The organism is Komagataeibacter sp. NFXK3 (genome assembly GCF_054182245.1).
This window is the reverse complement of the sequence record NZ_JAPIVJ010000002.1, coordinates 1-115,343: the sequence shown is the minus strand read 5'-3', so window position 1 is coordinate 115,343 and position 115,343 is coordinate 1. Positions and strand designations below refer to the sequence as shown.

Genomic DNA, 115,343 nt, shown 5'->3' with positions numbered 1-115,343 from the left:
GGTTTTGAAATGCCGGGCGCGCCCTTCACCTCGTGGCTGACACTGGCCTACCTGGCCGGCGTGCTCGTGCTGATGCTGTTTGATTACCCCAATGGCACCTACACCATTGCCAGCATGTCCATCGTGGCCGTGCTGCTGGTGATCGGCTGGAAATGCCTCAACCCCGCGCACCCTGCCCCGCGTGACGGGCAGGAGCCGCCACACATGACCACGCCGTAAAGGAAAACGGCGGGAGAACTGCCATTCCCCCGCCGTCTCACCGGTCTGTCAGCCTGAGGAGCCCTGTCGTGATGTCCTGATCCCTTCCCTGCGACTGCAGTTTGTATAGCAGGCACCCGAACACTTACCCCCCATAAGACCCGGCATGCACTGCCATGCATGCAGGGACGCCCTGAGCAGGAAATGGCCGCAACCATGATTTCCCTGACACGTACCCACGCCGCAAGGCCGGGCACCACATCCCCTACCCGCGCCCTGACAGCACGGGAAAAAGACGCTGGTCGCCCCTATGGAAGAGCATCATACATTCCGCTACCGGAATCAATATTATTCGTTGCGATTCCATTCCTTATTGCTTTTTCCAGCTTTTCATCCGCGCAGGCAGCAGGCACGGGCAATGGCACGGCGGCGGGCTCGCAGGGCGTGAACGAGCATTACACCCAGTGGTACACCGGCTCGCTCGTCTCCCCCTCCGGCGCGCTGACCAAGAAGGGCGTGTTTGCGTGGGAGCCGTATTTTGCCTACAGCCAGCCGGTGGGCAACCTTGATAGCGTGGGCCGTGCGGCGCCCATAAAAGACAGGGCCCACATGGTCTCGAGCTTTACGCTTTACAAATATTCCATCACCAATTCGATCAGCCTGCAGATGACGCCCACCATCAGTTACGGCTGGCGGCATGGCGGCTATGGCGGCACGACAAGTGGCGCGAAAATGGGCGACCTGCCGGTGGATGTGATGTGGCGCTACCTTGATGCCGACCCAAAGCGCTACATCCCGGCACTCAGCCTGTTCGTGGGCGTGGCCTTTCCTTCCGGGGATTATACAAAACTGGGCCGCGCGGAAGATGGCGTGGGCACCGGCACCTACACCTTCCGCGTGGCACTGACGGAGCAGTCAACCTACACCCTGCCCGGCCACCATGAACTGCGGCTGCGTACATGGGGCACCTTTCGCCGCGCGCTGACGCAGGCGCATATTGCCGATATCAGCAGTTACGGCACCTCGGCGGGGTTTCGGGGGCTTGCGCATCCGGGCATGTATGGCGAGAGCGGCTTCTCGCTGGAATATGGCGTAAACCAGAAATGGGTCATCGCCATGGATCTGGCACGCGACTGGGCCAATGGCGCGCGGGTGCGTGGCTATAACGCACAGGGCAAATACCAGGACATACTGGGGCAGGCCTCGGGTGACTGGGTGATCGCCCCTGCGGTGGAATATAACTGGTCGCCGCGCTTTGGCATCATTGCCGGTGTTACCGCCATCTTTGCGGGCCATAACACCGGGCAGGTCATCTCGCCGCAATTTGCTTTCAACAGCGTGTTCTGACGACGGCCGGGAATGCTTTTTTAAAAGGCTTTGTCCATAAATGGTCCCGGATCAGGGCCGGTCGAACAACGCCTGGATGGCATCGGTATCCGCGCCAGTCATGAGCGCAAGGGCCAGCAGGATGCGCGCCTGCCGGGGGCGCATGTGGCCCGCGGCAAGCAGGCCGCGCTGGCACAGTTCCTGACGCCGCACCACGCCGCCACAATACCCGCTGCTGGCCTGCACCACCACAATGCCCGCCGCCACGGCCTCATCAAGGGCAGCGTTCTCGGCGGGCGTGCACATGCCGGGCAGCATGCCTGCCGCGATGAGGCCACGCGCACCGGCGCGCATAAAGGCGCGTATGCCCACGCCATCGGCGCCTGCATGGCTGTAGGTTATGTCAACGCGCGGAATTTCGCCGCCCGCGCCATAAGCGGGTGGCCAGCCCACATGCCGGCGGTAGCCGCTTGCGCGCCCAAAGAAGACCCGGTTGGCCTCGATCATGCCGAGTGGGCCGAAATCGGGCGAGCGGAAGGTTTCAAGCTGGTACGTGGAAGCCTTGGTCACTTCCTGGGCGGCATGGATCTCGTTATTGGCCACCACCAGCACGCCGCGACCGGCCGCCTGTGGAGCTGATGCCACCAGCAGGGCGGCATACAGGTTGGCCGGGCCATCGGCGCTGATGGCGCTCGCCGGACGCTGCGCGCCCACCACCACCACCGGACAGGGCACATCGAGCACGAGATCGAGGAAGCAGGCGCCCTCCTCCAGCGAGGACGTGCCATGGGTCACGACCACGCCGCTCAAATCAGGCTGGCTTGCAACCGTGTGGTTGATGACGCTGGCCAGTTCAAACCAACGGGGCAGGGTCATTTCCACGCTGTCGCAACTGGAAAAAGGAATGCCCCGCACTGCAAAGCGCGCCCGCACAGCCTCGGGCAGGGCCGCAAGCAGGTCGGCCCCGCCAAGACTTGTGCCGATCTCGGCATAATCGACCGTATCGCGCGGGTCCATCGCCTGGCGGGCAATGGTGCCGCCGGTTGATATGATGGCTATGACGGGTCGCTGCATTCCGCTCTACCTTCTGGTTCAGGCACACTCAGGCGCGATCAATCACGCAGGCGGGTCGCCTGTCAAACCCGTAAATCAAAGTTTCGGGGTGCTTCTTTTTTTGAAAAAATCAGTATCTTTCAAAGCTTTTTAAAAAAATCTTCACCAAAAACTTTTTACTGATATGGCCCCGGCTCCGGCACCCAGCCCGTCAGCAGGTTGCGGCCGATTTCAGCATTTTTCCAGTCCACGGGGTCATGTAGCGACAGGGTGCGGGCATCGCGCCAGTAACGGTCCAGCCCTTGGGCTGCATCCGTGCCCCGCGCGCCTGCCGCAGCGGGCGCATCGCTGGCCGCACGCAGGGCCGCGCGCGTGGCGACCGAACGCGCAGCACTTGCCGCCATGGCTACCGTGGCGCGGGGCACTTCGCCCTGCTCATGCTGGTCAAGCAGGCGGCCCGCCTGCGCCACGCTGCACCAGGCACCGGACAGGTCGGCCCCGATCTCGCCCAGCAGGCGGCGCACATAGGGGTCCTGGTCCGCGCTTTCCACCCCTGCCGCCCCCCACGGGCGCGCGTGTTGCGGCACAAAGGCACAGACCGCGCGCAACGCGCCAATGCCGATACCGGTCAGGATGGCGCTGAAACCGGCCTGAAAGCGCAGGGCGACATGCTGCGGCAGGTCGGTATCAGGCGCGAGCGCGTTCCAGAAATCATCAACCACGACATTTTCCAGCGTCACGGTGCCGGAATCGGTCGCGCGCTGGCCCATGCGGTTCCAGTCATGGTGAAAGCGCAGCCCCGCCGCCCCGCGCGGCACGAGGTCCATGCGCACGCCCGCGCGCACGTTCCCCCCCATCTGCTGCGCCCGCAAGGGATCGAAAGAGGACACGGCCACAAGGTCCGCGCCCGAGGCCCCGGTGGCATAGATCTTGCGGCCTGACACGACATGCGTGCCAGCATGACCTGGCCTGGCCAGTGTCTGCATGAAGCTGTCGGCCCTGCGCCCGTTCTCGGCCACGGCCATGCCGAGAATGACGTGCTCATGCACGATGCGGCGCGCCAGCACGGGCCTGAGCGCTGCGGGCGCATAGGCAAATATCTCGCGCACCAGATCGTCATGCACTTTGTAGATCTGGGCGATGGCGGGGTCTGCCACGGCAAGGCGCAGCATGAATTCGAGCGAGAGTTCCTGCGTCACCCCCAAGCCCCCCCAGGCGCAGGGCACGGCAAGGGCCAGCACGCCGGTGGCCTTCAGCGCGGCCATGGCCTGGTGGGGGTAGCCACCCGCGCGGTCACGCTGCGCTGCCGTGGGGGCGATGACCGTGTCGATCACCGCCTGCGCCCGCAGCAGCACGGCACCCACGTCACCCTGCACGGAACGGGCAGGAAACAGGTCACCTAACAGCGGGGGCAGACACGGATCCTGTGCCGATGAAATGCTCATGCGGCACGATAGGAAGGATGGCACGGCGCATCAACCATCCCCTGATTTAAAAAAAACAGACGTTTCCGGGTGTCGCCTTTTTTAAAAAACGATGTTCTTTCAGAGCGTTTTGAAAAAGCTTCACCAAAACTTTTACACCCGTCAGCCACCGGCCTGCCTGCGGGCTGCGGCGCGGATGTCGCTTAGCGACAAAAGCCAGATCACGAAGCCGCCCATGGCCAGGCAACTGCCCACCCAGCCCACGGATTCCCAGCCCAGCCCGGCGCTGATCGCCATGCCGCCCAGCCAGGGGCCAATGGCGTTGGCCATGTTGAAGGCGCTCTGGTTCATCGCTGCCGCCAGCGCCTGGGCATCGACCGCCACACTGAGCAGGCGCGACTGGATGACCGTGCCCAGCCCCCCGCCACAGCCGATCAGGAACACGATGGGCATCATGCCCCACACGGAATGCACCGAACCGGGAAAGCCCGCGAGTGCTGCCGCATTGACCAGAAGTGTTCCGCCAATGGTGGGCATCATCTTGTGGTCGGCCGCCCATGCACAGGTCATGGTGCCAACCGTCATGCCCACGCCAAATACCGCCAGCAGCACGGGTGTCATGTAGGCAGGCGCATGCGTGACCTCCTGCAAGATGGAGGCAAGATAGGTATAGACGCAGAAGATGCCGCCAAAACCTACCACGCCAATGCCCAGCGTCAGCCACACCTGCCGGTTTTTAAGGGCGCGGATCTCGGTCATGGCGCTGGCGTTGGGACGCGGCGGGTCGGTAGGCACGAAGCGCATGATGAGCAGCATGGTGCATAGCGCCAGCCCCGCAATCAGCACGAACGCCCAGCGCCACCCCACCAGCATGCCCAGCCCGTTGGCCATGGGCACGCCGCCAATGGTCGCGATGGTCAGGCCCAGCACCACGCGGGCAACGGCCTGCGTGCGGCGGTTTTCAGGCACGAGGGCGGAGGCGACAATACCAGCCGTGCCAAAATAGGCCCCATGTGGCAACCCGCTGATGAACCGGCACAAAAGCAGGCACAGGTAATTGGGGGCGAGTGCTGTCAGCCCATTACCAATGACATAGAGCACCATCATGCCGATCAGCAGGTATTTACGGCTGCATTTGGCCCCCAGCATGGCAATGAGTGGCGCCCCCACGCATACGCCTGCGGCATAGGCCTCGATGGCGTGGCCCGCCTGCGGCACGGTCACATGCATGCCTGCCGAGATCATGGGCACGAGGCTCATGGCCGCGAATTCAGCCGTGCCGATGGCAAAGCCGCCAAGGGCAAGAATAAAAAAGATCAGGCCGGGGCTGCCAACGTGGCGGATGGGCGCAGGCGCCCCTCCACGGTCATGGATCATTGTCTGTGTCATGCATATGCTCTGGACGAATGGAGTAAAGCGCGCGTGTTGCACGCAACAGGTTGCGCGCCGTTACACCCATGCCGACATGCCGACAAGCCCCGTTGGGCAATGTATTTCCACCCGCGCCCAGGCCATGCGGGCAAAAGGGGCGGTAAACGCCCGCCATGGCATTTTACAAAGCTTTTTGAAAAAATCGTCGCCTGGAACGCGCTGATACTGGTCCCGCGCAGGCAAGCATGACGCCTGTACGTGCAGGCAGGCGCTTCATGATCGCTCAGGCAAAATTCCGGGCACAAAAAAAGACGCCGAAGCGCCTGTCATGGTCATTCTTTTTGGCCTGCTGGCTGCCGGCCATTCCCACATTAGCGTGGGAATTCCGGCGGCAGGGGTGTCAGGACAGAAACCCCACAGCTCAGGCAGCGCGATCGGACACGATGGTAGCGATCATCAGGGCAGCGATCATGGGCAGGAAAGCAACCATGGTCAGGGAGGACATGGCGTCAACGGAGTGGGCAATCATGGTGCTGATGTTTTCAATAAACATGTTTTCAGTTCCTTTGGTGTCGTGTTGGTGAGACGGAAGGAACACCAGAACCAAAATACTGGCAATAAAAAATCTGGAACAGTTGGCGATAACCAGCATACCATTACAGTATCGGCATATTATTATTGTTCAATAAATACGCATAACCTCAAGACCGCCCTGGTCCTTTTGCCGGTGCCCGGAAAAACTGTGCCATGCAAAGCAGCATAATGGCCGCGCGCCTCATTAGAGGGGCACGAGGCCAGATTAAAATCTGTGCAAATGCACAATATTTAATCTTCTATTATCACGATTTCGTGAACTGCCTGGCTATCTGACAGGCCCGATTTTGGGCCCTGCCAGCCCGTTTCAGGCCACTCCAGACGCAGGCCCGAAAAAACTGTCCTGTTTTCAATAGCCTGCGTTACAGCACCCGTCCAGCATAAAAACAGGTCATTTTTGCCCGAAGGCAAAAAAGTGACCTGCCCGCGGGCACCGGCCCCAATCAGCCCTGCTCGGGCAGATCGATTCCATAATCATAGCGCCGCACCGCCTCCCCCATCCTAGCCATGCCCGCCGGGGCATCCATGGGGGTGAACAGCACCTCGATAAAGTTTACGCCCTTATGGGCCGCCGCCTGGTCCAGCGCGGCTTCGAGCTCATCCATGCTGGCCACCCTGAACGCACGCGGCGCCCTGTCCGGGCCAAAGACCTGCGGCAGGTCGGCATAACGCCAGTTGGCAACGTCGTTATAAGCCGATTTCGGGCCAAGGATCATGCGCTCGATGGTGTAGCCACCGTTATTGATGAGAAAGATGGTGATATTCGCCTCATGGCGCAGCAGGGTGGAGAGTTCCTGCACGGTCATCTGAAAGGAGCCATCGCCAATAAACAGCACATGCCGCCGCTCGGGCCGGGCGAGGCACGCGCCAAGGCTGGCAGGCAGAGAATACCCGATCGCAGCCCATACCGGCTGCACCAGCAGGCTGCACCCTGCCGGCAGGCGCGCATGCAGCATGGCCGTCATGGAGGAGCCGTTATCGGCCACCACCACGTCAGCCGGTTGCAGGAAGGTTTCGACCCGGCGCCAGAACGGGGCCTGGGCCCAGCCTTCATCCTGCGGCGCGGGCGCCGTGGGGGTGGCGGGCGCGGCAGTCCGCTCGGGCCGCGCCATGCGCACGCTGGCCAGGCGCTGGTGCACGCTGTCAAGCAGGTCGGCAGCCGTAATGCCCTGAATGTTCTCACCATTACAGTTCAGGCTGAAAGGCTGTACATCCACCATCGCCCCCGGCGCGATCTGCTGCGAGAAATATCCCGATGTGGAGTCAACGAACCGGACCCCCAGCGCAAGCACGCAATCCGCGGCCTTTACGTAATCCGCAACAGCCGGGGCGGAAGCAGCCCCCCCATACTGCCCCAGCCATTCAGGCCCGGATTCAGGCAGCAGCGTGCGCGCGGTGGACAGCGCGGCATAGGGAATGCCGAAGGTCGTGCACAACGCCCGCACGCGTTCGTGCAGGCCATACTGGCGCACCATGGCATCAACCAGCACCACGGGCCTGCGGGCCTGGCTGATGCGCCGGACCACCTGCTCCGCAGCCCGGGCGAGCAGGCCGGGATCGGACACGGCAGCGACCGTGGGCGGCGGCGGCACATCAACCGCAACATAGCAGATATCGGAGGGGAACTGGATATAGACCGGGCGGCGCAGCGCCTGCACGGCCTGCAGCACGCGGTCGGTCTCGGCCACGGCGGTGGCGGGGTTGAGCCGCGCGCAGGCGACCGTGAACTGCCGGTAGCAGTTCAGCACGTTGTCATAATTGCCATCGGCCAGGGTATGGTGCACCAGCGCGCGCGACTGGATGGCATGCCACGGCGGCATGCCTGAAATCACGACCAGCGGCACGCCCTCCGCACTCGCCCCTGCCACGGCGGAGAGGCATGACAGATCGCCCACCCCGTAGGTGACCAGCACGGCCCCGATGCCCGCCAGCCGCGCATCGCCATCCGCCGCATAGGCCGCATTGAGTTCATTGCAGGTGCCGATGAACTCAATGCCCGGCGTGCGCTCGATGAGCTCGAGGAATTCAAGGTTGTAATCACCAGGGACGCCATAGATACGCGAAACACCAAGATGCCGGAGCCGGTCCAGCAGCATACTACCGATTGATCCGCGCATGCCGTCTTTCCCCTATCTGTTGCCACCTCCGCCGAAATTGGCGGGGGCAGGGTCAATAGATATCAAAATCATTGTTTCCGGTGGATGAAAAGGCCATACGGCGTTCCGTCATGTTCAGGATCCATGATGACATGTCCGAGCGCGTGCGCGGGAAGGGCAGGCGATGCACCATGGAGCGCATGCTGTAGAATTTGCGGTACATGCTCTGGATGCGCTGCTCCATCTGCCCCGGCGTGCAGTTCTTGGGCCAGATATGGCAGACTTGGCCGGGCCAGCGGTCGATATCCTCGGGGTCGATGATGCGGCCCGCCTTCTTCATCCGCTCGAACAGGGCCGTGCCCTTGGTTGGGGTCAGGATATTGAAATAGGCCGCAGGCACCTTGTGCGCCTCGAGGAAGGAGAGGGTCGCCTCGTACACATCGGGGTGCTCGTCATCATAGCCGAAGATGAAGTTGAGCGAGTAGCTGATGTCACGCCGGCGCAGGTTGTCGAACATCTCGCCATAGCGGCTGGCCTTGTTCCAGCCCTTCTTCATGCCCTGCAGCATTTCCTCGTCAATACTCTCGATGCCGATATTGACGTGCATGACCCCGCTGCGCCGGGCAAGGTCGAGGAAGTTCGTATCAAGGCACAGGTTGGACGACCACAGCGTGGACCAGCGGATCCTGAGCGGTACCAGCCCTTCCATCAGTTCCATGGCGCGGCTTTTCTTGCCGCCGAAATTGCTCTCGCCAAAGAAGAAGTGGCTGCCCTTGTCCTTGATGCGCTCAAGCTCGGCCACCATCTGGTCGACCGGCCGCCAGCGGAAGCGCCCGCCAAGATAGAACCGCTCAGAGCAGAAATCACACACGAACGGGCACCCGCGCGAGGACTGCACGGCAAAGGTGCGGAAGGGGCCGAACTTCTTCAGGTCCAGCAGGTCGTAGCGCGGGGGCGGCAGGTCATTGAGTTCCTTGAGCGGCGTGGCGCGGTAGATCTTTTGCAGCCGGTCGGCCGCCGCATCCTCGAGCATGGTGCGCCAGATGGGTTCGGCCTCGCCCACGCCCACCGCATCACAATGCTCGGCCGCCTCCTCGGCATAGAAGAACACGTGCGGGCCACCCATGATGACCTTGACCCCGCGCCTGCGGAACTCGGCGGCAATATCGTATGCGCGGGGGGAATGCAGCGTCCAGGCGCTGAGTGCGACCACATCGACCGGCACCTCGAAATTGATGTCCTCCAGCTGCTCGTCAAGCAGGGTGACGGTCCATTCGCGCGGCGTGAGGGCTGCAAGATAGGGCAGGGCCAGCGGCACCATCTGCCGCCGCTTGGTCTTGAAAATGGTCCGGTCGGTCTTGGAACGGTAATGCGATGGCTGGATGATCAGCAGCTTGAGATCTGCCTTGGACATGCTTCAACTCCATGGACCGGGACGTGAAGGAAAATGCTTGATAAATAACTGTCAGGCATATCGTACGGTTTTTGTCCCACATGTCCACCACGCACAGTAAACACGATTATATTCAGGCGCGGCCATATAGAGCATTCATATTTCATATATCAAAAATTTGCATGATTATTTATTGAACAGATTTTTTATTACTTATTTATTATTTATTTTGTTTTTCTTACTACAAACCATAAGGCCGCAACTTCAAACCAGCCACATATCAGGTTTAAGCCTGCTGCATGCCTGCGGCCCCTGCATGCAAACAGGCCCGCTCCTTGCGGAACGGGCCCCTGCAATGTCATGCGATTTCAGGGTGCGCGTTGATCCACAACATCCCCATAACCTTCGGCAATCAGGAATCGCCAGCCGGGCGACAGGCCCCGATAGGGGATGACCAGCGCGCACCAGTTGTCGATGTGGCTGGTATGGAGCGGCACGAAAAAATCGACATCGTCCGAGGTCTCCTCGCCTGCCCATATGTACCAGCCGCCCGTGCCATTTTCAGGTTCAAGGCGCACGCCGTTTATGAGCCGCAGGCTGTCCTGACATTGCAGGCAATGCCCGGCTTCAGGTGCCGGCCACAATCCAGATAGGGCACCTTGAAGCGTGTGCAGGTTTGGGCCTGGATGGCCTCATAAGGGTGAACCGCCATGGCGGCTCCCTTCAACCGATTTCACGCACGGCGCCATAGATGTGGTACAGCGAGCTCGCGGGCATGTAGCCATCAAGCGGCGTGCCATCCGACCCCAGCCGGTCAAACCAGCCGCCGCGCAACCCGGGCGGCACATAGGCGCGTGCAAAACGGGCGCAGGCCGGGGCCAGCAGGTCCTGTGCCCCGCCATCGCCCCCTGCGGCGCGGCGGGCGAGCTGGCGGATGAATTCGGTCTGCTGCCAGATGCGCGTCGTGGCTTCAAGCGGCGCGCCGTGATCGGTCACCGCATCGCACACGGCCAGCGTGCCAGGGCAGACGCCATGGCGCATGCCAAACGCATGCAACCGCGCCGAGGCATGCATGAAGGGCGAGTCCGCCCCCTCCCCCGCAAGGCGTGCATATTCCGCCAGCAGCCAGGCCCATTCAAACACATGGCCCGGCTCGGTCCGGTTCTGCCCCGGCGGCGCGCTCGGCTGCCACAGCGGCGTGAACAGTTCGCCCACGGCACCCCCGGGCAGCATGAAATGCCGCATGCCCAGCACCGCAAGGGCGCGGGCGTGATCGAGGTACATTTCCCCGCCGCCCACCTCGGCCAGCGCGAGGAAAGCTTCAAGCAGGTGCATGTGCGGGTTCTGGCGGCGAAAGCCATCCTGCCCCGGCACGGTATCAAGATAGCCGCCGGGCTGCGGCGTGCCGAACAGGGTGGTTATTTCATCCACCGTCTGCCGTGCCGTCTCCAGCCACGTCCGCTCGCCCGAAAGCCTGTATGACCACGCGCAGGCATAAAGAATGAAGGCATGGGCATACAGGTCGCGCCGCGTATCGGCCAAGGCGCCATCGGGGCCGAGCGAAAAGACCCAGCCCGGCGCGCCATCCGCCCGCCAGTATTCTTTACGCACCTGCGCCATGCAGGCCAGCGCCGTGGCGCCGGCAGAACTATGGCCATCATCGGCGGCCCGCACATAGGTCGCGATCTGGCGGGCCTGCACCATAAGCCGCAGGGCGGGCGGGTTGCATGGCGCCGCGTCAAAGCCCAGCCGCTCATGAAACAGCTTGCGCACGGGGTCGAACCCCGCCTCGATCCATAACGGCAGGGCGGCCTGCGCCATCCAGTCGCGCAATGCCCCAAAGGGTTGTGCGCCCACGGGCTGCTGCTCACCCATTGGCCGGACCCGCGCCTGCGCGCTGCACCAGCGATGTGGTCGAACGGCCATCAATCAGGTCAATCAGGGCCACGCGGCCGCCATAACCACGCACGAAGGGCGCGCCCACCACCTGCTCTTCCGTATAATCCGCGCCCTTGACCAGCACATCGGGGCGCAGGGCCCTGATGGCCTCGATGGGCGTTTCCTCATCAAACAGCACCACGAGGTCGACATCACGCAGGGCGCCGAGCACGGTAGCCCGGGCCAGTTCATCCTGCACGGGGCGCGACGGTCCCTTGAGGGCTGCCACCGAGCGGTCGGTATTAAGCGCCACCACCAGCCTGTCGCCCTGGCGGGCCGCACCACGCAGCAGGGCGATATGGCCGGGGTGCAACAGGTCGAAACAGCCATTGGTGAACACGATGCGCGCGCCATGGCGCCGCCAGTCCGCCACGATGCGCGTGGCCTCGCCCAGGCTGACAAGGTTGCCGTGGCCCGTGGTTTCCCCGTTAAGGGCATGCTGCAGTTCATGGCGCGAGACCGTGGCCGTGCCGTGCTTGCTGACCGAGATCGCCGCCGCCGTGGTGGCGATGACCACCGCCGTCTCGAGCGGCAGCCCGGCAGAGAGCATGGTGGCGATGGTGGCCACCACCGTATCCCCTGCGCCGCACACATCAAACACCTCCGAGCGCTGGGCCGAGACATGCCGCACGGTGCCTGCCTGCTGCCACAGCGACATGCCCTGCTCGGAGCGCGTGACCAGCACGTCACCGCCAAACTGGCTGCCCGCCACGCGCGCCGCCGCCTCCACCTGCGCATCGGTGTCGGTGGGCAGGAAGGTGGCGCGGCTGATCTCGGCGCGATTGGGCGTAATCAGCGCCGCCCCTGCGTAAATGCCGAATGTCGGGCGCTTGGGGTCCACGATCACGGGCACGCTGGCTGCCGCCGCCCGCGCCATGATGCCCCGTATCACCTCATCGGACAGCACGCCCTTGGCGTAATCCGAACACACCAGCACCCGCGCGCCCGGCAGGGCCGCATCAACGGCGGCGAGCAGGCGGGCATTGGTTTCGGCGCTGAAGGGGGCGAGAATTTCCTCATCAATGCGGATGATCTGCTGCTGCCCGCCAAGGATGCGGGTCTTGGTGATGGTGGTCCATGCGGGGTCGATCACCCATCCGCCCGTGTCGATGCCGGGCCACGCGGCCAGTTTTTCACGCAGGGTGCGGGCCGCGCCATCAGCACCCGCCACCCCGATCAGGCTGACCGGGGCGCCAAGGGCTGCCGCGTTGGCCGCGACATTGGCAGCGCCCCCCGGCGTTGCGTGCTCGCGCGCATGCAGCAGCACGGGCACCGGGGCCTCGGGCGAGATCCGGTTGACCGAGCCGGTAATATAGCGGTCCAGCAGAAGATCACCCACGACAATAATCCGGCCGGGTGTGAGTGTATCAATCATCCATGATCCATCAGGACAGAAAAAAGGCAGGCGCACGCGCTATCGCAGCAATAGGATATGGCGGCGTATCTGTCACGTCGCCCCGGTTGGATACAACCTGCCCTCTGGGCGGATTTCAAAAATGACAAAAGTTTTTGGGTGCCGCCCTTTTTCAAAAAGGCGGCTTTTTCTGAAGCTTTTTGCAACAAGCTTCACCAAAAACTTTTATCTCACGCCTTAAACGGCAGGCAGGATGCTGCTGGTGCCGTCATGCTCGAGCATGTCGATGATGGCGGCCGCCGTTTCCTCCACCGAGCGATGGGTGACGTTTATGACCGGCCATTTATGCCGCGTGCACAGCCGCCGCGCCCAGAGCAGTTCCTCCTGCACGTTGACCGGGTCGATATAGGGCTTGACCGATGTTTCCGACATGCCGGGGGCCGCCATGGAGCGGCCGGGCAGCATCATGCCCACGCGTGAGCGGCGGATTTCGAGCAGGGTATGCGCATCAATGGTCAGGCCCACCACAAGGCCGGGAAAATGCTCCAGCCCCGCAGGCAGAGGCGCATGCGGCACGAGTGGAATATTGGCGGCCCTGATGCCCCGGTTGGCCAGATAGAAACAGGTGGGTGTCTTGGATGTGCGCGAGACCCCCACCAGCACCACCTCCGCGCGGGTCAGGTCGGTTGTCTTCTGCCCGTCATCATGGGCAATGACGTACTGCATTGCATCGATGCGGCGAACGTACTGGCCGCCGGGGTGGCGCTCGGCGGGGATGCCAGTCTGCTGTTCAAGGAAATGGATGGTGCCATCAAGGATGTTCTTGACCTGCACCCCAAGGCGCGCGCACCCCACCCGCAGCATGGTCTGCAATTCGGGTGATGTGAGCGAGGACAGGACCGGCCCCGGCTCGTGGCTGATCCCGGCCAGCACGCGGCCAACCTGCATGCGCGTGCGCACGAGGTTCCAGTTACGCAGGGCAAACTCGGCATCCTGGAACTGGGCGCCACAGGCGCGCATGACCGCCTCGAGCGCCTGTCCCGTCGCCTCGGATACAAGATGCAGGATAATCGGCTTTTCGCTCATGGTCCTGCCTGACAGGCGCGCCGCTGCCTGGAGGCAGGCGACGCGCCATTTTTTCAGTCTCTAGGCCACCACGGGTGTCAGGCGGGGTTGCCGACCCTGTTGCGGGTGGCAAGGGCCGCCTGGGCCGCCGCAAGGCGGGCCACCGGCACGCGGAAGGGCGAGCATGACACGTAATCCAGCCCGACTTCATCAAAGAAGGCGATGGAATCCGGGTCCCCACCATGCTCGCCACAGATGCCCAGCTTGAGGTCGGGGCTGGTCTTGCGCCCCCGCTCCACGCCAAGGCGCACGAGCGCGCCCACGCCATCACGGTCGATGGACACGAACGGGTCGCGCGGCAGCAGGCCGTTATCGACATAATAAGGCAGGAAAGAACCCGCATCATCACGCGACAGGCCAAAGGTGGTCTGGGTCAGGTCATTGGTACCGAACGAGAAGAAATCGGCATATTCCGCAATCCTGTCCGCCTGGATGGCGGCGCGCGGCAGTTCGATCATGGTGCCGATATAGTAGTTGAGGTTGGTGCCCTCTTCCTTCAGCACGCGGGCGATCTCGTCTTCGGCAGCGCGGCGGGTGGTGGCCAGCTCGGCCTGTGTTGCCACCAGCGGGATCATGATCTCGGGGCGGATCGGCTTGCCGAGCTCCTTCTCCACGATCACGGCGGCCTGGATCAGCGCGCGCACCTGCATGGCATAGATTTCCGGGCTGGTCAGGCCAAGGCGGCAGCCCCGGTGGCCCAGCATCGGGTTGGTCTCGGCCAGCGCCGCGCAGCGGGCACGCACCTCTTCCACGCTCTTGCCCAGCGCCTGCGCCACTTCGGCCATCTCGGCTTCCGCATGCGGCAGGAACTCGTGCAGCGGCGGGTCGAGCAGGCGCACGGTTACCGGCAGCCCCGCCATGATGCGGAACAGGCTGGCAAAGTCATCACGCTGGAAAGGCAGCAGCCCCGCAATGGCCTTCTGGCGCACCAGTTCATCATCGGCAATGATCATCTGGCGCACGAGGCCAATGCGGTCAGGGCCGAAGAACATGTGCTCCGTGCGGGCAAGGCCGATGCCCTCCGCGCCAAAGCGCCGGGCGGTGGCGGCATCATCGGGCGTTTCGGCATTGGCGCGCACGCCAAGGCGGCGCACGCTGTCGGCCCAGCCCATGAGCGTGTTGAAATCATCGGACAGGGTGGGTGCGATGGTGGGCACACGACCCAGATAGACAGCCCCTGTGCCGCCATCGAGCGTGATCCACTCGCCCTGCGCGATGGTATGCGTGCCGATGGTCATGGTGCCAGCGGCGTAATCGACATGAATGCTGCCAGCCCCTGCCACGCACACGCGGCCCATGCCACGCGCCACCACGGCGGCGTGCGAGGTCATGCCGCCACGGGTGGTGAGCACGCCACGGGCGGCGTGCATGCCGTGCACGTCCTCCGGCGAGGTCTCGATACGGACCAGGATTACGTCCTCGCCCTTGGCGGCCCGTGCTTCACATTCCTCGGCCGAGAACACGACGGCACCGGCAGCAGCCCCCGGCGAGGCGGGCAGGCCGCGCGTGAGCTGCACGCGCTCGGCCTTGGGGTCGAGCGTGGGGTGCAGAAGCTGGTCAAGCGAGGAGGCGGGCACGCGGCGGATCGCATCTTCCTGCGTGATCAGGCCTTCACGCGCCATGTCGATGGCGATCTTGAGTGCTGCGGCAGCCGTGCGCTTGCCGCTGCGGGTCTGGAGAATGTAGAGGACATTGCGCTGGACGGTGAATTCGATGTCCTGCATGTCCTTGTAATGGGTTTCGAGCACCGAGCGCACGCGCATCAGCTCGGCGTATGCCTGCGGCAGGGTGGTTTCCATCGGGTGCTGGCCCGCCTCGGCCCGCGCGCACGCCATGGGCTGCGGCGTGCGGATGCCCGCCACCACGTCCTCGCCCTGCGCGTTGATGAGGTATTCACCATAGAAGATGTTCTCGCCCGTGGACGGATCGCGCGTGAAGCACACGCCCGTGGCGCAGTCATCGCCCATGTTGCCGAACACCATGGACTGCACGTTCACCGCCGTGCCCCATGAGGCCGGGATTTCGTGCAGCCTGCGGTAGGTGTTGGCGCGCGGGTTCATCCACGAACCGAACACCGCCCCGATCGCGCCCCAGAGCTGGTCCTGCGGGTTGGTGGGGAATTCGGTGCCGGCATGGGTGCTGATGAGGTGGCGGTAATCGGCCACGATGGTGCGCCACTGCTCTGCCGTGATGGCAGTGTCGTCTTCCACCTTGCTGGCGCGCTTGAACTGCTCGAGCACGTCCTCGAAATGGTGGTGGGGCACGCCCATCACCACCGAGCCGTACATCTGGATGAAGCGGCGGTAGCTGTCCCATGCGAAGCGGGCATCGCCGGAGGAGCGGGCCAGGCCTTCCACCGTCTCGTCATTGAGGCCGAGGTTGAGCACGGTATCCATCATGCCGGGCATGGACACGCGCGCGCCCGAGCGCACCGAGACCAGCAGCGGGGCCGCGGCATCGCCAAAGCGCAGGCCCATGGATTTTTCAACCCGGGCCAGCGCATCGGCTACCTGGGCGCGCAGGTCATCGGGATATTTGCGGCCATTTTCGTAGAAGGCCGAACAGACTTCCGTCGTAATGGTGAAGCCAGGCGGCACGGGCAGGCCGTTGGCCGCCATTTCCGCAAGGTTGGCGCCTTTGCCACCCAGAAGGTTGCGCATTTCCGCGCGCCCTTCGTTCAGCCCATCTCCGAAGCTATAAACCCATTTGGTCATGTCTGTTCGTTCCTACGCGCGTCCGTCTGTCAAGGGTAACGCCTGCTCCGGCACAGGGCAAAAACAGACGACCGTGCTTTAATATTGTTTGTTGTTGGCAGGTCCGGGCAGTGAATTTAACCGGCACGGGCAAGGGCGGGCAATCACTATTTTCGCGCGCCCCGGCTTGCCACGCAGCACGGCTCCGGGCGCGAGAAGTCGGACACGATGCGAAAAATGAAAATAATATCGTTTAATTACAAAGATATATTTTTATAAACTGTCATAACAAACACAGGTGCCCGGAAAGTGGGACACACATTATATTATTTTAATGATTTTAATTATTTGATTTATGAATGAGTTTTCCCATGCCGGGAAATGCCTGATTTTGCTGCATTGCGTTGTGCGTTGCAGCAAAAACGTTGCGCACCGCACAATAACGAAATGTAATTACAAAATAACCCGATCAATTCTTCAAAAAATACTTTAAAAATACCTCCAATCATGTTGACACCCTACCGGGCTTTCCAGAAAAATTGCTGACGGCCACACAAAAACAAGAAGTTCGGTCAACATGAAAAAAACCATACTCCTCCTGCTGCCCTTTGCCGGGCTGCTCTGGGTGCCGCTGTATAACCGGCACGATCCGGTGCTGCTCGGCTTCCCGTTCTTTTACTGGTACCAGCTTGCCTGGGTGCCCGTCACTTCCGTCCTGATCTGGATGGCATGGAAGGTGGACAAGCAGTCATGAGCACCTCCCTGCCAGATAACGCCGCCATTGGCGTGTTTATCCTCTTTTTTGTCGCGACCATCGTGCTGGGCAGCACGGTGCGGTTCTGGCGCCCGCTGCTCAACCGCCGCAAGGCCGCGACCCACCACAGCCAGGGCGAGGAATGGGGGCTGGGCGGGCGGGAATTCGGCGCCTGGGTCACGTGGTTCCTGGTGGGGGGTGACTTTTATACCGCCTATACGGTCATCGCGGTGCCGGCGCTGGTCTATTCCACCGGGGGCTTCGGCTTTTTCGCGCTGCCCTACACCATCATCGTCTATCCGTTCATCTTTGCCGTAATGCCAAAGCTGTGGACCATCGCGCGCGATGGCGGGCACGCCACGGCGGCTGACATCGTGCGCGCGCGCTTTGGCAGCCGCACGCTGGAACTGGCCGTGGCCATAAGCGGGCTGGTGGCGGTGCTGCCCTATATTGCGCTGCAGCTGATCGGCATCCGCACGGTTGTCGAGGCGCTGGGCTATACCGGCATGCTGCCGCTTTTGTTCGCGTTCGTGTCGCTGGCGGCCTATACGTGGCTGGGCGGGCTGCATGCCCCGGCGCTGACCGCATTCATCAAGGATGTGATGATCTATATCGCCGTGCTGGCCGCCGTCATCATCGTGCCGATCCATCTTGGCGGCTATGGCGCCATGTTCCATGCGGCGACGGAACACCTGCCCGCCATTCCCGGTGGCCGCGTCGTGAGCCAGGACCAGACGGTGCCCTATGCAACACTTGCGCTCTCCTCGGCTTTTGCAGCCTTTCTGTACCCCCATACGCTGACCGGCATCCTGGCGGCGAAATCCGCCGATACCATCCGGCAGAATGCCGTGTTCCTGCCCATTTACACCATTGTGCTCGGGCTGATCGCGCTGCTGGGGCTGATGGCGCATGCGGCGGGGATCGTGACCACCTCGTCCTCGCAGGTGGTGCCGCAGCTTTTCCTGGCCATCTTCCCTTCATGGTTTGCCGGCTTCTGCTTTGCGGCCATCGCGGTGGGGGCACTTGTGCCGGCCTCGGTCATGGCGATCGGCGCGGCCAACCTGATCATGCACAACATCCTGCCCCGCCACAGCGAATCGGTTACCGGCTCGCGCCTGGCCGGGCTGGGGGTGAAAGTGGGCGCGCTGGGCTGTGTCGTATTCCTCAACGCCAAGTTCGCCATCGACCTGCAACTGCTGGGCGGCGTCATCATCCTGCAGACCTTCCCCGCCCTGATCATGGGGCTGCTGCCGCTGCGGCTTTCGGCGCCTGCGCTGATTGGCGGCTGGGCCAGTGGCTCGCTGTTCGGGCTGGGGCTGTGCTGGCTGGATGGACTCAAGCCCGTGCACCCCATTGCGTTTGGCGGCTTCTCGGCTTCCGTTTCAACCGGGTTGCTGGCGCTGGGCGTCAATATCGTGGTGACGATGGTGCTGGGCAGCGTGATCCGGCTGGCGCTGGGGGCATCGCCCTCCACCCTCCAGCCCCGCAGCGTGCGGCGGCAGGGCTGACGGGCGGCTATTAATAGACAGCGTTTCGGGACGCCGCTTTTTTCAAGGGAATGGGCGCTTCCTGAAGCTTTTTTAAAAAATCTTCACCAAAAATTCTTTTATTTCGATCTTGTGAAACATAGCGGCACGCCTGACAGGCGTGCCGTTTTTTCATGCCTTCAATCAGACTGGCGCCACACGCCTCTATCCCGATGAGGCCCCGCCCCGCGCGACGATGGCAGGGCAGGAAGAACCATCACAAGCCGGAAAGCGGGTCAGATGGCCTGCATATCAGATGGTACATGCGGCACCTCGGGCATGACCATGCGCCCCTGGCGGGCAAGCTGGCGCAGAATGCACACCACACCGGGCACGCAGTTGCCGCACTGGGCCCGACAGCCCTTGGATTCATAGACTTCCTTGGGCCTGACCGCGCCATTGCGGGCTGCAGTCTCCACGTCTGTGTCAGTCAGCATATTGCAGGAGCAGACAAACATTTATCCATCCCATTCATGATGTGGCAGCACCATAATCACGAATGAGAACAAATCGCAATACCGGAAAACCTTAAAAAATAGTGAGTTCCCGCATGGTACGCTCCACATCATATCTGTTATATTTCCGTCGTGAGCGATAACATTATTTTTTTGACAGGCAGGCCCACCAGGGGACCAGGCTCCATGCCCCTCCCGTGCGGATGCCAGCCTTTATCTCAATACATATTTGTACAGTCCATGCACCGCCCCCTGCACGCACCCGGATGACGGCAGGCGCAAAATACCATACCCCTACAATCCTTTTTCATGATGCAGGGGTTCACACGCATGCAGCAGTATTCCGCGCCCGAAACACGCGCCCTTCTCCCCTTCCCTGCCCTGATCGATGCCCTGGCACAGGCAGCGCTTGATGTGGCCGCAGGGCAGATCCTGTGCCCCGAGCGCACCACCATCCGCACCCGCAACCAGCACGGCGCACTCATGAGCATGCCCTGCGTTGCCGATGACATCATGGTCACCAAACTGCTGACCCTGTTTGCCAGCAATCCGGCCGCCGGGTTGCCCTCCATACAGGGGCAGGTCATCTGTGCCGAAGCGCAGGCCGGGCGTTTCCTGTTCACGCTTGATGGCCCCACCGTCACCATGCGCCGCACCGCGGCCATCAGCCTGCTCGGCATCCGCACGCTGGCCCGCGCGCCCGTGCGGCGCGTGCTGCTGATTGGCACCGGCACGCAGGCCATTGCGCATTTGCAGGCCCTTGATGCCGTCCATCCCGGCATTACCGTTGCCATACGCGGGCGCACGCCCGAGCGGGCGCAGGCCTTCTGCGCGGCACACGCCATGCCCGCACTGAACATGCGCCCCGAACAGGCGCATGAAGAGCCCTTTGATGTGGTGCTGACACTCACGGCCAGCACATCGGCCATCTATAATGAACCTGCCCGCGCCTCCTGCCTTGTCATAGGCGTTGGCGCCTACCGGACCGACATGGTGGAAATTGGCCCGACCACCATTGCGGGCAGCACCCTGTATGTTGACGACCCCATCGGCGCCCCCACGGAAGCGGGCGACCTGTATCAGGCCGGGGTAGACTGGCTGACCGTCCACCCCCTCTCGCTGGCGCTGCAGGGCAGGCTTCCGGCCCCGGACCAGCCCGTGTTCTTCAAATCCGTCGGGTGCGCGGCGTGGGATCTGGCCGCCTGCCGGGTGGCCCGCCTGCAGGGAGGATAACCCCCTCCTCCGGCCGGGCATCGGTCATACAGAATCAAAAAGGGCTGGCAGGGTCGACTCTCCTGCCGCAGGCGCGGGCACGCCGATTCCAGCCGTCGGGAACACCCCATACCCCCACATCCGCAACCGAGGCGACAGGCGCGCCTCCAGCACTTTGGCACAGGATGTGGGCCGCCACCAGCACACAGGAGATTGTATCTTTTATATCACATTTCTTTAAGTGTCTGACCGAAAATGAGTTGAGTGATTTCAGCGGGTTATGATTCATGGGTTTGCGATAACCTGATGAGATCAAGATGGCCTGGACTGAAATCACCCGAGCGCAGTATCAAAGGGACGACCTGGAGTATGCAAGCGACCTTCGCGATGCGGAGTGGGCGCTGATTGCGCCTTTGATGCCCGAGAGGAAACGACTGGGGAGACCACGACGTACGGATTTGCGCCGGGTCATGGAGGCGATCCTCTATATCGTCACTACGGGTTGCCAGTGGCGACAATTGCCTCGTAACTTTCCCGCTTTCACGACCGTGCAGGGCTATTTCTACCGTTGGATCCGCGAGGGACGATGGGAAGCCATGAACCATATTCTCGTGATCCTGTCGCGTGAGCAGGACGGGCGAGACGCCACGCCTTCAGTGGGCATTATCGACAGCCAGTCGGTTAAAACCGCTGAAAATGGCGGCCCACGCGGTTATGACGCGGGCAAGAAGATCAAGGGACGCAAGCGACATATCGCGACCGACACGCTGGGTCATGTCGTGGCGGCTGTTGTACATCCCGCCGACATTCAGGATCGTGATGGTGCGCCGCTGGTAGCGGTCAGGATACGCTCATTGTTTCCCTGGCTTCGCCATCTGATCGGTGACGGGGGATATGCTGGCGAGAAGTTGCGTGGTGCGCTGGCTGAACTCGGCCGATGGACGATCGAGATCGTCAAACGTAGCGATCGGGCCGAAGGCTTCGTCGTCCTGCCCAAACGCTGGATCGTGGAGCGTAGCTTTGCATGGCTCGGACGTTGCCGTCGCCTCACGAAGGATGTCGAGGCAACAATCTCGTCATCCCACGCGTGGTTGATGATTGCCCATATCCGCAGAGTTCTGCGAAAAATCAATCAAACCGCTTTCTGATTCAGGCTCTAAGACATATGGAAACACGCAATACCTTGTTTTCAAGTTGTTATTACAAAGAACCAAATAACTTTTCATCCCCCGTCAACCACGAAAATGCATCAAAATAGCGGAGCATGCTGGAAATTATTAGTTTATTGAAAATAAAAGATATTATCAGGACATGCCCAGGAATTTCCAGGTCGCCATTAGTTTGGTTTTTATTAAAGTTAACTTAAAGTAATGCATAACATTGTGTTGCCATGTCGCAACACACCGCATCCGCAATGACCGGGAGGCATTTTTCCCTCTCGTCAATTGTTACGAGCAGCCAATAAATAGCATGACGAGCTATGGATTGCGGGGCCATCAATGAACAGACGCACTTCTCTTTTGATTACGACTATCTGCTCTTTTGTTTCCTGTGGAGCGGTAGCCGCCACACCATCTGGTAGCGCGACGACAGCGGATCAGAAGGGAAGCACCGTGCGGGCGCACCACACGGCAACCGCACAGACACAGGCGCACAGCCGTGCCGCTACCACCCTCAAGGCCAACAGGGCAGATAATGGGGGCGTGAACAGTTCCGGTGTCGAGCAGATCAGCGTCTCCACCGGCACGCACTCCACCAACCGCAAGGCGCGTGACAGCATGAGCCCGGTCTCGGTCATCAGCGGGGCAGCACTGCGCCGCTCGGGCCAGATGAACCTTGCCGATGCGCTGACCCGCACCAATGCCTCGATCAATGTCAGCGCCATGGGCGCCGATGCGGGCGCGCTGACATCCGCCATCCGCATGCGCGGCCTGAACCCCAATGAAGTGCTCGTGCTCGTGGATGGCAAGCGCCGCCACACCACGGCCAACCTCTATGCCGATTCAGGCCCGGAATCAGGGTCCACCCCCGTTGACCTGAACATGATCCCCGCCAACGCCATCGACCATATCGAAGTGCTCGAGGATGGCGCGGCCGCCATGTATGGCTCGGACGCGATCGCGGGCGTGGTCAACATCATTACCAAGAAGCAGGATCACGGCTTCAATTTCAGCGGTCAGACCGGTGCCAACGCCTATAACGGTGATGGCTGGAATTACCAGCTCAACGCCGATGGCGGCATGAAGCTCGGCCAGGACGGCTTCCTGCATATCAGCGGGCAGATGTACCACTCCGACCATTTCGTGGCCAACAACGCGCGTGATCACCGCCTGCTCGGCTCACAGCCCGCCAGCGCCTCCAGTGCGACCTATACAGGCCCCAATGCTGGCAAGATTGCCACGAACTCCAACATGATCATGAGCACGCCGGAAGAAACGCGTGAAAATCTGGCGATTGAATGGGGCAAACAGTTCACGCCTGGCATTAATTTTTATGGGCTTATCACCTATGCCCATCGTCACTCGGAAGCTTATGAAAACTACCGTACACCTTCCGTAGGCGGTAGCTGCACCGCGTGCGAAAGCATCGCCCCTTATGGTTTCTCCCCTCTGGAAACCATGGAAGAAAACGATTTTGCCGCAACACTGGGCCTGAAGGGTGACAACTTCATGGGCTTCAACTGGGATCTCAGCACCACCTACGGCGAAGATATCGATAAGATCGGCAACAAGAATACCCTGAACACCAGTTATGTTACTGCTTACGGCTCCAGCCCCCGTACGGCACGAGCCGAGACCTACAGCATGACGCAGTGGACCAACAACCTCGATTTCCGCCGTCACTTCAAGATCGGTGATGTCGTTCCGATGACGCTGGCCTTTGGTGCCGAAGAGCGTATGGAATCCTATAACATTACCGCAGGTGAGCCGGTCTCCTACGAAAACGGTGGCACGCAGGGTTATGCCGGTATTTCACCAGGTTCGGCCGGCACGTGGTATCGTGACATCTGGGCGTGGTACATGGATGGCGACTTCCGCCTGACCAAGAAGTGGGAACTCGATTTCGCGGGTCGACTGGAGCATTACACCGACGTCGGCAATACCGAGAACGGCAAGATTTCAACCCGCTACAATTTCAACAAGCGCATTGCCATCCGCGGCACCATCAGCACCGGCTTCCGTGCGCCCACACTGGCTGAATCGCACTTCAGCGCCGTCAACGTCTCGCCCACCGGTGCAAGTGGCCTACTGGCCGCCGATTCCGCCGCGGCACAAGCTATTGGCGCAACCAAGCTGAAGCCTGAGCGCTCGACCAGCGTCAGCGGTGGCATCGTGCTGGAGCCTGTCGATAACTTCCATGTGGAAGCCGATGTCTACCAGATCAACCTGCGTGACCGTATCGTGCAGGATACCAACTTCGGTGGCAGCACCCCCTACGGCAACACGACGGAGGGTTATATCGCAGCTCAGGCCATTGCCCAGCTTGCTTCGCTGCCAACTGGCTTTACTGGCTACAACAATGTCTATGCCGACTACTTCACCAACGGCGCCAGCACCCGCACACAGGGTGTAGACATCAAGGCGGATTATCTTTTCCGGCTGCACAAGTATGGCAACCTTGCGCTGTCGATGTCGATCGATCTCAACCGCACCCGCCTGCACCATAACGGTGCCAACCTGAACCTGGCGGATATTGCCTCGATCACATCTGACAACCCGCGTAGCAAGATCATCCTGAACGCCTACTACACCTATAAAAACTGGGACTTCAACATCCGTCAGACCCGGTATGGCCAGACGACTTCCATGCTGCAGTACCAGGACTGGGGCCCCTCTGCCCTGCAGTATTCCAACAATGCCCTGCAGCAGTTCATCAACACCCCGCACTGGATGACCGATATCGAAATTGGCGTACGCTTCCAGAAGAACTGGCACTTCGCCGTCGGCGCGAACAACGTGTTCAACGTCCGCCCGCGCATGATGTCGCAGGAACTCAATGCCCTTGGCGCCGAGCCGTATGACGAGAACTCGGCGCAGATCCCCATCACGGGTGGCTACTACTACGGTCGCCTGAACGCCAACTTCTGACCGTTTCCGCCTGCCCTGACGACAATGCCCATGGTGAAAGCCATGGGCATTATTTTTGTCCCCTGCTGGAGCCCAATCCACGCCCGGGCGCAGCCCTGCCACGGCGATTCCCTGCCGGGTAACCGTTATTGAGACCCTTGCATGTCCGGATTGCGCCCGGAAGCCGCCTTCCCCCGCAGTCGCACCGCCAGCGTGCAACCGGCCTGATGATGTTGATCTTTTCCCCCTGCCAGGCTGCCCATTCCCCCACCCCTATCGGACGCAGCCGGGACGGAGAATAGCATTAACCACTGGAATTAACGGGAAAACTCTATATATCTCCTTCCATGCGCCTGACCCTGCATACCGATTACGCCCTCAGAACCCTGATCTACCTGGGCACCCATACCGACCGCCTGACATCGATCAGGGAGGTTGCGCAGGCTTATGGCATTTCGGAAAATCATCTCATCAAGATCATCCACCGGCTGGGACAGGGCGGCTTTGTGGAAACCATCCGTGGTCGCAACGGCGGCCTGCGGCTGGGGCGGCCTGCCGCGACGATCCTGATCGGTGATGTCGTGCGCTATACGGAAGAAGACATGGGGCTGGTGGCCTGTATGCAGCCACCACCGCCTGAAGGCGTGAACCGCAGGGGAGGCTGCCTCCTGAGCGATGTGTGCCGCCTGCGTGGCGTGCTGCATGAAGCGCTGGGGTTATTCATCTCCGTGCTCGACCGCTACACGCTGGCTGATGTCATAACGGACCGGGAACGCAAACTGCTCGGCAGCCCGCTTTCCGCCTGAGCGCCTGAAACCCATGGTGCGCAGATGGTAAATTCCATTTTACCATAGCCACCCGCTACCGGCACAGGGCAGGCCAGAGGGCAGAAAAGTCAGGTTTTCCGTAAAGAATCCCGCCATCATTTCTACCTTGATGGAAAATCAGCTTTTGCACGTTCGGGGCGTTGGTGATAGCTGAAACGATTCTTGCACGCCTGCACGTGGAATATATACTTGACGAAACTCTAAGGAACAGATTGTCCATGGCTTATGCTACGACCAACCCTTATACTGGTGAAAAGCTGAAGACTTTCCCCGATGCTACGGATCAGGAAGTCCAGGCCGCGCTGACCGATGCCTATGATGCCTTCAAGGCATGGCGCCACACCTCGTTTGCCAAACGTGCGGAAGTGATGAAGGCGGCAGCGACCATCCTGCGCCGCGACATTGACAAATATGCCCGCCTGATCACGCTGGAGATGGGCAAGACGTATGCGGAGTCCAAGGCCGAGACCATCCTGTCGGCAGAGATCTTCGAGTATTACGCCGAACATGCCGAGCGCCTGCTGAAAGCCGAGAAGCTGCCGGTCGCCAGCCCCGATGAGGGCGAGGCCATGATCATCCACCAGCCCCAGGGCATCGTTTTCGCCATCGAGCCGTGGAACTTCCCTTACTATCAGGTGGCCCGCATCATTGCGCCGCAGCTTTCCGCCGGTAACACGGTGCTGCTCAAGCATGCCTCCAACGTGCCGCAGTGTGCCGCAGCCTTCGATACGCTGATGCAGGAAGCAGGCCTGCCCAAGGGCGGCTTCCGCAACCTGTATGCCGCCCGCCACCACACCGAGGTGATCCTGAGCGATCCGCGCGTGTGTGGCGTTGCCCTGACCGGCTCCGAAGGCGCTGGCGCCATTGTGGCAGGCATTGCGGCCAAGGCGCTCAAGAAATCCACGATGGAACTTGGTGGTTCCGACGCGTTCGTGGTGCTGGAAGATGCCGACCTGGAAAAGACCGTGAAGTGGGCCGTGTTCGGACGCCACTGGAATGCGGGCCAGGTCTGTGTCTCCGCCAAGCGCCTGATTGTGGCTGACGCGATCTATGACCGCTTTGTGGAGCTGTACAAGAAAGGTGTTGCCAGCCTGAAGGCAGGCGACCCGATGGACCCGGCAACACAGCTGGCCCCCCTCTCCTCGCAGAAGGCGGCGGACGACCTGCGCGCGCAGGTTGAGGAAGCCAAGAAGCATGGCGCCGTTGTGGAAGTGATCGGCGCGCCGGTGCCGGAAAAGGGCGCCTTCTTCCAGCCGCTGCTCATGACCAACCTGCACGAGAACAATGAAGCCCGCCACTGGGAGTTCTTTGGCCCCGTAACGCAGCTCTACCGCGCCAAGGACGAGGCTGATGCCATCCGCATCGCCAATGATTCGCCCTACGGCCTGGGCGGCGCCGTGTTCACGAAGGACACCAAGCGCGGCGTGAAGGTGGCCGAGCAGATCTATACCGGCATGGTCTATGTCAACCACCCGACCATGGTGAAGGCCGACCTGCCGTTTGGCGGCGTGGCGCGCTCGGGCTATGGCCGTGAACTGATCGGCCTTGGCATCAAGGAATTCGTCAATCACAAGCTGATCGACGTGGTGGACATCGACGCCCCGTTCTGATCCGGCAAAAACCGGGCGCTGGTCGAGGCATGATGCCTTGGCCGGTGCCCGTCCGGGCCATCTGGCCACGAATAATGCAAAAGTTTTTGGTGAAGCTTTCTTTCAAAAAACTTCAAAGAACTTTGTCTTTGAAAATAAAGCCTGAAATTTTTATTCTTCCAATTTGATCATGTAATAATTTTCCTGGGTAGGAACATGGAGCGTATTGCACCTTCAATACCCAGATGCGCCCCATGGAACAGCACGGCCACGCACGCCACTCCAGGCAGCAGGTACAGCCATAACCGCTGCGGCACAGGCCCGCAGGCCCGCCCCAGCACCAGGCCTGCAGCACAGCCAACCACACCCCCTGTTACAACCTCGAACAGGGTATGGGTATGCAATGCCACGCGGGTACATGCCACGCCAATGCCAATACCCGATAACGGCACCAGCATAAGCGCCGGGAAACGCACGAAATACCGCTGCCCCAGCAGCACAAGCAGGCCGCCATACACCATGCACGCTGCCGCGACATGCCCGCTGGGGCTGATGATGGTGGTCTGCTCTATCGCGGCATAATAAAGACCGGCTATTTTAAGCAGCAGCATGACCGCCAGCATCGCGATGGCAGTACCCGTCCAGACCATGGCACCGCGCCGCCATCCGTACACAGCCATGATAAGGACTACAGTTACCATCACCGGCAGCATTACGGCCTGATCGGCAAAATCGGTGATGAAATGCATCATGATGATCCGGGACCCCGTTTTGCACCTGTCGTGCCTATCACAGACACCACCAGGTCGCCAGACGACCCATGAGCAGGCACGCCTTCCCCTTCCGGCAGCATCCGCCCTGTTTTCGCAACTGTAATAAACAAGAACGCCGCCTTTTTTACAAAAGGCGGCGTTCTCGTGATGAACAGCTTTTGAAAGCACAGACCCGGCAGCCCCGCCCCTGTCAAAGGAATACAGGCAGCCACCGGATTATCTGGCCTCAGGGCGTCTTGGGCAGTTCCTTGCCCATTTTTTCCACCTGCTCGGCGGTGACACCGTGGTCGCCGCTGCCAAATGTGGCCGTGACGTAGTTCACCACGCTGGCAACCTCGGCATTGCTCAGGCGCTCCACGTCGGAGCTCTGGTTGAAGGCAGGCATATGCACATGCACCCCACCCGCATTCCGGTCCACGCCGTTGAGCACGGCCATGATCAGGTCATCGGGCCGGGCCGAACCCACAACCGAGTTATGGAACAGCGAGGGCGCATAATGGTCGGCCGTGCCCGCGCCGTTACCGCCATGGCAGGCCGCGCAGTTCGCATCATAGATCTGCGCGCCATCCATCGGGTCAAGCTTGTCGATACGGGTGAGTTCACCCGAGCGGACATCGGCCTGCTCCAGCGGCTTGCCAAACTGCTCGCGCGGGCTGTGCTCGGCCTCGTCATCCTTGGCAGGAACCTGCAGGATGTAGGCCGCAAGCGCATGCAGATCATCATCGGTCAGGTGACTGGTGCTGTGCTCGACCGCCTCGCCCATCGGGCCGGCCGCCTGGCTCAGGCCTGCCACATGGCCAGTCTTGAGGTATTCAACGAGGTTGTCCTCGCTCCAGTTCCCGATGCCGCCGGTCTTGCTTGAGGTGATGTTCGGGGCATACCACCCGAGCAGGCTCGCGCCGGCAAGGTAGCTGTCCTCTTTCTCGCTCAGCATGATGTTGCGCGGGGTATGGCAGGTGCCGCAATGCTCAAGGGCATGGGCGAGGTATTTGCCCCGGCGCATCTTGTCAAAGGTGGCGGAATCACCCGTCTCCGGGGTTTCGCTGGTCGCCACCATGTTCCACAGGCCCATGGTGATGCGCAGGTTGGCCGGGAAGTTGAGCGATGTGACCGGCGGCGTCTCGGCCACCGGCTTCACCCCGTGCATGAACCATGTGTACAGCGCCTTCACGTCGCCATCCGTCATGCCGGCATAGGACACGTAGGGCATGGCGGGATAAAGCCTGCTGCCATCACGGCGGATGCCGTGGCGCAGGCTCTTCTCGAAATCCTCTTCCGTGTATTTGCCGATACCATGATCGGGATCAGGCGTGATGTTGGTCGTCACCACATCGCCCATGGGCGTACTGATCTTCAGGCCACCGGCAAATGGCTTGCCGCCGGGTGCTGTATGACAGGCAACGCAGTCACCTGCCGTGGCGATATATTCGCCACGGGCCATCAGGTCGGCAGAAGGGTCATCCGCCCGGGCGGGAACGGCAGAAAATGTTGCAAGAGCAGTGCCTGCGGTCAGGACCGACCACAGGATCTTGCGCGTCACGTCAGGCATGGGCGAGTTCTTTTTTAAGCGTATCAGCCACGCGCAGGGCAAGTGCGGCGACTGTCAGGGTGATATTGCCGGTTCCGACCGAAGAGAAAACGGACGAACTCGCGATGAACAGGTTCTCGTGGTCATGCGTGCGGCAGAAGCCGTCCACCACGGAATCCTTCGGGTCGGTGCCCATGATGGTGCTGCCCGCGGGATGGTCCTGCGGGAAGTAGCCAGGCGTCCATTCCTCGTCCGTGCCATGCATGAGGCCGATCAGGTCGCGGAACAGGCCACGCGTGTGCTCGCAGCTCTTCACGGTATATTCGGGCAGCTTGTAATAGACCTCGGGGTGCGGGATGCCGAGGATGTCCTTGTTGGTCTTGCTCAGCGTCAGGCGGTTATCCGGGTCGGCCAGGCCTTCGTTATGGCTGAACAGGCGGACCGTGTGCGAGGCGAGATAGCGGATCTGCTCCTCAAGCTCGCGGCCCACATACCCCTTGGCGATGGCAAGCTGGGTGGCAAGGTCGACCTGGTTGTCATCAACCATGTGCACGAGGTACGCGCCGCGCTCGTTGCGCCAGTCACCATCGCGGAAATTGTCGATCACGTTGGTTTCGAGCGGGCCACGACCGGGCCACAGGGCCTTGTCGCCACTGATGAAGCTCACCTGCACGCCGGTGTGGTCCATCATGTTGCGGCCAACATGGCCCGAGCTGTTGGCAATGCCGTCCGGGCTCTGCTCATCGGCGGAGAACAGCATGAGTTTCGCGGTCTCGATGCAGTGCGCCGCAATCACGAAATACTTGCCGGTCACGCGGTGCGAGCCCTTGTCGGGATCATAATAATGCACCGCGGTAACGCGCTTGTTGGCGCTGTCACGCTCAATTCGGTACACCACGGCGTTGGGCACGAACTTCGCCCCTGCCGCCTCGGCATGATAGACGGAGTAGCTGCCGTTATACATCGCCCCGATCGGGCAGATGGGCATGCAGTTGTTATGCCCCTCGCAGGTCGGGCGGCTGTCATACGGGCGGGTGTTGCGGGCCTGCGGCTCATGCACCACGCGATACGGCGTCTTCTCGCCAATCAGCTTGCGGAACTGCTGGGCGGCGTAGGAAATGGGCAGCGCATCCATCGGGTAAGGCTGCCTGCGCGGCGAGCCGAGGTCTTCCTCCTTCGGGTCCGGGCCGCACACGCCCATCATCACCTCGGCCTGGTAATAGAACGGCTCGAGGTCATCATATTTCAGCGCCCAGTCACGGCCCTGGCCATAGCGGGTCTTGAGCTCGAAATCCGATGGCAGGTAACGCCACGCACAGCCCGCCCAGTGCCAGGTGGTGCCACCCATCATGCGCAGGTAGACCTGCTGGTAGGCCTCGGCATCGGGGCCGGTGGTGTGCAGGTAATCGTTGGGGGTAACCTGGTCGGGCGGATGACGCGCCCATGGCACTGCCGGGAACGGCCCCTGATAGGAGGGCTTGTTCTCGAGGTTGCGGAAATTCTCGACAAAGTGCTGGCGGTCGACCCGGGGCCCCGCTTCGAGCACGATGACGGAAATACCCGCGCGCGCCAGTTCGTTGGCAATGGAGCTGCCAGCGACGCCGGAGCCGACGATTACGACGTCAGCAGATAGGTCTTGTTCGGACGGCATAAAAAAGGCTCCGGATATCAGGTAGGTTCGATCACGAGTTTCGAAGGCGAAAGGGCGGGTTCACCTGTTGGCACAGCCACTTCCGGCGGGGTCTGGGTCCAGTAAAACGGGCCACCCGTTGCATAGGTCTTGGGATAGATCGCATCCTTGGTGATGTCGAACATCAGCGCGGAGCGGTAGACCACGACCTTGTGGTCGGCCAGGCCACGATACCAGCCGGTCAGGATATCCTGAATGACAGCCTTGAACACGGGGTCCTGATGCTCGGCGGCGGCGGCCAGCGCATGGGCCGATGTAAAGTTGCCGCCAGCCATGAAGTCATGCAGCTTCTGGAGCTGGTCACGCCGCTCGGGCACGGCGTGGATGATGCCTGCATACAGGGCGTTGCCAATGCGCGGGTCGAGCGTGTCACGGTCCGTCAGGCGCTGCGACAGCGCCATGAACAGCGGCACGACCGTGTCCTGCTCCGCCGTGGCGGCCATTCCCTGCCTGCTGCCCGTCACGACAACGGCAGCCCCGAACGCGCCAAGCAGCGCATCGCGGCGCGACATGCGCAGGGCCCGGTTCAGTCTGATGGCGTTGGGGGTGGAACGATGAATACTGGTAGGAAAACAGGGCCGGTCTGCAGCCATCTAGCGTCGCCTCTCATGCACGTTGGTCCAGCAGGAATGCCGGAAGACAGGCATGACCGTGCGGGATGCAATAGTTTTATACCGATACCGCTACTTAATGCAGTCCTGCAACCTTTTATACCCCTATCTCCGCGTATAGCTGCTTCACATCTCATGAGTAAAAGCAGCCGCCAGACAGGCAGGATATGTTTTGTAAAAATATAGTGACATGGCCAGACCATCGGCCACCACACCTGCATGACATCACCGTGGCGACAGAACCATGAAAGACAGCCATTATGATGGCAGGACACATGCTGATTATGCAACGTGCCTGAATATGTATTGAAAAAGTATCATTAATATTTCTACTCTCCCTGAAAATAATGACGTCATGCCCGCGGGGAGAAAGCCTTTTTGAAATGGCTGCCCCGGACACGCCAGATGCGTCTGGGGCCACGACGCGCGCCTGCCGTGGCAAGTAAAAAACACGCAAACCACACCGGAGGCGGACCGTCATGGCAGGAATGGCAATCGAAAAAGCGGTTTTCTCTTCTTGCGGGCGCATTTTCATTAAACTGTCATATAAGATTCCCGGCCAACCGCCATTCAGGCCAATCGCCCGCCATTGCCCTGTGTGTATTCTGGCTTAAAATTGGCGCACGCTTTTATTTAAAGGACAGAGGCATGCTGACCCGCAGACAGGCCATGACAGGCACATTGACGAGCATGGCCGCGCTGGCAGCCCGGCAGGCTTTTGCAAACCCTTCCCTGGCGCCGGTGCCCACTGTCATGGCGCATCGGGGGGCATCGGCCCTGCGGCCCGAACATACGCTGGCCGCCTATGCCCGCGCCATTGCCGATGGGGCGGATTATGTCGAGCCCGACCTCGTGCCCACCCGCGATGGCGTGCTCATCGCCCGCCATGAAAGCAACATCGCGGACACGTCCGATGTGGCGAGCCACCCGGAATTTGCCAGCCGCCGCCGCACCATGACCATAGATGGCAAGGCGGAAACCGGCTGGTTCACGACCGACTTCACCCTGGCCGAACTCAAGACCCTGCGCGCCAGGGAACGCCTGCCCGCCCTCCGCGCCCACAACACGCGCTATGACGGGCATTTCGATATTCCGACATTTGAGGAAGTGATCGACTTTGTGGCAGCCGAGGCAGCAACCCGCGGGCGCATGATCGGGCTGATACCTGAAATCAAGAATTCAACGCATTTCCATAAACTCGGCCACACGCCAGAGGAGACGTTCCTGCACGTCATCGCGGCCCACGACTATACCCGCTACTGCCCGCTTGAGGTCCAGTCCTTCGAGACGGCGAACCTGCGCGTGCTCCATGGCCAGGTGCAGGCCATCAACCCGCAGGCCCGGCTCATGTTCCTCATGGGCGGGCGCACGGAAACGGTGCCTGACACGCTGGGCACGGCCAGGCCGGTCACGTTTGGCGACCTCATGACCCCTGATGGCCTGCGCGGTCTGCGGGCCTATACGGATGTCATCGGTCCCTCGAACGACGACATCATTCCGCGTGATGCCGCTGGCGCGTGGCTTGCCCCCACCACACTCATTGATGACGCCCACGCGGCGGGCCTGCTGGTGCATTCCTACACCTTCCGCCCCGAGAACCACTTCCTGCCCATGCAGTTGCGCAATGGCGAGGGCGACAGCGCGCGCAACGTGCCCGGCGCGATTGCCGAAATACGGCGCCATCTGGATCTGGGGCTTGATGGTTTCTTTACCGATGACCCGGCCATAGGCCGCATGGCGCTGGGCATGTAACGCCGCCATGCGCACAAACGCAGGGATATGGAAAATGATGGCGGGAGGCACCCCTGAAACATCAGGGGTGCCACGATACATTACCAGTTCTTTGATATTTTATTGATAACGTATTTATATACTTTATGTGTTGCCAGTTCCCTGCTTTCCATAAAATCCCAATCGTAATAATCATCCCTCATTCTTGATGATTCAATCTGGATGTTCCGGACATCCTCCCATTCACTTGTGCATTCATCACAGCGAAAACAAAGGGCATGTGTTGCGTTGTCCCGTGCAACGAGCACCCATCCCTGGCCACAAATGGGGCATACCTCGCGCACTTTTGCATAATCAGGCGGTGCGGTCATTTTAATAATTCTCTGGTAAAGATACGCCGAAAACCAGTTACGTTCCTGATGATTATGGAACGAACACGTCCGGATGCTGCCTTTTTTTAGCAAAGGCAGCATCTTCACCAGTTCGAATGTGTCCATTCAAACTGGAGCTGCCCTAGCGGATCAGCTTGCGGATGATGCCGAGCAGTTCCTCCATCGTTTCCTCGCCGCCATCTTCCTGCACCGCCTTGCGCACGCAGCCTTTGGCGTGAGAGGACAGGATCTGGATCGCAACCCCATCCAGCGCTGATTTGACCGCCGATATCTGGGTCAGGATATCCACGCAGTAGCGGTCATTCTCGATCATGTTCATTACGCCACCCACCTGCCCCTCAATGCGGCGCACGCGGTTGATCAGGGCTTTCTTGTGCGGCTGTTCCACGACCCTGTCCTGCGGCGGGGGGGCGCACTGCGTGCACGAGGCAGGGTCTGTTCCCTGCTGTTTATGTCTGGTCACGCGTCGTTCTATCCCTTGAATCGTGCTGGGTCATGCAACTGGCAATAGCATAGGCGAGCGCACGCACGCGGAACAGACCGTAACAGGGTGTGAACGTCATTCAGTGACCGGGCGCGCGCGGCTTCCAGCGATTGAGCAGCAGCGCGTTGCTGACCACCGAGACCGAACTCATGGCCATGGCGCCTGCCGCCACGATGGGGTTGAGCAGGCCGAAGGCGGCAAGCGGCAGGCCAAGAATATTATAGATGAACGCAAAAAACAGGTTCTGCCTGATCTTGGCCAATGTGGCGCGCGAGAGCGAAATGGCATCGTTCACGCTGGCCAGTTCATTTTTCATCAGCACGATATCCGCCGTCTCGCGCGCGATGGCCGTACCGGCCCCGATGGCAAACCCCACATCGGCCGCCGCCAGCGCCGGGGCGTCATTGATGCCATCGCCCACCATGCCCACCACATGGCCCTGCGCGCGGTACTGTTCGATAATCCTTGCCTTGTCAGCGGGCAGCACGCCCGCGCGGCAGTCATCCACCCCCACGGCAGCCGCAATGGGGCCTGCCGCCTGCGGGCTGTCGCCCGTGAGCATGACAACCCGGATGCCCGCTGCCCGGAGTGCTGACACACTCGCCACCGCATCGGGCCGCAACGTGTCGGACAGGGTAATGTGGCCCAGCAGATGCCCCGCCTGCGCAACACCGATCACGGTGCGCCCCGCGCCTGCCGGTCCGTCAGTCCCGTCTGGGTCCAGCGCCATGCCACGTTCGGCCAGAAAGCGCGGTGCGCCGAGGCAGGCAGGCAACCCGTCCACCATGCCCGCAACCCCCAGCCCCGGCGTGGCCTCAAAACCGGCCAGCGTGCCGGGCCGCACGCCAAGGCTTGCTGCATGCGCCATGATGGCGCGGGCCAGCGGGTGCTCGGACTCCTGCTCCAGCGTGCAGGCCACGCCCAGCAGCCGGGCCGGGTCCACGCCGGGCACGGGCTGCATGTCCTGCACCGTGGGGGCGCCTTCGGTCAAGGTGCCGGTCTTGTCGAGCATGATTGTATCGAGCTTCTGGGCCTGTTCCAGCGCATCGGCGTTGCGAAACAGGATGCCCGCGCGCGCCCCAAGCCCGGTGCCCACCATGATGGCGGTGGGCGTGGCCAGCCCCAGCGAACACGGGCACGCAATGACCAGCACCGACACGGCGGCGATGAGGCTGGGCGCAACCTGCCCGCTCATCCCCCACCACACGCCAAAAGTCAGGCCTGCCAGCACCAGCACCACCGGCACGAACACACCCGCCACCCGGTCGGCCAGGCGCTGCACATGCGCCTTGCTGCCCTGCGCCTGCTCCACCATTTTCACGATATGCGCCAGCGCGGTATCCGCCCCCACGCCGGTGGCCTTCACCCGCAGGCTGCCGGTGGTGTTGAACGTGCCCGCGAAAACCGTGTCATGCACCCGTTTGGCAACAGGCAGGCTCTCGCCGGTCAGCATGGCTTCATTCACATCCGATGCGCCATCAAGCACCGTGCCATCCACCGGCAGGCTCTCGCCGGGGCGCACGACAAATACATCGCCCACGCGCACCTGTTCCACCGGGCAGTCATGCACCACGCCGTCGCGTTCCACATGGGCCTGCGCGGGCTGGAGCTTCAGCAGGCTTTCCAGCCCTGCCGCCGTCCTGTCACGCGCGCGGCTTTCCATGAGGCGGCCCAATGAGATGAGCGTGATGATGGCCACGCTGCTCTCGAAATACAGCGGCTGCGGCAGGCGCAGGAGCAGCACGGCCATGCTGAAGAAATAGGCGATGCCTGTGCCCAGCACCACCAGTACATCCATGTTGGCAGCGCCCCCGCGCACGGCCTTCCACGCGCGCGGATAAAGCTGGCGCGCGCAGTAGAACTGCACCACCGTGGCGAGTACGGCCTGCACCCAGCCGGGCAGCATGAACGCCATGCCCCCCAGCATGCCCAGCATCTGCGCCCCAAACGGCAGCGCCAGCACAAGGGTCAGGGCAAACTGGTTGCGTTCCGCCCGCCATGCCTGCATGCGCATGGCGTGCGGGTCCGGGTGCCGCGCCGCGTCATCCACCAGGGTTGCGCCAAAACCGGCTTTTTCAATGCGGGCAATGAAGGTTTCCGGCCCGCTCACGCCGGGCACGTACGTGACATGCGCACGCCCGGTGGCAAAATTCACGCTGGCCTGTGTCAGCGGCAGGCGGTTGAGGATTTTCTCCACCCGCGCGGCACAGGCGGCACAGCTCATGCCGGTAACCGACAGGTCCACGCTGCCCTGGTCCACCGTAAAACCCGCCTTGCCAATGGCGGTGGCCATGGCGGGCAGCGCGATTGCGGGGTCATCAACCGTGGCCTGCACCCGGTTTGTGGCGAAGTTGACCGTGGCCTGCACGCCCGCCTGCCGGTTGAGCACCTTTTCAAGCCGCGTGGCGCAGGCCGCACAGCTCATGCCCCCTACGGGGAAACTGACAGTCTGGACCACGGCGGCGCTCCTCATGCTCACCGCCCTGACTTTATACCCCCCAATGGTATTTTCAAGGGCAGATCTGCCGGGTCAGGCGTGCAGGCCGGGGGCTTCCTGCCCGGTGCGGGCGACATATTCCGTGTAACCACCATCATACTGGTGAATGCCACCGGGGGTGACTTCCAGCACCCGGTTGGACAGGGCGGCAAGGAAGTGCCGGTCATGCGATACGAACAGCATCGTGCCTTCGTACTGCGCGAGCGAGGCAATCAGCATTTCCTTGGTGGCGATGTCGAGATGGTTGGTCGGTTCATCAAGCACCAGGAAGTTTGGCGGGTCATACAGCATCAGCGCCATGACCAGCCGCGCCTTCTCGCCGCCTGACAGCACGCGGCAGCTTTTCTCCACCTCATCGCCCGAGAAGCCGAAGCTGCCTGCAAGAGCGCGCAGCGACCCCTGGCTGGCCAGCGGAAAGGCATCATCCAGCGTTTCAAACACCGTGCGGCTGCCATCGAGCAGGTCCATGGCATGCTGGGCGAAATAGCCCAGCTTCACGCTGCCGCCCAGCGTGACCGTGCCCGCATCGGGCTGGGTGGCGCCAGTAACCAGCTTGAGCAGCGTGGACTTGCCCGCGCCGTTTACGCCCAGCACGCAGCAGCGCTCGCGCCTGCGGATCAGCAGGTCGAGGTTATGGTAGATCACGCGGCTGCCATAGCTTTTATCCACGCCACGCAGCTTGACCACGTCCTCGCCCGAGCGCGGCGGGGGCGGAAAGTCGAAGCTCAACGCCTGCCTGCGCTTGGGCGGCTCGACGCGGTCGATCTTTTCCAGCTTCTTGACCCGGCTCTGCACCTGGGCTGCGTGCGAGGCACGGGCCTTGAAGCGTTCGATAAAGCTGATTTCCTTAGCGAGTGCGGCCTGCTGGCGCTCGAACTGGGCCTGCTGCTGCTTCTCGTTCTGGGCGCGCTGCTGCTCATAGAACTCGTAATCGCCCGAAAAACTGGTCAGGCTGCCGCCATCGATCTCGATCACCTTGTTGATGACCCGGTTCATGAACGCCCGGTCATGCGATGTCATGAGCAGCGCGCCATCGTAACCGGCCAGAAACTGTTCCAGCCAGATCAGGCTTTCAAGGTCGAGATGGTTGCTTGGCTCATCGAGCAGCATCACATCGGGGCGCATGAGCAGGATGCGGCCAAGGGCCACGCGCATCTTCCACCCGCCTGAAAGGCGGCTGACATCGCCGTCCATCATTTCCTGGCTGAAGCCCAGCCCGTGCAGTACTTCACGCGCTTTGCTGTCGAGCGCATAGCCGCCGAGTTCCTCAAAACGGGCCTGCACCTCGCCAAAGCGTTCAAGGATGGTTTCAAGCTGGTCGGCCTGTTCGGGGTCGGCCAGTGCCGTTTCCAGCGTGGCGAGTTCGGAGGCCACCTCCGATACCGCGCCCGCACCTTCCATCACCTCGGCCACGGCGCTGCGGCCTGCCATCTCGCCCACATCCTGGCTGAAAAAGCCGATGGTGATGCCGCGATCGGTCAGGATCTGGCCTTCATCAGGTTCATCCTGCCCGGTGATCATGCGGAACAGCGTGGTCTTGCCTGCCCCGTTTGGCCCCACGAGGCCGATCTTCTCGCCCTTCTGCAACGCAGCCGAGGCTTCAATGAAGACCAGGCGCTGGCCGTTATGCTTGCTGATACTGTCGAGACGAATCATGGAACCTCGGGGGGGCGCGGAAGGAATGCGCGCACTTAATACGAACCGAGGTAGGGCGTAAACCGCAGCCCTGCTGTCAGGCCGGCACGTCGCCTGCCGCGGCAAAGGCATAGGCCCCGCCCCTGACCAGCGCGCGCTGATAGGCGGGCCGCGCATGGATGCGCCGCAAAAAGGCCCCTACATGCGGCCTGCCCGGCAGCGCCCCGGCGCGGGTGGCGGCGGCCTCAAGCGGAAAGCTCATCTGTATATCGGCTGCGGTGAAGTCCTTGCCGGTGAACCATTCGCGCTGGCTGAGCGACTGCTCCCAAAAATCCATGTGCAGCCTGAGTTGCGGATTGATGATGCGTGACTGCACCCCGCGCGCGATCAGGCTGGCCACGGGGCGGATGATGAAGGGCACGCGCGTGGGCAGCAGGCCGAACACCAGCTTGAGCAGCAGCGGTGGCATGGCCGAGCCTTCGGCATAGTGCAGCCAGTACAGGAACTGCACGTGCTCCGGCGTGCCGCGTTCGGGCTGCAGGCGGCCGTTGCCGTAGCGCTCGACGAGGTATTCGATAATGGCCCCGCTTTCCGCAAGCGTCACGTCGCCTTCGGTATCGGTGATGATCGGGGCCTTGCCCAGCGGGTGGATCCTGCGCAGGCTCCTGGGGGCCTGCATGGTTCTGGGGTCGCGCTTGTAAAAGCGGATCTCGTAGGGCTGTTCGAGTTCCTCAAGCAGCCACAGGATGCGCTGGGAACGTGAATTGTCGAGATGATGCACGGTAATCATGGCGGCGGACCTTCCGGGGCAATGCACAGGACCCGCCCGGCACCACGCGCGATGCGGATACTGGCGTTAAGGGCATGGCCATGTGTTTGGTTCCGCCTGATCTGCCCGCAGCGTGCCGGATGACGACCAGAAAGCTAAATGTTTTTGGGCGCCGCCTTTTTTTTAAAGGCGGCGTTCTCCCGAAGCTTTCTGAAAAAAAGCTTCACCAAAAACGTCTTTGTTTTTTAAGGCATGTTTATAAAACGATTACCCGCCTCATAGCGCCGGATCATCGGCAGGCCCAAAGAATTCGTAGCGGATCTGCGCAGGCGGCACGCCCGCTGCCTTCAGCGCGCCCACCATGTCACGCATGAAGCCATCGGGGCCACAGATGTAATAGGTTGCATTCCTGTCCGCCCTGCCCTGTAGCCATGCGGGCGTGATGCGCCCCTCATGGCAGGTCATCCCCGGCACGGGTGCTGCGGCCTGCGGGGCCTGCCGGGTGTAGAAAATATCCGCCTGCAACCGCCCGCGCCCTGCCAGCGCCCGGATGGCCGGGCCAAAGGCTTCCGTGCCCGGACTGCGGGTGGTGTGAATGTAATGGATGGGGGGATGCGCGTCACTGCCCGTCAGCTCCGCCAGCATGGACATGAACGGCGTCAGCCCCACCCCTGCACTCAGGAACACAATCGGCCCGGTTGAGGGCGTGAGCGTGAACGCGCCAGCGGGGGCGGAAACCTGCAACACACTGCCTTCACGCACGCTGTCATGCAGCCAGTCCGACACCACACCACCGTCGATGCGGCGCACGCTGATGCGATAGCCCTGCGAAGAAGGCGCTGACGAGATGCTGTAATTACGCCGTTCACTCCCATGCCCCGGCACATCAAGCCGGAAGCTGAGATACTGCCCCGGCGCATGCCGCATCACCGGGCCACCATCCTCAGGCACCAGTTCAAAGGAGGTCACGGTCTCGCTCTCGGCCTTGCGGGCCTGCACGCGGAAGGGCCGCCACCCCACCCAGCCGCCGGGTGCCGCCTCGTGGGCGTCATAGATCTGTTTTTCACGCCCGATCAGGATATCGGCCAGGAACCAGTAGGCCTTGCCCCATGCCTCCAGAATTTCAGGGGTCGCGGCATCACCCAGCACTGTTGCAATCGCGCCCAGCAGGGCCTCGGCCACATAGGGGTAGTGTTCGGGCCTGATGTTCAGCCCCACATGCTTTTCAGCAATGCGTTCGACAGCGCCCGCCATGGCGCCAAGGTTATCGATGTTGCGGGCATAGGCCAGCACGGCCAGCGCCAGCGCCCTGGGCTGCGCGCCATCCTCCTGATGCGAGAGGTTGAACAGGTCGCGGATGGCGGGATTGGCCAGCAGGCGGCGATACATTTCGGTCGTGATCGCGAGGCCATGGGCCTCAAGCGCGGGCACGCAGGCCTTGATGATGCTGCGGGTTGTGTCATCGAGCGGCGGCGCCATTCTGGCCTCCATTAAGGTGTATTTAACAAGAACCTTTTATGGCGCACAAAAAAGATGTCAACAGAACATACCTTTTTTCAGGCACCTGCCTGCGCATGCCAGCCCCGCATCGGCAGGACAGGATATGTGGGTGGCAAGACTGAAATTGACAGTGATAATAAGTCGCAATATTTTGCCGTCATTCCACGCGGAGTCTGTTCATGCGTTACGCGACCATCCTGTCCTGCCTCGGGCTTGCGGCCCTGCTGTCCGCCCCACCGGCATGGGCGCAGGACCCCGTGCACCTGGTGGTGAAGGACCATCATTTCAGCCCGGACCATTTTACGGTGCCCGCGGGCACGCGCTTCCTCATCATGCTGGACAACCAGGATGACACGACGGACGAATTTGAGAGCTATGACCTGAAATTCGAGAAGATCGTGGTGCCGGGCAGCACCATTACGGTCCATGCCGGGCCGCTGCATCCCGGCACCTACAAATTCTTCGATGACTACCACCCCGACCAGGCAACGGGCACCGTTACCGTAACGCAGGAGCCCTGAACATGCTGGGAAGTCTGCTCATTGTTTTTCGCGAGGTCATGGAAGCGGGCCTGATCATCGGCATCGTGCTGGCGGCAACGCAGGGCATAGCAGGACGGGGGCGCTGGGTGGCGGGCGGCATTGCGGCTGGCGTGGCGGGGGCCGCGGGGGTGGCGGTGTTTGCGGGCAGCCTCTCGGCGGCGCTGTCGGGCAACGGGCAGGATGTGTTCTCGGCCACCATCCTGTGCATCGCGGTGGTCATGCTGGGCTGGCACAATATCTGGATGACCCGGCACGGGCGCGAGATGGCGGGGGACATGAAGGCGCTGGGCACGCAAGTGGCAACCGGCCAGCGCTCGCTTGCCGCCATGGCCGTGGTGGTGGCCGTGGCCGTGCTGCGCGAAGGGGTGGAGGTGGTGCTGTTCCTGTATGGCATCGCGGTCTCCACCCATTCCGGCCCGGTGCCCATGCTGGTGGGCGGGCTGCTGGGCATTGTGGCGGGCGGCGGCATATCATGGCTGCTGTATCGCGGGCTGATCGTCATTCCGCTGCACCGGCTGTTTGCCGTGACCGGCCTGCTCATTGCCCTTCTGGCCGCGGGCATGGCCAGCCAGGCCGCGGCCCTGCTGGCGGGCGATGATATCGTGCCTGCCCTGGGCTATGAGGTGTGGGATACGTCGTGGCTGCTGTCCGATGGCAGCATGGTGGGGCGGGCCGCCAAGGCACTGGTGGGCTATTCCGACCGGCCCATGGGCATCCAGCTCGTGGCCTGGGGGGTTACGCTGGCGGTAATGCTGATCGCGACCCGGATGGTGCGCAGGCGGCCTGTCACCAAATAAGGTGCCGCCCTTTGCCTGATACAGCCTCGGGCAGGCGGGCATAAAAAGCTTCCCTTTATGCCCCCCGTGGGTATTATGGGCAACAGTTTGCAACGCTTCATGGCAGATGGGAGTGCAGAATGTTCAGGGCACGCGGCCGGACATGGGTTGGCCTGCTGGTCTGGCTGCTGATGCAGGCAGGGCTGCTTGCTGGCGCTGTGCCCACGCCTGCCGCCCATGCCCATCCGCTGGCTCCCGCCTGCGCCATGGCGCCTGATTGCATGACCCCCGTCCATGCCCTGCATATGGCCCGCATGCATCATGCCCGCCACGATCCCGCCCCCACCAGCCAGGATCCGTGCTGCCATGTCCATGCGGGCCTGTCGGACATGCCTGCGCCCCTCGTGGCCGAGCGCCTGACCCGCCTGCCTGCCGAAGGGGACGGCGCTTTCCCTGCCGCCCGGCAGGCGCCGGCCGTGGGCGGCGACTGGCTGCCACCCCTGCGACCACCCAAAATCCGCAACATCTGAACACGTCACCGCGTTTTGGCGCCTGCCCTGGCTTGTGTGGGGCGGGATCTGAATGACCTGTTTTTTTGCCGGATTTTTCTCATGTTGATTCCGTCTCGCAACCGGGGCGGCCTGAGCCGTCGCCGTTTTGTAACGGGGCTGGGCGCGGGCGCGCTCATGGCCGCCCTGCCCCGCCCGCTGCACGCCCGCACCGCCCCCTCTGGCGCGGTGCCCCCCATGGCCCGCGCACGGTGGGATTTGCGCGTGGGCCGCACCCGTATTGAAATCGACCGCAAGGTGCTGCACGCGCCCTGCATTGGCGGGGATGTGCCCGGCCCGATCCTGCGCTGGCGGCAGGGTGATACGGTGTGCATCAACGTCACCAACACGCTGGCGGATGAAGACACCTCCATCCACTGGCATGGCCTGCGCCTGCCCGCCACCATGGATGGCGTGCCGGGGCTGAGCTTTGCCGGCATTGCCCCCGGCCAGACCTTTGCCTACCGCTTTCCCGTCACCCAGAGCGGCACGTACTGGTACCACAGCCATTCCGGCATGCAGGAGGCACAGGGGCTGTATGGCGCGATCGTCATCGACCCGCCGGAGCCCGACCCGCAGGCCTGCGCGCGTGATTATGTCATTCTTCTGTCGGAATGGACGGATGTCTCGCCCATGGACATGCTCTCCAACCTCAAGATGCAGGATGACTACTATGTCTTCCGCCAGCGCACGCTGGCCTCCTTCCCGCGTGAGGCCAGGGCCGCAGGCAGCCCGCTGACAGCGCTGAAGGACCGGCTGGCCTGGTCGCGCATGCGCATGGCCGCAACCGACATCGCTGACGTAACCGGCGTGATCTATACCTACCTGCTCAACGGCCATGCGCCCGACATGAACTGGAACGCCCTTTTCACCCCCGGCGAGCGGGTGCGGCTGCGCTTCATCAATGGCGCCTCGATGACGTTTTTCGATATCCGCATACCGGGGCTGGAAATGCTGGTGGTGGCAGCCGATGGCAACGCGGTCGAGCCCGTGGCGGTCGATGAGTTCCGCATTGGCGTGGCCGAGACCTATGACGTGATCGTGCAGCCAAGGGAGGCGCGTGCCTACACCCTCTTTGCCCAGAGCGAGGACCGCACCGGCTACGCCCGGGGCACGCTGGCCCCGCAGCCGGGCATGAGCGCCCCCATTCCGCCCATGGACCCGCGCCCGGTGCGCACCATGGTCGATATGGGCATGGGCGACATGAAACCGGGCGAAAGCATGAACGGCATGGCGATGCCGGACCCTGCGCCCGACATGCACGCATCGCACACCCACCCCATGCCGCGCCCCGAAAGCGGCATGATGGACGGCATGGACATGACTGACCCCCAGCACCCCATGGGCGGCATGCAGGCATCCACCCCGAACCCGATACCGCACGGGCATGGCACCCCAATGCCAGCCCCCCAGGATGGCATGATGGCTGGCATGGACATGGGGGACATGCGGCCATCGCCCCCGGAACCGGCCGGACACGGCATGTCCATGCCTGAACACCACATGGATGCCCCCGCACACCACAAGCCTGCCGCCCCCATGCACACGCAGGCAGCCATGCGCCATGACGCGCCCGCCACCGACACTGCATCCGTAATGGAAGTGGATGATCCCGGCCCCCCGCCCCTGAACGTGGAAAACCAGAATATCGCCCGCATGCCCACCGGCCGCCTGGCCAGCCCTGGCGATGGGCTGGAGCATAATGGCCGCCGCGTGCTGAACTACAGCCAGTTGCGCGCCACCCGGCCGGGCAGCGACCCAAGGCCGCCCACGCGCGAGATCATCATGCATCTCACGGGCAACATGGAGCGCTATATCTGGGGCTTCAACGGGCGCAAGTTTTCCGAATCCGGGCCAATCCGGCTCAGGCGCAACGAACGCGTGCGCTTTACCCTCATCAACGACACGATGATGGAGCACCCCATCCACCTGCATGGAATGTGGAGCGAACTTGAAAACGGCCAGGGCGCCTACCGCCCCTACAAGCACACCCTCATCTCGCAGCCCGGCTCGAAACTGAGCTACCTTGTCACGGCCGATGCGCCGGGGATGTGGGCCTATCACTGCCACCTCATGCTGCATATGGAAACGGGCATGTTCCGCACGGTGATCGTGGAATGAAGTACGCGCTTCCTGTTGCAGCCCTGCTGCTGGCCACGGCCCTGCCTACGCAGGCCCAGAGCCAGGCCACGACCACGACGGCGGCCCGGAAAACCGCAACGGCACATCCACGCAAACTCCCGCCACGGCCCGCCTATCACGCCGCCGATGCGCCCACCAACGCCCCCGTGGCCTATGTGGGTGGCATGAAGCCGGTCATGGACCAGGGGCGCTACTTTCATGGCATTCTTGATCAGCTTGAGGGGCGTTACGCGCCCGGCGGCACGGATTTCCGCTGGGATGGCGAGGCGTGGTACGGTGGCGACTACAACAGGCTGTGGCTCAAGTCGGAGGGCACGCTGGAGCATGGCCGCCTGCATGATGGCGACCATGAACTGCTGTACAGCCGCGCGGTCTCGCCCTACTGGAATGTGCAGGCCGGTGTCCGCGCCGATATTGATGATGGCCCCACCCGCACATGGGGGGCGCTGGGCGTGCAGGGGCTGGCGCTGTACCAGTTCGAGTTCCAGGCCACCGCCTATGTCAGCGACCGAGGGCGCTTCGCCTCCCGCATTGAGGGGTCATATGATTTCCTGCTCACCAACCGGCTCATCTTGCAGCCACAGGCGGAGTTCAATCTCTATACCAAAGCCGACCCCACGCGGCAGGTTGGGGCAGGGCTTTCGGATGTGGATGCGGGGCTGCGCCTGCGCTACGAGATCTGGCGCAAATTCGCGCCTTATGTGGCCGTGTCCTATGCGGGGTATCTGACACAGGCCCGCCGCATCGTGCATGACCAGCACGGCGAGAGCGGGGCGCTGCGCCTGACCTTTGGCGTGCGGAGCTGGTTCTGAGCCTGGCCGAACAAAAGCAGTAAAGATAAAAACGCCGCCTTTTTGGAAATAAGGCGGCACCCAAGAACTTTTATTTTATTTTGCCTGTCTGTTTTTCTGCGCCCGCGTTCAGGCGTCAGTTGGCAGGCTGTAATAGTCGCGGTACCACGCCACGAAGGCATCCACCCCGGCCTGCACCGAGGTGGTGGGGCGAAAGCCGGTCAGTTCCTGCAGGGCCGTGCAGTCCGCCCAGGTGCGCGGCACGTCACCGGGCTGCATGGGCAGGTAATTGCACACGCATCTGCGCCCCAGCGCCGCCTCGATCGCCTTGATGAACGCCATGAGGCTGACCGGCTCGCCATTGCCGATATTGACAACCCTGTAAGGGGCCACGGGGCTTGCGCCACGGTCGCTTTCCCCCCGTGCTGGCGCGGGGCGGACGGCCAGGCGGTAAATCGCCTCGACGATATCGTCGATATAGGTAAAGTCCCGCTCCATGTCGCCATTGTTGTAGACATCGATCGCGCGGCCCGCGAGCGTGTTGGCGGTGAATTTGAACAGCGCCATGTCAGGCCGCCCCCACGGCCCGTACACCGTAAAGAAACGGCAGGCCGTTATGGGCAGGTTCCACAGATGGGCATAGGAATGCGCAAGATCCTCATCCGCCTTCTTGGTGGCGGCGTACAGGCTGAGCGGATGGTCGCAGCGCTGGTCCTCGGCAAAGGGTATGGCCGCATTGGCCCCGTAGACGGATGATGTCGAGGCAATCATGAGGTGGGGCGTGGCGCAGCGCCGGGCCTGCTCAAGCACGTTATAGGTGCCCACGAGGTTGGCGCTGACATACGAGCCCGGATTTTCCATCCCGTAGCGCACCCCTGCCTGGGCGGCGAGGTGAATGACCCGTTCCGGCCTGCATTGCTCAAAGGCATCGTGCAGGGCCTGCGCATCCTCGAGCATGAATTCATGGCAGGCAAAACCCGCCTCCCTGCGCAGCAGGGCATGGCGCGCGTGCTTGAGCGTGACATCGTAATAGGGGGTCATGCCATCAATGCCGGTCACCTCGTGGCCTTCGCGCAGCAGGCGCCGGGCCACATGAAAACCGATGAACCCGGCGGTGCCAGTAACAAGAATACGCATCATGAACTCCACAAACCCGCAGCCGCCTGCCCCGGCCACCGCGTGCGGTCTTAGCGTGAAAGGACGGAATTGATGAGTCCTGTTATCGGGACACACCCGGTGCATACACACATGCGCCGCCCCTGCGCGCTGCTCGCTCCTGCCTAGATCGGCAGGTCACGGTTGGCTGCGATCGCCTCCATGGCGATATAGGATGTGACCGTGTCGAGGTCGACCCGGCTGATCAGGGTGCGGTATATGGTGTCAAACGCGGCCATGTCCTGGGTGATGATCTTGAGCATGTAATCGTAATCGCCCGCGATGCGGTAGAAATCGATCACATTGGGGATGTCATTGACAGCCTTGTGAAACCGCTCCAGCCACTCGCGCGAATGGCTGCGCGTGCGGATCATGACAAAAACCGTAAGCCCCAGCCCCAGCCGTGCCGGATCAAGCCGCAGGGTGCGCTCGCCTGCCAGGCCACGCGCGCGCAGGGCGTTGAGCCGCCGCCAGCAGGCATTCTGTGACAGGCCGACCCGCTCGGCCAGTTCGCGCTGCGACAGGCCCGCATCCTTTTGCAGGGCACGCAATATGGCGCGATCAAAATGATCCATTTTTTCGCTCATAACCGATCATATGACACCATCTGACCGCATGGATAGCATGAAATAGGGAAAAATATTGCCCTAAAGCCGATTAACATCGCCCTGCAACGCGCTTTCGGGGGGAACAGGCCATGCAGATGGATGACACGTCTTTTTCAGAGTTTGCCACCAGCCTGCTTGCAGGCGGCCATGAGGGCCTGCGCGCGGGCCTGATCGGGGAAGGCGCGCCCGTTCCCGGCCCGTTTGGCGTCAAACCACTGGTTTATGCCGATTATGTCGCCTCGGGCCGGGCGCTGAAGCAGATCGAGGAATTCGTTCTCGCCCGCGTGCTGCCCTATTACGCCAACTCCCATACCGAGGCCTCGTTCTGTGGGGGGTACATGACCCGCATGCGCCACGCCGCGCGGGCGCAGATCGCGCGCCTGTGCGGGGCGGGCGAAGGGTTCTCCACCGTGTTCTGCGGCGCGGGCGCCACGGCGGGGCTCAACCGGCTGATGCACCTGCTTGGCGTGCCCGAGGCCGCACAGGCCGGCGCGCGGCCCATACTGTTCATCGGGCCGTACGAGCATCACTCCAACATCCTGCCCTGGCGCGAGAGCGGGGCGGAGGTCATCACCATTGGCGAAGCCCCTGAAGGCGGCCCGGACCTTGAACAGCTTGACCGTGCCCTTGCCCAGACCGACCCCGCGCGGCTGCGCATCGGCGCGTTCTCGGCCGCCTCCAACGTCACGGGCATCATGACCGACGTGGATGCCGTGACAAAAATGCTCAAGAGCCACGGCGCGCTGGCGGTGTGGGATTATGCCGGTGGCGGGCCGTACCTGCCCATCAACATGCGGGCGGGCACGCCATATGAAAAGGATGCCGTTGTGCTCTCGGCGCATAAATTCGTGGGCGGGCCTGCGGCATCGGGCATCATGATCGTGCGCGATGCCGCCGTGTCGCGCACGCGCCCGGTCTTTACCGGCGGCGGCACGGTGCGGTTTGTCTCGCCGTGGGGGCATGATTACGCGACACGCCTCGAAAGCCGCGAGGAAGCAGGCACCCCCAATGTCATTGGTGACATCCGCGCGGCCCTGGCCTTCCTGGTCAAGGACGCCATGGGGCAGGACTGGCTCGACGGGCGCCACCATGCCCTGCGCCGCCGCGCCGAGCAGGTCTGGCGGCGCAACCCGCATATCGAGATCGTGGGCAACGCGCAGGCACGCCATGCGCTGCCCATCTTCTCCTTGCGCGTGCATGGGTCCGAGCCGGGCGAGATGGTGCACCAGCAGCTTTTCACGCGCATGCTGTCCGACGGGTATGGCATCCAGGCCCGTGGCGGCTGCGCCTGTGCGGGGCCTTACGCGCACAGCCTGCTTGGTATTGATGAACCCCTGTCAAACACCCTGCGCCACGCCATTCTCAATGGTGAGGAGATCCGTAAGCCGGGCTGGACACGGCTGAATTTCTGCGCCCTGATGGATGATGCCAAGGCGGATTTCATCATCCGCTCGGTTGATGAACTCGCCCGCAACCCCGCCGCCATGGCGCAGGCCTATGTGTGCGACCCCAAAACCGCGCGCTTCCGCGCACAGACAATGCCAAAGGCCGAAACCATGGCTTGAAAAGAATAAGAGTTTTTGGGTGCCCCCTCTTTACAAAAAGGCGGCGTTGCTTACCCCAGTAAAACCGGCGCATCGCCTTCGCGCCAAGGGGCCACGCGTTCCATCACCCGCTCGAACAGTGGCAGGGCCACAAACGCCCCTAGCCACCCCTGCACGCGCGGCAGAGGGCAGGCCGCGAACCAGTCAGGATCGGTCGCCGCGAACTGGCGCACGAAGGGCGCAATGGCGGCATCCGTCATGCCCGGCCGTGCACCATGCAGGAACGGACCGGGATGCAGCATGACTTCAAGCTCATGGAGGATCTGCAACGCTTTCCCCCGGTGGTGCAGCGCATCCGACTGGTAGCGGGTCGCGTATTTGTAGCGATCGAGATGATATTTGAACGGCCCGTCATTGCGCGCAATCAGGTCGCGCCGCGTGCCGGGCCGCCAGTGCCACGGGTCGTGACGGGCCAGCGCCCAGTCCATGATCTCGAGGCTTTCGGCCATCACCCGGCCATCGGGCAACACCAGCACCGGCACCGTGCCCTTGGGCGAGGCCCGCAGCATGGCGGCAGGCTTGGCCGCCAGCCTGACCTCGCGCAAAGCACAGGGCGTTTCACTCGCAAGCAGCGCCAGCCGCGCCCGCATGGCATACGGGCAGCGACGGAAACTGTACAGCACGGGCCATGTCATCACGCCTGCCCTCAATCCTCATGGTCCGTATCGACCAGACGGTGGGGAAAGGCACGGGGATTGGCCATGGCCACAGCCAGCCCCACCACCACCGTGATGATGGCCATGGGCGTGAGCACCCCGAAGCCCGCAGCGGTCAGCACCTGCCCGCCCACGGCAGACCCCATGAGAATGCCCACATTGCTCGCGGCATTGATCCCGGCGCCAGCCACGTCGGGCCGTGTGGCCCGCGCGCGGATCGCACCCGACATGACGCAGGGAATGACCGCCGAATACCCCATGCACCACAGCCCGACCGGCGCCACCGCCGCCCAGCCTGACAGGATATGCCCATACATCAGCCCCATGCCGATCAACATGGCGCCCCCACCGCCCAGCAGGCCCGTTGCGGGCCGGGTATCGACAAACAGCCCTGCCCCCCACAGGCCCACGATGCTCACGCTGCCGGTCAGCAGCAGGGCGATGCTCAGGCTGCCCGTCGCCAGCCCGTGGTCGAGCAGCAGGGGCGTGACATAGGTATAAAGCAGGTTATGGGCGAAGAAGAGGATGGCATTGACCGCGATCACGACCAGGAAAATGCGCATGGCCCGGCTGGGCCCCGCCGAGGGCAGTCCGTTCCTGACCTGCACCGGTGTCGTGACCGGCGGCAGGAAGAAGGCGATGCACAGCGTCAGGATAACGGACAGGCCCGCCATGACGTACATCGCCATCCGCCAGCCTGCCAGATGCCCGATGGCCGCAGCACCGGGCACGCCCAGAACCGCGCCAAGCGACGTGCCGCCATAAACGAATGAAATGGCCCGCCCAGTCATCTTGGCCGGAACCAGCCGCGCGGCATAGGCGGAGGCAATCGACATGAGCAGCGCATGCGCAACGCCCCCGATCAGGCGGCCCGCGCACAGGATGACAAAGCTCGGCGCTGCCGCCACCACCAGGTTCGACACCACATAGCCCAGCAGCGACACCAGTACGAGTCGCTTGCGGTCGATATGCGCGGTCATGATGGTCAGCGGCACGGCGCATACCGCCACCATCAGGGCAAAGGCGCTGACGGCAAGCCCGGCCTCACCCTCGGGGATGTGAAAGCCGCGGGCCATGTCGATCAGGATGCCGACAGGCGCCACCTCGGTTGTCAGGGCCGTGAAAGTACATGCAAACAGGGCGCAAAGACCAATGACGGCTTCAGCCGGGAGGGTTTTGAAAAGCATGATTGCCTGCAGAAATATAACGACACAACATCATGTCGCTTCACTTGTGGGCGTTCTGGCACTTCCCGCACTGTAGTGGAAGTGTCTATCATGCCAAGGTAGTACAGACTCCCGTTCATAGAAAAACGTGCATAACGTCTATTGATCTGGCAAGCGCCGCACCGGCCATGCCCCACAGCCCGAATGCCGCCTGGCAAGACCCGATCATCCCCTGCCCCGCCACGGCCAGCCCGACCATACGGACCCGGCGCCCCTCACGGCTTTCGGGCTTTATCATGACAATACGGCAAGAAACCCGTCTCGATTATGAGACAGTTGCGCCCTGCCCGGACACAGCTACGTGAAGCCCGCGCGGTAGGGCATGGCGTTTTTCGCCCCCCTCATGCTGAACAGCAGGTTCTGGCTGGGCACAGCAGGCACCCCAAAACCTGCATACGCAGCCCAGCTTTGGAAAACTATGGAAAGAAACGCGGCATGCGAGAAACTACCAAGAGGTTATTATCCATCATAACCTCCGTCTTGCTGGCCCTGATCGGGCTTTTTCTATTCTTTGGCGGGGCCCAGCTGCTCCTGCTGGGCGGCTCATGGTTCTATGTGCTGACCGGCTGCGTCCTGCTCGCCGCCGCAGTGCTGGGGCTGAAGCAGCCCGGGCTGGCAAGCAGCCTGTATGCCGCCCTGCTGGTGGTGGCCACCATCTGGGCGCTGGTCGAGACCGGCTTCAACATCTGGGGCCTCGAGGTCCGGCTGATGACGCTGGTGGGCATTGGCGTGTGGCTGCTGCTGCCGCAGGTGTGGCGCGCGCATGAGAGCTGGCTGGCTGACAAGAAGGCCCTGCTCGGCGCGGTTGGCGTATCGTGCCTTGTGCTGCTCATCAGCTGCTTTTCGTCCTATTCCATTGATGGCACGGTCCCCGCTGATCGCATGGCCGCCCAGGGCCAACCGGAATCGGCTGCCGAGAGCATGCCCGATGGCGACTGGCAGGCCTATGGCCGCACGGCGGCAGGCGATCGCTACTCCCCGCTGGGCCAGATCACGCCCGCCAACGTGGGCAGGCTCAAGCGCGCCTGGCTGACCCGCACGGGTGACGTGCAGCAGGCGGGCGAAGGCACCGTGGCCGGTCCCGACCAGGGCCATGAATTCAACCTGGAGGTCACCCCCATCAAGGTCGACAACACGCTGTACATGTGCACCCCCCATAGCTGGGTGATTGCGATGGATGCAGCCACCGGCAAGGTGAAGTGGAAGTTCGACCCCCACCCCGATACCGCCGACCTTGCCAAGAACGTCTATCTCGCCTGCCGTGGCGTGTCGTATTACCGCATCCCCGACGAGATCCAGACAAGCTGCCGCACCCGCATCTACTCCCCCGTGGCGGATGTGCGCATGGTGGCGCTCGATGCCGAAACCGGCAAGCCGTGCGATGATTTTGGCGATCACGGCTTCATTTCCCTGCGTGAATATCTCGGCCACGTGCCGCATGGCTTCCACTTCGTCACCTCGCCGCCGCTGGTGGCCAAGAACCGCCTGATTACGGGTGGCTGGGTGTTTGACAACCAGGCCAATTTCGAGCCGTCCGGCGCAATCCGTGGCTTTGACGCGACCACCGGCGCGCTGGCCTGGGCATGGGATGCGGGCCACACCCCCGAAACCTGGAAACCCAACCCCGATGAAGTCCTGACCCGCGACACCCCCAATGCCTGGGGCGTGTACACCGCCGACCTCAACCTTGGCATGGTCTACATTCCCACCGGCAACTCCCCGCCGGATAACTGGGGTGGCACGCGCCGCCCGTTTGATGATGCGACCTCCTCGGCCACCATCGCGCTGGACATCGTAACCGGCGAGCGCCGCTGGACCTACCAGACCGTGCACCACGACCTGTGGGACATGGACATCCCCTCCGGCCCGTCGATGGTTGACCTGCCCGGCCCCAATGGCGAGACCATTCCCGCCCTGGTGCAGAGCACCAAGCGCGGCGAGTTCTTCGTGCTTGACCGCCGCACCGGCGAGACCGTGCCCGGCTACCCGGTGGAGGAACGCCCCGTGCCGACCGCGGGTGTTGCGCCTGACGACCATGCCTCCCCCACGCAGCCCTTCCCGGCGGCCATGCCCACGCTCACGCCGCCGAACCTGAAGGAAAGCGACATGTGGGGCGCCACCCTGCTCGACCAGATGCTGTGCCGCATCGAGTACCGCCAGTCCGCCTATGAGGGGCAGTTCACGCCGCCGCATGTAGGCCAGACCACGGTGGTCTACCCAGCCTTCTATGGCGTGGTTGACTGGCAGGGCATCACCATCGACCCGCAGCGCAAGATCATGCTGGCCAATGCGAGCTACCTGCCCTTCCGCATCAGGCTCGACCACCGCCAGAAGCTGGAAGGCAACGGCACGCTGCCCAAATGGGATGGCAAGGGCGAGGAGCCTGCCGCCAAGGGCGATGCGCTTTCCGTCTCGCCCGATTACGGCACGCCTTACATCGCGCTGACCAACCCGTGGCTGAACCCGCTGCAGATTCCGTGCAAGGGCCCGGTCTGGGGCACGCTGAGCGCGATCGACCTCGTGACCAGGAAGATCGTGTGGCAGCACCCTGTTGGCACCACGCGTGATACGGGGCCGTTCCGCACCCATAACAACATCCCGCTGCCAACCGGCATGTATAACGTCGGTGGCAATATTGTGACTCGAGGTGGCGTTGTCTTCATGGGGGCCACGGCAGATGATTACCTGCGCGCCTTCGATCTCGCGACCGGCAACGTGCTCTGGACCGACCGCCTGCCCGCGGGCGGCCAGGCGACCCCCATGTCGTATGAGGTCGGTGGCAAACAGTATGTCCTGATTGCGGCTGGCGGCCATGGTGGCCTGGGCACCCGGAGTGGCGATTACATTATCGCCTACACGCTCGATGGGGCGCAGGCTGGTACTGCAGCCCAATAAAAAACAATAACCGTGCAGGTATCCGGTTTGCGCCGGATGCCTGCTTTTCATCAGGGAAGCCCCTCCCATGCGTCTGACCAGAAGATCGGCATGGCTCCATGCCATGCTGCGCATTGCCCTTCCTTCGGCCGTGCTGTTCCTTACGCCAAAGGCCCACGGCGCAGACGTCACCCTCGGGATCATCGGCCCCCACGAATATGACCTGCCCGTCGACTTCAAGCCCTTCAACGTGCTGGTGCAGTATGGCGATGGCAATGCGGCGGGCCACTCCTATAACAGCCTGGGCCAACGCAAGCCGGAAGGCGGCAGCCATACCTGGGCGGGCATGACCAAATATGTCCATTTCCGCAGTTTTGACGCCATTCCCCACGTGGGCTTCGCCTTCGAGCTGATCCAGACCGAGAGCTACAGCCTGGCGGATGGCACGAATTACGGCGGCCTTGGCCCCACCATTGTCGGCCCCGCCGCGTGGTTCAAGCCCAACAGGCACAGCACGTTCGGCATCCAGACCTTCATGCAGACGGCCGTTGGCACGCGTGATGCGACCTCGCCCGATTACTGGTCGAACATCTCGAGCTTCATTTTCGATTATGAATGGAAGCATTTCAGCTTCGATGGCGATGCCGGCACCGTGGCGGGGGCAGCCAAGCACGTCAAGGGCGGGCATACCTATTCACCCGGCGTGGTGTTCTATACCAACCTGCGCTTCAGCTGGAAGGCGACAAAACTGTTCGAGCCCTTCTTCGCGCTGGACTGGCAGAACGTGAAAGGCACCTACGACCGGACCGCAAGCCAGTACATGGATGATTCAAACAGCCGTGAAATAACGCTGGGCGCGGGTGCCATGCTCAATATTTCCAAGCACTTTTCCTTTACGACACGTTACTCGCATTCTGTTGATGGGCGAAACATACCCGAAAGTAATGCCTATTACGTGAAAGTCGTCTATCTCTGGTAGCCCGCACCATCCGGCGCGGGCAGGCTGCACGGCGCCACGCGTTCATTTTATGTCATGTGCAATGACGGACGACAGATATATACACTCATAGCCAGACAGGCCATTACGGCAGCCATGCCGCACGCAGCCCGACATCCAGGGGCAGGGAGAAATGAAACCGCATTGCCATAACCCCGCCCAGCCGCCCCCCACGGGCCAGCCCCAGCGCGCCCCTGGTGCAACCGAGGTGGCCCGGTCGTGGCAGCGCTGCGTTTCATCCTATAATCTCGACCCTGCGCAGGGGTGGCAGGCCGATGTGCTTTCGGGCGCGGAACTGCGGCATGTCAGCACCCGCTCCGCCAGCCTGCTCCGTATCGCCATGCCCGAGATGCAGCGCCTGTTCGGCCTTGTGCAGGGGCTCGACTTCATGGTGCTGCTTGCCGACCCTGACGCCACCATCCTCGCCCGCAACATAGACGAAGCCCATATGGGCCTGTGCCGCAGGCTTGCCCTGCGCGAGGGGGCGATCTGGAGCGAACACATGGCAGGCACCAACGGCATCGGCACGGCGGTGCAGGATGGCTGCCCCGTTTTCCTGGGGGAAGGCGAGCACTGGCGCTTCTGCTTCTCGCTGCTGGCAAGCTATGCCGTGCCGATCTTCAACGCGCACGGTCAGGTCGCGGGCGCAATCAACCTTGCCGCCTTCAATGGTGACACGTCGCGCAGGCTCGCACCGCTCGTGCTCGACACCCTTTTGCAATCAGGCCGCCGGATCGAGGAGCAGCTTTTTCGTGAGTACCACGCGGGGGCGCGCGTGCTGACGCTGGGCGTGGCCGAAGGGTGCTCGGCCCCGCTTGTCGCCATCAATGCCGAAGGCGAAGTCACCGGGGCCACCCATGCCGCCCGCATCCTGACCGGCTGGACGGATGACATGATCCGCACCCACCCCAACCTGGTGCACCGGCTTGAGGCGGAGGGCCGGGTGAGCTTTCGCAAGGCGGAGGAAAATGTCATCCGCTCGGCGCTCGCACTCGCGCAGGGCAATGTCACGGCCACCGCGCGGCATCTTGGCATTGGCCGGGCCACGCTCTACCGCAAGATGAAGGCCCTGGGCGTGCGCTAGGGCAGATCCAGTCTGAATGGACACATTCGAACTGGTAAAATGCTCTAGAACCGGCCGCTCATTCAATATCGCCGCGCACCTCCACCTGCCCGTGGCACCTGAGCAGGACCATGGCCAGCACATAGACCACCAGCCCCCCGGCCGACAGCACCGCCCCGCCAACCCCCAGCGCGCCATACCCGAACTGCCGCGCCAGCAGGGCGCTGCCCAGTGATGCGCCGAGCGCGTTGGCGATGTTGAAGGCCGAATGGTTGAGCGAGGCCGCCAGTGTCTGCGCATCGCCTGCAAAATCCATCAGCCGGGTCTGCAATGCCGGGCCCAGCGCGTTGACGAAGGCGGGCACGAGCAGCACATCGAGCATGAGCGCCGGCTCATTGTGCAGCACCAGCGGAAAGGCGAGCATGACCACCGCGCTGCCGCCCAGCGCCAGCAGGGCGGCACGGTCGAGGTTACGGTCCACGATCCACGCCCCCACATTGGCACCGATCAGCATGCCCGCGCCGCACACGATCATGTAAATCATGATGCGCCATTCAGGCACATGCGTCACGTTGAGCAATACGCTGGTCAGGTAGGTGTAGATTGCGAACATGCCGCCAAAGCCGATCGACGCCGTCACCAGCGTGAGCAGCACCTGCGTATTGGCCAGGGCGCGGATTTCCCTGAGCGGGGAGTTCCTGCGGTTGGGCGGGTCCGCGGGGATATAGCGCCAGATGCCCGCCACCGTCAGCAGCCCCAGCGCCGCGATGATGAGATAGGCGACACGCCAGCCAAAATGATCGGCGGCAAAGGTGGAAAACGGCGCGCCGACCAGGGTGGAAATGGCAATGCCCGACAGGATGCGCCCCACGGCCCAGCCACGCCGCGCGCGCTCGACCATCGAGGCGCCGACCAGCGCCGAGATGCCGATCAGCGCGCCATGCGGCAGCCCGGTGATGAAGCGGGCCACCTCCACCAGCCCCGGCGTGGGCATGGCCACGCTGAGCAGGTTGGCGCAGCAGAACAGGGCAAACAGGATCAGCAGCAGTTCGCGCCGCGACAGGCGCGCGCCAAGAATGGTGATGAGCGGCGCGCCGACCACCACACCCAGCGCATAGGCCGTAATGGCATGCCCCGCATCGGAGGGGGACAGCCCGAGCGAGGCTGCGAATTCGGGCAGCATGCCCATGATGGCGAACTCACCCGTGCCGACCACGAACGTGCCGAAGGTAAGGATGAAGAAAGCTGCTTTTGCGCCATGGGGCGCCGCGATGGGGGCAACCCCGCTGGCAGGGGGGGCGGTCTGGGTCATGGGAGCGGGTCCGGGTCAGGTAAGGGGGCGCTCAGGCCCCGAGCGTGTTGGCAGCGATGCGGGCGATGGCGATATCATCCTCCGTGGGCGCGCCAGAGACACCAATCGCGCCGACCACGCTGCCATGCGCGCCCCTGAGCACGAGGCCACCGCCAAAACTGGTCAGGCCGCCATTGGTGTTTTCCAGCGTGTAGGCCTCGCCCTGGGGGCGGGCGATCGTGGCCAGATCGGCGCTATCCATATGGAACAGGGCCGCCGTGCGCGCCTTTTTGGTCGCGACATCGATCAGGCCCAGCGGCACGCCATCCATGCGGGTAAAGGCCACGGGCCATGCCCCGGCATCCACGATGGAAATGCACACGCCAAACCCGCGCTTGCGCGCCTCGGCCAGGGCGGCCTCCATCATGGTCATTGCATCGGTCAGTTTCATGTCGGCATCCACGGCTTGCATAAAAAGCGCAGCCTAGCCCCGCGCCTGCGCGGGCGTAACACACCAATCACCAAAATCCCGATTTGTTCAACATTGCTGAACCGTGGCGCGCGCCACGTGCTGCATCATCATCCAGGCCAGCCGCACAAGGCGCGGGCGTGGCAGGTCGGCGCAGGGGCCGGTCAGGGCAATGGCGGCCCGGACCTCGCCGTGTTCACGCCACGGCACGGCCACCGCGTTCTGGCCGGGGCGGTAGCTTTCAAGGTCAAGCGCGTACCCCCTGAGGCGCACGGCCTCGATCTGGTCGCGCACATGCCCGTCAAGCGCATGGGCGCGGGTGCTGAGCACGCGCTGGCCCATGCCGGGCACAAAGGCCAGGAACACCAGCCCCACTGCCGAACCCTCGATGGTTTCACGCCGCTGCGCGGGCGTGGCGGCCCCTTCGGGGGCATGCGGGTCCACCCGGTCGAGATAGGCAGCCTCATCGCCGCTGGGCACGCCAAGGTGCACGGTCGCCCCGCTATGCCGCGCAATGGCTTCAAGCGTCGGGCGCATGCGCGCACGCAGGCCGTGGTCATCACCCATGATACGCGACAGGTTGAGAATGCGCCCGCCCAGATGGTAGCGCATGTCGCCCGGCCTGCGCTGCACGTAGCCAAGGTGGTCGAGGGTCTGGAGGATGTTGTGGGCGGTGGTTTTTTCCATGCCTGCCTTCGCCGCGATTTCGCCCAGCCGCGCGCTGCCCCCTGCCTGCGCCATGACTTCCAGAATGGCGGCGGACCGCACGATGGACTGGATCCGTTTTGGCACGCTGGCCATGTCATCCTCCTGCATGCCCTCCGGCACGGCATGACCGGACAGGCCCGAAACATGCCCTTACCTGAAAAATAACCGGCCACAAGGGGCAGCGGAACCGCCTGCCCGCCCTGCCTGCCGTCCGTGCTGCGCGGGCAGGGAACCGATGGCCGTGAAGCATGCGCCACCAGGCCGCCCCCGCGCGCATGCCAGCCTGACCACCCGGGCATTGACCACTCAGGCAGGACGGGAGCAGATTCGCATTGAAACGCAGGACCGGATACAGGCGGGAAACACGATGATGACTCCAAAGATCCTTGTTGTCGGCGCGGGTGCCGTGGGGGGCTATTTTGGCGCGCGCCTGGCGGCGGCGGGCCATGACGTGACGTTTCTCGTGCGGCCGCGGCGGCAGGCGCAACTCAGCGCAACAGGGCTGTGCCTTGTCAGCCCGCTGGGCGATGCAACGCTGGCCCCGCGCATGATCACGACGGATCAGATCGCCCATCCCTACGATATCGTCATCCTGAGCGTAAAAGCCTATTCCCTTGCCGCCGCAATGGCCGACATGGCGCCTGCCATCGGGCCAGACACGCGCATCCTCCCGCTGCTCAACGGCATGCAGCACCTTGAGGTGCTGGCCAGCCGCTTTGGCCGCGAGGCAGTCATGGGGGGGACCTGCTTCATCGTCAGCAGCCTTGATGCCGAAGGCCGCATCCATCAGGTGGGCGTTACCCCGCGGCTGGTATTCGGCCCGCTGGTGGCCGAACAGGACGCCAATGCCATGGCGGACGCCCTGCGCGCGCCGGGGTTCGAGACAGTGCCCTCCTCCCGCATCGTGCAGGACATGTGGAACAAATGGTCGCTCCTGGCCTCGCTGGGCACGCTATGCTGCCTCATGCGCGCGAGCGTGGGCGAGGTGGCCCGCCTGCCCGGCGGCACCGATTTCGTGCATGCCACGATAAACGAATGCACCACGGTTGCGGCAGCCGCGGGTTACCCGCTCGCGCCTGACACTATCAACGGCATTACCAGGAGGCTGACGCAGCCTGACTCCACGCTGACATCCTCCATGTTCCGCGACCTCTCGCAGGGTGCGCCGGTGGAAGCGCAGCAGATCATTGGCGATCTCGTTGCCCGCGCCCGTGCCCATGGCGTTGCCACCCCCATCCTCGCCCTGACGGACCTGAACCTGCGCGCTTATGAACTGCGCCGCGACAACCGGTGAGGCTGAAGCCGGGCACCATCAGGCAGCCGCAAGAGATTGCCTGAACAAAAGGTCATTCATGAAATGAAGGTTTCCGGGTATCGCCTTTCGAGGCTTTTAAAAAAATATTCACCAAAACTTTTATAATTCCAAGACATTATACTGTTACGTTGCTTTCGGGAAACTGTTCAGGGACTATCGCACCCGGCGCAGGAAATGGCGGGATGGCGCGGTTTTGTCATTGACGGGCCTTTTGCCGCCAATTAAACGAAACCGAACCGTTCCGTTCAAAAAAAACGGATGGTCCCTGCTCTTCTTTCACTGGATCATGCAATGAACCCCTTCCGGCATACAGGCCTTGTGGTCCTCGCCAGTTCCCTGGCCTTTCACGGCACGGCGCAGGCCGCGTGCGAGGCCACCGATGCCCGGATCGAACTCTCGGCGCACCATGTCGCGGCAGGGATCGGTTATGTCTGGGGCCAGGGCACGCTGTATGACGGCACGCACGCCTACCCCTTCACCATACGGGGCGGCGGCATGCCAAGCGTGGGCGGCATGGTGATGCGGGCGCAGGGCTGCGTGCGCAACCTTGGCCACCTGCAGGACTTCAATGGCACGTACTGGAGCGTGGGCGGCACGGCCACCATCCATCACGGCACGGCTGGCCTGGTCATGGAAAATGCCCGGGGCGTGGACATCAATCTCGTGGCAAGCACCCGGGGGGCGTTCCTGTCCGGGCAGGTCGCGCGGCTTTCCTTGCGGATGAAGGGTGGCAGCTAGCCCGGAACATGGGCGAACCACCCATTCGCAATGACCATTTGAACACGCGCCCCCGTTCTGGCATCCCCGTGCCGACAGGCTGGATGGCACCATGCCTGCATACCATGTTATGTTTCATGACATAATATGACTGGCTCACGGCTGGAGTTAAGAACGAAGAATGTCTGACGTACCATCAAGACCGCCACATACGGGCGGGCGCCCGACGCCTGAAGGCTCGGCGCAACTCGACCGGCATGTTCTTGAAGTTGCAACGGCATTGTTCATCAAGCAGGGTTACGCCGCCACGTCGCTGGAACGGATCGCGCGCGTGGCGGAGTGCAGCAAGGCCAGCCTATACCGACGCTACGCATCCAAGGAAGAACTGTTCCGCGCGGTGGTGGCGGCCCGTGGCAAACTGCTGCTCGAGGCGGCAGGTGCGGTCGAGGCCTCCTCCACCGACCCGCTGGTCGCCACGCGTGAAATCAGCGAGTTCTTCCTTGACTTCATGCTGCGGCCCGAAACGCTTGAAGCCTACCGTATTGTCATTGCGGACGGGCATCGCATCGCCTTCTTCGTGGAGGACATGATGCGGACCATCGTGGAGCCCTTCGTGGCCACGCTGAGCCGCCTGATCAAGGCCGCCGCCGATGCGGGGCGCATCCACTCCACCAACCATGAAGAGACAACCCGCGTCCTGCTCAGCCTGTTCCTGGGCTGGCCGCTACAGAACACCATGCTGGGCCTGAACATGCTGCATGACCCGCAGATGCGGGCGCGCTTCTTTGAACGCGCGTGGAATATCTTTACGTCCGGCATCTGCATCCAGGAAAAATAGGGATTTCCGGGTGTCGCACAGCGTTTCAGCAAGGCGGCGTTTTGCCCGCAGTTCCACCCCCGCGACAGATCGTTTTTTATAGGCGCTTCCTATATGTCATATTGCGATACGATACGGTATCGTATATATGAGTGTTAGATTACATACCCCTGGCGGATGATCATAGAATGGAATGAAGACGGTGCCGACCTGCGCGACCCTGATGGCCACGAAAGGCGCGCACCATCTGATGGCTGTCCATATCGGGGCCGCAGGATGAAATGCCCCGCCACCCATCATGGGGCCGATCCTTGATGAACACACAAAAACAACGCGTCCATGCATATAGATGTTCATGATGTTCAGAGATTTCACGCTTACTGACACCGAACGGGAGGCGTTAAACGCGATCTCCACGAAAATACACAGACCCGCAAAACGCCGTATCTACACCCAGGGCGAAGCGGGCAAATATGTCTACCGCATCCGTTCAGGCGCCGTGCGGCTGGAACATCACCTGAATGATGGCCGCAACCACATCTTTGCCTTCATGTGGCCTGACGACATGTTCGGCACCATTGAAGACGGGGTCTATCCCGCCTCCGCCATTACGCTGGTGGATACCTACCTGTTCCAGATTCCCTATCCCGCGCTGCTCAAGCTGATCGAGATCCATCCGCGCATCCAGACCCTGTTCTTGCAGCAGGCGCTCAATTACACAAAGGCCGCGCAGCGCCACCTGCTGCTGGCCACCTACCCGCTTGTGGTCAAGCGGCTGGCAGGTTTCCTGCTTGAATGCAGCAAACAGGCCGATTTCTATGACCGGCACTCCAATATCCTGACCCTGGCCATGGACCGCAGGGATATTGCCGATTACCTGGGCTTTGCCGTTGAAACGACGAGCCGCATGCTCAAGGAACTGGAAGACATGCAGCTGATCAAACGCCTCTCGTCGCAGCGCATCATGCTGGACCGGCCCAGGATCATGGAAATATTTTAAAGGCCTTCCCTGACCGGGGCGGCCGCGTGTTCAATCCGCCTACCTGCCCCCTGCCGCCCCATCTTGCCACGCCCCGCCACCTGCCTATGCTAGGCCGCCATAAGCGTTGCCTGCAGGGAGTTCGAGAGCATTGGCCACACCCCAACCCATTGATACAAAGCTGACCCAGGCTGCGGTTTTCCTTGTCCTGACCCTCAGCCCCGACACCGAGGTCGGCCCGCAGGTGCGCGACCTGATGGGCGACCTGTCATCACTTGTGCGCGGGGTCGGATTCCGCATTGATGATGGTCGGCTCAGTTGCATAACCGGCATCGGGTCCGAGGCGTGGGACCGCCTGTTCGGCGCACCGCGCCCGATGGACCTGCACCCGTTTGCCGAGATCAATGGCGTGCACCATGCCCCCTCCACGCCGGGCGATCTCCTGTTCCATATCCGCGCGACACGGATGGACCTGTGCTTTGAACTCGCGACCGCCATCGTCTCGCGGCTCGAAGGCGTTGCCACGGTTGTGGATGAAGTGCACGGGTTCAAGTATTTCGATGCCCGCGACCTGCTCGGTTTTGTCGATGGCACTGAAAACCCGGTGGACCAGCCCGCGCGTGATGCAACACTGATCGGTGATGAAGACCCGGCCTTTGCGGGCGGCAGTTATGTCATCATCCAGAAATACCTGCACGACCTGAAAAAATGGGATGCCATACCCACCGAGGTGCAGGAACACATCATTGGCCGCAGGAAGGTATCGGATATCGAGCTGCCTGAGGCCGCCAAGCCCAGCTATGCCCATAACGTGCTGACCAATATTGAAGAAAACGGCCAGCAGCTCCAGATCGTGCGCGACAACATGCCCTTTGGCACGGTGGGCACGGGCGAATTCGGCACCTATTTCATTGGCTATGCCCGCTCGCCCGCACGCATCGAGCGCATGCTCGACAACATGTTCGTGGGCCTGCCGCCGGGCAACTACGACCGGCTGCTTGATGTCAGCACGGCGGTGACCGGCAACCTGTTCTTCATTCCCACCAGCGATTTCCTTGATGCAGCACCCGACCTGCCCGCGCCACAGGCCCCCGTTGCCGCCCCACCGCCCGCAGCACCGCAACCCGTGGCGGAACCAACCGGCTCGCTTGGCATCGGATCATTGAAGTAAAGGACACCAGACATGAACAACCTGCACAGACACCTCGCCCCCGTCTCGTCCGCCGCCTGGACCGAAATCGAGGAGGAAGCCACCCGCACCCTGCGCCGCCACCTGGCCGGGCGGCGCGTGGTTGATGTTTCCGAACCCAGGGGCACGGCCTTCGCCGCCGTGGGCACGGGGCGCGACAGGCGCATCGATGCGCCCACCGACGGCGTGCAGGCCGTAATACGCGACGTGCTGCCGGTGGTGGAACTGCGCGTGCCCTTTACCCTGTCACGCGCGGAAATCGACGCGGTGGAACGCGGCGCACGCGATGCCGACTGGCAGCCGGTGAAGGATGCGGCCAGGAAAATCGCCTTTGCCGAGGATCGCGCCATTTTCACCGGCTACGCCGCAGCGGGCATGAAGGGCATTGCGCAGGCTACCTCCAACGCGCATGTCAAGCTGCCGGCATCGGTCAAGGATTACCCGCATGCCATTGCCGATGCCCTTGGCGCGCTGCGCCTTGCGGGCGTCAACGGCCCCTATGCCATCGTGCTTGGCGCCAAGGCATATGAGGCGGTCAGCGGCGGTGATGATGCAGGCTACCCGGTGCGCAAGCACATCGAAAGCCTGATCGAGGGCAAGCTGGTCTGGGCGCCCGCCATTGAGGGGGCCTTTGTCATCTCGCTGCGCGGCGGCGACATGCAGCTTGATATCGGGCAGGATTTCTCGATCGGCTATCTGGCCCATACGGCGGATACGGTCGAACTTTACCTGCAGGAGAGCTTTATCTTCCGGGTGCTGACCAGCGAGGCATCCGTCGTCCTAGACTGATTTCAAACCGAACACGCTACCAAGGACATGATCATGCAGAACCCCCTGGCCACCACGCCCGAAACCGAAGCCCGCATCACCGCCAAAGCCCAGGAACTGTGGGAAGCCGACGGCAAGCCCGGCTGTGGTGCTGCCGCCTACCGCGAAGCCGCATCCGAACTGGTCGGGATGGAAAGCAACCCCGACGCGGGCCAGATCCCCGTTGACTCACCCGTGCCGCTCGATGCGAACGGCGAGCCCATCGAGCAGGCATGGCTGGAGGAAAACCTCGGCAATTCAGGCGGCAGCATGGATGAACTTGATGACAGGCAGGAAGTACCCTTCGCCACGCGTGCGCAAGAGGCAAAGGCCCTGAAGGACCAGGACTGACCCTGCCGTGCGGGATGGCAGCCTCCATCCCGCACCGTCCTACCCCCCGACCATGAAGCGCACCAGCGCAACACTTGCGCCCAGCAGCCCGAGCAGTGAAATGGTGACCGTAACCACCAGCGCCCTGCCCGAGCGCGCAATGGCCCGGAGTTCCACCCCCAGCCCGAGCGCTGCCATGGCAAGGATGGTCAGGAACGTGGCCACATGGTTGAGCGGCACGACAAGCCCCGCCGGAATGCCCCCCGCCGTGCGCACCACCATCATGACCACAAACCCGATGATGTACCACGGCACCAGCCGGGTCAGGGGCGGCAGGCGTGATCCCTCCGCCGCCTCACGCGCGCGCCATGCGCTGGCAGTCACGGCCAGCGCCACGCAGACCGGGCCGAGCATCAGCACCCGCACCAGCTTGACCAGCGTGCCGACATGCACGGCCGCCATGCCAAAGGGCGCTGCGGCAGCCACAACCTGCGGCACGGCATAAACGCTCAACCCTGCAAGCACGCCCCCTGCACAATTGGACAGGCCCAGCAGGGGCACCACGAACGGCAGCCCCAGCACCACCACAAGGCCACCTGCCGCCGTAAAGGCAATGCTGGCGCCCACCTCGTCATCATCAGCCCCGATGACCGGGGCCGCCGCCATGATGGCCGAATTGCCGCATATGGCATTGCCGCAGGCCACCAGCAGCGTCTGCCGCGCGGGCAATCGCGCAAGCCAGCCCACGCAGCAGGTAAAGACCAGGCTGAACGCCACAATGCCCATGGCCCCCGCCACCAGCCCCGGCCCGATCGCCCGCACCGCCCCCACGCTGAACGAGGCCCCGAGCAGCACGATGGCGATATTGAGCACGGTGCGGGCACAGCAGTTTATGCCTGGCCCACAGGCAGGGGCAGGCCGCCAGATCGCGCGCAGGCCCACACCGAGCAGGAGGGCCATGTTGAGGGCTTCCAGCCATGCCCTGCCAAACAGGGCCGCCTGCGCCTTTTCAAGCCCGATGGCAAGCACGGTGATGGACAGACACAGCCCGACACCCGGTGCGACACGCGCTGAAAAATCAATGTTACTCAACAGGAATGGTGGCCTGCATGGCATGGTCGTCACGGTATCCTCCCTTTCGCCACGCAGGGTAGGAGGTGGGCATTCAATCAATCCAATGCATAGTTCTTCTCATTTCAATCGTTTATCATGATTGATTGTGATAGGGCTGGGGCATGACCCTTGAACAGCTCCGCCTTTTCATTGCCGTGGCCGAACGCGAGCACGTCACCGCCGCCAGCCGGGCCCTGAACGTGACGCAATCCGCCGTGTCAGCCGCCATCGCGGCCCTCGAAGAGCGCCACGGCATCAAGCTGTTCCATCGTATCGGTCGTGGCATCCGGCTGACGGAGGCAGGCCGCCTGTTCCTGCCCGAAGCCCGGGCCGTGCTGGCGCAGGCAGCCGCGGCGGAAAACATGCTGGAGGAATTCAGCGGCCTGAAACGGGGCACCTTGCGCGTGGTGGCCAGCCAGACCATTGCGGCCTACTGGCTCCCGCGCTTTGTTGTGTCATTCCGCCAGCTCTATCCGCATATTATCGTTGACGTCGCCATCAGCAACACGGAGGAAGCCGCGAACCGGGTGCGTGATGGCATGGTTGACCTCGGCATTGTCGAGGCCCTTGTCGATGACCCTGCCCTGGCGCAGTGGCCGCTGGGCAGCGACCGCCTGACCCTGATACAGGCCACCCCCTGCCCGCCCGCCCATGCCAGCACGGACTGGCTGCGCGCGGCCACATGGGTCATGCGCGAGCCGGGCTCGGGCACGCGGGCCACGCTGGAGCACCAGCTGCGCCAGTTGGGAATTGCGCCGGAGGAGCTGAAAATCGGGCTTGTCCTCCCCTCCAACGAAAGCGTGCGCACCGCGATCGAGGCCGGGGCGGGCGTTGGCGCGCTGTCTTCACTGGTCATCGCCCCCGCATTGCAGGCGGGCACGCTGCATGCCGTGCCGCGCGCGCTTGGCCCGCGCGCCTTTTACGGGCTGCGCCACAAGGAGCGCTACCGCAGCCCGGCGGCGGAAGCCCTGCTGGCCCTGATTGGCCGGGAGGCGGGCTGAAACGCCAGGCCTGGAGCATCTTCACCAGTTAGAATGTGTCCAATCAAACTGGATCTGCTCTAGCGGGCATGATCCCAGCGGTTCTGCCAATGGGCCAGATAAGCCTGCGCAAGGGTGGGGTCATCCCAGATCACCAGGGCATTTTCACTATTCTTGCGCTGGGCCCCCTTGGTGAAATTGAAGGAGCCGGTCTCGACATTTTGGCCGTCGGTAATGATGACCTTGTCGTGCTGCACGGCATAGACATCATCCATCCTGACCTGGATGCCGGCATCCCTGACCCGTGCGATGGCCATCTGGTTGCCCTTGCCCTGGTTGCCTTCCTCATCCAGCACGATCGCCACGTCCACGCCGCGCTTTCTGGCCTTGATCAGGGCATCGACCACGTTATCGGCGCTGAAAAAGAACGCCATCATGCGGATCTGGCTCTTGGCACTTTTGATCACGTTGAGCACCAGTTCGGTTGCCGATCCTTCGGGCGAGAACCCGACATCGATATGCGACTGGGCATAAACCGGCGTGCTCAGGCCAATACAGAGCAGGGCTATAATAATGCTTTTCATTTTATCTTCTTTATAATCCTGTGCCCAGCCATGCGCCCCGGAACACGCAGGGCAGGTTCATCCCTGCCATACAGTCACGACACCTGATGGCAAGACCTGCCACAGCCTATGAAACGGGTTTTCATGAAAGTGTCATATACGGCCCTGCGCCTGAACGCCGGGCGCACTGCCAGGCGTGCCGCGTCCGGCCCGTACGGCCCATGCATCCCCGCCTTGCCAATTGATCAATATCAACGACATGAATGCTAAAAAATCGCGCTATGTTCAGCAGACTTTCCCATCAGGGGAAGATGGCCGGGCCATGATCCATGGCCCCAGCAAGGCGCAAATTCCATGAGATATGCCCATAGCAACTTTGAAGCATTCGTCCGCCCCGAAAAACCCGCCGGGATTGACACCCGCGCGGCCTGGATCATAGGCGGCGGCCTTGGTGGCATGGCTGCCGCCGCCTTCCTGATCCGTGATGCGGGCATGCCGCCAGCACACATCACCATTCTTGAAGCCTCCGGTGCCGATGGCGGCGCGCTTGATGGCACGGGCAACGCCGAGACCGGCTGGCTCATTCGCGGTGGCCGGGAAATGGAAGAACAGTTCCAGTGCCTGTGGGATCTGTACCGCTCGATCCCGTCGCTGGAGGTGCCCGGCGCCTCCGTGCTTGATGAGTTCTACCGCCTTAACCGCGCCGACCCCAGCAGCAGCCCCATCCGCGCCATGCACGACCGCGGCCAGCCCCTGCCCGACCGTAACAGCCTGACCCTGACCGGCAAGGCACGGCGCGAGATCCTGGCCCTGATCCTGACGGATGAGGACAGGCTCGATGGCAAGACGATCAGTGATGTGCTGTCAGCCGATTTCATGAAATCGAATTTCTGGCTGTTCTGGCGCTCCATGTTCGCGTTCGAGACATGGCACAGCGCCATCGAGATGAAACGCTACCTCGCCCGTTTCGTGCACCAGATCCTGGGCCTCAAGGACCTGCACACGCTCAAATTCACGAAGTTCAACCAGCAGGAATCGCTCAGCAAGCCGCTGGCCACGTGGCTTGCGGAACAGGGCGTGGTGTTCCGCCACGGCGTGCAGGCGACCAATGTGCGTGTTGACATGGCAGGCGGCCAGAAGGTCGCAACCCGCATCGACCTGCTGGAGAACGGCCAGCCCGGCGGCATCGACATCAGGGCAGACGACCTGGTGTTCGTGACCAATGGCTCCATGGTGGAAAACTCCCGCTGGGGCGACCACCACACCCCGGCCCCGATCGAAACCGGCATTGCCGAGGGCAATATCTGGCAGCTATGGCGCAACATCGCGGCACAGGACCCCGCCTTCGGCCGGCCTGACGTGTTCTGTGGCGATACCACGAAATCACGCTGGGAATCCGCCACCGTCACCACGCGTGATTCGCGCATTCCCGATCTGGTGCACAAGGTAACGGGGCGCGACCCCTTCTCGGGCCGCACGGTTACGGGCGGGCCGATCACCATCCGCGATTCCGCGTGGCTGATGAGCTGGGTGGTCAGCCGGCAGCCGCATTTCAAGGGCCAGCCCGAAGGACAGATGGTGGCATGGCTGTACGGCCTGTTCAGCGACGTGCCGGGCAATTACGTCAAGAAACCCATGCAGGACTGCACCGGCGAGGAAATCACGCGCGAATGGCTGTTCCACATGGGCGTGCCGGAAGACCAGATTGACGACATGGCCGCCACAGGCGCCACCACCCATCCGTGCATGATGCCCTTCATCACCGCGCAGTTCATGCCGCGCGCGGCAGGCGACCGGCCGAAGGTCGTGCCCGCGGGCAGCGTCAACCTCGCCTTTCTGGGCCAGTTTGCCGAAACGCCGCGTGATACGGTGTTCACGACCGAATATTCGGTCCGCACCGCGATGGAGGCGGTCTATACGCTGCTCGACATTGACCGTGCCGTGCCGGAAGTATTTGGCAGCGTTTACGATGTGCGGGTGCTGCTGCAGGCCGCAGCCGAACTGCGCGATGCCCGCAAGATCCCCGCATCTGGCATGGTGCGCCACATGGCCGATGGTACGGAAATTGGCGATCTTCTGAGCCGCTACGGCCTGATCTAGCAGGCCGCCCGCGCAGGCGTTACAGAAAAAGCGTCCCCTTTCAAAATAAAGGGGGCAGCCGATCGCGTTTAGAGACTGCTTGAAAACAATTCATTGATTGAAATAACAAAAGTTTTTGGGTGCCGTCTTTTTTTAAAAAGACGGCGTTCCTTGAAGCTTTCTGAAAAAAGCTTCACCAAAAACTTTCTTATGATTACTGGATGTTTCCCGAGCGAACTTTCAAAAAATCTCTTACTCTCTTGACCTGCTTGTTAGAACTCCAGGCAGATCTTGCCAAAATGCTGGTTGCTTTCCTGATAGCGGAAAGCGGCCACGATCTCTTCAAGCGCGAAGCTGCGGTCAATGACCGGGCGGATGCCATTGCCCTCAAAGGCCCGCACCATGGCCTGCTGGTCAGCCCTGCTGCCCACCAGCACGCCCTGCAGCCGGAACTGCTTGAGCAGCATGGGCACCACTTCCAGCTGGCCCGCCACGCCGGTCAGAATGCCAATGACGGAAATATGGCCCGCCACCCGGATGGCCGCCATCGACTGCGCCAGCGTGGCGGGACCACCGACCTCGATGATATGGTCCACGCCTCGCCCGCCGGTCAGTTCCCATGCGGTAGCGCCCCATTGCGGGTTTTCGCAGTAATTGATCACATGGTCCGCGCCAAGGGCGCGCAGGCGCTCGAGCTTGGCAGCGCTCGATGAGGTGGCGATGACCGTGGCCCCCGCCATCTTGGCAAATTGCAGCGCAAAGACCGACACGCCGCCCGTGCCCTGCACCAGAACCGTATCACCGGGCTTTACCGCATCATCGACAAACAGCGCGCGCCACGCCGTCAGCCCCGCCGTGGTCAGCGTCGCCGCCTCGGCATGCGACCAGCCGCGCGGCGCATGGGTAAAGGAGGTGGCGGGCGCGGTTACCTCCTCGCGCGCATAGCCATCCACGCCATCGCCCGGCACGGTGGTGAAGCCGATCACATCAGGCGCGCCGCCAAGCCATGTAGGGAAAAACGTGCTGACAACCCGGTCACCGGGCGCGAATTCGCTCACGCCTGCGCCCACTTCCACCACTTCACCCGCACCATCGGCCATGGGGATGCGCGGCACCGCGGGTGCCCACATACCGCTGACAACCGCATAATCATGATAGTTCAGCGAGGACGCATGCAGCCTGACCCTGATTTCACCATGTTCCGGCGCGCGGATGGGCTGCTCGGACATGATCACATGATCGAAGCCGCCGGGCGGCTGCACAATAACCGTTCTGGGCACGGGAGTTTCTCCTGACTGCGGTAAAACGCAAAATACCAGATACAGGCTGCGAATTCCAATACGGGGCCGGCGCCGCACGCAGCGCGAGGATGCCCGCCATGGGGAACAGGCCGGCCAGCGGCCTGCAATCCTGGCGCGCCAGATGCGGCATGCAGGGGGGTGAAGCATCATATCGTTACCTTTATGTAACGTCATGTTCTCTACCTGCATGCCCGTTCAGGCGCATGAAACACGGCATATCCTTTCCCGCCCCGATAGCGGGAACACGCATCCGTGACATATTTGTTTTTATATTATAACAACTTATACTCTATTTGCAGCCTGCGCCCTGCTCCAGACGGCAGATTGGTCTGAAAATTTCCTGATTATTATACTTTCATAATGAATCGGCATTTTCCTCTCATTTGAGGCGAAACAACGCGATTATGTTCTGGTTGCGGAATATAAATTGATAGTATGCCCTTCCCGTTCTGTGGGCAGAATGTTGCAGTATCGAAAGTAAGAAACCGCCATCGGTTCGACTTCACTCCATTTCGAACGACGCGCTCAGGGGATCGCAATGACTGACAACAAATTGTGCTCATTGGTCGGTATCCAGACGACCGTCCGTACTGATCTTTCCCGTTATCCGGCATGGTCACGGTCCAGGTTCCTGTTCCTTTCTGTGGCCTCCTTCATGCTGCCTTTCATGAGCGCGGGCGCCGATGCAGCGGAAAGCACCAGAACCGCCGCGTCACAACACGCCAAGACAACCACGACAACAGCCAAGCCCGCCACGACCGCTGCCGCAGCGCCACCACAGGCCAAAACGGAATTCATTCACGTCACCCACGGCACGCCAACATCAAACGGGGTGACAAACACCACCCCAGGCGGCGGCCTCATGCCACCGCAGACCGTTGCAAAATCACGTAGCGGGCTGACGCGCGACTTCATTGCAAAGCAGAGCCCGACCTCCAACGCGGTTGCCATGATCGCCAGCCTGCCGGGCGTCGTTTATGGTGGCAATGACCCGTTGGGCACCAATGATGACCAGCAGGGCCTGACCATCCGTGGCCTGAACCAGCAGGAAATCGGCTACCTGTTCGAAGGCATACCGGCCGCTGCCCCGGTTTACCTCCTGCCCTACACATCAGCATCATCCGATAACGAAAACATTGAATCCGTTACCCTGACCCAGGGCTCGCCGGATACGAAATCCCCGCTGTACAACGCCGTCGGCGGTGAAATGTCGGTGAAAATGCGCGACCCGTCACGCAAGATGGGCGGCCATGTCAACCTCAGCTACGGCTCTTTCAGCCTGCGGCGTGAGTTCGTGCGTTTCGACACGGGCGAAATCGGCCATACCGGCATTCGCGGCTTCGTGTCCTTTTCCGACCGCACGGCCGATGAATGGCGTGGCGTTGGCGCGACAAAGCGTTATCATGTCGACATGAAGTTCCTGAAGGAATGGGGCGACGGCAACCGTGCATCGCTTGTCTTTGCCTATAACGACGCCCAGCAGTACTACCTGCGCGCGCCCACCAAGGCGCAGTGGAACCAGTACGGCGTCAACTTCAATTACAACGACACGCCTGGCGGCAGCACGCCCGCGAATTACTACGGTTTTGAAGAAAACCGCATGAAGAAGATCACCATGGGCGCGCCGGTCAATGTCAAGCTGGCCAAGGGCCTGACGCTCGATGTCACCCCCTACTTCACCTACTCCTGGGGTTACGACAACGGTGCCTCGACCCTGAGCCGCAACGGCTCCTATTTTGGCAGCCAGCCCGCGGGCACCCTGCAGAACACCGGCGCCCAGACCGGCTCCTCCATCCTTGCCGGGTCGATCGACACCTATACCCTCGCCTATTCCGGCATCAACGCCGCGCTGTCATGGACAAAGGGCCACAACACCCTGACGGGCGGCGCATGGTATTCCTACTTCGACCAGTCGGAACCGCAGAGCTACCAGGCGGCCAATGGCGATGGCACGCCATCGGGCCAGTGGGGCAGCAATGCCATCCTGACCCAGAACGGGCAGGTGCTCTCCACCTACAACATCCACCTCATCCAGCAGACCAACGCGCTGTTCATCAACGATACCTACCGCGCGCTGCATGACCGCCTGACCCTGACCGCGGGCTTCAAGGAAGTCATGGTGACGCGCAGCGAAACCAACGCCATCCCCGATGTGACCTATGGCACCGGGCAGAGCGTGGCCGAACCGCTGCCGCAGTTCATGGCCAGCTACAAGATCACGCCGCATGACCAGATCTACATCAACGGCACGTCTTCGTTCCGCATGCCCGCCTCGATCATGACCTACGCGGATCGCTACAGCATTTCCAACGGCAAGCTCTCCACCCGCCACGCCAGCGGCCTGCAGCCTGAATTCGCCATCGGGGAAGAAATCGGCTACCGCCACACCGGCTTCGTCAACCTGTCGCTTGCACTGTTCAACTACAACTTCACCCACCGCCAGCTCAGCACGACAACCTATTCCGGCACGCAGGCGATCTCGGAATCCATCGATGCCGGTGGCCAGACCGCGCGTGGCGCCCAGATCGAAATCGGCCTGCGCCCGTGGCATCACTTCAGCCCGTATGTCTCCGCGCAGTATGAACATGCCACCATCGACAACAACCTGAAGGCCGCCGCAACCGATGGCACGACGGTCTACTTGCCCACGGCTGGCAAGAACGCGGTCAATACACCCGAAGTCACGGTGGCCGTCGGCCTGAACTACGACAATGGCTCCGTCTTCGCCGGGTTCAACATGAACTATATCGGCAAGCAGTATTCGACCTTCATGAACGATGAATCGATCCCCAGCTACGAAACATTCAACATGAACATGGGCTATCGGTTCAAGTCGTTCTGGTATGCCAAGCACCCGCAGATCCAGCTGAACCTGATCAACATCGGCAATAACGGCTACCTGTCGGGCACCAGCAGCATCAAGACCAATGGACAGGCCATGATGGTCAACGGACACCAGGTCGCGGCCTCCGCACCGCAGTACTATGTTGGCGGCGGCTTTGCTGGCGTCCTGTCCTTCACCACGGGTTTCTAATCACTACAACAGGCTGAAAAATATCATGAAGCGTTTACCCAAGGCCCTGACGTTCGATGTTGTGGGAACATTGATCGATTTTGAAACCGGCATGATGAACTTCATTCACACCCAGTGTGGTGAAGCGGGCAAGAAAGTGGAGCGCGAAGCCTTCCTGAGCGCTTACCGCGAGATGCGGGCACGCGGCGAGACCCTTAATTTCCCCGATGACCTGATGCCCATCTATGAAACCCTGGCCCCGCGCTTTGGCCTGCCCGAGGGCGCGGAGCATGTAAAGGCCTTCGCCCAGGCCGCCCATGACTGGCCCGCCTTCCCCGATTCAGTCGATGCCCTGGCCCGCCTGGCCAAGCACTTCAAGCTCGTGGCCATGACCAACACGCAGCGCTGGGCCTTCAAGGGCATGGAAAAGACCCTGGGCATGCCCTTCCATGATTCGGTCACAGTAGATGATGCGCTGTGCGAAAAGCCGGACCCCGAGTTCTTCGCCTTCGCCCGTGGGCGCCTGAGCCGTGACGGCATCGTGAAAAACGAGATCCTGCATGTGGCGCAAAGCCAGTATCATGACATCTCGGTGGGGCGTGACCTCGGTTACACCGTGTGCTGGATCGAGCGCCGCAAGGCCATCGGCGGCTTTGGCGGCACGATTGCCGTAGCCGAGCTGACCAAGCCGGATTACCACTTCTCCACCATGAAGGAACTGGCTGATATGGCGGACCGCAACGAACTGTTCATGATCTACGACTGAGGCAGGCTGCACGCGATCCATGACGGATCGCGTGCCCGTTTGTGACAGCACCATCATCGAAAATCGAGATGTCCGTTGTGGGCAGGGCCAGAACGGGGCTGCGCGTGTGGTTCACCGGCTCGCAGCCCTGGCACACAGCCCCTGCGCCACCGGCGGCATATCCCGCTTACCCGCACATATCCACCAGCGATCATGAAGGATGGGACCGGCCGCACAATGCAAGAACAACCACAGACTTCCCCCTGTCTCATCGATGATCTCAAACCCTCGGGCTTCCACCTGCGACTGGCTCTTGTCGCCGGTGGCGGTCCGTTTTGCGATGGGTATATCCTGGGCATCATCGGCATCGCCCTGCCCATCATGGTCAAGGACTTCCACCTGTCAGGCAACATGACGGGGCTGCTGGGCGCGTCCTCTCTGTTTGGCGTGCTGCTCGGGGGGCTGGGTGGCGGCATCATTTCAGACCGCCTGGGCCGCAAGCGGCTCTATACCCTCAACCTGCTCATGTTCGCGATATGCTCGTGCGCGCAGTATTTTGCAGGCAGCCTGTATGCGCTGCTGTTCTGGCGGCTGCTGATCGGCATGGCCATCGGCGCGGATTACCCCATTGCCACCGCCTACGTAACCGAGTTCATGCCCCGTGTCTGGCGCGGTCCCGTGCTGTCGGGGCTGATTACGTTCTGGTGGGTGGGGTATATCGTCAGTTTTATCGCGGGCTACCTGCTTTCACTCTATTTCCCCGATAACTGGCGCATCATCCTGGGGTCAAGCCTGGTGCCCTCGGCGCTGCTCATGCTCTTTCGCATCGGCATGCCGGAATCCCCGCGCTGGCTCATGCAGGCCGGTCGCGCGGATGAGGCCAGGGCCATTGTGCGCGAACATCTGGGCGCGCATGTGCTGATTGATGAGCCCAAGCCCACCGGCACCGCCAGGCTGTCGCTCAGGCACCTGTTCCAAAGCCGCTATCGTGGCGCGCTGGCTTTTGTGTGCGCTTTCTGGATCCTGCAGAGCGCGCCCTCCTTTGCCATCCATACCCTGCAGGCCCCGATACTCGAGCAGCTGAAGATGGGGAACTCGCTTCTGGCCTCATGCATTGTAACGAGCTTCACGTTACTTGGCTCCGTTCCTGTCTCGCTGGGGCTGATCAATGTAATGGGCCGGCGTAAACTGTTGATCGGTTCATTCGCGTGGGGCGCGATCGCCTTATTTTTTGTGGGTCTCTATCCCCACCCAGCCAACTGGTTTATAATCATTGCATTCATAATATACTCTGCGGTTGAAGCCGCCGGGAGTGGCCTACAGTTTGTTTACCCCAATGAACTCTTTCCCACCGAAATTCGTGGCACCGCCGTAGGCTTCGCCTCATCGGCCAGCAGGCTCGGGGCTGCGGTGGGCACCGTGCTGCTGCCCATGGGCACGATACAGTTCGGGGTACACGCCATGATGCTGGTGGCCGCAATGCTTCTGACACTGGGGGCCGCCATTTCATGGCGATGGGCGCCCGAGACGGCCACCCTCAACCTGTCTGAAGCCAGTCAATCGCTTACATCCTGATTCGGATACGGAGTCATTTCCAATGAAGCTGACATCTTACTGGCTGGATACCGCACCGGCCTTTACCGGCACGCCGATTGCCGCCCTGCCCGCAAAAGCGGACGTGGTGGTGATCGGTGCCGGGTTTAGCGGCCTCTCCGCCGCGCTGAAACTGGCCAAATCAGGCGCCAGCGTCGTGGTCATTGATGAAGAGCGGGTTATCGGCAAGGCGTCGGGCCGCAATGGCGGCCATGTCAATAACGGCCTGGCTGGCAATTATGGCATGGCCTGCGACAAGCTTGGCGTTGCCACGGCGGCACGGCTGTACAAGGTGCTGAACCGCGCGGTTGATACAGTCGAGCGCATCGTCACGGAAAACGCGATTGACTGCCATTTCCGTCGCTGCGGCAAACTCAAGCTGGCCAGCCGCGAAAGCCACATGCCCAGCCTGCGCGCGGATCAGGCGCGCATCGCCCTTGATGTTGACCCGGATTCCCGCCTGCTGGAAGCCAATGAACTGGGCGATGAAATCGGTTCATCCAGATTTGCAGGCGGCGTCCTGTATCCGCATAGCGGGCAGATGCACATGGGCAAGTTCGGCATCGGCCTGGCCAACAGCGTGCTCAAGGCTGGCGGGCAGATCTTTGAAAACACCCCCATGACCGCCCTGCGCCGCGAGGGCAAAATCACCCGCGTCACCACCCCCCATGGCGTGATCGATGCCGGGGCAGTCCTGCTGGCCACCGGCACGAGCCGGCATGCGCCCTCCTATTTCCGCAAGCGCATCATGCCCGTCGGCAGCTTTATCGTGGCAACCGAGCCACTTGATGATGCCACGGTCAAGTCGATCATGCCCGGCCACCGCAACGTGGTCACGACGCAGAACATTCATCACTATTTCCGCATCGCTGCTGATAACCGGCTGATCTTTGGCGGGCGGGCCCGTTTTTCCAAATCCCGCGAAAGCACGGATATCTCGAGCGGCGACATGCTGCGCTCGGCACTGCAGAGCGTTTTCCCGCAGGTGCCCGATATCCGCATCGATTACTGCTGGGGTGGCGATGTGGACATGACCATCGACCGCCTGCCGCGCGCGGGTGAATGGAACGGCGTTTTCTACACCATGGGCTATAGCGGCCATGGCACGCAGATGTCGGTGCATATGGGGCAGTGCATGGCGGATGTGATTGCGGGCAACCCGCATGCCAACCCGCTGGAGAACATGCCCTGGCCGCGCATTCCCATGTATGGGCTGGCTGAACACTTCCTGCCCGCCATTGGCATGTATTACCGCATCAAGGACAAGCTGATGTAATCAGCCTGGCCTGCCGCACAGGCAGGCCAGCTCCATGCCCATGGCAAAATGCCGCCTTTCAAAAAGAAAGGCGGCATTTTTATTTGCAAAAAAGCACGTTACCGGAAACTGCCGATACCCTGGCGCAGGGGTGATGTCGCGCGCGCTTCATGCCGCAACATCAGCCATGCCTGTATGGAGTCAGTATCCCATCGCGCGGTCAACCAGGCCAACCGGTGCTTCGTTGTTGAGGTAGCGGCGGATATTGTTGATGATCGTCATACCGCCACTTTCCGCAGGCGTGGAACTGGCAATATGTGGCGTAATCAGCACATCCGGCCGGTCCCATAGCGGGTGGTCGGCAGGCAGGGGCTCGGGGTCCGTTACATCGAGTATGGCGGCCGAAAGCTGCCCTTCATCAAGGGCAGCCACCAGGTCATCCATCACCATCTGCCGCCCGCGCCCGCACTGCACCAGGGCAGCCCCGCGCGGCATCTGCGCAAACAGGTCACGGTTCAGGATCCCCGTCGTCTCCGCTGTCAGGGGCAGCAGGCATACAAGGATATCGGTGGTTGCGAGGAATTCGGTTCGCTCCGCTTCACCAGCAAAGCATTTTACGCCATCAATGACGTGGCGCGAACGCGCCCAGCCCTGCGTAACATAGCCCATGCCCCGCAGGGACTGCGCCACAGGCACGCCGAGCTGCCCAAGCCCCATCACCCCCACCCGGAACTGTGATGCACTGCGCACAGGCAGCGCCTGCCACACATGCTGGCGCTGCTGGTGAATGTAGCGCAGCATGTCACGCTGGATGGCCCGCACGGCAAACTGCACATAAGCCACCATGCCATCGGTCAGGCCGGTTTCAATGGTACGCACGACCTGGATATGGGGCGGGATCAGGCCGAGGTCGAACTGGTCGATGCCCGCGCCAACTGAAAACAGGACTTTCAGGTTGGGGAACAGTTCCTGCAGGTTTTCAGGCGGCACCCAGGTGGCAAGGTATTCAACCTCCGCCGGGTCGCCTATATCGGGCCAGACCCGGAAGGGGACATCGGGCAGGTACTGCGCAAACAGCCTGCCCCACACTTCAGCCCGTTCGGCCGTGGACTTGAGAACCATGGACATGACGCGTTCCTTAACCAAAAGCCTGACTACACAGGGCAAAACGATGCATCGGGCTCTCCGCGTCATGACTGTCTTGGCTATCTGTCACCATGGCCGCGACCGCATCGACGCGCAGCAGCCCGATTTCGTCAAGCCAGCGTGACAGGGCGGAATCCTGGGGAATATCAAGGCGCATGAACTGCCCGGCATGGCTGCCGATCCAGTAAGCGATCATGGCCGCCGCGTATTCAAGCGATGTCGCGACAACGGGGCCAACAACCATGCCCCAGCCAAATTTGCGGCAGAAGGCATAACCGGCCACCTTTCCCCCTTCATCGACAATCATGCCCTTGCCTGCCGTGAGCAGGGCGGCAATCAGCTCGCGCCGGTCCATGCCGCATGCCTGCGTGTCACACGCCACGAGGGCATCAAGGTCATTGTGCCCCGCAGGGCGCAGGCGCACCCCGTCGGGCAGGGCAATCAGCGGCTGTGCCGCGGCGTTACTCTGCCGCTGCTCGATAATGCCACAGGGGCGAAAGCCCATTTTCTCATATAACGGCACCCCCGTGGGGGTGGCGTTGAGGTGAATGGTCGCACCCGGCAGGGCATTGCGGGCTTCGGTCATCAGCCGCCGGCCGATCCCGTGCCCGCGCCAGGCATCATCGACAATCACCATGCCAAGGGAGGCATGGGTTTTCCCATACCGCCACCACATGATCGTGCCGATGACCTCGCCCGCATCGGTCTCGGCCACGCCGCCTTCCCCCACGGAAAACATGAATTGCCAGTCTTCCAGACGATGCGGCCAGGACAATGCCTTTGACAGGTTGTAACCGGCTTCCAGATCGGCCTCGCACATGGGGCGGATGCTAATCCGGGTCAGCAGGGCTGCATCAGTCATGGTCATATCCCATCATCATGATCATGGTTCGTTTTCCGGGGTTGCGGGATTTCAGGCTTTTGGCCCGCCCATATGGAAGCTCTTGATTTCGAGGAATTCGTCAATACCGGGGTGGCCACCCTCACGGCCAAGGCCGGACTGCTTTACACCACCAAACGGCGCGGATTCCATGGAAATTGCACCCGTATTAAGGCCAACCATGCCAAATTCAAGCGCCTCGCCCACGCGCCAGGCGCGATCAAGGTCGCGGGTGAAGAAATAGCTGGCCAGGCCAAACGGCGTGGCGTTGGCCATGGTCACGGCATCCTCCTCCGCATCAAAACGGAAGATGGGCAGCACCGGCCCGAAGGTTTCCTCGGAGGCAACGCGCATTTCCGTCGTGACATCCGTCAGCACAACGGGGCTTACAAAACAGCCATCAATCTCAAGCGGCTTGCTGACATAACGCGCGCCCTTTGCCAGCGCGTCTTCAACATGTTCCTTTACCTTGTTCACGGCGGCCGCGTTGATCAGCGGGCCCATCGTCCTGCCTTCTTCAAGGCCGTTGCCCACATTTATCGCGTTCACCGCCTGCATGAGGCGTTCGACAAAGCGGTCATGGATGGCGTTATGCACGAACACGCGGTTAGCGCAGATGCAGGTCTGCCCGGCATTGCGGAACTTGCTGGTCATGACCCCTTCAACCGCCTGCTCCACATCGGCATCATCAAACACGATGAACGGCGCATTGCCACCAAGCTCAAGGCTGAGGCGCTTGATGGTCGCGGCGGACTGTTCCATCAGGATGGCGCCGACACGCGTCGAACCGGTAAAGGAGAGCTTGCGCACCGTGACATTGGTGCTCAGTTCGATACCGACCTGATCGGGCATGCCGGTCACGACACTGATCAGCCCCGCGGGCACGCCCGCGCGCTCGCCCAGCACGGCAACAGCCAGGGCAGAAAACGGCGTCAGTTCCGAGGGCTTGATCACCATGGAGCACCCGGCGGCAAGGGCGGGGGCGCATTTGCGCGTAATCATGGCCAGCGGAAAGTTCCATGGCGTGATCGCGGCCGTAACACCCACCGGCTCCTTCATCACCAGCACATGGCGGCCGGGCGTGGCGGGGGGCAGGATGGCGCCATCAACGCGGCGCGCCTCTTCTGCAAACCACTTGAAGAAGGACGCGGCATACCTGACTTCGCCCTTCGCCTCGGGCAGCACCTTACCCTGCTCGATGCTCATGATGTAGGCCAGATCATCAATATTTTCGATGATCAGGTCATGCCATGCCATCAGGATGGCGGCCCGCTCGGCCGGCAGGCGCTTTTTCCATTCAGCCTGCGCCACCTCGGCCGCGGCAATGGCTTCAAGCGTCTGCGCCCTTGAGCAGGCGGGCACATGGCCAATGACCGCGCCGGTTGCGGGGTTGTCCACCGCAATGCGGGCACCATCGGTCGCATCCTGCCACTGGCCTGCAATATAGGCCTGCTGCCGGAACAGCGACGAATCAGAAAGCTGCATGTTACTCATGACATACCTCTTGAAGGCTTAGGATTCATAGGAAGGCGGGAGCGCTGCGGATGCGACACCCCCTGAAAAGGCAAGATCAGCACACGACCGGTAACACGCAATGCGCGCGCCATCGGGCAGTGTATGCACCGGCACGGGACCCCGGTCGCATTGACCCGGCATCCTCATGTCGCAGCGTGAAAAGAACTGGCATCCGCCATCTGTGCGGCGCTGTGCGGCGGGTGCGCCTTCCGCATGCCGCAGGGCCATGGCATCGGCCAGCCAGCCGGCCCGCATTTCCGGCACGGAAGAAACCAGCAGGCGCGTATAGGGATGATGCGCACCCGCCGTGAGGGACTGGCTGTCACACTGCTCAACCACGTGACCCGCATACAGCACCGCCACCTGGTCGCATACGGCGCGCACGGCATGCAGATCATGGGTAATGAAAATATAGGAAATACCCAGCGTTTCCTGTAACTCCGCCATCAGTTCAAGGATGGCGGCGGCCACGACGGGGTCAAGTGCCGCGGTAATTTCATCGCACAGCACCAGATCAGGCCGGGCGGCCAGGGCGCGCGCAAAATTGACGCGCTGCTTCTGCCCGCCTGACAGCTCGGCGGGGTAGCGCTCCAGCAGCGCATGGGGCAGGCGCACCATATCGAGCAGGCGCATCGCCTCCGCGCGGGCTTCGGCCCCCTTCATGCCATGAAAGAAGGTCAGCACGCGCTCGATCGTGGCACCGATCCGCCATGCCGGGTTGAGCACCAGGTCAGCATTCTGCGCCACGATCTGCAAACGGCGGCGCTGTTCGCGCGTGCGGTCGGCCACGGCAGGCGCCAGCGCCTCGCCGCGAAACACCACCTGCCCCGCAGCCCATGGCTGCAGGCCCGATATGGTGCGCGCCAGCGTGCTTTTGCCACAGCCGGATTCCCCGATGATCCCCAGCGTGCTGCCACGCGGCACCGACAGGCTGACATGATCGAGAATGCGCCGCTCCGGCAGACCCTCGGCCGTGCGGTTGCCATAGCCCACAATCACATCGGACAGGTCAAGCACCCTGTCCTCGCGCGCGGATGCCATGGGCACGCAGGGCGTGGCGCGGGGCGGAATGCGGCAGGCGGCCACCAGTTCGCGCGTGTATTCATCCTGCGGGTTGCCCAGGATGCACGCCACCGTGCCGCTTTCGCGCACCTGCCCGTGGCGCAGCACCACGGCATGGTCTGCAATCTGCGCCACGATGGCCAGGTCATGCGTCACGTACACGCCCGTAATGCCCCGGTCAGCCAGCACGGTGCGGAAGGCAGCTAGGACCTCGATCTGGGTGGTGACATCGAGCGCCGTTGTCGGCTCATCGAAAACCACGATTTCCGGGTCCGTAATCAGCGCCATGGCCGCCATGAGGCGCTGCAGCTGCCCGCCCGAAAGCTGGTAGGGATAGCGCGCGCCAATCGTTTCGGGCTCGGGCAGCGCCAGTGCGCGAAACAGGTCGATCATCTTGCGTTCGGCCTGCTGGCGCGTCATGGCCCAGTGCACGCGCGCGGGCTCGATCACCTGCTGGGCAATGCTCAGCGCCGGATTGAACGCCGTGCCAGCATTCTGCGCCACATAGCTGATGGTGCGCCCCCGAAAGCCGCGCAACTCATGGCGGGTCATGCTGGTCACGTCATGGCCCGCAACCGTGATCTGCCCGCCGCTGATCGTGCATCCCGGCCGTACATGCCCCAGCAGCGACAGGGCGATGGTGGTCTTGCCCGATCCGGATTCCCCGATCAGGGCCAGCATCTGGCCTTCGCGCACCTCAAGGCTGACATCACGCACGATCGGCACGGTACCCCCATCGGGGCGATGGCCGACAATATCGAGGTTCCTGACCGAGATCATATGCGCCCTGCTCATCGCCGTGATGTCCCGTCAAGCACGAGGTTGATGCCCACCGTCAGCACGCCGATCACGATCGTGGGCAGGATCACGGCGCCCGATCCATACACCAGCCCCAGCACGTTTTCACGCACCAGCGAACCCAGATCCACCAGCGGGGGCTGCACCCCCAGCCCGAGAAAGCTGAGATTGCTGAGCAGCAGCACCGCGTAGATGAAGCGCAGCCCCACATCGGCCAGCAGCGGCCCGCGCATGTTGGGCAGGATTTCGCGCCAGATGATGAAGAGCGCCCCCTCCCCCCGCGCCACGGCCACGGTAATGTAGTCCATCCGTGCAATACGCAGCGCCAGCGCACGGCTGGTGCGGTACGCCCCGGGCGTATAGATGACCCCCAGCGTCAGGACCAGCGCCAGGAGCGAGTCCCCGAATGCCGCGATGACCAGCAGCGCGCACAGGAGGCTGGGAATGGACAGGATGCCATCCATCAGCCGCCCCGCAACCTGCTCCACCCAGGCAGGCGTGGCCGTGGTGGCGATGCCCAGCAGGACGCCGCAGCCGCACGAAAATGCCGTGGAGAGGGTGCAGATCAGCACCGTGTAGCGCACGGCATAGAGCAGGCGGCTGCCCAGGTCGCGCCCCAGGTAATCCGTGCCCAGCCAGTGCCGGTGCGACAGCGGGGCAAACACCTCCGTATCGATGATCTGCCCCGGCGCGTAAGGCGCGAAAAACGGCCCGCATACCGCCAGCACAAGCCAGAAGCCGAACAGCCCCATGACACGCTGCGCGGGTGTCAGCGCCGGCAGGCGCAGGGCCCTGAGGCCGGTTGCCATGCCGCTCATGCGCCCCGTCCCTTCGGCACGGAGGCCAGCGCCACGATATCGGCCAGCGTGGTGAGGAACAGATAGGTCATGCAGAACAGGAGGGTGCAGGCCTGGATGATCGGTACATCACGCGACATGACGGAATCCACCATAAGCTGCGCCAGGCCGGGATAGTTGAAAATGGTCTCGATCACGACCACGCCACCAAGCAGCGATGACAGGCTGAGTGCTATGGCATTGGCCACCGGGCCAATGGCATTGGGCAGCGCATGGTGCAGCATGATGCGGATGGGCGGCACGCCCTTGATCACCGCCATCTCCATATAGGGCGCGGAAAACACATCGATCATGCATGCCCGGATCATGCGGATCATCTGCGCCATGGTAATGCTGGCCAGCGTGGCCACCGGCATGGCGAAGGTGAGGAAAAACTGCCCCACGGAATGGATCGAGCGGATATCGGACAGCGCCGGCACGACCCTGAACTGCACGGCAAACACGAATACCGAGACCGTGGCGATGAGAAAGGCGGGCACCGAGACAATACCCAGCGTGAGCACCGTCATGACACGGTCAAAAACGCTGTCGCGCCACGTTGCGCAGGCCAGTCCGAGCACCAGCGCCAGCGGCACGGCAACCAGCGTGGTGGCGCCGGCCAGCAGCAGGGAGTTGTACAGCCGCGGGGCCAGCATCTCGCTCACCGGGCGCCCGGTCAGCAGCGAATTGCCCGCATTGCCATGCAGCATGCCGCCACACCAGTGCATGAAACGCAGCCACAGCGGCTGGTCGAGATGCAGCGCATGCCGCAGGGCCTGCGTGGCATCGGGCGTTGCATTCTGGCCCAGCAGCATATCCGCCACATCACCCGGCAGGGCTGCGGTCAGGGCAAAGATCGCCACCACCACGAACAGGAGCGAGCACAATGCCGCCCCGATCCGGCGCAGCACCAGCCTGGCCAGGCGCGCGTTCATGCCGCCCCTCCCGCCGCATCGTCCAGCCAGACGTGACTGAGAAAATCAAACCCCATCAGTTGCCCCGCCTGGCTTGGCGCCAGACCGCGCACGCGCGGATTGAAGGCATCAAGGCTGGTGGTGAAGGCCGGCAGGCAGATGCCCGCCCCTTCATGGATCATCACCTGCATGTCGTGATAGATCTGCCGCCGCACGGCCTCGTCACGCTGGGCACGTGCGGCAAGCAGCAGCTGGTCAAAGCGCGGGTCGCGCCAGCGCGATTCATTCCACGGCGCGCCCGAGGCGAAGTTGAGGGCAAACGTCATGTCCAGCGACGGGCGGGGATTGGTATTGCCAAACCCCATCGGGGTCTTCATCCAGTATTCCGTCCAGTATCCATCGGCGGGCATGCGGTGGATCGGCAGGCTCAGGCCAACCTGCTGCGCGGCATATTGCAGCACGACCGCAATATCGACCGAGGCCAGCGCCGCAGGCGAACAGACCAGCGGCACACCCGTTTCCATCATGCCCGAGCGCCTGAGGTAAAAACGCGCGCGGTCAGGATCAAAGGGGCGCTGCGGCAGGTCGGCGGCAAAATAGCGGTGTTCGGGCGGGATGGGCTGGTCATTGCCGATCCGGGCAAAACCCAGAAAAACGGAATCACGTACCTGCTCGCGATTGAACAGGTATTTCATGCCCGTGACAAAATCCTGCGACCGGCCCGGCCCTTCATCAAGGCGGATGGCCAGATCGGTATAGGTGCCCACCGGGCTTTCCATGATTCCGAACCCGCGCGCGCGCAACAGGCGCACAAGACGCGGATTGACGGAGGCAATGATATCCACGTCATGCGACAGCAGCGCATTGTGGCGCGACATGTCATCGGAGATGCCGATCATGTCGACACTGTCCAGCCAGGGCGCGGGACTGCGCCAGTAATCCGGGTTGCGACGCCCCGACGTGCGCACGCCGGGCGTAAATTCCGTGCAGGTGAAGGGGCCGGTGCCATTGGCCTGCGAGAAATCCGTGACGCCATCGCGCACAATACTGAAACTGACAATGCCGAGCATGGACGGGAAATCGGCATTCGGTCCACGCAGCGTCACGCGGACATCCAGCGGGCCAACGGCTTGTATGTCCGCCATTTCCTGCGCAATGACACGCTGCTGGGAGCCCACGGCCGGGTCCTTGTGCCGTGCCAGCGAATAAACCACATCCGCCGCCGTCAGCGCCGCGCCATCATGAAAGGTCACGCCACGGCGCAGGGTGATGTGCCATGTCTGCAGGTCATCACTCTCGATGCGTTCGGCAAGAGCCGGATGCGGCATCATTTCCGCATCGAGCATGACCAGGCCATCATAGAACATGTGGCCACGGATATAATCGGTTGCCAGGGCAAAACGCGCCGGGTCCAGCGTATCTGCCGTTGAGGCGGCAAGACCTGCGAAATTCAGGTGCCCGCCCCGGCGCGGCTGTGGATCCTGGCCGCCTGCGGCCCGGACCGCGCGCGTGGGCAGGGTTGCCGCAACCAGCCCGGCCCCCGCCAGGCGCAACGCCTGACGCCGGCCCAGCACGCCTGTAGTACCATAGGGAGCACGACCGCCCCGCATCAGGAACGCACGCCCGCAGGCAGGACCGCCCGCCACCACATGACACCCGGCACGCGGGCGTTCGGCGTGTCCAACCAGTTGCTGGCAAGTGTCATGATCATGCTTTCCTGCGGTGTGGTGATCCCGGACGTCCGTGACGCGCGCCTGCCGGTTTACAGGCCCAGAACGCCTGGAAGGCCCCCGATATCCCTGATTTCGGTATAACCGTATTCCGGCGTGGAGGGTTCATGCCCACGGGCCACGAACACCTTGTTGCGAATGCCAAGGTCACGCGCGGGCATGAGGTCGTAACGCAGGGAGGACGAGACATGCAGGATGTCTTCCGGCCCGCAGCCGAGCTGGTCGAACATGTATTCAAACGCACGCATGCGCGGCTTGTAGGCCTGCGCGTCTTCTGCCGTGAGCACCTTGTGGAAAGGCGCGCCGATATTCGCGACGTTGGAATGGATTTGCGAATTCATGGCATTGGACAGGATGACGAGCGGGAATTCCTTCGCCACGCGGCGCAGCGGCTCGGTCACATCGGGCCACGGCCCCCATGTCGGCACGGCATCGTAAAACTTGTTGGCCACGGCCACATCGAACGGAATGTTCCAGCGCTTGCAGGTGCGCTCGATCGCGCCCAGCACGACGTAACGGTACGGCTTCCACGCGCCAAGCACTTCATCAAGGCGGTAACCGGCAAAGTCGGCCACGAACTGGTCCATGTGCTCGGGCGCGATGACGTCGGCATAAAGCTTGCGGGCCGTCTCACCCATTTCGAAATGGATCAGCGTGCCATAGCAGTCGAAAGTGATGAATTTGGGCTTAAAAAGGGACATGACAGGATAACACCTCATTCCGTAGTGCTCATCAATAAATCATGAAAACACCATGCGGGAATACCCGTTTATATATAATTTTCAGCATAATATATCGAATTGGAAACCAACACGAGCAGGGTCTGCTTTCCTGCGCCCAGGCAGGGAAAATATGCGAATTCTTCATGCTCTACAGCGAGTTATGCCAGAACACCCATCTGATCCACGCCAGGCGGAACGCCCCGCGCCATCATGCGGAACGCAGATCGTGCCACCACAGCCGCATGAAACGATTCATAAAGCAGAATATGCCACAGGCCACCCGCAACAGGGGCATGCAGGCCGTATGCGCAGCCTTGCCGCCCTAACGGATTCAAGGCGCGCTTATTGTGAAATTTCATTTATATCAACGTATTATCTCAAAAAACCGGCAATGGAATGACCCTGCCCATATTTCCCCGCCCGCAACCGCATAACCTGCCATGCCGCAGGCGGCTGCATGATCGATGAAAGATTGTAACAATTAATACCGTTACTTGCCGTCTCATAAAAAAAGCAGATGAACCAGTGCGACCTGGTTCATCTGCTCCACCCAGTGCGGATCAGCATGTCCGCACGTTCGCCTACCCATCATGGGCAACGATCGACAGCATGCTGCCCCAGGCGCCTGTCAGCGCATATCGTGCAGGACCGCGGCAATGGCATCCCCGAACTGTGCCGTGCTGGCCTTGCCGCCAATATCAGGTGTGCGCGGAGCTGCGGGGTTGGCCAGGACCGTCTCGATGGCCTTGAGCACCATGCGCCCGGCTTCCGGCTCGCCAAGGTGATCGAGCATCATGGAAGCCGCCCAGATCTGGCCAATGGGATTGGCGATGTTGCGCCCGGCAATGTCGGGGGCGGACCCATGCACGGGTTCGAACATGGAGGGGTAACGCCGCTCGGGATTGATATTGGCGGACGGCGCCACCGCGATCGTGCCCGTTACCCCCGGCCCGAGATCGGACAGGATATCGCCAAACAGGTTGCTGCCAACCACGACATCAAAATATTCAGGCGACAGGACAAAACGTGCTGTCAGGATATCGATATGGTGACTGTCTATGCGCGTGCCGGGATACTGCGCGGCCATTTTCTCGAACCGCTCATCCCAAAACGGCATGGAATGGAACAGACCGTTGGACTTCGTGGCCGATGAAACATGCGGGCGATCCAGCTTCTTGGCCAGTTCAAAGGCATACCGGATGATGCGGTCCGTGCCGTGCCGGGTGAACACGGCGGTCTGCACCACGCCTTCCGCGTCCGTACCTTCGGCAAAACGGCCGCCGATGCGTGAATATTCGCCCTCGGTATTTTCGCGCACGATCCAGAAATCAATGTCTCCGGGCTTGCGGTCAGCCAGCGGGCAACGGATGCCGGGCAGCAGGCGGACGGGGCGCAGGTTGACGTACTGGTCAAAATCACGCCGGATGGGAATCAGCATCCCCCACAGCGAGATATGGTCCGGCACGGTCGGATAGCCAACCGCACCGAGCAGGATGGCATCATGCTGCGACAGGCGGTCCATGCCATCGGCTGGCATCATGCTGCCGGTCGCGAGATAGGTTTCGCAACTCCAGTCATATTCGGAATACCGGAAACCGATATCGCAGATCTTGCCGATGGTATCGAGCACCTTCAGCGCAGGCGGCATGACTTCCTTGCCAATGCCATCACCGGGCAGGACCGCGATCTTGTATGTCTTCATGATACTTCATCTCTCCGCGTCTGTTGCGCAAGATAATAACGGGCCAGGCGCTCCCAGTAGGTCACGCCGCGACCAATCACGCTGTCATTGAAATCATAATCCGGCGCATGCAGGGCAGCCGACGGGCCATTGCCGATCATGGCATAGGTGCCCGGACGCTGCTCGAGCATGAAGCCAAAATCTTCCGAGGCCAGGCTGGGCGGCACATCGGTATCGGCGGGTGGCCAGGCCGTATCCGCATCCATTTCACGCATCACCTCGCCTACGATGCGCGTGGGTGCTGCCGCATTGACGGTGACGGGATACGGGCTGTGATAGTCCACCGTCATTTCAACCCCGCCCGCCTGCGCCATGCCCGCGGCGAGGTCCACCAGTTCTTCACGCAGGCGCTCGAGCGTGTCACGGTCCAGCGCCCGGATCGTGCCAGCGAGTTCCGCCTGGTCGGGAATGATATTGTCCGTGCTGCCTGCATGGAATGTACAGACCGAAACCACGGCCGGAACCAGCGGGTTCGTGCGCCGCGCCACAAGCTGCTGCATGGCCTGCACCAGCGCCGCACCCGCCAGAACCGGATCGGCTGAAAGGTGGGGCTGCGCCGCATGCGCCCCCCGCCCCCTGATGCGGATACGGAACCGCCACCCCCCCGCCATGATCGGCCCGTTGCGCACCGCGAGCTGCCCCGCGGGCAGGCCGGGCCAGTTATGCAGCCCGAAACACGCTTCGGCCGGAAAGCGCGTGAACAGCCCTTCCTCGATCATCACGCGCGCCCCCGCGCCCCCTTCCTCCCCGGGCTGGAAGACGAAATGAATCACCCCATGCTCCGGCGGTCGTTCCGCCAGCCGTGCGGCAGCGCCAAGCAGCATGACCGTGTGCCCGTCATGCCCGCAGGCATGCATCCGGCCCGCATGGCGCGAGACATGGCCATGCGTGCTGCGCTCATGCACCGGCAGCGCATCCATATCCGCGCGCAGTATGATCGATGGGCCGGGCCTGTTGCCATGCAGGGTTGCGACGACCCCCGTCGTGGCAAGGCCACGGACAGGCGCATAACCGAGTTCCGTCAGGTATTCACAGACCAGATCGGCCGTGCGGACTTCCTCGAAGCGCAGTTCGGGGTGGGCGTGCAGGTCATGCCGCAGGGCGGTCAGTTCAGTAAGGCATGCGGCCCGGTTCATGGCGCCTTATCCTTCAAACGACATCAGCACGCTCTTGTGCCGCAGGTTGGCTTCCACCGCCTGGCGCCCAAGGTCCTTGCCAATGCCCGACCCGCCAAAGCCGCCGGTGGGAATGACGAAATCAGCCGACCGCCCGTAGCGGTTGACCCACACCGTACCCGCCTTCAGCCGCCTGACCGCGCGCATGGCGCGACCGAGGTCAGCGGTATGCACGCCAGCGGCCAGCCCGTACTCAGGGTGCTCGGCCAGTGTCATGGCCTCCTCTTCCTCCCGGAAGGTCTGCACGGTCAGGACCGGGCCGAAGATTTCCTCGCGCACGGCCACGTTCTGCATGGTCACGTTGGTCAGCACCGCAGGCGAAAGGAATACGCCGCCACTCTCCGGCAGCAACCGGCGCATGGGCACGGCCTGCTGCGCGCCCGCGGCACAGGCGCGGCTGAGAATGTCTTCTATCCGCTGCGCCTGGGGCGTAGAAATGATCGGGGCATAGGCCGCCGCCCCATCCCATGTAGGTCCGGGGCGCACCTGCCCCGCCAGCGTGGCGATGCGCTCGATGAGGGGGGCTGCGACCTTTTCATGCACGATCAGGCGCGAACCGGTCACGCACACCTGCCCGGCATTGCCGGTAAAGGCGCGGAAGATGCGGGCGGCCACCGTGTCGATGCAGCTGATATCCTGATAGACCACCTGCGGGCTCTTGCCGCCCAGTTCCAGCGTAACCGGCTTGGGGCCACTTTCAGCCGCCGCCTGCATGACCGCGATGCCCGTGCGGGTGGAACCGGTAAAGGTCAGCTTGCCCACCAGCGGGTGCCGCGACAGCGCAGCCCCCACCACGCCGCCTGCCCCCTGCACCACGTTGAACAGCCCCGCGGGCAGGCCCGCCTGCTCACCAAGCTGGGCCAGCAGCACGGCGGAGAACGGCGTCATTTCCGATGGCTTGAGCACCACGCCGTTGCCCGCCACCAGGGCGGGCAGCACTTTCCAGCTCCCCATGACCAGCGGGAAGTTCCATGGCGCGATGGCGCCGATCACGCCATAGGGCTCGGCAATCGTCATGCCCAGCAGGTTCGACTCGGTGGCCGCCACATCGCCGCCCAGCTTGTCGGCATATTCCGCGAAGAAACGCATGCCTTCCGCCGTAAACGGCACATCCCATGCCGTGGTCTCGGCAATGGGGCGGGTGGAGCAGAAGGATTCCAGGCGGGCCAGCCGCTCGGCATTGTCCTCAACCAGCCGCGCCCACTGCCGGATCACCCGCGCGCGCTCGCGTGGGGCGCAGGTGGCCCAGCCGCTTGTCGCCTGCGCATGTGCTGCCCGGCGCACGGCCTGATCGACGGTGTCGGCACTTCCCGCAGGGATGTGCCCCACCACCGCCCCGCTCGAGGGCGCGTGCACTGCAATCCGCTCCCCACCCGCGAGCAACTGGCCGCCGATGAAATGGCCAGCGGGAATATCGGCAAGAACCGGATCGAAAGACAGTGAGGACGACATGGAATGTTTCCTGAACCAATATGCGTTTTATCCGTAATGCCAGCCCAGCCAGCGCCGGGCGGCAGCCTCCATCATCGTGGCGGGCATGACACGCAGGTCGTACCCGTCATTGTACCGCGCGGGCTGGACATTATGTTTCGTACTCGCCACAAAAACGGTCATTCATGCTTTCCTGCACCTGTTTTTTTTAAACAAATTTCATTCTCGGTGCATGACTGTTTTGGATATGTGAATTCAGGTCGCATCCTCATATCATATGCCCTGCCAGCGGACCCAACCAAGAGAGAACCCATGCCGGCTTTATTCCGACGTGTAGCCGAAAAAGACCGAAAAACCATACGCCTGTTCGTAGATGGCCATGAAATCGAGGCGCTGGAAGGCGATACCTTGCTGGTCGCCCTGCTGACACGGACCAGACAGTTGCGCCACAATGAATTCGACAACGCACCACGGGCCGGGTTCTGCCTGATGGGAGCATGCCAGGACTGCTGGGTCTGGACCGAAGATGGCACGCAGCTCCGCGCGTGTTCGACCCCGGCCCAGCCCGGCATGCGCATTACCACAACGGAGGTCCCATGGCTGACGAACCTGTAATCGTCATTGGCGCGGGGCCTGCTGGCACGCGTGCGGCGCAACGGCTGGTGCAGGCAGGCCTGCGCCCGGTCGTCATTGATGAAAATGACCGCCAGGGCGGGCAGATCTATCGCCGCCAGCCGGAGAATTTCCATCGCACGCCCGAAAAGCTGTACGGCACCGAGGCGGCGAAGGCGACCGCCCTGCACACGGATTTCGACCTGCTGCGCCCCCGTATCGACTACCGCCCCGGCACGACTGTATGGGGCGTTTCGGATGAAGGGTTCATGACCGTGTGCGGGCAGGACGTGACCATCGTGCCGTTCAGCCAGGTCATTATCGCATCGGGGGCGACCGACCGGATCATGCCGGTGCCGGGCTGGACCACGCCGGGGGCCTACAGCCTTGGCGCCGCCCAGATCGCGCTGAAGGCACAGGCCTGCGCCATCGGGCAGAAGCCGGTTTTCATGGGCACTGGCCCGCTGCTCTATCTTGTGGCCTGGCAATACCTGCAGGCCGGGGCCAGACCAGCCGCCGTGCTTGATACCAGCGCGCTTTCCACGCGCATGAAGGGCCTGCGGCGCATGGCCAGCCGGGCACGGGTCGTAGCCAATGGCGTGCGCTACATGGCCGACCTCGCGCGTGCAGGCGTGCGGCTGCATGCAGGAATCACGCCACGCGCCATTGAAGCCAGCAACAACCAGGTATCCGGCGTGACATGGTGCGACAGTCGGGGCAGGCTGCGCCAGGTTTCGTGCGATGCGGTGGGCATGGGCTACGGCCTGCGCTCGGAAACGCAGCTGGCGGACCTGCTGAAATGCGAATTCATATTCGACCCCTGCTTTACCCAGTGGCGCCCGCATGTTGACCGCAATGGCCGCACCAGCCGGCCCGATGTGTACCTGGCGGGCGATGGCGTGCTGCTGCGCGGGGCCGACGCGGCCGAGGCTGCCGGCCAGCTTGCGGCCTGCGCCGTGCTGCGCGATGGCGGCCATAGCGTTGAAGACACCGAGTTCACGCAACTGCACGAAACGCTGGCCATCATGAACCGCTTTGGCCGGGGCCTGGCCGAAGCCTTCCCCTGGCCTGCGCATCTGGCCGGCGCCCTGCCCGACGAGACGGTGGTCTGCCGGTGCGAAAACATAACGGCGGGCGAGATCCGGCGGGCGGCAGGCGAGCTCGATGCCCCCGAGATGAACCGCGCCAAGGCCCTCACCCGCCCGGGCATGGGGCGGTGCCAGGGGCGCATGTGCGGCCTTGCCGCAGCCGAGATCCTGGCTGCGGCGCGCAATGTGCCCGTGCGTGAAGTCGGCCGCCTGCGCACCGCAGCGCCCGTCAAGCCCCTCCCCCTCAACTGCACGGTAAAATCATGACCACCTATCCGACCAACCGCATGCAGGCCGATGTGATTATTGTCGGCGGTGGCTTCATGGGGGCTGCCACGGCCTTTTTCCTGCGCAGGCAGGGGCTGTCGGTCATCCTGCTGGAACGCAACCTTGTGGGGCAGGCCGCAAGTGGCGTCAATTTTGGCAATGTGCGGCGGCAGAGCCGCTACCTGGGCCAGTTGCCGCTGGCCAACCGCTCGCGCGACATCTGGATCAACCTGCCCCGCCTGATCGGCGAAGACGCCGAGTTTGTCATGAGCGGGCATATCCTGGTCACCACCAGTGAAAAAGATGGCGCCCGGCTGGAAAAATACGCGGTTGACTGCAAGCCCTACGGCCTTGACCTGACCATCATGACCGGGGATCAGGCGCGCGCGAAGTTCCCCATGGTCGGCCCCGATATCCGCACGGTTTCCTATTCCCCGCTCGATGGGCATGCCAATCCGCGCCTGGCCGCCCCGGCCTTCGGGCGTGCGGCACGGCGTGCTGGCGCGCGGGTGTTCGAAAACACCGAAGTGTGCGCCATTACGAAAACATCCGAGGACTTCATCGTCGAGACCCGGAACGGACAGTCCTTCCAGGCCCCCCTCCTCCAGATTTCGAGCGGGGCATGGGGCCGGGCCATGGCCGCCTCCTTCGGCGAGGATATTCCCTTTGCCGCCAAGGGCCCGCAGATGGGGGTGACCGAACCGCTGCCCTACCGCATCGGGCCGGTCATCGGCAGTGCCTCGAGCGTACTGGAAGAAGGCGTCTATCTGCGGCAGGTCAAGCGCGGCAACATCGTGTATGGCGGCGGCCGGCGCAGCGTGGCGGACCTCGTGGCCAAGCGCTCGCCGATCGACCCGCTCAACACCATGCGCCAGATGCCCTACCTCGCCCGGTTGGTGCCGCAGATAGCGCGGCTGCGCGTGATCCGCACCTGGTCGGGCGTGGAAGGATATGTGGGCGACAACCTGCCCATCATGGGGCCGAGCAGCAAGGTGCCTGGCCTGTTCTTCGCCTTCGGTTTCTGCGGTCACGGCTTCCAGCTTGGCCCCGGCGTGGGCATGACCATGGCGGAACTGATTGCAACCGGGCGCACCGACATTCCGCTGGAACCCTTCCATATAAAACGGTTCCAGTAACCGGGTCCGGCGGACGCTGCGCGCATTCGTGCCGTTGGGGGGCGCCTTTACGCGCCTCCCTCCTACCGCGCGGAATGCATGACATGAAGCCGGAGGCATGCGATCTTCTTTTCTTATCCGTGCGGACATGCCACCTTCGTGCTGCACTGCGCATCGATGCCACAACAGCGGTTTTTATATGGACAAAGGTAATCGGCCAACATGATATCCCAGCCAAAACTGGACCGGATTGACCTGCGTATCCTTGCGCAACTGCAGCGCAACGGACGACTGACCAACGTGGAACTCGCACGCCGGGTGGGCCTGTCGGCCAGCCCATGCCTGATCAGGGTCAAGCGCCTGGAAAAAGCGGGATATATCGTCAGTTATGGCGCACAGATCAATTTACAGAAAATCAGCAGCCTGCTCACGGTCTTTACTGAAGTGACGCTATCGGACCACCGGCGGGATGATTTTTCGCGCTTCGAGACCTATATCCAGAAGATCTCCTCAGTCGTGGAATGCCATCTGGTCAGTGGCGGGTATGATTACCTGCTGAAGTTCATGACCAAAAGCGTGGACCATTATCAGGAAATTGTTGAAACAATGCTTGATCGCAATATCGGCATTGAGAAGTATTTCAGCTATATTGTCATTAAATCCCCGATCATCAAATCCGCCGTGGCGATTGAAAGCCTGCTGGATAGTAATGATACGTAAATTCCACGCCATGCCATCAGGACGATGGGCTGCACACATGATGGAAACGGCATAATCTGCCCCGGGTGGCGGCATTTCCCGTAACATCTTCTGTTGGTGTGTGACACAATCAACAGGTCTGTTAAAACTCCATAACATTTGGCTAAGCGCGACATGACCCCAGAAAAACTGATTTCCATCGACCGGGATCACCTGATCCATCCCGTTTCCTCCTGGCGAGATCAGGAAGAGGCCGGTCCCCGTATCCTGCACTCAGGCCATGGCGCCTGGCTCAAGGACATTCACGGCAAGGAACTGCTTGATGGCTTTTCCGGCCTGTGGTGCGTCAATGTCGGCTATGGCTGCAAGAGCGTGGTCGAGGCCGCGACCGAGCAGATGGCCCGCCTGCCCTATGCTACGGGCTATTTCGGCTTTGCCAGCGAACCCGCCATTACCCTTGCGGGCCGGCTGGCCGGGCGCGCGCCGGGCAACCTGAACCGCATCTTCTTTTCGCAGGGCGGGTCGGATGCAGTGGACAGCGCGCTGCGCTTCATCCGTTTCTACCAGCATGCCCGCGGCACGCCCGAGCGCCGTCATGTCATTGGCCTGGCGCGCGGCTATCACGGCTCCACCTATACGGGCGCGGGGCTGACGGCACTGGCGGCCTTCCATCGTGATGCCGATGTGCCCCTGTCGTGGCAGCACCATATTCCCAGCCCCTATGCCTATCGTCACCCCGGCGACAATAGCGATGCCGCCATCATCGCCGCCTCCGTGGCCTCGCTCAAGGCCAAGGTGGCCGAACTGGGTGCTGACAAGGTTGCGGCCTTCTTCTGCGAACCCGTGCAGGGTTCGGGCGGCGTGATCGTGCCGCCCGCAGGCTGGATGAAGGCCATGCGCGAGACATGCCGTGAACTGGGCATCCTGTTCGTGGCCGATGAGGTCATTACGGGTTTTGGCCGCACCGGCCCCCTGTTCGCCTGCGAACGCGAAAACGTGGTGCCCGACATGATGACGGTCGCCAAGGGCCTGACATCGGGTTATGCCCCGATGGGTGCCGTGTTCATGTCTGAAGACATTTACACCACCATCCGCGACAACACCCCACCCGGCGTTGCGGTTGGCCACGGCATGACCTACAGCGCGCACCCCGTCAGCGCCGCCATCGGCCTGGCCGTGCTGGATCTGTATGAGCAGGGTCTGCTGGCCAATGGCGTGAAGGCAGGTGAACACCTGGCCCACCGCCTGCATGCGCTGGGCAACCACGCGCTGGTGGGCGATGTGCGCGTAAGCGGCATGCTGGCCGGGATTGAACTGGTTACCGACAAGATGACCAAGCGCAAGCCGGACGCGAAGCTCAAGATTTCCAGCAAGCTGTCGAAAATCGGCTATGAAAAGGGCGTGCTGTTCCGTGCCTTTGGTGATGACATCATCGGCCTTGCCCCGCCGCTGTGCTGCACCATTGAAGAAGTCGACCTGCTGTGCGACCGCCTGACCGACGTGCTCGATGCCGTGCGCGACGATGCGGATGTGCGCGCTGCGCTTAAGGGCTGAGCAAGACTCCATAGCTGTTGAAAAGGCCGGGATATGGCATATCCCGGCCTTTTTATTATGCTGGCTTGATAAGAGACTGTTTGAAAAGTTAGCCCAGCAAACATCCAGAAATCATAAGGAAGTTTTTGGTGAAGCTTTTTTCAAAAAGCTTCAAAGAACACTACCTTTTTTAAAAAAAAGGCGGCACCCAAAAACTTTTATCATTTTTTATCAATGAGTTGTTTTCAAACAGTCTCTAAAAGTTTCTGCCTACCACTGCTTCTGACGCTTTTTGCAAAAAGCTTTTTTATGATGAGCCGATATTTATAGCGCGGCCCCGACCACGCCAATCAGGCACGGCGTCCGCGCCGCCGCACCATGTAAATCGCGACAAACAGCAGGCATGTGCCGAGGCTGGCCACAGCCGTTTCCCGCTGTGCGGGATTGCTGAACATGGCGATGAAGATAATCACCACCCCGCCCAGGCAGGCAATATTGACGGCTGGAAACAGGGGTATATGGAAACACGCTTTCCGTTCCGCCACGCCTGCCCTGCGGCGGAGAACGATATATGCCGTCATGATCAGGGAATACACCACAAGGATGACCGCCCCGCTGCAACTGAGCAGGAACGAAAAGACCGTATCGGGTGCAACGATGGAGGCGAAGGCCACAATACCTCCGGCCACGGAATTGGCCACGATGGCATTGACGGGCGTATGATGTCGGCCATGATGCTGTAGCGCCGCCGGGGCATCACCATGGCGCGCCAGTTCCGCCAGAATGCGCGATGTGATGTACAGGCTGGAATTCATGCACGAGATCACCGCCGTTAGCACCACGATCCGCATGCCTGCGGCAGCCCCCGGAATGTGCATGGCCTGCATGGCCATGACAAAGGGCGAATGCCCCGGCACGATATCGCTCCATGGCACGATCATCAGGATCAGGCCGATCGAGAGGCTGTAGAATAATGTCAGCCGCGTGCCCAGGCTCCGGGTTACATGCGCGACATTGCGGGCCGGTTCGGCCGTTTCCCCCGCCGCCACCGTCGCGATTTCAGAGCCGATCATGGTAAAAAGGACGGTGGGAACAATAGAAAGCACCGCAATGCCACCATGCGGCATGAAACCGCCATGCCCAAGCAGGTTATGCACCACCGACACGGGCGGCCCGAACAGGTGCCCGAGATACAGGCTACCCAGCAGCACGAACAGCACGATGCTGACCACCTTGACCATGGACAGCCAGAATTCACATTCGCCAAATATGCGCACCGCCACCAGATTGATGACCATGAGTGTGACAATCAGGCCCGTTGCCAGCAGCCAGACAGGCAGGTTGATGCTTTCATGCAGCAAGATAGCACCGGCAATCGCCTCGCTGCCCAGCACGACCAGCCAGAAAAACCAGTACAGCCAGCCTGCGGTAAAGGCCGCCCCATTGCCATGGGCCTCCCGGATATAGGCCACGAAGGAGCCCCGGCCGGGGCGGGCCGTTACCATCTCGCCCAGCATGCGCATGACCAGCATGACCAGCAGCCCCACCGCCACGAACGCCACCAGCACGGCTGGCCCGGCTGCGGCAATGGCCGCGCTGCTGCCCACAAACAGACCCGCGCCAATAGCCCCCCCAAGCGCAATCATGATGACATGACGCTGCCTGAGCGTGGACAGGGTATGATTAGCCGTATTGCCCATGCCGTGTACCGTTCCCTGCAAGGTTGGAAGAATGCCGGTCATGACGGATGGATGCTTTCCCATCCGCCATGACCAGCCCGTATCGTTCCCAGCCATTTATAGTACTGGCATATATTTGGTTTATATCGTTTATTATTGTTTCTTTATAGAAACATTTAGTGCGGCTGGCTTCAGCTCAGCCGGGTGCCATTGGGCACGCTGCGCTCGACCGATGCCAGCACGATGCCCTCCGGCGTTTCAAAACCCGATAGCAGGAACTGCGAACGGAAAGGACCGATCTGCTTTTCGGGGAAATTGATGATCCCGATCACCTGCCGCCCCACCAGCGTGTCGCGGTCATACAGTTTGGTAAACTGCGCGCTGGTTTTCAGTTCGCCATAAGGGCCGAAATCAGCCCATATCTTGTAGGCGGGCTTGCGAGCTTCGGGGAAATCCTCGACACGGACAATCGTGCCCGCGACGATCAGAACCTTTTCAAAATCATTCCAGCTGATTTTTTCCATAAGATGTCATTCTCCATCATGTAACGGGACAGGTGGCGCAGTTGTCTGCCCGGCGCTGTGGAATCATGGCGCGCCGGTTGCATCAGGCCTTATTCCATCATGTCCCAGCGGTGATAGACAACCACCGTGTCCCCATAACGATAGGACAGTGTCCTGCCATCCTTGGAGAGACTGTAATCCGCCGTGATTTCCACCTTGCCATTCCGTTTGACGACAAGATGGTAATTGTCATCATCGACTTTTGTAAAATACACGACATTGAACGGGATCGCGCCGCCCTGGCTGTGATATTCGATGCCGGGCGTGCCATCGACCTGAGCCGCCCAGTGCCCGGAGCTGAACTGCCCCTTGGCATTCAGCGTCATGAAGGAGACAAGGACCTTGCCTCCTTCCGTATAGGAAAAGAAGCGCAGCGCCTTGCGCGGTGCCGGGTCGGTGTAATGCGAGGCGGCAATATCCGCTTTCCACGGCCCGAGCAGGGCGGCGGAGACCTGCTCGCGCGCATCGGTGCCATGCCATGCCTCCTCCGCCGCCCGGGCCGCGGGCGTTCCTGACATTGCGGCCACAACCAACAGGCCCAGCGCAGTTCCAAGCCAGCGCGACCGGAACCGGGTAGGGAAATATCTGCTGTACATGTCCATTTACGCTCCATGCCACGACAGGGGGCAACAACATGGCCACCAATCGTGAATATGATTATATCCTGTTATAGTAACCGTAATTATGGGGCACCATTTCTTCTACCGCGCGCCAGGCCTGGTCGATGGCGGTATTGCACAGGTCCTGCCCCGAGGCATCGCTATTGGCGATGGAAATCCGGCCAAACTGGCGGCGGGCGATCTCGCAGGGCTGCTCACCCGTCGGGCTGGGCGGGTCAAAGAGTGAATTCTGCGCCATGGCAAAACCATGCGGCCACCGGTTGACGGTAATGCCCACAATGTCGCGCGCGGCATCAAAACCATAGGGGCCCAGTGCATCATTCATCTGGGTGCGCACGGCGCGTTCAAACACCGCGAAGGGGGTCTGGAGCAGCCCCATCCTCACCATCCGGAACTGCTGCTGCATGGTCAGGTTGTCAGGCATGTCGGTGCCCATGATGGCGTGCGTCATGGTATCATTGTTCAGGATGCCGGAATTGGTTCCGGTCATGAAGATCACGATGGCGCCCTTGGCGGGATCCATGTCCGGCGGCCCGTCATTGGGTGCCCACGGCACATCAAGGGCAAAGCTGCCAAAAAAACTGGCCGGTGTATCAATATGGTTCGTCCCGGCCTTGCGGAAGGCCTCCCAGTTACGGATCAGGACGGTGGTCATCTGGTTGGCGGCGCGCACGGCCTTGTGCTGGGCGGCTTTCTGTTCCTCGGGCATTTCGGGGCACAGATAGGGGATCATGTTGTTATTGCCCGCCAGGATGACGTTTTTGGCCATCACACGGCTGCACTTGCCATTGCGCATGTAATCCACGGCGACCTCGCGCGTGTCAGGCTCGAACAGGCCGACCGGGGCATCGCCAATATGCTGGACGCGCACAACAATACTGTTCAGCCGGATGCGGGCCGGGGCATTCGGGCGGTCAAGCGTGTCATAGCGCAGCCGTACCGTTTCCAGCGACTGCCACGTACCCTGCGGCAGGGATTGCGGCACCAGCTCGCGCACCATGAGCCGCGCCAGATCCGAATTGCCCGCAGGCATATGAAAATCGGCGGCCTCGTCCTCCGGGGCCTCGGGTGAATAGGGCGCGCGCGCCACCCCCAGGGTGGAAAAGCCTGGCGCATAACGGAAATAGGCGAACCAGGCGCTGGCCGCAGTCTTGCTCAGGCACCACACACCCGGCAGCCACGGCAGGCTCTCGGGCGCCACCTTCACGTAATCCAGCAGGTACTGCTTGTATGTTATCGATTGCAGGCGGGCGATCTTCTGCGCCGTGGTCATGCCCGCCATGTAATCGACCGTGCCGTGATAGACAGCGGCAAGGTCCTGGCGCACCCGCGGCGGCAGGTTGGCCGTTTTGAGGAACTCGGGCGTTGGCGCGGTAAAATGGACATGCGGGTAAAGCCGCCCGTCGCCCCCGCTCGCGCGCGGCAGGAAGGTTGCAGGCCGCATGCCCAACGCGGCGAAAGGATTGGTTTTCTCGCGCTTGACTGTAAAATCGGCCCCAAGGCTTTTGACGAATCCCCTTGCCTGCTCCGTCCACTGGTCCGGGGCCACGAAATAGGCCGAGCCCCCGGTGGTCATGAGCGTGCGGCCATCACTGACAAATTCGTTGCGCTTGGCATGCCCCCCGAAATCATCGTGATTGTCCAGCACCAGCACCCGCGCCTCCGGCCCGAAGCGCCGGCGGTAGAAACAGGCCGCCGCGAGGCCGCTCAGCCCGCCCCCCACCACAACAAGGTCATAGGTTTCGCCAGTGTGGACCGGCGCAGGATAGGCTGCGCCATCACGGCGGCCATGTGCTGCCTCGAACGCACCGGGATGGGCGCCACGCATGCCCTCGCGCACGGGGGGATAGGTCGCGGCATCCGCAATCGGTCCCGCATAATTGCTCAGGTCTGTCTGCACCCGGCCGGGGGTGGCGGCGTGGCTGGCACCAGCCCGGATCATGCCAGCGCCGAGCGCGGTTGCGGCAAGGCCATGAATGAGATCACGCCGTGAAATCGCGGCACCCATGCCCAGTTGTTTATCGCTGCTCTTCATACATGACCTCAACACCAGGGATATCAGGAAATGATGACAGGGAAACGGGCCTCAGCCTTCGGCCATTTCTTTCTTGTGCGCCTCGGCCAGTTCCGCCATGGAGTTGAAGCGGAAATCGACTTTCGGCATCGCGCCAGGGTCCATCGTCGCCCCGAACCCGTCCTGCGCGTGGCGGCGGTAGATCCAGCACGATGCCAGCCCCGCCCTGTTGGCGGGCTGATGGTCGTGAAACAGGCTTTCCGCCGTGTGCAGCACGTCTGACGGCCCCAGCCCGAGGTCGGCAAGGTATTCGAGCATGTATTCGAAGTTGCGCATGGACGGCTTGTACGACCCGATATCCTCGGCGGTGTAGATGCCATCAAAAACGACATTCAGCCGGGCATTGCTGCCGCTGAAGGAACGGGCATCGACATTGGACAGGATCACCAGCTTGAAATGCTGCTTGAGGTACTGAAGCGCTTCGGTGCTATCGGGAAAAGCAGGCCAGTTCGGCACGGACTGGCCGTAATCCTGCGCTTCGGAAATGGTGTGCGGCACGCCCCACTCCTCCGCGAGGCGACGATAGACACTTGCCAGAATGGCCGGGTATGGACGGCCGGGGGTCCATTTCTGCTGGCGGGACTCATATTTGGCATGGGCCTGCAGGATGGCATCGCGGCTGAGGGGTGTCTTCAGCCGCGATGTCAGGGGAGCAAGGGCGTTGATGATGCCTGTCTCCCAATCGATCAGGGTGCCGTAACAGTCGAAGGTCAGAACCTTGAAGTCTTTTAGTTTCATCATGCGCTCCATCATTGCGAAAATGCATCATGCCCCCGGCACAACCCGGAAACACAAAGTAACCTTACCTTGAACCCGTGTACATTTTGCGACACATACTATGATATACAGTGAATTGATGATCCTGTTGCGTTCAATTCCCTCATGAAGCCAGTTGAAGCACAAGCGTTTGATTAACTATACGATGGCACATCCGTTATGCGCCATTCGATTATATTTCGATATAAAAACGATATTCCATGTCGTACCGGCGAAGGAAACGGCAGAATATGGGGCATCGCACATGCCGCTTATGCACGCCGCCCCGGGCACGCCCTGCCGCACGCCAGCAGGGCTTGATCCCGGCGGCATGATATCCATTTTCATGGGAGATGGCCGTGTACATGACAAGACACGGACGAGCCCGACCATGACTGGACTGGATCATACCCCATGCCCCGCATTCTGATTGCTGCCGGCGTGCTTCTTGTTGCCGCAGGCCTGTTCTGGCCTTTTGTGTCACGCCTGCCCCTTGGCAGGCTACCGGGCGATATTCTGATACAGCGGCCGAATTTCACGCTTTACATGCCCATTACAAGTGGCCTGCTCATAAGCCTCCTTGTCTCGTGCATCCTGTGGCTCATGCGGCGCTGAAAGCGCAGGCGACCCGGAGCAGGCAGGCGCCATGCCTTTGCTTTTGCCCTGCCCGGTCGATGCAGAACGGCGCAAAGCGCTGAAAACCACATGGACTTCAGCATGATATTTCTGGTTCGTAATGATAGGCATGATTCATGAAGGACTGACCTTCAGATAATGAAATGCCGCTGAATTACAGCAATCGCGGCAAGGAGTGCTGACATGAAATCATGGCCTGAAGTACTGACATTTGATGTGGTTGGAACCCTGATTGATTTTGAAAGCGGCATGGTGGACTTCATCCGCGCCCATTGCGGCCCGGCGGGGCAGGCCATGGACCGCGAGGCCTTTCTCGCCGCCTATGGCGCGGCGCATGACCGCGCGGGCACGCTCCTGTTCCCCGATGACATGGTGCCCGTCTATCACATCCTGGCCGAACAGTTCGACCTGCCGCGCGATGATGCCATTGCCGAGGCCTTTGCGCAGGATGCCCGCAACTGGAAGCCTTTCCCCGATACGGTGGCGGCCCTGAAGCGGCTTTCGAAGCATTTCAAGCTTGTGGCCATGACAAATTGCCAGCGCTGGGCATTTTCAGGGCTGGAAAAGTCGCTGGACTATCCTTTCTTTGATACCGTTACGGTAGACGACGCCCTGTGTGAAAAGCCGGACCCGGAATTCTTTGCCTTTACGCGCGGGCGCCTCAGCCGTGACGGTATTGTAAAGGACAAGATCCTGCATGTGGCCCAGAGCCAGTTTCATGATATCGGCATTGCGCGGGAAATGGGCTATTGCGTATGCTGGATCGAACGCCGGCAGGGACTGGAAGGCTATGGCGCGACCATCGCCGTGGAAGAAGCCACCATTCCTGATTATCATTTTGCCACGCTGGCCGAACTGGCTGACTTCATGGATGAAAAGGCTCCCGTAGCCGCCATGGCATAAAAGGACGCCTTGGCGCCGCCTGTACCTGACAAAGGCGGCGCCAGACCCCTCCCCCTCCCGATCATGCGCCAACCGTTAACGCTGCACGGCAGTGCCCCGGGCCAGTATTATGCTGGTCATGGCGCGATCTGAGCGCACCCTGCGCAGGTCCGGTACACCGCGATGGCACCCAACCAAAGCGACAGAAAGAAAACGGGCCTGTCAGACGGAAAGAAAACGCATCAGCTGTTCCCCATCAGCCTCGGCCCGGCTGCACTGATGGATTATGTTGCCCCCTTCGATGACCACGATCCTGTCGGCCACATCCAGTGCAAAGCTCAGCACCTGTTCAGACACGATAATACTCAGATCCGTCTCATCCCTGATCTTTCTTAATGTTCGCGCCAGTTCCAGAATCAGGGAGGGTTGTATGCCTTCCGTCGGTTCATCAAGAAGCAGTACATGCGGCCCGGTTGCCAGGGCCCGCGCAATGGCAAGCTGCTGCTGCTGCCCACCAGACAGATTACCGCCCCGGCGCTCCCCCAGTTCCTTCAGCACGGGAAAGAGATCATATAATTTCTGGGGAATGGTCCTGCTTCCCCTGACAAATAATCCACTTTCAATATTTTCAGTTACTGTCATGGCGGAAAATATCATGCGCCCCTGTGGCACATAAGCCAGACCAGCCTTGACACGCTGCCATGACGGCAGGTGCGTGATATCTTTTCCATCCAGAATGATATTTCCGCTGCGGGCGGCAATATTGCCAATCAGCGCCTTCATGAGTGTCGTCTTGCCCATGCCGTTACGCCCCATGAGCGTTACGATTTCGCCCCGCCCGACCTGAAGATCAACGCCATGGAGCACTTCACTGGCCCCATAAGCAACATTCAGGTCCTTGATATCAAGCGTAATGTCCGGCAATGCGGTCACAGCACTGATCTTGTCTATGCTCTCAGTGGCCAAGATACACCTCCACAACCTTCGGATCGTTTTTCACGCTCTCCATCGACCCCTCGGACAGGATCTGCCCCCGATTCAGGACTGTTACCTTGTGGGCAATCTGTTCGACAAAGCCCATATCGTGCTCGATAACCAGTACGGAACGGGACTTTGTTATGGATTGCAGAAGATCTGCCGTACGTCGCCGTTCGCTTACCGTCATGCCTGCAACAGGTTCGTCAAGCATGAGCAGGGCCGGGTCCTGAATAAGCAGCATGCCTATCTCAAGCCACTGTTTCTGTCCGTGACTGAGTTCTGACGCCTTGCGATCCAACTGGTCTTGCAGAAAGATCATTTCCGCTACTTCATGGATGCGCTCGATCACGGCGGCACTGCGACGAAACAGCAGGCTTTCAAAAACACCGCGGCCATGTGGATAGGAAATTTCCAGGTTTTCGAATACGTTCAGATCTTCATACACGGATGGCGTCTGGAACTTTCGCCCCACACCTGCACGCACGATGTCATATTCCTTGAGTCTGGTCAGTTCTTTTCCAGCAAAACGAATGGAACCGCCGGTCGCCTTGGTCCGCCCACAGATCAGGTCCAGAACCGTTGTCTTTCCGGCCCCATTGGGGCCGATGATGACCCGGATTTCTTCTTTACCCACATTGAATGATAGGTCGTTTATGACCTGAAACCCGTCAAAAGAAACGCTCAGGTCTTTGACTTCCAGTAGACTTCCATCATCTAACGGCATTTTGCGCCTCCTTATGCCTGCTTACACCCGCGCAGGCTTGAAACGGGCCGTCAGCGCCGCCACCAATCGGGTCATGTATCGATCCAGATAATTCTGGTACAGGCTGCTCAGCCCCCCGGGCAGAAACAGGACAACCCCGATAAACAGGGCCCCCATGGCAAATGTCCAGATTTCTGGCATGCTTTCCGAAAAGCTGGTACGGGCCCAGTTGACCAGAAGGGTGCCATAGACAGCCCCAAGCAGGGAATTGCGGCCACCGACGGCACAGTAAATGACCATGTCGATTGACGGGACAATGCCAACAAAGGTGGGAGACATGAACCCGACCTCAAGCGTAAACAATGCCCCACCGATACCGGCCATCGCCGCGGAAAGCGTAAAGGCAAATATCTTGAAGTTCACAACATTATAGCCGGAAAACCTTACCCGGTTTTCCTGGTCGCGCATGGCATGCAGGATGCGGCCAAGCTTGCTGCTGCGCACGAACCATACAAACAGCATGCAGGCAAGAAGAAGCACCACACCAATATAATAAAGCACGAGCTTGGCGTGATCCGTCCTGATATCCCATCCATCAAGCGTGCGCAGGTCCGTAATCCCGTTGACCCCACCGGTATAACCCTGCTGGCCAATAATCAGAATGGTCAGAACCGAGGCAATCGCCTGTGTTATGATGGCAAAATAGGTTCCTCCCACCTGCCGCCGGAACATGGCAAACCCGATCAGCGCGGCCAGCGCGGCAGGCACGGCCATAACAGCAATCAGGGAAAAGGGCAGACTGTGAAAAGGCTTCCAGAACCATGGCAGGGCCGTGATCTGGTTCCAGTCCATGAAATCCGGGATGCCGGGCGTCGACTGGTTTTTTGTGGCTTCTACGGTCGATGCCTGCAGTTTCAGGAACATGGCCATGCAGTATCCGCCAAGACCGAAAAAAATCCCCTGCCCCAGGCTGAGAATGCCAGCATCTCCCCAGCATACGACCAGACCGATCGTAACAAAGGCATATGTCAGATATTTGCCAACAAGATTAAGGCGGAACGGCTCCAGGCCGCCAGGCAGGACCACCAGCAGGAAGCACGCCAGGATGGAAAAGAAAATGATATCTTTACGTTTCTGAATGGAAAGCGACACTGTTTCCTCCCTTCCGCCTAGCGGCGCACTTTCATGGAAAATAGCCCTTGTGGCCGCAGCATCAGGATGCCGATTACCGTCAACAGGACGATAACCTGCGCCATGGAACCGCTGAGAAAGAACTCCAGGATGGAACGCGCCTGGGAAATACTGAAAGCCGATGCAATAGTGCCGCCAAGACTTTGTGTCCCGCCAAATGCCACGACCAGAAAGGTATCGACAATATATTGCTGTCCGGCCGTGGGGCTGGTTGAACCGATCATGGTAAAGGCAGCCCCGGCAACGCCGGCAACACCGCAACCCAGCCCGAAAGTAAGGCGATCAATCCACTCGGTATTAATTCCGACAGCCCCCGCCATGCTCCGGTTCTGCATGACCGCGCGCACCTGGCACCCCCACCGCGACTTCAGCAGCAGGGCATAGATGCCGAGTGTGATAAAGAATGTCAGGCCAACCACAATGACGCCATTGACCGGAATCTGGGTGGTTTCGTTCAGGTTGAACGACCCCATCATCCAGTCCGGTAGCTGCACCCCCACCTCACGTGCGCCAAAGACGGAACGGAAAAGCTGCTGCAGCATCAGGCTGACACCCCACGTTGCCAGCAGGGTATCTAGCGGGCGACGATAGAGAAAGCGTATCAACCCCCATTCCAGTAGCATTCCAACGGCACCTGCAACAATAAATGCCAGGATGACAGCAATAAAAAAATATGCACCGAACAATGTGGGTATCCAGCGACTGAATACCTGTGAGCAGACATACGTCGTATAAGCGCCGAGAATCATGAACTCGCCATGCGCCATGTTAATGACGCCCATCTGGCCAAAAACAATGGCCAGCCCAAGCGCCATTAACAAAAAGACGGAAAACAAGATCAGACCCGCGAAACTTTGCATGACAAAGATCGATGTCAGATCACTGAACGAATATCCCCAGAGCATGATCTGCCACTCCCGATATTGGAAAAAATCAGTCGCCAACCCTGTGGCAGGTCACTGGTAGCCACTGGGGAATGGATCGGGCTTCATAAGATCAGGCGTTGTATAGACCACATCAAACTGCCCGTCTGTCCGGGCGCGGCCGATCAGGGTCTTGCTCCACAGATGGTGATTATCCGCAATGCGGACATAGCCTTCGGGTGCATCGCCAAACTCTACGCCCGGAGAGGCGTCGATCACCTTGCTCACATCAAAGCTGCTTGCCTTTTCCACGGCCAGTTTCCACAACCACGGGCCAAGATAGGCGGATTGCGTGACATCCCCGATCACGCTTTTTTCGCCCCACATTTTCTTGAATGCAGCCACGAATTTCTTGTTGGCGGGATTATCGAGACTCTGGAAATATTTCATGCAGGCATAGGCACCCGCAATATTTTCGCCGCCTATACCCAGGATTTCATCTTCCGTAACGGAGATTGTCATGAGATTATGCTTGCTCAGGTCCAGGCCAGCAGCTTTCATTTGCTTATAGAATGCAACATTCGATCCGCCAACAATGATGGCGTAAATAACATCCGGTTTTTTCAGCTTGATCTTGTTGATAACGGAATTGAACTGCGTATCGCCCAGCGGGAAATACTCTTCACCAACAACACTTGAATCCTTGAGGTGCTTTTCAATATGCTTGCGGGCAATCTTGTTCGCCGTCCGCGGCCAGATGTAATCCGACCCCAGAAGATAGTAGGTCTTGGCGCCCTTTTCCCTGCTGATCCAGTCCAGGCCCGCTAGGATCTGCTGCGTGGCTTCCTGCCCGGTATAAATAACATTTCGGGACTGCTCGAGCCCTTCATAGAAGGTGGGGTAATATAACAGACCGTTATACTGCTCAAAAACCGGCAGAACCGCCTTGCGCGAAGCCGATGTCCAGCATCCAAAAACCGATGCACATTTATCGTTTTCCAGCAGTTTCCGTGCCTTTTCGGCAAAAGTGGGCCAGTCGCTGGCACCATCTTCCTGAATATACTTGATCTTGCGGCCCAGGACCCCGCCCGTTTCGTTGATCTGGTCGATCGCCAGCTTTTCAGCCTCGACCGACCCCGTTTCACTCAATGCCATTGTGCCGGTAATTGAATGAAGAATTCCTACCGTTACACTATCGTCCGTAACGGCCAGCCCGGATGTGTTGACCGACGCCGTAGCGGGTGTATCCGCCGAAGCCAGACCGGGAAAAATCATCCCCAACGAGAGCATGGACATGCCACCCAGCAGCTGGCGCCTGCTTGCGACATAACGGGATGGGGGAGTTCTTTTGTCTGACATGGCGCTTCTTTCCTTACATTCACCCGTGGGGAAACTGTATGAAGTGACGCCTGCCAGTTTCAGGAAATGATGCTGCCCAACCATACGTCGATTGACGTACGGCACCTGCGTATCTGGCGGGTTCCGGGCCTGGAAATGTTCCGGTATAATAACCTTTCGCAAGTCACTTTCCTGAGTCCCGGCTGCCATCAAGGAAAGAGCATCCATGCCGCCACAGCAGCGCATTATTGGTTCCCGACGCGATTACAACCGGTGGGTTGCCAACGAAACACTGGAAGATTATGCGCTGCGCTTTACACCCCGTAGCGCACGCCGCTGGTCCATACTGAGCGTTGCCAATACGGCGTTTGGCGGCGTGTCCTTTCTGGCCCTTGAAATGATCGGTGGTTTTGCATTCCTGCATTATGGCTTCACAAATGCTGTGATCGCCCTGGCGCTATCCATATTCCTGATTTTTTTCCTGAGCCTGCCCATCAGTTATTATTCATCAAAGTATAATATAGATATAGATCTGCTGGCCCGAGGGGCGGGGTTTGGCTATATTGGCTCTGCATTGACCTCGCTCGTCTATGCATCCTTTACATTCATATTCTTTGCTATCGAAGGCATGATTCTGGCAGGCATGCTGAATACATGCTTCCATATCCCGTTATCCATGGGATATGCCCTGTCCGCGCTTGTCGTGATACCGATCGTCATGAACGGTTTCACGCTGATCAGCCGTTTCCAGAAATGGACGACCGCCATCTGGCTGGTCCTGCAGCTCGCGCCGTTTGTCGCCATGATGTGGCACAGTCCAGGCCGCTTCAGTGAATGGGTACACACCCCCTTTGCCCCCGCCACCGCGTTGGAGCCGATACTTGCAATCGGTGGGGCCATGTCACTGATCTTTTCCGTCATTACACAAATTGGCGAACAGGCGGATTTCCTGCGGTTTCTACCGACCCCACACACATATCGACAGCATATCGGATGGTGGACCGCCATTCTGGTCTGTGGCGCAGGCTGGATCTTTCCCGGCGGGCTCAAGATCCTTGCCGGCATGTTTCTGGCATGGCTTGTGCTGGGGCATGGCCTTTCGCCAGCAGACGCCCAGGAACCGACGACCATGTACCTGCTGGCATTTCGGGAGGTGACCTCAAACCCGCCCCTTGCCATGGGGCTTGCCGCAATGTTCATCACGCTCTCGCAAATCAGGATCAATATTACCAATGCCTATGCCGGCTCCATTGCATGGTCCAATTTCTTCTCCCGCATGACCCATAGCCATCCAGGCCGGATTGTCTGGCTCGTGTTCAATGTCGGCCTTGCACTTCTTCTTATGGAAATGGATGTTTATGCAACGTTTATAAATATTCTTCTTATCCATTCAAACATCGCCGCCTCATGGATTGGTGCCCTGACAGCGGACCTGGTCATTAACAAGCCGCTGCGCATCAGCCCGCCAGGCATCGAATTCCGGCGTGCCTATCTATATGACATCAATCCTGTAGGGGTGGGCGGCATGACCGGGGGGTTGATCCTTGCCGCCCTGGCGTGGAGCGGGGCACTCGGCGCGACAGCCGCGGCCTTCTCTCCCCTGCTCGGGCTAGCGGGGGCATTCATTCTGGTTCCCGTGATCGGATATATGACCACAGGCCGCTACTACCTGGCCCGCAACCCCATGAAGCTCGTGCCGGGGCAGCCGATACTGCGTACATGCGTGATCTGCCAGAACACGTTTGAAGCAGAAGACATGGCACGGTGCTCCGTCTATGCCGGGTTTATCTGTTCCCTGTGCTGCACCCTGGATTCCCGCTGCCACGATCACTGCAAACCGTCGGCGACCCGCATGCCGCAACAGTTTGCCCATATTGCCCATCGCATCCTGCCGCAGTCGGTCATGTCCCACATCTCTCCCGTCATGGCGCTTTATATATGTATCATCATGATCCTCATGGCAGTGTCGGCCCTTGTCCTGGGCAGTCTTTACTGGGCTATCTGGCAGCACTCCCCTGCTGAGGCGGCTCAGGTCAAAATCATATTCTGGAAAGTTTTCCTGTTCCTTCAGCTTCCCCAGACAGTGCTTGCCTGGTTTCTTGCCCTGCGACATCGCAGCTACCTGGCCTCTGAACATGAAAACCGCTACCAGACCCGATTGCTGAGAAACGAGATCAGGGCCCATCGCCGTACGGATGCGATGCTGAAAAAAGCCAAGGATCGGGCGGAAAGCGCCAATCTGTCCAAAAGCCGCTTCATGGTTGGCGTCAGCCATGAGATACGGACCCCCCTCAATTCCATTCTCGGCTATGCTTACCTTCTGGAGCACCGCATGCTGGCACCCGGGCGCCAGCAGGAAGGGCTCAAGGTCATCCAGCGCAGCGCGGAGCATCTGAGCGGCCTGGTGGAAGGACTGTTTGATATATCGAAAATCGAAGCGGGCCGTCTGGATATTCTGCGTGAGAAGATCAACCTGCCTGAATTCCTGCGCCATCTGACCGGCATGATGGAATTCCAGGCCACGCAGAAAGGTCTCTCCTTCATATGCGACATACCTGAAAACCTGCCCCGATATGTTTACAGTGACCAGCGGCGATTAAGGCAGATTCTGATCAATCTTCTTTCCAATGCCATAAAATTCACAAAGCATGGTTCTGTTTCCTTCAACATACGTTGGAATCTTGAAATCGCCACCTTTGAAATCCGCGATACGGGCATAGGCATCCCGGAAGAAGACCGGGAACGTATTCTTGAACCCTTCCAGCGTGGCAGCATGGCAACTGCCAGCAGCATAGCCGGTACGGGGCTGGGCCTGACCATAACACAATTACTGGTGCAAATACTTGGCGGCGATCTGAAATTCACCAGCAAAGTGGGGGTCGGCACAACCTGCCGGGTCCGACTTATGCTTTCAGAAGCCCTTACTGATGAAAAAATAACGCCGGCCGTTTCCATGCCCGCGCATCACGGCAGCCAGAAGCCCCGTATATTCGTGGTCGATGATGACCCCATTCATCGAGGACTGGTTACCGACATTCTCGAGCCATTGGGTTTCGTAATCTATACGGCAACAAACGGCGCAGAATGCCTTGATACCGCGCGGCATGTCCCCATCGACCTGTTTCTTCTGGATATCATGATGCCCGGTATGAACGGATGGGAACTTGCGCACAAGATCCGCCATGACATTAATCCCCATGCTGTCATTCTTATGGTGTCAGCCAACAGGATATCCCGGGTTTCTTCTTTTCATGACCGGCTGTGCGATGGCATGCTGTACAAGCCTGTTTCGATACCGGAATTCGTTGGCAAGATCGAGTTACTCCTGAAAAGCAGGAAATCAGCGGTGCCATCTTCCATTCGCCCGATGTCATCTCGAAAAATTCAGAAAAAAGACATTGAAGAACTCCGGCGACTGGCTCAGATTGGTTACATAAGCGGAATATTAAAATTCCTTGATCAGATGGAAACCGCACCTTCATCCGATATTGAAATCCTTCGGAAAATGGCGGGTCATTTTGATATTCAGAAATTACTATCCTTTCTGAATACATACGAGACAGAGGCATGACAGGGATCATACTGGTTATCGACGATGCGCCGGATAACCTGGCGCTCATATCCGATATTCTTGAAAGTGGGCAATACACGCCTCTCGTCAGCACTTCTGCCGAACAGGCTTTTTCCATCCTGCCGCAGATAGAGGTAGATCTTATCCTGCTTGATGCAGTCATGCCGGGAACAGATGGCTTTCAGGCCTGCCAGCAAATAAAAAATCAGGCACAGTATGCCCATATTCCCGTTATCTTCATGACAGGACTGTCGGAGCAGCAGCACATTGTGCAGGCATTCAATGCCGGGAGTGTGGATTATATCATTAAACCGGTACAGCCCGCGGAACTGCTGGCCCGGGTCCGGACGCATCTGAAGAATGCGCGCAAGGCCCATCATGCCTTTCGGGCTCTAAACTTTTCCGGGCGGCATTTCCTGGCCACCGATCCTGCCGGTCACAGCCTGTGGTTTACACCCCATGTGCCGGCAATGCTGGAATACACGTTGCATGAGGGCGCTCCCGCCCTGCCTGGCGACATGCAGAAATGGCTTCTGAACTGCATCAGCCAGCCTGATCAGGTAGACTCGCAATTTTTTTATTCCTCGCGCAAGGAAGGAGAAAACAGCATCACCCTGTCCTTTATGGGACAGCAGAAACCGGGAGAATTTCTGGTTCGCCTGGCCGTTACGGATTCAAATCGGAACAGGGAAATCATTCAGAAAACATTAAAACTGACTGCCAGAGAAGCTGAAGTCATAATCTGGCTGGCACAAGGAAAAACCTATCGTGATATTGCAGATATACTTTCCATCAGTCCACGCACGGTCAACAAGCATCTGGAACAGAGCTATGTCAAAATAGGCGTGGAAAACCGCGCCTCTGCTACCGCCCGGGTGTTGCAGGTATTGCAGAAATAAAAAATGCCGGCTGTTGAACAGCCGGCATGAACAAGGTCATTTTTTAGGCATCGGCCCAAGTTTCACACCTTCGGGATAGTATTTCCATCCATCCCGGATACGGACTTTTTCATCCCAGGGCAGTTTGTACTGACCTGCTGCCAGATCAGTCACCCATGTCAGGTAATTGGCACGTTCGCCTCCCGGTTTGCCAACGTAGGCACGGCACCCAAGGTTGAATATATTATTTTCAAGAGCCCAGTTTTCACGTGCCTTGTCAGACAGTCGCGGAAAGAGTTCCGCCGTCACGATTTCCCATGGATTGCGCTGGCCCTGCTGAATGACGTTTCCATCATAGTTGCAGACGGTACCTTCACCGAAATAGTAGAATACATTGTCATACCCGGCCAGATTAACCGATATGGTATACATGAGATTCTGCCAGGCATTGGTCCTGTTTGTCCATATCCACTGGTCATTTACCTGGGTGGAATATCCTGAAATACGGATATAGACGTTTGCACCCTTATAAGCCGCTTCACGCGCCAGTTCCGGGAACATACCATCGTGGCAGATACATACGGCCAGCTTCGAGCCCTTGGGACCGTCGCATACTGGCATACCAAGATTGCCGGGTGACCACGGCTCGATAGGCACCCATGGCTGCAACTTGCGGTAATGCAGTGCTATTTCGCCATCAGAATTGATGATTATTGCTGTATTATACGGCGGCAGGGACGGATCTTCGTTCTTTTCCATCAAGGAAAATACGCCCCAGACATCATTTTCCCGACATGCCTGGCGAAAACGACCTATTTCCGGACTTTCCAGCGTAAGGAGCATTTCATCATAGGTCCAGATGGCTGTATTGAGTCCCTGAGTCGAATATTCCGGAAAAACGATAAGATCGAGATCAGGGTAACCCGCCTTTGTAGAAGCAACCGCACGACATATCTGGTCAACCTGTGTCTGAATATCTTCAGGACCCTTTACAACCGGAACAGGGTACTGAATCAATGCAACAAGAAGGGCTTCTTCCCATGCACTTACACTGCCAGTGCTACCCATGAGTATCTCCTCTAGACTATTGAAAGCTGTATTGCCTTAAAATGGCGACTTTCGTGACGAATAGGGAAAGGGTATTTGTCTTTCCTGTATCATGATGTTCTAATCATTTAAAAAACAATGACATACGTCGTTTAACGTACTGTTTTAAACGGTATTTCTGTCAGGAAACCAATCAGGCGTCGCACCAGCTCCGCTGCCTGCGCTGCAAATACAACCTGCGGGATGCACGCTGCTACGGCAGATTATATCAAGGTCGAGGGCCTGTTAGGCCTTGATATAGTCTGCTGTAGCCGCGATGAGGATGACAGAGAGAAAGGATGCCGCAGTCTTCTCATATCGGGTCGCGACAGCCCGCCACTCCTTGAGCTCTGCCGCAGATTTTCGACCAGATGCCGGTAGTCTGTAAGCCTATTTGGGACAGGCGATTTCCGGATCATTCTTCCTTGGCGGAATGACAGGACGTGCCTCCCAGTCCCAGAGATCTTCACGGAATTTGTGCGAGGCATACCCACAATCACAGACGAGATAGGTCGGTAGGTGCGTCAGGTCGTCGAGCAGGGCATAAGCGGAGGCAGTTCATGTGCCTGTCCGGGCGACAGCGTGAAAGACAGTGCCCTGCCATGTCCATCCGCGGCTACGCAGACCTTGGTGCCAAAGCCTCCACGTGAGCGGCCAGGCGCCTTACGATCCCTGAGGTATCCTCTGCATTCGCCTTTTTGGCAGCCCCGGCCGCTTTGTGATGGGCACGGATCGTCATACCACCGAGAAGGACCATGCCAAGGGCCTGATCTCTGTTTTTGATCTTTTCAAAGAGGCGCTGCCATATTCCGAGCTTCGACCAGCGAATAAACAACTGTACAGCAATCCACTACGGACCAAACTCAGATGGCAGAGCGCGCCATTTAGCACCGTTCTGATGGCGCCAGAAAATCGCGGATATCGTCCGTCGAAGGTTCTTCGGTGAGGTCTTGCCCTTACCCTTAAGACGGACTTCCTCGATCAAAGGCTCCCAGACGGACCAGGCCTGATCAGAAAAAACAGGCTGCATCATGTTCATCATAGCTGCCTGATGTGATGACATGCAGGGCAGTAGGTGCCCCAGCGCGTCCACGGCCCTGTGCAGCTTTTCTTGGATATACGATCTGATTTTTTAGCTTTTACCGTGCTTACCGTCCTGCTTGCCTTCCCTATGCATGCTGCGGTGTGTTCTGGAACGCAAAAAGCCACCCTTTTGGGGTGGCTTTTTGTTTGTCTTATCAGACGGAGATATCTGGTTGCGGGGGCAGGATTTGAACCTGCGGCCTTCAGGTTATGAGCCTGACGAGCTACCGGGCTGCTCCACCCCGCGATTGTAGGGGAGACTGGAAGACCTGGCGGCGACCGACTTTCCCGTGCCTTAAGGCACAGTATCATGGGCGCTGGGGGTTT

Annotated in this window: 96 protein-coding genes, 1 tRNA gene and 1 pseudogene (1 of these 98 running past the window's edge); 41 read left to right on the top strand and 57 right to left on the bottom strand. The window is 61.2% G+C overall.

From position 1 onward, the window contains the following. Window positions 1-219 carry the 3' portion of an amino acid permease gene (locus tag OQZ28_RS02690; protein WP_130730382.1) on the top strand. It extends 1,236 nt beyond the left edge of the window, so only the last 219 of its 1,455 coding nucleotides appear in the window; its start codon lies beyond the left edge, outside the window; the stop codon is at window positions 217-219. A gap of 183 nt (window positions 220-402) precedes the next feature. Further along, window positions 403-1,545 (top strand): hypothetical protein, encoded by a 1,143-nt coding sequence (locus OQZ28_RS02685; protein ID WP_458135235.1) that lies wholly within the window; start codon window positions 403-405, stop codon window positions 1,543-1,545. A gap of 51 nt (window positions 1,546-1,596) precedes the next feature. Here OQZ28_RS02685 and OQZ28_RS02680 read toward each other — a convergent pair whose 3' ends face one another. The 11 genes from OQZ28_RS02680 to ppdK all read right to left on the bottom strand — a co-directional run bounded on the left by OQZ28_RS02680 (window position 1,597) and on the right by ppdK (window position 16,586). After that, entirely contained in the window at window positions 1,597-2,598 is a 1,002-nt protein-coding gene (locus OQZ28_RS02680) for an asparaginase (RefSeq protein WP_458135079.1), read from the bottom strand. Window positions 2,599-2,753: 155 nt separating this feature from the next. Continuing rightward, on the bottom strand, window positions 2,754-4,022 hold the full coding sequence (locus tag OQZ28_RS02675) for an acyl-CoA dehydrogenase family protein (protein ID WP_130730427.1): 1,269 nt from the start codon (window positions 4,020-4,022) through the stop codon (window positions 2,754-2,756). Between the two features lie 141 nt (window positions 4,023-4,163). Next, complete coding sequence (locus OQZ28_RS02670) at window positions 4,164-5,390, bottom strand: MFS transporter (protein ID WP_458135078.1); 1,227 nt, start codon at window positions 5,388-5,390, stop codon at window positions 4,164-4,166. A 403-nt stretch (window positions 5,391-5,793) separates the two neighbouring features. Beyond that, window positions 5,794-5,925 (bottom strand): hypothetical protein, encoded by a 132-nt coding sequence (locus OQZ28_RS02665; RefSeq protein ID WP_257788376.1) that lies wholly within the window; start codon window positions 5,923-5,925, stop codon window positions 5,794-5,796. Between the two features lie 484 nt (window positions 5,926-6,409). Beyond that, window positions 6,410-8,083 carry an alpha-keto acid decarboxylase family protein gene (locus tag OQZ28_RS02660; protein ID WP_458135077.1) on the bottom strand — a complete coding sequence of 558 codons (1,674 nt, stop codon included), beginning with the start codon at window positions 8,081-8,083 and terminating at the stop codon, window positions 6,410-6,412. 52 nt (window positions 8,084-8,135) lie between these two features. Beyond that, the gene (locus tag OQZ28_RS02655; protein WP_130730386.1) at window positions 8,136-9,476 is read right to left on the bottom strand and encodes a B12-binding domain-containing radical SAM protein; all 1,341 of its coding nucleotides are present in this window, start codon (window positions 9,474-9,476) and stop codon (window positions 8,136-8,138) included. Between the two features lie 347 nt (window positions 9,477-9,823). Beyond that, window positions 9,824-10,099: an immunity protein Imm33 domain-containing protein gene (locus OQZ28_RS02650; RefSeq protein WP_458135076.1), complete on the bottom strand. Its 276-nt coding sequence runs from the start codon at window positions 10,097-10,099 to the stop codon at window positions 9,824-9,826. 79 nt (window positions 10,100-10,178) lie between these two features. After that, window positions 10,179-11,330: an AGE family epimerase/isomerase gene (locus OQZ28_RS02645; protein ID WP_458135075.1), complete on the bottom strand. Its 1,152-nt coding sequence runs from the start codon at window positions 11,328-11,330 to the stop codon at window positions 10,179-10,181. Then, window positions 11,323-12,768 carry a D-glycero-beta-D-manno-heptose 1-phosphate adenylyltransferase gene (rfaE2, locus tag OQZ28_RS02640; RefSeq protein ID WP_458135074.1) on the bottom strand — a complete coding sequence of 482 codons (1,446 nt, stop codon included), beginning with the start codon at window positions 12,766-12,768 and terminating at the stop codon, window positions 11,323-11,325. The genes OQZ28_RS02645 and rfaE2 overlap by 8 nt, the downstream gene beginning before the upstream one ends. Before the next feature lie 216 nt (window positions 12,769-12,984). Further along, the gene (locus OQZ28_RS02635) at window positions 12,985-13,833 is read right to left on the bottom strand and encodes a pyruvate, water dikinase regulatory protein (protein WP_458135073.1); all 849 of its coding nucleotides are present in this window, start codon (window positions 13,831-13,833) and stop codon (window positions 12,985-12,987) included. Between the two features lie 77 nt (window positions 13,834-13,910). Then, complete coding sequence (gene ppdK, locus OQZ28_RS02630; RefSeq protein WP_130730389.1) at window positions 13,911-16,586, bottom strand: pyruvate, phosphate dikinase; 2,676 nt, start codon at window positions 16,584-16,586, stop codon at window positions 13,911-13,913. 556 nt (window positions 16,587-17,142) lie between these two features. On the opposite strand from ppdK, the gene OQZ28_RS02625 reads away from it, so the two are divergent. Together OQZ28_RS02625 and OQZ28_RS02620 are read left to right on the top strand one after the other, a co-directional pair. Further along, entirely contained in the window at window positions 17,143-17,319 is a 177-nt protein-coding gene (locus OQZ28_RS02625; RefSeq protein WP_110567085.1) for a DUF3311 domain-containing protein, read from the top strand. After that, on the top strand, window positions 17,316-18,827 hold the full coding sequence (locus OQZ28_RS02620; RefSeq protein WP_458135072.1) for a sodium:solute symporter family protein: 1,512 nt from the start codon (window positions 17,316-17,318) through the stop codon (window positions 18,825-18,827). The genes OQZ28_RS02625 and OQZ28_RS02620 overlap by 4 nt, the downstream gene beginning before the upstream one ends. Window positions 18,828-19,081: 254 nt before the next feature. Here the strand turns inward: OQZ28_RS02620 and OQZ28_RS02615 are convergent, their stop codons facing one another. Further along, complete coding sequence (locus OQZ28_RS02615; RefSeq protein ID WP_207303399.1) at window positions 19,082-19,303, bottom strand: (2Fe-2S)-binding protein; 222 nt, start codon at window positions 19,301-19,303, stop codon at window positions 19,082-19,084. Between the two features lie 327 nt (window positions 19,304-19,630). Here OQZ28_RS02615 and OQZ28_RS02610 point away from each other — a divergent pair, with 327 nt between their 5' ends. The 5 genes from OQZ28_RS02610 to OQZ28_RS02590 all read left to right on the top strand — a co-directional run bounded on the left by OQZ28_RS02610 (window position 19,631) and on the right by OQZ28_RS02590 (window position 27,016). Beyond that, on the top strand, window positions 19,631-20,533 hold the full coding sequence (locus tag OQZ28_RS02610; RefSeq protein WP_458135071.1) for a delta(1)-pyrroline-2-carboxylate reductase family protein: 903 nt from the start codon (window positions 19,631-19,633) through the stop codon (window positions 20,531-20,533). A 296-nt stretch (window positions 20,534-20,829) separates the two neighbouring features. Then, entirely contained in the window at window positions 20,830-21,660 is an 831-nt protein-coding gene (locus OQZ28_RS02605; protein ID WP_034927665.1) for an IS5 family transposase, read from the top strand. A 351-nt stretch (window positions 21,661-22,011) separates the two neighbouring features. Continuing rightward, entirely contained in the window at window positions 22,012-24,600 is a 2,589-nt protein-coding gene (locus tag OQZ28_RS02600; RefSeq protein ID WP_458135070.1) for a TonB-dependent receptor plug domain-containing protein, read from the top strand. Between the two features lie 326 nt (window positions 24,601-24,926). Then, window positions 24,927-25,385, top strand: coding sequence for an Rrf2 family transcriptional regulator (locus OQZ28_RS02595; protein ID WP_130730393.1), 459 nt, complete (start codon window positions 24,927-24,929; stop codon window positions 25,383-25,385). Between the two features lie 239 nt (window positions 25,386-25,624). Beyond that, window positions 25,625-27,016: an NAD-dependent succinate-semialdehyde dehydrogenase gene (locus OQZ28_RS02590; protein ID WP_130730394.1), complete on the top strand. Its 1,392-nt coding sequence runs from the start codon at window positions 25,625-25,627 to the stop codon at window positions 27,014-27,016. A gap of 167 nt (window positions 27,017-27,183) precedes the next feature. Here the strand turns inward: OQZ28_RS02590 and OQZ28_RS02585 are convergent, their stop codons facing one another. From OQZ28_RS02585 to OQZ28_RS02570, 4 genes are all read right to left on the bottom strand, one after another. After that, window positions 27,184-27,747 carry a phosphatase PAP2 family protein gene (locus tag OQZ28_RS02585; protein ID WP_130730395.1) on the bottom strand — a complete coding sequence of 188 codons (564 nt, stop codon included), beginning with the start codon at window positions 27,745-27,747 and terminating at the stop codon, window positions 27,184-27,186. Between the two features lie 247 nt (window positions 27,748-27,994). Next, window positions 27,995-29,317, bottom strand: a complete 1,323-nt coding sequence (locus OQZ28_RS02580; protein ID WP_130730396.1) for a cytochrome c — start codon at window positions 29,315-29,317, stop codon at window positions 27,995-27,997. After that, window positions 29,310-30,947: a GMC family oxidoreductase gene (locus tag OQZ28_RS02575; protein WP_458135069.1), complete on the bottom strand. Its 1,638-nt coding sequence runs from the start codon at window positions 30,945-30,947 to the stop codon at window positions 29,310-29,312. The genes OQZ28_RS02580 and OQZ28_RS02575 overlap by 8 nt, the downstream gene beginning before the upstream one ends. A 17-nt stretch (window positions 30,948-30,964) precedes the next feature. Next, window positions 30,965-31,579 carry a sorbitol dehydrogenase family protein gene (locus tag OQZ28_RS02570; protein ID WP_458135068.1) on the bottom strand — a complete coding sequence of 205 codons (615 nt, stop codon included), beginning with the start codon at window positions 31,577-31,579 and terminating at the stop codon, window positions 30,965-30,967. 666 nt (window positions 31,580-32,245) lie between these two features. On the opposite strand from OQZ28_RS02570, the gene OQZ28_RS02565 reads away from it, so the two are divergent. Further along, a complete protein-coding gene (locus OQZ28_RS02565) occupies window positions 32,246-33,349 on the top strand; it encodes a glycerophosphodiester phosphodiesterase family protein (protein WP_458135067.1) in 1,104 nt (367 codons plus the stop codon). An 80-nt stretch (window positions 33,350-33,429) separates the two neighbouring features. Here the strand turns inward: OQZ28_RS02565 and OQZ28_RS02560 are convergent, their stop codons facing one another. The 6 genes from OQZ28_RS02560 to hmpA form a co-directional block, all read right to left on the bottom strand. Beyond that, window positions 33,430-33,825: a hypothetical protein gene (locus OQZ28_RS02560; protein ID WP_458135066.1), complete on the bottom strand. Its 396-nt coding sequence runs from the start codon at window positions 33,823-33,825 to the stop codon at window positions 33,430-33,432. Window positions 33,826-33,841: 16 nt separating this feature from the next. Then, window positions 33,842-34,183, bottom strand: coding sequence for a metal-sensitive transcriptional regulator (locus tag OQZ28_RS02555; RefSeq protein WP_458135065.1), 342 nt, complete (start codon window positions 34,181-34,183; stop codon window positions 33,842-33,844). A gap of 100 nt (window positions 34,184-34,283) precedes the next feature. Next, on the bottom strand, window positions 34,284-36,662 hold the full coding sequence (locus OQZ28_RS02550) for a heavy metal translocating P-type ATPase (protein WP_458135064.1): 2,379 nt from the start codon (window positions 36,660-36,662) through the stop codon (window positions 34,284-34,286). 72 nt (window positions 36,663-36,734) lie between these two features. Next, window positions 36,735-38,357 carry an ABC-F family ATP-binding cassette domain-containing protein gene (locus OQZ28_RS02545; RefSeq protein ID WP_130730401.1) on the bottom strand — a complete coding sequence of 541 codons (1,623 nt, stop codon included), beginning with the start codon at window positions 38,355-38,357 and terminating at the stop codon, window positions 36,735-36,737. A gap of 76 nt (window positions 38,358-38,433) precedes the next feature. After that, window positions 38,434-39,126 carry a glutathione S-transferase family protein gene (locus OQZ28_RS02540; protein WP_458135063.1) on the bottom strand — a complete coding sequence of 231 codons (693 nt, stop codon included), beginning with the start codon at window positions 39,124-39,126 and terminating at the stop codon, window positions 38,434-38,436. A gap of 255 nt (window positions 39,127-39,381) precedes the next feature. After that, the gene (gene hmpA / locus OQZ28_RS02535; protein WP_458135062.1) at window positions 39,382-40,584 is read right to left on the bottom strand and encodes an NO-inducible flavohemoprotein; all 1,203 of its coding nucleotides are present in this window, start codon (window positions 40,582-40,584) and stop codon (window positions 39,382-39,384) included. 200 nt (window positions 40,585-40,784) lie between these two features. Here hmpA and OQZ28_RS02530 point away from each other — a divergent pair, with 200 nt between their 5' ends. From OQZ28_RS02530 to OQZ28_RS02510, 5 genes are all read left to right on the top strand, one after another. Then, window positions 40,785-41,126: a cupredoxin domain-containing protein gene (locus tag OQZ28_RS02530; RefSeq protein WP_172155388.1), complete on the top strand. Its 342-nt coding sequence runs from the start codon at window positions 40,785-40,787 to the stop codon at window positions 41,124-41,126. Between the two features lie 2 nt (window positions 41,127-41,128). Next, window positions 41,129-41,944 carry an FTR1 family iron permease gene (locus tag OQZ28_RS02525; protein ID WP_458135061.1) on the top strand — a complete coding sequence of 272 codons (816 nt, stop codon included), beginning with the start codon at window positions 41,129-41,131 and terminating at the stop codon, window positions 41,942-41,944. Window positions 41,945-42,063: 119 nt separating this feature from the next. Beyond that, complete coding sequence (locus OQZ28_RS02520) at window positions 42,064-42,453, top strand: hypothetical protein (protein ID WP_458135060.1); 390 nt, start codon at window positions 42,064-42,066, stop codon at window positions 42,451-42,453. An 81-nt stretch (window positions 42,454-42,534) separates the two neighbouring features. Then, window positions 42,535-44,592, top strand: a complete 2,058-nt coding sequence (locus OQZ28_RS02515) for a copper resistance system multicopper oxidase (RefSeq protein ID WP_458135059.1) — start codon at window positions 42,535-42,537, stop codon at window positions 44,590-44,592. After that, entirely contained in the window at window positions 44,589-45,425 is an 837-nt protein-coding gene (locus OQZ28_RS02510) for a copper resistance protein B (protein WP_458135058.1), read from the top strand. Before OQZ28_RS02515 ends, OQZ28_RS02510 begins: the two co-directional genes overlap by 4 nt. A gap of 108 nt (window positions 45,426-45,533) precedes the next feature. Here OQZ28_RS02510 and OQZ28_RS02505 read toward each other — a convergent pair whose 3' ends face one another. Beyond that, on the bottom strand, window positions 45,534-46,541 hold the full coding sequence (locus tag OQZ28_RS02505) for an NAD-dependent epimerase (RefSeq protein WP_130730431.1): 1,008 nt from the start codon (window positions 46,539-46,541) through the stop codon (window positions 45,534-45,536). A 143-nt stretch (window positions 46,542-46,684) separates the two neighbouring features. Next, a complete protein-coding gene (locus tag OQZ28_RS02500) occupies window positions 46,685-47,146 on the bottom strand; it encodes an Lrp/AsnC family transcriptional regulator (protein WP_130730408.1) in 462 nt (153 codons plus the stop codon). 110 nt (window positions 47,147-47,256) lie between these two features. Between OQZ28_RS02500 and OQZ28_RS02495 the strand changes: the two genes are divergently transcribed. After that, on the top strand, window positions 47,257-48,732 hold the full coding sequence (locus OQZ28_RS02495) for an aminotransferase class V-fold PLP-dependent enzyme (RefSeq protein ID WP_458135057.1): 1,476 nt from the start codon (window positions 47,257-47,259) through the stop codon (window positions 48,730-48,732). A gap of 50 nt (window positions 48,733-48,782) precedes the next feature. Here OQZ28_RS02495 and OQZ28_RS02490 read toward each other — a convergent pair whose 3' ends face one another. Further along, on the bottom strand, window positions 48,783-49,406 hold the full coding sequence (locus tag OQZ28_RS02490) for a glutathione S-transferase (RefSeq protein ID WP_458135234.1): 624 nt from the start codon (window positions 49,404-49,406) through the stop codon (window positions 48,783-48,785). Between the two features lie 11 nt (window positions 49,407-49,417). Continuing rightward, entirely contained in the window at window positions 49,418-50,614 is a 1,197-nt protein-coding gene (locus OQZ28_RS02485) for an MFS transporter (RefSeq protein WP_458135056.1), read from the bottom strand. A 474-nt stretch (window positions 50,615-51,088) separates the two neighbouring features. Here OQZ28_RS02485 and OQZ28_RS02480 point away from each other — a divergent pair, with 474 nt between their 5' ends. The 3 genes from OQZ28_RS02480 to OQZ28_RS02470 all read left to right on the top strand — a co-directional run bounded on the left by OQZ28_RS02480 (window position 51,089) and on the right by OQZ28_RS02470 (window position 55,608). Beyond that, window positions 51,089-53,548 (top strand): membrane-bound PQQ-dependent dehydrogenase, glucose/quinate/shikimate family, encoded by a 2,460-nt coding sequence (locus OQZ28_RS02480; protein WP_458135055.1) that lies wholly within the window; start codon window positions 51,089-51,091, stop codon window positions 53,546-53,548. Between the two features lie 103 nt (window positions 53,549-53,651). Beyond that, window positions 53,652-54,506 (top strand): transporter, encoded by an 855-nt coding sequence (locus OQZ28_RS02475; RefSeq protein ID WP_458135233.1) that lies wholly within the window; start codon window positions 53,652-53,654, stop codon window positions 54,504-54,506. 151 nt (window positions 54,507-54,657) lie between these two features. Continuing rightward, window positions 54,658-55,608, top strand: a complete 951-nt coding sequence (locus OQZ28_RS02470) for a helix-turn-helix domain-containing protein (protein WP_458135054.1) — start codon at window positions 54,658-54,660, stop codon at window positions 55,606-55,608. 58 nt (window positions 55,609-55,666) lie between these two features. Here OQZ28_RS02470 and OQZ28_RS02465 read toward each other — a convergent pair whose 3' ends face one another. The 3 genes from OQZ28_RS02465 to OQZ28_RS02455 all read right to left on the bottom strand — a co-directional run bounded on the left by OQZ28_RS02465 (window position 55,667) and on the right by OQZ28_RS02455 (window position 58,148). Beyond that, on the bottom strand, window positions 55,667-56,899 hold the full coding sequence (locus OQZ28_RS02465; protein ID WP_458135053.1) for an MFS transporter: 1,233 nt from the start codon (window positions 56,897-56,899) through the stop codon (window positions 55,667-55,669). A gap of 31 nt (window positions 56,900-56,930) precedes the next feature. Beyond that, window positions 56,931-57,329, bottom strand: a complete 399-nt coding sequence (locus tag OQZ28_RS02460) for a GlcG/HbpS family heme-binding protein (protein ID WP_130732569.1) — start codon at window positions 57,327-57,329, stop codon at window positions 56,931-56,933. Window positions 57,330-57,416: 87 nt separating this feature from the next. Further along, the gene (locus OQZ28_RS02455; protein ID WP_458135052.1) at window positions 57,417-58,148 is read right to left on the bottom strand and encodes an IclR family transcriptional regulator; all 732 of its coding nucleotides are present in this window, start codon (window positions 58,146-58,148) and stop codon (window positions 57,417-57,419) included. A 277-nt stretch (window positions 58,149-58,425) separates the two neighbouring features. Here OQZ28_RS02455 and OQZ28_RS02450 point away from each other — a divergent pair, with 277 nt between their 5' ends. From OQZ28_RS02450 to OQZ28_RS02420, 7 genes are all read left to right on the top strand, one after another. After that, complete coding sequence (locus OQZ28_RS02450) at window positions 58,426-59,349, top strand: ketopantoate reductase family protein (protein WP_458135232.1); 924 nt, start codon at window positions 58,426-58,428, stop codon at window positions 59,347-59,349. 312 nt (window positions 59,350-59,661) lie between these two features. Then, entirely contained in the window at window positions 59,662-60,108 is a 447-nt protein-coding gene (locus OQZ28_RS02445) for a hypothetical protein (RefSeq protein ID WP_458135051.1), read from the top strand. Window positions 60,109-60,268: 160 nt separating this feature from the next. Then, on the top strand, window positions 60,269-60,925 hold the full coding sequence (locus tag OQZ28_RS02440; protein ID WP_130732572.1) for a TetR/AcrR family transcriptional regulator: 657 nt from the start codon (window positions 60,269-60,271) through the stop codon (window positions 60,923-60,925). A gap of 334 nt (window positions 60,926-61,259) precedes the next feature. Next, complete coding sequence (locus OQZ28_RS02435) at window positions 61,260-61,904, top strand: Crp/Fnr family transcriptional regulator (protein ID WP_242621922.1); 645 nt, start codon at window positions 61,260-61,262, stop codon at window positions 61,902-61,904. A gap of 130 nt (window positions 61,905-62,034) precedes the next feature. Then, the gene (locus OQZ28_RS02430) at window positions 62,035-63,054 is read left to right on the top strand and encodes a Dyp-type peroxidase (protein ID WP_458135050.1); all 1,020 of its coding nucleotides are present in this window, start codon (window positions 62,035-62,037) and stop codon (window positions 63,052-63,054) included. A gap of 12 nt (window positions 63,055-63,066) precedes the next feature. Continuing rightward, a complete protein-coding gene (locus tag OQZ28_RS02425) occupies window positions 63,067-63,861 on the top strand; it encodes a family 1 encapsulin nanocompartment shell protein (protein ID WP_130732574.1) in 795 nt (264 codons plus the stop codon). A gap of 33 nt (window positions 63,862-63,894) precedes the next feature. After that, window positions 63,895-64,230: a DUF2934 domain-containing protein gene (locus OQZ28_RS02420; RefSeq protein WP_130732575.1), complete on the top strand. Its 336-nt coding sequence runs from the start codon at window positions 63,895-63,897 to the stop codon at window positions 64,228-64,230. A 39-nt stretch (window positions 64,231-64,269) separates the two neighbouring features. Here the strand turns inward: OQZ28_RS02420 and OQZ28_RS02415 are convergent, their stop codons facing one another. Next, on the bottom strand, window positions 64,270-65,325 hold the full coding sequence (locus tag OQZ28_RS02415; protein WP_458135231.1) for a YeiH family protein: 1,056 nt from the start codon (window positions 65,323-65,325) through the stop codon (window positions 64,270-64,272). A 119-nt stretch (window positions 65,326-65,444) separates the two neighbouring features. Between OQZ28_RS02415 and OQZ28_RS02410 the strand changes: the two genes are divergently transcribed. Next, window positions 65,445-66,323, top strand: a complete 879-nt coding sequence (locus OQZ28_RS02410; RefSeq protein ID WP_458135049.1) for a LysR family transcriptional regulator — start codon at window positions 65,445-65,447, stop codon at window positions 66,321-66,323. A 59-nt stretch (window positions 66,324-66,382) separates the two neighbouring features. On the opposite strand, the gene OQZ28_RS02405 is transcribed toward OQZ28_RS02410, so the two are convergent. Beyond that, window positions 66,383-66,886 (bottom strand): phospholipase D family nuclease, encoded by a 504-nt coding sequence (locus OQZ28_RS02405; RefSeq protein ID WP_130732577.1) that lies wholly within the window; start codon window positions 66,884-66,886, stop codon window positions 66,383-66,385. A gap of 333 nt (window positions 66,887-67,219) precedes the next feature. Between OQZ28_RS02405 and OQZ28_RS02400 the strand changes: the two genes are divergently transcribed. Continuing rightward, window positions 67,220-68,965, top strand: coding sequence for an oleate hydratase (locus OQZ28_RS02400; protein ID WP_458135048.1), 1,746 nt, complete (start codon window positions 67,220-67,222; stop codon window positions 68,963-68,965). A 251-nt stretch (window positions 68,966-69,216) separates the two neighbouring features. Here the strand turns inward: OQZ28_RS02400 and OQZ28_RS02395 are convergent, their stop codons facing one another. After that, complete coding sequence (locus OQZ28_RS02395; RefSeq protein ID WP_458135047.1) at window positions 69,217-70,224, bottom strand: zinc-dependent alcohol dehydrogenase family protein; 1,008 nt, start codon at window positions 70,222-70,224, stop codon at window positions 69,217-69,219. Window positions 70,225-70,900: 676 nt separating this feature from the next. On the opposite strand from OQZ28_RS02395, the gene OQZ28_RS02390 reads away from it, so the two are divergent. The 4 genes from OQZ28_RS02390 to OQZ28_RS02375 all read left to right on the top strand — a co-directional run bounded on the left by OQZ28_RS02390 (window position 70,901) and on the right by OQZ28_RS02375 (window position 76,872). After that, the gene (locus OQZ28_RS02390) at window positions 70,901-73,279 is read left to right on the top strand and encodes a TonB-dependent receptor (RefSeq protein ID WP_458135046.1); all 2,379 of its coding nucleotides are present in this window, start codon (window positions 70,901-70,903) and stop codon (window positions 73,277-73,279) included. A gap of 25 nt (window positions 73,280-73,304) precedes the next feature. After that, a complete protein-coding gene (locus tag OQZ28_RS02385; protein ID WP_130732580.1) occupies window positions 73,305-74,024 on the top strand; it encodes an HAD-IA family hydrolase in 720 nt (239 codons plus the stop codon). A 216-nt stretch (window positions 74,025-74,240) separates the two neighbouring features. Further along, window positions 74,241-75,578, top strand: a complete 1,338-nt coding sequence (locus tag OQZ28_RS02380) for an MFS transporter (protein ID WP_165399207.1) — start codon at window positions 74,241-74,243, stop codon at window positions 75,576-75,578. Window positions 75,579-75,600: 22 nt separating this feature from the next. Further along, entirely contained in the window at window positions 75,601-76,872 is a 1,272-nt protein-coding gene (locus tag OQZ28_RS02375) for an NAD(P)/FAD-dependent oxidoreductase (protein WP_458135045.1), read from the top strand. Between the two features lie 180 nt (window positions 76,873-77,052). Here the strand turns inward: OQZ28_RS02375 and OQZ28_RS02370 are convergent, their stop codons facing one another. From OQZ28_RS02370 to OQZ28_RS02315, 12 genes are all read right to left on the bottom strand, one after another. After that, a complete protein-coding gene (locus OQZ28_RS02370) occupies window positions 77,053-77,979 on the bottom strand; it encodes a 2-hydroxyacid dehydrogenase (protein WP_458135044.1) in 927 nt (308 codons plus the stop codon). A 10-nt stretch (window positions 77,980-77,989) separates the two neighbouring features. Further along, on the bottom strand, window positions 77,990-78,859 hold the full coding sequence (locus OQZ28_RS02365; protein WP_458135043.1) for a GNAT family N-acetyltransferase: 870 nt from the start codon (window positions 78,857-78,859) through the stop codon (window positions 77,990-77,992). Window positions 78,860-78,910: 51 nt separating this feature from the next. Then, complete coding sequence (locus tag OQZ28_RS02360; protein WP_458135042.1) at window positions 78,911-80,371, bottom strand: NAD-dependent succinate-semialdehyde dehydrogenase; 1,461 nt, start codon at window positions 80,369-80,371, stop codon at window positions 78,911-78,913. A gap of 18 nt (window positions 80,372-80,389) precedes the next feature. Then, window positions 80,390-82,249 (bottom strand): ABC transporter ATP-binding protein, encoded by a 1,860-nt coding sequence (locus OQZ28_RS02355; protein WP_458135041.1) that lies wholly within the window; start codon window positions 82,247-82,249, stop codon window positions 80,390-80,392. Beyond that, window positions 82,246-83,070, bottom strand: a complete 825-nt coding sequence (locus OQZ28_RS02350) for an ABC transporter permease (protein WP_458135040.1) — start codon at window positions 83,068-83,070, stop codon at window positions 82,246-82,248. The genes OQZ28_RS02355 and OQZ28_RS02350 overlap by 4 nt, the downstream gene beginning before the upstream one ends. Further along, window positions 83,067-84,023, bottom strand: coding sequence for an ABC transporter permease (locus tag OQZ28_RS02345; RefSeq protein ID WP_130732586.1), 957 nt, complete (start codon window positions 84,021-84,023; stop codon window positions 83,067-83,069). Before OQZ28_RS02345 ends, OQZ28_RS02350 begins: the two co-directional genes overlap by 4 nt. Continuing rightward, window positions 84,020-85,612, bottom strand: coding sequence for an ABC transporter substrate-binding protein (locus OQZ28_RS02340; RefSeq protein ID WP_458135039.1), 1,593 nt, complete (start codon window positions 85,610-85,612; stop codon window positions 84,020-84,022). Before OQZ28_RS02340 ends, OQZ28_RS02345 begins: the two co-directional genes overlap by 4 nt. Window positions 85,613-85,764: 152 nt before the next feature. Beyond that, complete coding sequence (locus OQZ28_RS02335; RefSeq protein ID WP_110567001.1) at window positions 85,765-86,433, bottom strand: haloacid dehalogenase type II; 669 nt, start codon at window positions 86,431-86,433, stop codon at window positions 85,765-85,767. 649 nt (window positions 86,434-87,082) lie between these two features. Beyond that, complete coding sequence (locus OQZ28_RS02330; RefSeq protein ID WP_458135038.1) at window positions 87,083-88,156, bottom strand: tartrate dehydrogenase; 1,074 nt, start codon at window positions 88,154-88,156, stop codon at window positions 87,083-87,085. After that, window positions 88,153-89,331: an amidohydrolase gene (locus OQZ28_RS02325; protein ID WP_130732757.1), complete on the bottom strand. Its 1,179-nt coding sequence runs from the start codon at window positions 89,329-89,331 to the stop codon at window positions 88,153-88,155. The genes OQZ28_RS02330 and OQZ28_RS02325 overlap by 4 nt, the downstream gene beginning before the upstream one ends. Before the next feature lie 6 nt (window positions 89,332-89,337). Continuing rightward, window positions 89,338-90,822: an aldehyde dehydrogenase family protein gene (locus tag OQZ28_RS02320; RefSeq protein ID WP_458135037.1), complete on the bottom strand. Its 1,485-nt coding sequence runs from the start codon at window positions 90,820-90,822 to the stop codon at window positions 89,338-89,340. Between the two features lie 27 nt (window positions 90,823-90,849). Then, complete coding sequence (locus tag OQZ28_RS02315; RefSeq protein WP_458135036.1) at window positions 90,850-90,984, bottom strand: hypothetical protein; 135 nt, start codon at window positions 90,982-90,984, stop codon at window positions 90,850-90,852. Between the two features lie 129 nt (window positions 90,985-91,113). Here OQZ28_RS02315 and OQZ28_RS02310 point away from each other — a divergent pair, with 129 nt between their 5' ends. The 5 genes from OQZ28_RS02310 (at window position 91,114) to OQZ28_RS02290 (ending at window position 96,136) form a co-directional block, all read left to right on the top strand. Next, window positions 91,114-91,416, top strand: a complete 303-nt coding sequence (locus OQZ28_RS02310; RefSeq protein WP_130732759.1) for a (2Fe-2S)-binding protein — start codon at window positions 91,114-91,116, stop codon at window positions 91,414-91,416. Further along, on the top strand, window positions 91,398-92,768 hold the full coding sequence (locus OQZ28_RS02305) for an FAD-dependent oxidoreductase (RefSeq protein ID WP_458135035.1): 1,371 nt from the start codon (window positions 91,398-91,400) through the stop codon (window positions 92,766-92,768). The genes OQZ28_RS02310 and OQZ28_RS02305 overlap by 19 nt, the downstream gene beginning before the upstream one ends. Further along, a complete protein-coding gene (locus OQZ28_RS02300; protein ID WP_458135034.1) occupies window positions 92,765-93,904 on the top strand; it encodes an NAD(P)/FAD-dependent oxidoreductase in 1,140 nt (379 codons plus the stop codon). The genes OQZ28_RS02305 and OQZ28_RS02300 overlap by 4 nt, the downstream gene beginning before the upstream one ends. A gap of 201 nt (window positions 93,905-94,105) precedes the next feature. Beyond that, entirely contained in the window at window positions 94,106-94,603 is a 498-nt protein-coding gene (locus tag OQZ28_RS02295) for an Lrp/AsnC family transcriptional regulator (RefSeq protein WP_078524773.1), read from the top strand. Between the two features lie 153 nt (window positions 94,604-94,756). Beyond that, window positions 94,757-96,136 (top strand): aminotransferase class III-fold pyridoxal phosphate-dependent enzyme, encoded by a 1,380-nt coding sequence (locus tag OQZ28_RS02290; protein ID WP_130732762.1) that lies wholly within the window; start codon window positions 94,757-94,759, stop codon window positions 96,134-96,136. 329 nt (window positions 96,137-96,465) lie between these two features. Here OQZ28_RS02290 and OQZ28_RS02285 read toward each other — a convergent pair whose 3' ends face one another. The 5 genes from OQZ28_RS02285 to OQZ28_RS02265 form a co-directional block, all read right to left on the bottom strand. Beyond that, window positions 96,466-97,815 carry an amino acid permease gene (locus OQZ28_RS02285; RefSeq protein ID WP_458135033.1) on the bottom strand — a complete coding sequence of 450 codons (1,350 nt, stop codon included), beginning with the start codon at window positions 97,813-97,815 and terminating at the stop codon, window positions 96,466-96,468. 170 nt (window positions 97,816-97,985) lie between these two features. Then, complete coding sequence (locus OQZ28_RS02280) at window positions 97,986-98,318, bottom strand: tRNA-binding protein (protein ID WP_458135032.1); 333 nt, start codon at window positions 98,316-98,318, stop codon at window positions 97,986-97,988. A gap of 89 nt (window positions 98,319-98,407) precedes the next feature. Continuing rightward, complete coding sequence (locus OQZ28_RS02275) at window positions 98,408-98,875, bottom strand: hypothetical protein (protein ID WP_130732765.1); 468 nt, start codon at window positions 98,873-98,875, stop codon at window positions 98,408-98,410. 139 nt (window positions 98,876-99,014) lie between these two features. After that, window positions 99,015-101,012: an NAD(P)-binding protein gene (locus OQZ28_RS02270; RefSeq protein WP_458135031.1), complete on the bottom strand. Its 1,998-nt coding sequence runs from the start codon at window positions 101,010-101,012 to the stop codon at window positions 99,015-99,017. Between the two features lie 51 nt (window positions 101,013-101,063). Beyond that, complete coding sequence (locus OQZ28_RS02265) at window positions 101,064-101,792, bottom strand: haloacid dehalogenase type II (RefSeq protein WP_242621950.1); 729 nt, start codon at window positions 101,790-101,792, stop codon at window positions 101,064-101,066. A 429-nt stretch (window positions 101,793-102,221) separates the two neighbouring features. On the opposite strand from OQZ28_RS02265, the gene OQZ28_RS02260 reads away from it, so the two are divergent. Together OQZ28_RS02260 and OQZ28_RS02255 are read left to right on the top strand one after the other, a co-directional pair. After that, window positions 102,222-102,422: a DUF2905 domain-containing protein gene (locus tag OQZ28_RS02260; protein WP_130732767.1), complete on the top strand. Its 201-nt coding sequence runs from the start codon at window positions 102,222-102,224 to the stop codon at window positions 102,420-102,422. Between the two features lie 204 nt (window positions 102,423-102,626). Beyond that, window positions 102,627-103,346, top strand: coding sequence for an HAD-IA family hydrolase (locus tag OQZ28_RS02255; protein ID WP_130732768.1), 720 nt, complete (start codon window positions 102,627-102,629; stop codon window positions 103,344-103,346). A 201-nt stretch (window positions 103,347-103,547) separates the two neighbouring features. Here OQZ28_RS02255 and urtE read toward each other — a convergent pair whose 3' ends face one another. From urtE to urtA, 5 genes are read right to left on the bottom strand one after another with little or no spacing between them, the layout of a single operon-like run. Next, window positions 103,548-104,258: an urea ABC transporter ATP-binding subunit UrtE gene (gene urtE / locus OQZ28_RS02250; RefSeq protein ID WP_458135230.1), complete on the bottom strand. Its 711-nt coding sequence runs from the start codon at window positions 104,256-104,258 to the stop codon at window positions 103,548-103,550. A gap of 22 nt (window positions 104,259-104,280) precedes the next feature. Then, window positions 104,281-105,027, bottom strand: a complete 747-nt coding sequence (gene urtD, locus OQZ28_RS02245; protein ID WP_458135030.1) for an urea ABC transporter ATP-binding protein UrtD — start codon at window positions 105,025-105,027, stop codon at window positions 104,281-104,283. Window positions 105,028-105,048: 21 nt separating this feature from the next. Continuing rightward, a complete protein-coding gene (gene urtC, locus OQZ28_RS02240; protein ID WP_130732771.1) occupies window positions 105,049-106,158 on the bottom strand; it encodes an urea ABC transporter permease subunit UrtC in 1,110 nt (369 codons plus the stop codon). A 17-nt stretch (window positions 106,159-106,175) separates the two neighbouring features. Continuing rightward, window positions 106,176-107,102 (bottom strand): urea ABC transporter permease subunit UrtB, encoded by a 927-nt coding sequence (gene urtB / locus OQZ28_RS02235; protein ID WP_130732772.1) that lies wholly within the window; start codon window positions 107,100-107,102, stop codon window positions 106,176-106,178. A 51-nt stretch (window positions 107,103-107,153) separates the two neighbouring features. Next, window positions 107,154-108,419 (bottom strand): urea ABC transporter substrate-binding protein, encoded by a 1,266-nt coding sequence (gene urtA / locus OQZ28_RS02230; protein ID WP_458135229.1) that lies wholly within the window; start codon window positions 108,417-108,419, stop codon window positions 107,154-107,156. 205 nt (window positions 108,420-108,624) lie between these two features. On the opposite strand from urtA, the gene OQZ28_RS02225 reads away from it, so the two are divergent. Together OQZ28_RS02225 and OQZ28_RS02220 are read left to right on the top strand one after the other, a co-directional pair. Beyond that, window positions 108,625-111,969: a hybrid sensor histidine kinase/response regulator gene (locus OQZ28_RS02225; RefSeq protein WP_458135029.1), complete on the top strand. Its 3,345-nt coding sequence runs from the start codon at window positions 108,625-108,627 to the stop codon at window positions 111,967-111,969. Next, the gene (locus OQZ28_RS02220) at window positions 111,966-112,868 is read left to right on the top strand and encodes a response regulator (protein WP_458135028.1); all 903 of its coding nucleotides are present in this window, start codon (window positions 111,966-111,968) and stop codon (window positions 112,866-112,868) included. Before OQZ28_RS02225 ends, OQZ28_RS02220 begins: the two co-directional genes overlap by 4 nt. A gap of 36 nt (window positions 112,869-112,904) precedes the next feature. Here the strand turns inward: OQZ28_RS02220 and OQZ28_RS02215 are convergent, their stop codons facing one another. From OQZ28_RS02215 to OQZ28_RS02205, 3 genes and pseudogenes are all read right to left on the bottom strand, one after another. Then, window positions 112,905-113,915: a formamidase gene (locus OQZ28_RS02215; protein WP_130732950.1), complete on the bottom strand. Its 1,011-nt coding sequence runs from the start codon at window positions 113,913-113,915 to the stop codon at window positions 112,905-112,907. Window positions 113,916-114,179: 264 nt separating this feature from the next. After that, window positions 114,180-114,963: pseudogene (locus tag OQZ28_RS02210) on the bottom strand (IS5 family transposase). A gap of 223 nt (window positions 114,964-115,186) precedes the next feature. Then, a tRNA-Met gene (locus tag OQZ28_RS02205) sits at window positions 115,187-115,263 on the bottom strand. Window positions 115,264-115,343 lie beyond the last annotated feature (80 nt).

Bases quoted from the DNA above. Each gene is read 5' to 3' on its own strand.
- OQZ28_RS02570 (WP_458135068.1), bottom strand. From the start codon at position 31,579: ATGGCTGCAGACCGGCCCTGTTTTCCTACCAGTATTCATCGTTCCACC.
- OQZ28_RS02270 (WP_458135031.1), bottom strand. From the start codon at position 101,012: ATGAAGAGCAGCGATAAACAACTGGGCATGGGTGCCGCGATTTCACGG.
- OQZ28_RS02410 (WP_458135049.1), top strand. From the start codon at position 65,445: ATGACCCTTGAACAGCTCCGCCTTTTCATTGCCGTGGCCGAACGCGAG.
- OQZ28_RS02355 (WP_458135041.1), bottom strand. From the start codon at position 82,249: ATGAGCAGGGCGCATATGATCTCGGTCAGGAACCTCGATATTGTCGGC.
- OQZ28_RS02350 (WP_458135040.1), bottom strand. From the start codon at position 83,070: ATGAGCGGCATGGCAACCGGCCTCAGGGCCCTGCGCCTGCCGGCGCTG.
- OQZ28_RS02295 (WP_078524773.1), top strand. From the start codon at position 94,106: ATGATATCCCAGCCAAAACTGGACCGGATTGACCTGCGTATCCTTGCG.
- OQZ28_RS02340 (WP_458135039.1), bottom strand. From the start codon at position 85,612: ATGCGGGGCGGTCGTGCTCCCTATGGTACTACAGGCGTGCTGGGCCGG.
- OQZ28_RS02665 (WP_257788376.1), bottom strand. From the start codon at position 5,925: ATGTTTATTGAAAACATCAGCACCATGATTGCCCACTCCGTTGACGCC.
- OQZ28_RS02595 (WP_130730393.1), top strand. From the start codon at position 24,927: ATGCGCCTGACCCTGCATACCGATTACGCCCTCAGAACCCTGATCTAC.
- OQZ28_RS02435 (WP_242621922.1), top strand. From the start codon at position 61,260: ATGATGTTCAGAGATTTCACGCTTACTGACACCGAACGGGAGGCGTTA.
- OQZ28_RS02225 (WP_458135029.1), top strand. From the start codon at position 108,625: ATGCCGCCACAGCAGCGCATTATTGGTTCCCGACGCGATTACAACCGG.
- OQZ28_RS02365 (WP_458135043.1), bottom strand. From the start codon at position 78,859: ATGACTGATGCAGCCCTGCTGACCCGGATTAGCATCCGCCCCATGTGC.
- OQZ28_RS02565 (WP_458135067.1), top strand. From the start codon at position 32,246: ATGCTGACCCGCAGACAGGCCATGACAGGCACATTGACGAGCATGGCC.
- OQZ28_RS02280 (WP_458135032.1), bottom strand. From the start codon at position 98,318: ATGGAAAAAATCAGCTGGAATGATTTTGAAAAGGTTCTGATCGTCGCG.
- OQZ28_RS02485 (WP_458135056.1), bottom strand. From the start codon at position 50,614: ATGCTTTTCAAAACCCTCCCGGCTGAAGCCGTCATTGGTCTTTGCGCC.
- OQZ28_RS02635 (WP_458135073.1), bottom strand. From the start codon at position 13,833: ATGAGCGAAAAGCCGATTATCCTGCATCTTGTATCCGAGGCGACGGGA.
- OQZ28_RS02265 (WP_242621950.1), bottom strand. From the start codon at position 101,792: ATGATGAAACTAAAAGACTTCAAGGTTCTGACCTTCGACTGTTACGGC.
- OQZ28_RS02645 (WP_458135075.1), bottom strand. From the start codon at position 11,330: ATGGGTGAGCAGCAGCCCGTGGGCGCACAACCCTTTGGGGCATTGCGC.
- OQZ28_RS02525 (WP_458135061.1), top strand. From the start codon at position 41,129: ATGCTGGGAAGTCTGCTCATTGTTTTTCGCGAGGTCATGGAAGCGGGC.
- OQZ28_RS02495 (WP_458135057.1), top strand. From the start codon at position 47,257: ATGCAGATGGATGACACGTCTTTTTCAGAGTTTGCCACCAGCCTGCTT.
- OQZ28_RS02500 (WP_130730408.1), bottom strand. From the start codon at position 47,146: ATGAGCGAAAAAATGGATCATTTTGATCGCGCCATATTGCGTGCCCTG.
- OQZ28_RS02540 (WP_458135063.1), bottom strand. From the start codon at position 39,126: ATGATTACCGTGCATCATCTCGACAATTCACGTTCCCAGCGCATCCTG.
- OQZ28_RS02275 (WP_130732765.1), bottom strand. From the start codon at position 98,875: ATGTCAGGAACGCCCGCGGCCCGGGCGGCGGAGGAGGCATGGCATGGC.
- OQZ28_RS02505 (WP_130730431.1), bottom strand. From the start codon at position 46,541: ATGCGTATTCTTGTTACTGGCACCGCCGGGTTCATCGGTTTTCATGTG.
- OQZ28_RS02220 (WP_458135028.1), top strand. From the start codon at position 111,966: ATGACAGGGATCATACTGGTTATCGACGATGCGCCGGATAACCTGGCG.
- OQZ28_RS02300 (WP_458135034.1), top strand. From the start codon at position 92,765: ATGACCACCTATCCGACCAACCGCATGCAGGCCGATGTGATTATTGTC.
- OQZ28_RS02470 (WP_458135054.1), top strand. From the start codon at position 54,658: ATGAAACCGCATTGCCATAACCCCGCCCAGCCGCCCCCCACGGGCCAG.
- OQZ28_RS02460 (WP_130732569.1), bottom strand. From the start codon at position 57,329: ATGAAACTGACCGATGCAATGACCATGATGGAGGCCGCCCTGGCCGAG.
- OQZ28_RS02510 (WP_458135058.1), top strand. From the start codon at position 44,589: ATGAAGTACGCGCTTCCTGTTGCAGCCCTGCTGCTGGCCACGGCCCTG.
- OQZ28_RS02285 (WP_458135033.1), bottom strand. From the start codon at position 97,815: ATGGGCAATACGGCTAATCATACCCTGTCCACGCTCAGGCAGCGTCAT.
- OQZ28_RS02560 (WP_458135066.1), bottom strand. From the start codon at position 33,825: ATGGACACATTCGAACTGGTGAAGATGCTGCCTTTGCTAAAAAAAGGC.
- hmpA (WP_458135062.1), bottom strand. From the start codon at position 40,584: ATGGCGCCGCCGCTCGATGACACAACCCGCAGCATCATCAAGGCCTGC.
- OQZ28_RS02670 (WP_458135078.1), bottom strand. From the start codon at position 5,390: ATGACACAGACAATGATCCATGACCGTGGAGGGGCGCCTGCGCCCATC.
- OQZ28_RS02440 (WP_130732572.1), top strand. From the start codon at position 60,269: ATGTCTGACGTACCATCAAGACCGCCACATACGGGCGGGCGCCCGACG.
- OQZ28_RS02620 (WP_458135072.1), top strand. From the start codon at position 17,316: ATGAGCACCTCCCTGCCAGATAACGCCGCCATTGGCGTGTTTATCCTC.
- urtB (WP_130732772.1), bottom strand. From the start codon at position 107,102: ATGCTCTGGGGATATTCGTTCAGTGATCTGACATCGATCTTTGTCATG.
- OQZ28_RS02425 (WP_130732574.1), top strand. From the start codon at position 63,067: ATGAACAACCTGCACAGACACCTCGCCCCCGTCTCGTCCGCCGCCTGG.
- OQZ28_RS02360 (WP_458135042.1), bottom strand. From the start codon at position 80,371: ATGAGTAACATGCAGCTTTCTGATTCGTCGCTGTTCCGGCAGCAGGCC.
- OQZ28_RS02610 (WP_458135071.1), top strand. From the start codon at position 19,631: ATGCAGCAGTATTCCGCGCCCGAAACACGCGCCCTTCTCCCCTTCCCT.
- OQZ28_RS02385 (WP_130732580.1), top strand. From the start codon at position 73,305: ATGAAGCGTTTACCCAAGGCCCTGACGTTCGATGTTGTGGGAACATTG.
- OQZ28_RS02450 (WP_458135232.1), top strand. From the start codon at position 58,426: ATGACTCCAAAGATCCTTGTTGTCGGCGCGGGTGCCGTGGGGGGCTAT.
- OQZ28_RS02260 (WP_130732767.1), top strand. From the start codon at position 102,222: ATGCCCCGCATTCTGATTGCTGCCGGCGTGCTTCTTGTTGCCGCAGGC.
- OQZ28_RS02530 (WP_172155388.1), top strand. From the start codon at position 40,785: ATGCGTTACGCGACCATCCTGTCCTGCCTCGGGCTTGCGGCCCTGCTG.
- OQZ28_RS02625 (WP_110567085.1), top strand. From the start codon at position 17,143: ATGAAAAAAACCATACTCCTCCTGCTGCCCTTTGCCGGGCTGCTCTGG.
- OQZ28_RS02590 (WP_130730394.1), top strand. From the start codon at position 25,625: ATGGCTTATGCTACGACCAACCCTTATACTGGTGAAAAGCTGAAGACT.
- urtA (WP_458135229.1), bottom strand. From the start codon at position 108,419: ATGTCAGACAAAAGAACTCCCCCATCCCGTTATGTCGCAAGCAGGCGC.
- OQZ28_RS02585 (WP_130730395.1), bottom strand. From the start codon at position 27,747: ATGATGCATTTCATCACCGATTTTGCCGATCAGGCCGTAATGCTGCCG.
- OQZ28_RS02375 (WP_458135045.1), top strand. From the start codon at position 75,601: ATGAAGCTGACATCTTACTGGCTGGATACCGCACCGGCCTTTACCGGC.
- OQZ28_RS02660 (WP_458135077.1), bottom strand. From the start codon at position 8,083: ATGCGCGGATCAATCGGTAGTATGCTGCTGGACCGGCTCCGGCATCTT.
- OQZ28_RS02400 (WP_458135048.1), top strand. From the start codon at position 67,220: ATGAGATATGCCCATAGCAACTTTGAAGCATTCGTCCGCCCCGAAAAA.
- OQZ28_RS02420 (WP_130732575.1), top strand. From the start codon at position 63,895: ATGCAGAACCCCCTGGCCACCACGCCCGAAACCGAAGCCCGCATCACC.
- OQZ28_RS02390 (WP_458135046.1), top strand. From the start codon at position 70,901: ATGCTGCCTTTCATGAGCGCGGGCGCCGATGCAGCGGAAAGCACCAGA.
- OQZ28_RS02455 (WP_458135052.1), bottom strand. From the start codon at position 58,148: ATGGCCAGCGTGCCAAAACGGATCCAGTCCATCGTGCGGTCCGCCGCC.
- OQZ28_RS02290 (WP_130732762.1), top strand. From the start codon at position 94,757: ATGACCCCAGAAAAACTGATTTCCATCGACCGGGATCACCTGATCCAT.
- OQZ28_RS02680 (WP_458135079.1), bottom strand. From the start codon at position 2,598: ATGCAGCGACCCGTCATAGCCATCATATCAACCGGCGGCACCATTGCC.
- OQZ28_RS02330 (WP_458135038.1), bottom strand. From the start codon at position 88,156: ATGAAGACATACAAGATCGCGGTCCTGCCCGGTGATGGCATTGGCAAG.
- OQZ28_RS02580 (WP_130730396.1), bottom strand. From the start codon at position 29,317: ATGCCTGACGTGACGCGCAAGATCCTGTGGTCGGTCCTGACCGCAGGC.
- OQZ28_RS02490 (WP_458135234.1), bottom strand. From the start codon at position 49,406: ATGACATGGCCCGTGCTGTACAGTTTCCGTCGCTGCCCGTATGCCATG.
- OQZ28_RS02605 (WP_034927665.1), top strand. From the start codon at position 20,830: ATGGCCTGGACTGAAATCACCCGAGCGCAGTATCAAAGGGACGACCTG.
- OQZ28_RS02315 (WP_458135036.1), bottom strand. From the start codon at position 90,984: ATGACCGTTTTTGTGGCGAGTACGAAACATAATGTCCAGCCCGCGCGG.
- OQZ28_RS02600 (WP_458135070.1), top strand. From the start codon at position 22,012: ATGAACAGACGCACTTCTCTTTTGATTACGACTATCTGCTCTTTTGTT.
- OQZ28_RS02335 (WP_110567001.1), bottom strand. From the start codon at position 86,433: ATGTCCCTTTTTAAGCCCAAATTCATCACTTTCGACTGCTATGGCACG.
- OQZ28_RS02305 (WP_458135035.1), top strand. From the start codon at position 91,398: ATGGCTGACGAACCTGTAATCGTCATTGGCGCGGGGCCTGCTGGCACG.
- OQZ28_RS02255 (WP_130732768.1), top strand. From the start codon at position 102,627: ATGAAATCATGGCCTGAAGTACTGACATTTGATGTGGTTGGAACCCTG.
- OQZ28_RS02465 (WP_458135053.1), bottom strand. From the start codon at position 56,899: ATGACCCAGACCGCCCCCCCTGCCAGCGGGGTTGCCCCCATCGCGGCG.
- OQZ28_RS02320 (WP_458135037.1), bottom strand. From the start codon at position 90,822: ATGTCGTCCTCACTGTCTTTCGATCCGGTTCTTGCCGATATTCCCGCT.
- OQZ28_RS02475 (WP_458135233.1), top strand. From the start codon at position 53,652: ATGCTGCGCATTGCCCTTCCTTCGGCCGTGCTGTTCCTTACGCCAAAG.
- OQZ28_RS02515 (WP_458135059.1), top strand. From the start codon at position 42,535: ATGTTGATTCCGTCTCGCAACCGGGGCGGCCTGAGCCGTCGCCGTTTT.
- OQZ28_RS02345 (WP_130732586.1), bottom strand. From the start codon at position 84,023: ATGAACGCGCGCCTGGCCAGGCTGGTGCTGCGCCGGATCGGGGCGGCA.
- OQZ28_RS02615 (WP_207303399.1), bottom strand. From the start codon at position 19,303: ATGTTTGTCTGCTCCTGCAATATGCTGACTGACACAGACGTGGAGACT.
- ppdK (WP_130730389.1), bottom strand. From the start codon at position 16,586: ATGACCAAATGGGTTTATAGCTTCGGAGATGGGCTGAACGAAGGGCGC.
- OQZ28_RS02575 (WP_458135069.1), bottom strand. From the start codon at position 30,947: ATGCCGTCCGAACAAGACCTATCTGCTGACGTCGTAATCGTCGGCTCC.
- OQZ28_RS02325 (WP_130732757.1), bottom strand. From the start codon at position 89,331: ATGAACCGGGCCGCATGCCTTACTGAACTGACCGCCCTGCGGCATGAC.
- OQZ28_RS02405 (WP_130732577.1), bottom strand. From the start codon at position 66,886: ATGAAAAGCATTATTATAGCCCTGCTCTGTATTGGCCTGAGCACGCCG.
- OQZ28_RS02215 (WP_130732950.1), bottom strand. From the start codon at position 113,915: ATGGGTAGCACTGGCAGTGTAAGTGCATGGGAAGAAGCCCTTCTTGTT.
- OQZ28_RS02415 (WP_458135231.1), bottom strand. From the start codon at position 65,325: ATGCCATGCAGGCCACCATTCCTGTTGAGTAACATTGATTTTTCAGCG.
- OQZ28_RS02445 (WP_458135051.1), top strand. From the start codon at position 59,662: ATGAACCCCTTCCGGCATACAGGCCTTGTGGTCCTCGCCAGTTCCCTG.
- OQZ28_RS02685 (WP_458135235.1), top strand. From the start codon at position 403: ATGGCCGCAACCATGATTTCCCTGACACGTACCCACGCCGCAAGGCCG.
- OQZ28_RS02675 (WP_130730427.1), bottom strand. From the start codon at position 4,022: ATGAGCATTTCATCGGCACAGGATCCGTGTCTGCCCCCGCTGTTAGGT.
- rfaE2 (WP_458135074.1), bottom strand. From the start codon at position 12,768: ATGATTGATACACTCACACCCGGCCGGATTATTGTCGTGGGTGATCTT.
- OQZ28_RS02380 (WP_165399207.1), top strand. From the start codon at position 74,241: ATGCAAGAACAACCACAGACTTCCCCCTGTCTCATCGATGATCTCAAA.
- OQZ28_RS02310 (WP_130732759.1), top strand. From the start codon at position 91,114: ATGCCGGCTTTATTCCGACGTGTAGCCGAAAAAGACCGAAAAACCATA.
- OQZ28_RS02520 (WP_458135060.1), top strand. From the start codon at position 42,064: ATGTTCAGGGCACGCGGCCGGACATGGGTTGGCCTGCTGGTCTGGCTG.
- OQZ28_RS02370 (WP_458135044.1), bottom strand. From the start codon at position 77,979: ATGTCCATGGTTCTCAAGTCCACGGCCGAACGGGCTGAAGTGTGGGGC.
- OQZ28_RS02545 (WP_130730401.1), bottom strand. From the start codon at position 38,357: ATGATTCGTCTCGACAGTATCAGCAAGCATAACGGCCAGCGCCTGGTC.
- urtD (WP_458135030.1), bottom strand. From the start codon at position 105,027: ATGCCGTTAGATGATGGAAGTCTACTGGAAGTCAAAGACCTGAGCGTT.
- OQZ28_RS02480 (WP_458135055.1), top strand. From the start codon at position 51,089: ATGCGAGAAACTACCAAGAGGTTATTATCCATCATAACCTCCGTCTTG.
- OQZ28_RS02655 (WP_130730386.1), bottom strand. From the start codon at position 9,476: ATGTCCAAGGCAGATCTCAAGCTGCTGATCATCCAGCCATCGCATTAC.